104 protein-coding genes (2 of these 104 running past the window's edge) are annotated in these 114,259 nt (G+C 61.6%); 37 read left to right on the top strand and 67 right to left on the bottom strand.

Going from position 1 to position 114,259, the window contains the following annotated elements:
- The 3 genes from ACO77H_RS10345 to ACO77H_RS10335 form a co-directional block, all read right to left on the bottom strand.
- Positions 1-536, bottom strand: partial view of an ABC transporter permease gene (locus ACO77H_RS10345; protein ID WP_169956864.1) — the 5' portion only. The gene continues 457 nt to the left of window position 1, outside the view; only the first 536 of its 993 coding nucleotides appear in the window; its start codon is at positions 534-536; the stop codon falls past the left edge of the window.
- Positions 502-2,010, bottom strand: coding sequence for a sugar ABC transporter ATP-binding protein (locus ACO77H_RS10340; protein ID WP_169956865.1), 1,509 nt, complete (start codon positions 2,008-2,010; stop codon positions 502-504). Before ACO77H_RS10340 ends, ACO77H_RS10345 begins: the two co-directional genes overlap by 35 nt.
- Before the next feature lie 63 nt (positions 2,011-2,073).
- Positions 2,074-2,988, bottom strand: coding sequence for a substrate-binding domain-containing protein (locus ACO77H_RS10335; RefSeq protein ID WP_169956866.1), 915 nt, complete (start codon positions 2,986-2,988; stop codon positions 2,074-2,076).
- Between the two features lie 285 nt (positions 2,989-3,273).
- On the opposite strand from ACO77H_RS10335, the gene ACO77H_RS10330 reads away from it, so the two are divergent.
- Both ACO77H_RS10330 and ACO77H_RS10325 read left to right on the top strand, forming a co-directional pair.
- Positions 3,274-3,960 (top strand): sterol desaturase family protein, encoded by a 687-nt coding sequence (locus ACO77H_RS10330; protein WP_169956867.1) that lies wholly within the window; start codon positions 3,274-3,276, stop codon positions 3,958-3,960.
- Positions 3,957-5,039, top strand: coding sequence for an SMP-30/gluconolactonase/LRE family protein (locus ACO77H_RS10325; RefSeq protein WP_432755403.1), 1,083 nt, complete (start codon positions 3,957-3,959; stop codon positions 5,037-5,039). Before ACO77H_RS10330 ends, ACO77H_RS10325 begins: the two co-directional genes overlap by 4 nt.
- Positions 5,040-5,079: 40 nt before the next feature.
- Here the strand turns inward: ACO77H_RS10325 and ACO77H_RS10320 are convergent, their stop codons facing one another.
- Positions 5,080-6,543, bottom strand: a complete 1,464-nt coding sequence (locus ACO77H_RS10320; protein WP_432755402.1) for a hypothetical protein — start codon at positions 6,541-6,543, stop codon at positions 5,080-5,082.
- A gap of 245 nt (positions 6,544-6,788) precedes the next feature.
- Between ACO77H_RS10320 and ACO77H_RS10315 the strand changes: the two genes are divergently transcribed.
- On the top strand, positions 6,789-7,439 hold the full coding sequence (locus ACO77H_RS10315; RefSeq protein WP_432755746.1) for a histidine phosphatase family protein: 651 nt from the start codon (positions 6,789-6,791) through the stop codon (positions 7,437-7,439).
- Positions 7,440-7,442: 3 nt separating this feature from the next.
- Here ACO77H_RS10315 and ACO77H_RS10310 read toward each other — a convergent pair whose 3' ends face one another.
- Complete coding sequence (locus ACO77H_RS10310) at positions 7,443-8,858, bottom strand: M10 family metallopeptidase C-terminal domain-containing protein (RefSeq protein ID WP_432755401.1); 1,416 nt, start codon at positions 8,856-8,858, stop codon at positions 7,443-7,445.
- Between the two features lie 161 nt (positions 8,859-9,019).
- The gene (locus ACO77H_RS10305) at positions 9,020-9,490 is read right to left on the bottom strand and encodes an Lrp/AsnC family transcriptional regulator (protein ID WP_169956871.1); all 471 of its coding nucleotides are present in this window, start codon (positions 9,488-9,490) and stop codon (positions 9,020-9,022) included.
- 123 nt (positions 9,491-9,613) lie between these two features.
- On the opposite strand from ACO77H_RS10305, the gene ACO77H_RS10300 reads away from it, so the two are divergent.
- Entirely contained in the window at positions 9,614-10,852 is a 1,239-nt protein-coding gene (locus ACO77H_RS10300; protein ID WP_170057859.1) for a methionine gamma-lyase, read from the top strand.
- A gap of 9 nt (positions 10,853-10,861) precedes the next feature.
- Here the strand turns inward: ACO77H_RS10300 and ACO77H_RS10295 are convergent, their stop codons facing one another.
- Positions 10,862-11,872, bottom strand: coding sequence for a GlxA family transcriptional regulator (locus ACO77H_RS10295; protein ID WP_432755400.1), 1,011 nt, complete (start codon positions 11,870-11,872; stop codon positions 10,862-10,864).
- Positions 11,873-11,924: 52 nt separating this feature from the next.
- On the bottom strand, positions 11,925-12,347 hold the full coding sequence (gene hpaR / locus ACO77H_RS10290) for a homoprotocatechuate degradation operon regulator HpaR (protein WP_169956874.1): 423 nt from the start codon (positions 12,345-12,347) through the stop codon (positions 11,925-11,927).
- A gap of 213 nt (positions 12,348-12,560) precedes the next feature.
- Here hpaR (ACO77H_RS10290) and ACO77H_RS10285 point away from each other — a divergent pair, with 213 nt between their 5' ends.
- The gene (locus ACO77H_RS10285) at positions 12,561-13,817 is read left to right on the top strand and encodes an OprD family porin (RefSeq protein ID WP_170043517.1); all 1,257 of its coding nucleotides are present in this window, start codon (positions 12,561-12,563) and stop codon (positions 13,815-13,817) included.
- On the opposite strand, the gene hpaA is transcribed toward ACO77H_RS10285, so the two are convergent.
- On the bottom strand, positions 13,818-14,711 hold the full coding sequence (gene hpaA / locus ACO77H_RS10280; protein ID WP_169956876.1) for a 4-hydroxyphenylacetate catabolism regulatory protein HpaA: 894 nt from the start codon (positions 14,709-14,711) through the stop codon (positions 13,818-13,820).
- A gap of 127 nt (positions 14,712-14,838) precedes the next feature.
- Here hpaA and ACO77H_RS10275 point away from each other — a divergent pair, with 127 nt between their 5' ends.
- The 8 genes from ACO77H_RS10275 to hpaI all read left to right on the top strand — a co-directional run bounded on the left by ACO77H_RS10275 (position 14,839) and on the right by hpaI (position 22,221).
- Positions 14,839-15,504 carry a fumarylacetoacetate hydrolase family protein gene (locus ACO77H_RS10275; protein ID WP_169956878.1) on the top strand — a complete coding sequence of 222 codons (666 nt, stop codon included), beginning with the start codon at positions 14,839-14,841 and terminating at the stop codon, positions 15,502-15,504.
- Positions 15,501-16,271 carry a fumarylacetoacetate hydrolase family protein gene (locus tag ACO77H_RS10270; RefSeq protein WP_432755399.1) on the top strand — a complete coding sequence of 257 codons (771 nt, stop codon included), beginning with the start codon at positions 15,501-15,503 and terminating at the stop codon, positions 16,269-16,271. The genes ACO77H_RS10275 and ACO77H_RS10270 overlap by 4 nt, the downstream gene beginning before the upstream one ends.
- Positions 16,272-16,276: 5 nt before the next feature.
- Positions 16,277-17,737 carry a 5-carboxymethyl-2-hydroxymuconate semialdehyde dehydrogenase gene (gene hpaE / locus ACO77H_RS10265; RefSeq protein WP_169956881.1) on the top strand — a complete coding sequence of 487 codons (1,461 nt, stop codon included), beginning with the start codon at positions 16,277-16,279 and terminating at the stop codon, positions 17,735-17,737.
- Between the two features lie 147 nt (positions 17,738-17,884).
- Entirely contained in the window at positions 17,885-18,742 is an 858-nt protein-coding gene (gene hpaD, locus ACO77H_RS10260; protein WP_169956882.1) for a 3,4-dihydroxyphenylacetate 2,3-dioxygenase, read from the top strand.
- 103 nt (positions 18,743-18,845) lie between these two features.
- A complete protein-coding gene (locus ACO77H_RS10255) occupies positions 18,846-19,238 on the top strand; it encodes a 5-carboxymethyl-2-hydroxymuconate isomerase (protein ID WP_170043547.1) in 393 nt (130 codons plus the stop codon).
- Between the two features lie 43 nt (positions 19,239-19,281).
- The gene (locus ACO77H_RS10250) at positions 19,282-20,586 is read left to right on the top strand and encodes an MFS transporter (protein ID WP_432755398.1); all 1,305 of its coding nucleotides are present in this window, start codon (positions 19,282-19,284) and stop codon (positions 20,584-20,586) included.
- A gap of 12 nt (positions 20,587-20,598) precedes the next feature.
- Positions 20,599-21,402: a 2-oxo-hept-4-ene-1,7-dioate hydratase gene (gene hpaH, locus ACO77H_RS10245; protein WP_169864354.1), complete on the top strand. Its 804-nt coding sequence runs from the start codon at positions 20,599-20,601 to the stop codon at positions 21,400-21,402.
- 18 nt (positions 21,403-21,420) lie between these two features.
- Entirely contained in the window at positions 21,421-22,221 is an 801-nt protein-coding gene (gene hpaI, locus ACO77H_RS10240) for a 4-hydroxy-2-oxoheptanedioate aldolase (protein WP_169956107.1), read from the top strand.
- A gap of 133 nt (positions 22,222-22,354) precedes the next feature.
- On the opposite strand, the gene hpaR (ACO77H_RS10235) is transcribed toward hpaI, so the two are convergent.
- Positions 22,355-22,777, bottom strand: coding sequence for a homoprotocatechuate degradation operon regulator HpaR (hpaR, locus tag ACO77H_RS10235; RefSeq protein ID WP_170057856.1), 423 nt, complete (start codon positions 22,775-22,777; stop codon positions 22,355-22,357).
- A gap of 206 nt (positions 22,778-22,983) precedes the next feature.
- On the opposite strand from hpaR (ACO77H_RS10235), the gene ACO77H_RS10230 reads away from it, so the two are divergent.
- Genes ACO77H_RS10230 through ACO77H_RS10210 form a run of 5 tightly spaced genes read left to right on the top strand, consistent with a single transcriptional unit; the run spans position 22,984 to position 27,054 of the window.
- Positions 22,984-24,282 (top strand): NAD(P)/FAD-dependent oxidoreductase, encoded by a 1,299-nt coding sequence (locus tag ACO77H_RS10230; RefSeq protein ID WP_170057855.1) that lies wholly within the window; start codon positions 22,984-22,986, stop codon positions 24,280-24,282.
- Positions 24,283-24,312: 30 nt separating this feature from the next.
- A complete protein-coding gene (locus ACO77H_RS10225; protein WP_169956103.1) occupies positions 24,313-24,678 on the top strand; it encodes a cupin domain-containing protein in 366 nt (121 codons plus the stop codon).
- A gap of 13 nt (positions 24,679-24,691) precedes the next feature.
- Positions 24,692-25,513, top strand: coding sequence for a molybdenum cofactor biosynthesis F family protein (locus tag ACO77H_RS10220; RefSeq protein WP_432755397.1), 822 nt, complete (start codon positions 24,692-24,694; stop codon positions 25,511-25,513).
- Positions 25,506-26,309 carry an SDR family NAD(P)-dependent oxidoreductase gene (locus ACO77H_RS10215; RefSeq protein WP_432755396.1) on the top strand — a complete coding sequence of 268 codons (804 nt, stop codon included), beginning with the start codon at positions 25,506-25,508 and terminating at the stop codon, positions 26,307-26,309. The genes ACO77H_RS10220 and ACO77H_RS10215 overlap by 8 nt, the downstream gene beginning before the upstream one ends.
- Positions 26,299-27,054, top strand: coding sequence for an SDR family oxidoreductase (locus ACO77H_RS10210; RefSeq protein WP_169956097.1), 756 nt, complete (start codon positions 26,299-26,301; stop codon positions 27,052-27,054). The genes ACO77H_RS10215 and ACO77H_RS10210 overlap by 11 nt, the downstream gene beginning before the upstream one ends.
- Before the next feature lie 87 nt (positions 27,055-27,141).
- Here the strand turns inward: ACO77H_RS10210 and feaR are convergent, their stop codons facing one another.
- The 3 genes from feaR to ACO77H_RS10195 form a co-directional block, all read right to left on the bottom strand.
- A complete protein-coding gene (feaR, locus tag ACO77H_RS10205; protein ID WP_169956095.1) occupies positions 27,142-28,077 on the bottom strand; it encodes a transcriptional regulator FeaR in 936 nt (311 codons plus the stop codon).
- Between the two features lie 108 nt (positions 28,078-28,185).
- A complete protein-coding gene (locus ACO77H_RS10200) occupies positions 28,186-28,806 on the bottom strand; it encodes a DUF3156 family protein (RefSeq protein WP_170043510.1) in 621 nt (206 codons plus the stop codon).
- Complete coding sequence (locus ACO77H_RS10195) at positions 28,751-30,250, bottom strand: APC family permease (RefSeq protein WP_170043509.1); 1,500 nt, start codon at positions 30,248-30,250, stop codon at positions 28,751-28,753. Before ACO77H_RS10195 ends, ACO77H_RS10200 begins: the two co-directional genes overlap by 56 nt.
- On the opposite strand from ACO77H_RS10195, the gene ACO77H_RS10190 reads away from it, so the two are divergent.
- The 3 genes from ACO77H_RS10190 (at position 30,228) to ACO77H_RS10180 (ending at position 33,555) form a co-directional block, all read left to right on the top strand.
- On the top strand, positions 30,228-30,431 hold the full coding sequence (locus tag ACO77H_RS10190) for a hypothetical protein (RefSeq protein WP_346266499.1): 204 nt from the start codon (positions 30,228-30,230) through the stop codon (positions 30,429-30,431). The genes ACO77H_RS10195 and ACO77H_RS10190 overlap by 23 nt on opposite strands.
- 34 nt (positions 30,432-30,465) lie before the next feature.
- Complete coding sequence (locus ACO77H_RS10185; RefSeq protein ID WP_169956088.1) at positions 30,466-31,794, top strand: alginate export family protein; 1,329 nt, start codon at positions 30,466-30,468, stop codon at positions 31,792-31,794.
- A gap of 273 nt (positions 31,795-32,067) precedes the next feature.
- Positions 32,068-33,555: an aldehyde dehydrogenase family protein gene (locus ACO77H_RS10180; protein ID WP_432755395.1), complete on the top strand. Its 1,488-nt coding sequence runs from the start codon at positions 32,068-32,070 to the stop codon at positions 33,553-33,555.
- On the opposite strand, the gene ACO77H_RS10175 is transcribed toward ACO77H_RS10180, so the two are convergent.
- The 5 genes from ACO77H_RS10175 to ACO77H_RS10155 form a co-directional block, all read right to left on the bottom strand.
- Positions 33,556-33,957 (bottom strand): RidA family protein, encoded by a 402-nt coding sequence (locus tag ACO77H_RS10175; RefSeq protein ID WP_169956084.1) that lies wholly within the window; start codon positions 33,955-33,957, stop codon positions 33,556-33,558. It abuts the gene before it with no gap.
- Positions 33,958-34,195: 238 nt separating this feature from the next.
- On the bottom strand, positions 34,196-35,083 hold the full coding sequence (locus ACO77H_RS10170; protein WP_432755394.1) for an alpha/beta hydrolase: 888 nt from the start codon (positions 35,081-35,083) through the stop codon (positions 34,196-34,198).
- Entirely contained in the window at positions 35,083-37,314 is a 2,232-nt protein-coding gene (locus tag ACO77H_RS10165) for a TonB-dependent siderophore receptor (protein ID WP_432755393.1), read from the bottom strand. Before ACO77H_RS10165 ends, ACO77H_RS10170 begins: the two co-directional genes overlap by 1 nt.
- A gap of 97 nt (positions 37,315-37,411) precedes the next feature.
- Positions 37,412-38,755 carry a histidine kinase sensor domain-containing protein gene (locus tag ACO77H_RS10160; protein WP_432755392.1) on the bottom strand — a complete coding sequence of 448 codons (1,344 nt, stop codon included), beginning with the start codon at positions 38,753-38,755 and terminating at the stop codon, positions 37,412-37,414.
- Complete coding sequence (locus ACO77H_RS10155) at positions 38,755-39,477, bottom strand: response regulator transcription factor (RefSeq protein WP_432755391.1); 723 nt, start codon at positions 39,475-39,477, stop codon at positions 38,755-38,757. Before ACO77H_RS10155 ends, ACO77H_RS10160 begins: the two co-directional genes overlap by 1 nt.
- 30 nt (positions 39,478-39,507) lie before the next feature.
- Here ACO77H_RS10155 and ACO77H_RS10150 point away from each other — a divergent pair, with 30 nt between their 5' ends.
- The 3 genes from ACO77H_RS10150 to ACO77H_RS10140 all read left to right on the top strand — a co-directional run bounded on the left by ACO77H_RS10150 (position 39,508) and on the right by ACO77H_RS10140 (position 42,783).
- Entirely contained in the window at positions 39,508-39,759 is a 252-nt protein-coding gene (locus ACO77H_RS10150) for a hypothetical protein (RefSeq protein ID WP_170057850.1), read from the top strand.
- On the top strand, positions 39,756-40,829 hold the full coding sequence (locus ACO77H_RS10145; RefSeq protein ID WP_432755390.1) for an L-dopachrome tautomerase-related protein: 1,074 nt from the start codon (positions 39,756-39,758) through the stop codon (positions 40,827-40,829). Before ACO77H_RS10150 ends, ACO77H_RS10145 begins: the two co-directional genes overlap by 4 nt.
- Positions 40,830-41,157: 328 nt before the next feature.
- A complete protein-coding gene (locus ACO77H_RS10140) occupies positions 41,158-42,783 on the top strand; it encodes a hypothetical protein (RefSeq protein ID WP_432755389.1) in 1,626 nt (541 codons plus the stop codon).
- A gap of 90 nt (positions 42,784-42,873) precedes the next feature.
- On the opposite strand, the gene ACO77H_RS10135 is transcribed toward ACO77H_RS10140, so the two are convergent.
- The 10 genes from ACO77H_RS10135 to ACO77H_RS10090 form a co-directional block, all read right to left on the bottom strand.
- Positions 42,874-44,151, bottom strand: a complete 1,278-nt coding sequence (locus ACO77H_RS10135) for an OprD family porin (RefSeq protein WP_432755388.1) — start codon at positions 44,149-44,151, stop codon at positions 42,874-42,876.
- Positions 44,152-44,314: 163 nt separating this feature from the next.
- Entirely contained in the window at positions 44,315-44,815 is a 501-nt protein-coding gene (locus tag ACO77H_RS10130; RefSeq protein WP_170043503.1) for a flavin reductase, read from the bottom strand.
- Between the two features lie 19 nt (positions 44,816-44,834).
- Positions 44,835-45,797, bottom strand: coding sequence for a PDR/VanB family oxidoreductase (locus tag ACO77H_RS10125; protein WP_170043502.1), 963 nt, complete (start codon positions 45,795-45,797; stop codon positions 44,835-44,837).
- A 60-nt stretch (positions 45,798-45,857) separates the two neighbouring features.
- A complete protein-coding gene (locus ACO77H_RS10120) occupies positions 45,858-46,598 on the bottom strand; it encodes an SDR family NAD(P)-dependent oxidoreductase (RefSeq protein ID WP_170043501.1) in 741 nt (246 codons plus the stop codon).
- A gap of 10 nt (positions 46,599-46,608) precedes the next feature.
- The gene (locus tag ACO77H_RS10115; RefSeq protein ID WP_170043546.1) at positions 46,609-47,085 is read right to left on the bottom strand and encodes an aromatic-ring-hydroxylating dioxygenase subunit beta; all 477 of its coding nucleotides are present in this window, start codon (positions 47,083-47,085) and stop codon (positions 46,609-46,611) included.
- A gap of 2 nt (positions 47,086-47,087) precedes the next feature.
- A complete protein-coding gene (locus tag ACO77H_RS10110) occupies positions 47,088-48,374 on the bottom strand; it encodes a Rieske 2Fe-2S domain-containing protein (RefSeq protein ID WP_170043500.1) in 1,287 nt (428 codons plus the stop codon).
- A 47-nt stretch (positions 48,375-48,421) separates the two neighbouring features.
- Positions 48,422-48,946, bottom strand: a complete 525-nt coding sequence (locus ACO77H_RS10105) for a nuclear transport factor 2 family protein (RefSeq protein WP_432755387.1) — start codon at positions 48,944-48,946, stop codon at positions 48,422-48,424.
- A gap of 9 nt (positions 48,947-48,955) precedes the next feature.
- Positions 48,956-49,315, bottom strand: a complete 360-nt coding sequence (locus tag ACO77H_RS10100) for a hypothetical protein (RefSeq protein WP_005787259.1) — start codon at positions 49,313-49,315, stop codon at positions 48,956-48,958.
- 30 nt (positions 49,316-49,345) lie between these two features.
- Positions 49,346-50,518 carry an acyl-CoA dehydrogenase family protein gene (locus tag ACO77H_RS10095; protein ID WP_170043498.1) on the bottom strand — a complete coding sequence of 391 codons (1,173 nt, stop codon included), beginning with the start codon at positions 50,516-50,518 and terminating at the stop codon, positions 49,346-49,348.
- A gap of 19 nt (positions 50,519-50,537) precedes the next feature.
- The gene (locus ACO77H_RS10090; protein WP_432755386.1) at positions 50,538-51,659 is read right to left on the bottom strand and encodes an amidase; all 1,122 of its coding nucleotides are present in this window, start codon (positions 51,657-51,659) and stop codon (positions 50,538-50,540) included.
- A gap of 707 nt (positions 51,660-52,366) precedes the next feature.
- Between ACO77H_RS10090 and ACO77H_RS10085 the strand changes: the two genes are divergently transcribed.
- The 5 genes from ACO77H_RS10085 to ACO77H_RS10065 all read left to right on the top strand — a co-directional run bounded on the left by ACO77H_RS10085 (position 52,367) and on the right by ACO77H_RS10065 (position 57,986).
- Positions 52,367-53,515 (top strand): ABC transporter substrate-binding protein, encoded by a 1,149-nt coding sequence (locus ACO77H_RS10085; protein ID WP_170057846.1) that lies wholly within the window; start codon positions 52,367-52,369, stop codon positions 53,513-53,515.
- A gap of 81 nt (positions 53,516-53,596) precedes the next feature.
- Complete coding sequence (locus tag ACO77H_RS10080) at positions 53,597-54,634, top strand: branched-chain amino acid ABC transporter permease (protein WP_170043495.1); 1,038 nt, start codon at positions 53,597-53,599, stop codon at positions 54,632-54,634.
- A complete protein-coding gene (locus ACO77H_RS10075) occupies positions 54,631-56,421 on the top strand; it encodes a branched-chain amino acid ABC transporter ATP-binding protein/permease (protein ID WP_432755385.1) in 1,791 nt (596 codons plus the stop codon). The genes ACO77H_RS10080 and ACO77H_RS10075 overlap by 4 nt, the downstream gene beginning before the upstream one ends.
- Positions 56,418-57,194 (top strand): ABC transporter ATP-binding protein, encoded by a 777-nt coding sequence (locus ACO77H_RS10070; RefSeq protein WP_432755384.1) that lies wholly within the window; start codon positions 56,418-56,420, stop codon positions 57,192-57,194. Before ACO77H_RS10075 ends, ACO77H_RS10070 begins: the two co-directional genes overlap by 4 nt.
- Positions 57,195-57,509: 315 nt before the next feature.
- Positions 57,510-57,986 carry a MarR family winged helix-turn-helix transcriptional regulator gene (locus ACO77H_RS10065; protein ID WP_170043493.1) on the top strand — a complete coding sequence of 159 codons (477 nt, stop codon included), beginning with the start codon at positions 57,510-57,512 and terminating at the stop codon, positions 57,984-57,986.
- A gap of 34 nt (positions 57,987-58,020) precedes the next feature.
- Here the strand turns inward: ACO77H_RS10065 and ACO77H_RS10060 are convergent, their stop codons facing one another.
- Both ACO77H_RS10060 and ACO77H_RS10055 read right to left on the bottom strand, forming a co-directional pair.
- Positions 58,021-59,508, bottom strand: a complete 1,488-nt coding sequence (locus ACO77H_RS10060; protein ID WP_170043492.1) for an aldehyde dehydrogenase family protein — start codon at positions 59,506-59,508, stop codon at positions 58,021-58,023.
- Between the two features lie 60 nt (positions 59,509-59,568).
- Positions 59,569-60,915, bottom strand: a complete 1,347-nt coding sequence (locus ACO77H_RS10055) for an aminotransferase class III-fold pyridoxal phosphate-dependent enzyme (RefSeq protein WP_432755383.1) — start codon at positions 60,913-60,915, stop codon at positions 59,569-59,571.
- Between the two features lie 213 nt (positions 60,916-61,128).
- Here ACO77H_RS10055 and ACO77H_RS10050 point away from each other — a divergent pair, with 213 nt between their 5' ends.
- Complete coding sequence (locus tag ACO77H_RS10050; RefSeq protein ID WP_432755382.1) at positions 61,129-62,058, top strand: helix-turn-helix domain-containing protein; 930 nt, start codon at positions 61,129-61,131, stop codon at positions 62,056-62,058.
- On the opposite strand, the gene ACO77H_RS10045 is transcribed toward ACO77H_RS10050, so the two are convergent.
- Positions 62,029-62,607, bottom strand: coding sequence for a TetR/AcrR family transcriptional regulator (locus tag ACO77H_RS10045; protein ID WP_170057842.1), 579 nt, complete (start codon positions 62,605-62,607; stop codon positions 62,029-62,031). The genes ACO77H_RS10050 and ACO77H_RS10045 overlap by 30 nt on opposite strands.
- 172 nt (positions 62,608-62,779) lie before the next feature.
- Here ACO77H_RS10045 and ACO77H_RS10040 point away from each other — a divergent pair, with 172 nt between their 5' ends.
- Both ACO77H_RS10040 and ACO77H_RS10035 read left to right on the top strand, forming a co-directional pair.
- Positions 62,780-63,940 (top strand): efflux RND transporter periplasmic adaptor subunit, encoded by a 1,161-nt coding sequence (locus ACO77H_RS10040; protein ID WP_432755381.1) that lies wholly within the window; start codon positions 62,780-62,782, stop codon positions 63,938-63,940.
- Positions 63,941-63,970: 30 nt separating this feature from the next.
- A complete protein-coding gene (locus tag ACO77H_RS10035; RefSeq protein ID WP_432755380.1) occupies positions 63,971-67,117 on the top strand; it encodes a multidrug efflux RND transporter permease subunit in 3,147 nt (1,048 codons plus the stop codon).
- A 114-nt stretch (positions 67,118-67,231) separates the two neighbouring features.
- Here ACO77H_RS10035 and lpdA read toward each other — a convergent pair whose 3' ends face one another.
- From lpdA to ACO77H_RS09980, 11 genes are all read right to left on the bottom strand, one after another.
- Entirely contained in the window at positions 67,232-68,623 is a 1,392-nt protein-coding gene (gene lpdA, locus ACO77H_RS10030; protein ID WP_170043486.1) for a dihydrolipoyl dehydrogenase, read from the bottom strand.
- A gap of 10 nt (positions 68,624-68,633) precedes the next feature.
- The gene (locus tag ACO77H_RS10025) at positions 68,634-69,839 is read right to left on the bottom strand and encodes a pyruvate dehydrogenase complex dihydrolipoamide acetyltransferase (RefSeq protein ID WP_170057840.1); all 1,206 of its coding nucleotides are present in this window, start codon (positions 69,837-69,839) and stop codon (positions 68,634-68,636) included.
- Entirely contained in the window at positions 69,839-70,324 is a 486-nt protein-coding gene (locus ACO77H_RS10020) for a VOC family protein (RefSeq protein WP_170043484.1), read from the bottom strand. Before ACO77H_RS10020 ends, ACO77H_RS10025 begins: the two co-directional genes overlap by 1 nt.
- The gene (locus ACO77H_RS10015; protein WP_170043483.1) at positions 70,321-72,513 is read right to left on the bottom strand and encodes an alpha-ketoacid dehydrogenase subunit alpha/beta; all 2,193 of its coding nucleotides are present in this window, start codon (positions 72,511-72,513) and stop codon (positions 70,321-70,323) included. Before ACO77H_RS10015 ends, ACO77H_RS10020 begins: the two co-directional genes overlap by 4 nt.
- 62 nt (positions 72,514-72,575) lie before the next feature.
- On the bottom strand, positions 72,576-73,409 hold the full coding sequence (locus ACO77H_RS10010; RefSeq protein ID WP_170043482.1) for an SDR family NAD(P)-dependent oxidoreductase: 834 nt from the start codon (positions 73,407-73,409) through the stop codon (positions 72,576-72,578).
- A 125-nt stretch (positions 73,410-73,534) separates the two neighbouring features.
- Positions 73,535-74,776 carry an OprD family porin gene (locus tag ACO77H_RS10005; RefSeq protein ID WP_170043481.1) on the bottom strand — a complete coding sequence of 414 codons (1,242 nt, stop codon included), beginning with the start codon at positions 74,774-74,776 and terminating at the stop codon, positions 73,535-73,537.
- Positions 74,777-74,892: 116 nt separating this feature from the next.
- Positions 74,893-75,615: an ABC transporter ATP-binding protein gene (locus ACO77H_RS10000; RefSeq protein WP_170043480.1), complete on the bottom strand. Its 723-nt coding sequence runs from the start codon at positions 75,613-75,615 to the stop codon at positions 74,893-74,895.
- Entirely contained in the window at positions 75,612-76,367 is a 756-nt protein-coding gene (locus tag ACO77H_RS09995) for an ABC transporter ATP-binding protein (protein WP_432755379.1), read from the bottom strand. Before ACO77H_RS09995 ends, ACO77H_RS10000 begins: the two co-directional genes overlap by 4 nt.
- Positions 76,364-77,641, bottom strand: coding sequence for a branched-chain amino acid ABC transporter permease (locus ACO77H_RS09990; protein ID WP_432755378.1), 1,278 nt, complete (start codon positions 77,639-77,641; stop codon positions 76,364-76,366). Before ACO77H_RS09990 ends, ACO77H_RS09995 begins: the two co-directional genes overlap by 4 nt.
- A gap of 3 nt (positions 77,642-77,644) precedes the next feature.
- Entirely contained in the window at positions 77,645-78,586 is a 942-nt protein-coding gene (locus ACO77H_RS09985) for a branched-chain amino acid ABC transporter permease (protein WP_432755377.1), read from the bottom strand.
- Positions 78,587-78,645: 59 nt separating this feature from the next.
- The gene (locus tag ACO77H_RS09980) at positions 78,646-79,887 is read right to left on the bottom strand and encodes a branched-chain amino acid ABC transporter substrate-binding protein (protein WP_170043476.1); all 1,242 of its coding nucleotides are present in this window, start codon (positions 79,885-79,887) and stop codon (positions 78,646-78,648) included.
- Between the two features lie 284 nt (positions 79,888-80,171).
- Between ACO77H_RS09980 and ACO77H_RS09975 the strand changes: the two genes are divergently transcribed.
- The 3 genes from ACO77H_RS09975 (at position 80,172) to ACO77H_RS09965 (ending at position 82,595) form a co-directional block, all read left to right on the top strand.
- The gene (locus ACO77H_RS09975) at positions 80,172-80,885 is read left to right on the top strand and encodes a FadR/GntR family transcriptional regulator (RefSeq protein ID WP_170043475.1); all 714 of its coding nucleotides are present in this window, start codon (positions 80,172-80,174) and stop codon (positions 80,883-80,885) included.
- An 88-nt stretch (positions 80,886-80,973) separates the two neighbouring features.
- Positions 80,974-81,825 (top strand): shikimate dehydrogenase family protein, encoded by an 852-nt coding sequence (locus tag ACO77H_RS09970; RefSeq protein WP_432755376.1) that lies wholly within the window; start codon positions 80,974-80,976, stop codon positions 81,823-81,825.
- A gap of 29 nt (positions 81,826-81,854) precedes the next feature.
- Positions 81,855-82,595 carry an SDR family NAD(P)-dependent oxidoreductase gene (locus ACO77H_RS09965; RefSeq protein WP_170043473.1) on the top strand — a complete coding sequence of 247 codons (741 nt, stop codon included), beginning with the start codon at positions 81,855-81,857 and terminating at the stop codon, positions 82,593-82,595.
- Between the two features lie 7 nt (positions 82,596-82,602).
- On the opposite strand, the gene ACO77H_RS09960 is transcribed toward ACO77H_RS09965, so the two are convergent.
- The 10 genes from ACO77H_RS09960 to ACO77H_RS09915 form a co-directional block, all read right to left on the bottom strand.
- Entirely contained in the window at positions 82,603-82,929 is a 327-nt protein-coding gene (locus ACO77H_RS09960) for a DUF2388 domain-containing protein (RefSeq protein WP_432755375.1), read from the bottom strand.
- A 119-nt stretch (positions 82,930-83,048) separates the two neighbouring features.
- Positions 83,049-84,122, bottom strand: coding sequence for a class I SAM-dependent methyltransferase (locus ACO77H_RS09955; protein ID WP_169956070.1), 1,074 nt, complete (start codon positions 84,120-84,122; stop codon positions 83,049-83,051).
- A 45-nt stretch (positions 84,123-84,167) separates the two neighbouring features.
- Positions 84,168-85,616, bottom strand: coding sequence for a class-II fumarase/aspartase family protein (locus ACO77H_RS09950; RefSeq protein WP_169956068.1), 1,449 nt, complete (start codon positions 85,614-85,616; stop codon positions 84,168-84,170).
- Entirely contained in the window at positions 85,616-87,049 is a 1,434-nt protein-coding gene (gene purB / locus ACO77H_RS09945) for an adenylosuccinate lyase (protein WP_170043471.1), read from the bottom strand. Before purB ends, ACO77H_RS09950 begins: the two co-directional genes overlap by 1 nt.
- A 29-nt stretch (positions 87,050-87,078) precedes the next feature.
- On the bottom strand, positions 87,079-88,065 hold the full coding sequence (locus tag ACO77H_RS09940; protein ID WP_169956064.1) for an HOASN domain-containing protein: 987 nt from the start codon (positions 88,063-88,065) through the stop codon (positions 87,079-87,081).
- A gap of 39 nt (positions 88,066-88,104) precedes the next feature.
- On the bottom strand, positions 88,105-89,100 hold the full coding sequence (locus ACO77H_RS09935) for an HOASN domain-containing protein (RefSeq protein WP_169956062.1): 996 nt from the start codon (positions 89,098-89,100) through the stop codon (positions 88,105-88,107).
- 178 nt (positions 89,101-89,278) lie between these two features.
- Positions 89,279-90,121, bottom strand: coding sequence for a hypothetical protein (locus ACO77H_RS09930; RefSeq protein ID WP_169956060.1), 843 nt, complete (start codon positions 90,119-90,121; stop codon positions 89,279-89,281).
- Between the two features lie 107 nt (positions 90,122-90,228).
- A complete protein-coding gene (locus ACO77H_RS09925; protein ID WP_170043469.1) occupies positions 90,229-91,680 on the bottom strand; it encodes an efflux transporter outer membrane subunit in 1,452 nt (483 codons plus the stop codon).
- Positions 91,677-94,853, bottom strand: a complete 3,177-nt coding sequence (locus ACO77H_RS09920) for an efflux RND transporter permease subunit (protein WP_432755374.1) — start codon at positions 94,851-94,853, stop codon at positions 91,677-91,679. The genes ACO77H_RS09925 and ACO77H_RS09920 overlap by 4 nt, the downstream gene beginning before the upstream one ends.
- On the bottom strand, positions 94,850-96,016 hold the full coding sequence (locus ACO77H_RS09915; RefSeq protein ID WP_170057835.1) for an efflux RND transporter periplasmic adaptor subunit: 1,167 nt from the start codon (positions 96,014-96,016) through the stop codon (positions 94,850-94,852). Before ACO77H_RS09915 ends, ACO77H_RS09920 begins: the two co-directional genes overlap by 4 nt.
- A 1,032-nt stretch (positions 96,017-97,048) precedes the next feature.
- On the opposite strand from ACO77H_RS09915, the gene ACO77H_RS09910 reads away from it, so the two are divergent.
- Complete coding sequence (locus tag ACO77H_RS09910; RefSeq protein WP_432755373.1) at positions 97,049-98,998, top strand: acyltransferase family protein; 1,950 nt, start codon at positions 97,049-97,051, stop codon at positions 98,996-98,998.
- A gap of 65 nt (positions 98,999-99,063) precedes the next feature.
- Positions 99,064-100,689, top strand: a complete 1,626-nt coding sequence (locus ACO77H_RS09905) for a hypothetical protein (RefSeq protein ID WP_432755372.1) — start codon at positions 99,064-99,066, stop codon at positions 100,687-100,689.
- A 49-nt stretch (positions 100,690-100,738) separates the two neighbouring features.
- Here the strand turns inward: ACO77H_RS09905 and ACO77H_RS09900 are convergent, their stop codons facing one another.
- From ACO77H_RS09900 to ACO77H_RS09830, 15 genes are all read right to left on the bottom strand, one after another.
- Positions 100,739-102,541 (bottom strand): hypothetical protein, encoded by a 1,803-nt coding sequence (locus tag ACO77H_RS09900; RefSeq protein ID WP_432755371.1) that lies wholly within the window; start codon positions 102,539-102,541, stop codon positions 100,739-100,741.
- Between the two features lie 56 nt (positions 102,542-102,597).
- The gene (locus ACO77H_RS09895) at positions 102,598-105,306 is read right to left on the bottom strand and encodes a host specificity factor TipJ family phage tail protein (protein ID WP_432755370.1); all 2,709 of its coding nucleotides are present in this window, start codon (positions 105,304-105,306) and stop codon (positions 102,598-102,600) included.
- Entirely contained in the window at positions 105,303-105,698 is a 396-nt protein-coding gene (locus ACO77H_RS09890; RefSeq protein ID WP_432755369.1) for a hypothetical protein, read from the bottom strand. Before ACO77H_RS09890 ends, ACO77H_RS09895 begins: the two co-directional genes overlap by 4 nt.
- Before the next feature lie 10 nt (positions 105,699-105,708).
- Complete coding sequence (locus tag ACO77H_RS09885; RefSeq protein ID WP_169901801.1) at positions 105,709-106,215, bottom strand: DUF1833 family protein; 507 nt, start codon at positions 106,213-106,215, stop codon at positions 105,709-105,711.
- The gene (locus ACO77H_RS09880) at positions 106,212-106,667 is read right to left on the bottom strand and encodes a transposase (protein ID WP_432755368.1); all 456 of its coding nucleotides are present in this window, start codon (positions 106,665-106,667) and stop codon (positions 106,212-106,214) included. The genes ACO77H_RS09885 and ACO77H_RS09880 overlap by 4 nt, the downstream gene beginning before the upstream one ends.
- Positions 106,664-109,579 carry a tape measure protein gene (locus tag ACO77H_RS09875; protein WP_432755367.1) on the bottom strand — a complete coding sequence of 972 codons (2,916 nt, stop codon included), beginning with the start codon at positions 109,577-109,579 and terminating at the stop codon, positions 106,664-106,666. Before ACO77H_RS09875 ends, ACO77H_RS09880 begins: the two co-directional genes overlap by 4 nt.
- 320 nt (positions 109,580-109,899) lie before the next feature.
- Positions 109,900-110,412, bottom strand: coding sequence for a hypothetical protein (locus ACO77H_RS09870; protein WP_432755366.1), 513 nt, complete (start codon positions 110,410-110,412; stop codon positions 109,900-109,902).
- Positions 110,413-110,471: 59 nt separating this feature from the next.
- A complete protein-coding gene (locus ACO77H_RS09865; RefSeq protein ID WP_432755365.1) occupies positions 110,472-111,641 on the bottom strand; it encodes a phage tail tube protein in 1,170 nt (389 codons plus the stop codon).
- 67 nt (positions 111,642-111,708) lie between these two features.
- The gene (locus tag ACO77H_RS09860; protein ID WP_432755364.1) at positions 111,709-111,900 is read right to left on the bottom strand and encodes a hypothetical protein; all 192 of its coding nucleotides are present in this window, start codon (positions 111,898-111,900) and stop codon (positions 111,709-111,711) included.
- Positions 111,900-112,304, bottom strand: a complete 405-nt coding sequence (locus ACO77H_RS09855; protein WP_432755363.1) for a phage tail terminator-like protein — start codon at positions 112,302-112,304, stop codon at positions 111,900-111,902. Before ACO77H_RS09855 ends, ACO77H_RS09860 begins: the two co-directional genes overlap by 1 nt.
- The gene (locus ACO77H_RS09850) at positions 112,301-112,690 is read right to left on the bottom strand and encodes an HK97 gp10 family phage protein (RefSeq protein ID WP_432755362.1); all 390 of its coding nucleotides are present in this window, start codon (positions 112,688-112,690) and stop codon (positions 112,301-112,303) included. Before ACO77H_RS09850 ends, ACO77H_RS09855 begins: the two co-directional genes overlap by 4 nt.
- A 2-nt stretch (positions 112,691-112,692) precedes the next feature.
- Positions 112,693-113,073, bottom strand: a complete 381-nt coding sequence (locus tag ACO77H_RS09845; protein ID WP_432755361.1) for a glutamate 5-kinase — start codon at positions 113,071-113,073, stop codon at positions 112,693-112,695.
- Between the two features lies 1 nt (position 113,074).
- Complete coding sequence (locus ACO77H_RS09840; protein WP_432755360.1) at positions 113,075-113,443, bottom strand: hypothetical protein; 369 nt, start codon at positions 113,441-113,443, stop codon at positions 113,075-113,077.
- 4 nt (positions 113,444-113,447) lie between these two features.
- Positions 113,448-113,726, bottom strand: a complete 279-nt coding sequence (locus ACO77H_RS09835; RefSeq protein WP_432755359.1) for a hypothetical protein — start codon at positions 113,724-113,726, stop codon at positions 113,448-113,450.
- A gap of 49 nt (positions 113,727-113,775) precedes the next feature.
- A protein-coding gene (locus tag ACO77H_RS09830) for a major capsid protein (RefSeq protein WP_432755358.1) crosses the window boundary here: on the bottom strand, positions 113,776-114,259 show its end. It continues 485 nt past the right edge of the window; the window shows 484 of its 969 coding nt (coding positions 486-969); its start codon lies beyond the right edge, outside the window; its stop codon occupies positions 113,776-113,778.

Below are 114,259 nucleotides of genomic sequence, written 5' to 3'. Positions count from 1 at the left end.
CCCAGCAGGCTGGCGCGACCAAAGAAGCCGAACCACTCCGGCAGCCCGGAAATCGGGTAGCCATCGGTGTACATCAGGCCAAAACCCCGGGCGATGCCCATGGTCGCCAGGGTGACGATGATCGGCGGCATATGCAGGTACGCCACGAACAACCCGTTGCCGATACCAAACGCCACGCCAATCAGCAGCCCGGCGCCAATCGCCAGGCCCGGCGGCAGGCCCGCGACCATCAGCCCGGCGGTCAAGGTGCCGGACAAGGCCATCACCGGCCCCACCGACAAGTCGATGCCACCGGTGAGGATCACGCAGGTCATGCCCACCGCGATGATCGCGTTGATCGACACCTGGCGGGCGATGTTGGACAGGTTGCTGGCGGTGAGGAAGTTGTCGCTGGCCACGATCATCACCGCCGTGACCAGCAACAGCCCGATAAACGGATAAAACGCCGGCGAGCGCACCAGCCGCGCCAGGTTCGGGCGTAGCCCCTGGGTGCCTGCGCGGTTAATGGACGTATTCACTTGAGCCCCCTGTTGCATGGCGCATGACCTCTTGTGGGTTGACGGCAGACGCTTCCAGTACCTTGACGATGGCGCCCTTGTGGAACACGGCGACGCGGTCGCACATGCCGATGATTTCCGGCAGTTCGGAGGAAATCATGATGATTGCGTAGCCTTGCTCGGTGAGTTTGCGCATCAGCGCGTAGATCTGCGCCTTGGCGCCGACGTCGATGCCACGGGTGGGTTCGTCGAACACCAGCACGTCGCAGTGATGGTTGATCCAGCGCGCGATCACCACTTTTTGCTGGTTGCCGCCACTGAGGTTGAATACCCGGCTTTCGCCGCTCGGCGCCTTGATCGACAGCTGCTGCATCAGCTCATCGACACTGGCGCACTCCTTGCCCTTGTCGATCAGGCCGCTGGCGCCCTGGTACTTGTGCAGGTTGTTGATGGAGATGTTTTCACGAATGCTGAAATCGGTGATCAGGCCCTCGCTCTTGCGGCTTTCCGGCAACAGGCCGATCCCATGGGCCAGGGCCTGGGCCGGGTCGTCGAGGCTGACCTTTACCCCGCGCAGCCAGACGTCCTTGGTCACCGACGCCAGCGCGCCCATCATGCCCAGGGCCAGCTCGGTGCGGCCCGAGCCGACCAGCCCGGCAAAACCGAGGATCTCGCCCTGGTGCAGTTGGAAGCTATTGTGCGGGCCATTGCGCTTGAGCTGGATGTCCTTGACCTCCAGCAGCAACGGCCCGCGCTCGGTGCTGGGTTTGGCTGGGAAACTGCACTCCAGGCGCCGGCCGACCATCATTTCCACCAGGCGGTCGATGTCGCTGTCGGCCACGTCGGTGACGCCGGCATTGCCGCCGTCGCGCAACACGCTGATGCGGTCGCACACCTGGAAAATTTCTTCCAGGTGATGGGAGATGAAAATCACCGCCACACCCTGGCGCTTGAGTTCGCGCATGATCTCGAACAGCAGTTCGGCCTCGCTTGGCGTGAGGGTCGCGGTGGGTTCATCGAGCACCAGCAGCCGCGCATCCAGGGCCAGGGCCTTGGCGATCTCGACAAACTGCTGCTCGGCCACGCTCAGGTGCTTGACCGGGCATTGCAGGTCGATGCTCACCCCAAGCCGTTGGAACAATGCCTGGGCGGCTTGCTGCATATCGCGCTTGCGCAGCAGGCCGAAGCGGTTGTTCAGTTCATGGCCGAGGAAGATGTTTTCTACCGCCGTGAGGTAGGGAATCAGGCTGAACTCCTGGAACACAATGCCGATGCCGGCGGCAATCGCATCACGATAGGTCGCGAACTGCTGCGCCTGGCCATCGATCAGGATGCGCCCTTCGTCCTGGTGCTCGACCCCGCCGAGGATTTTCATCAGGGTCGATTTACCCGCGCCATTTTCCCCGAGCAAGGCATGAATTTCGCCACGCTCCACTTGCAGGTTGATGGACTTGAGGGCCTGCACCCCGGGGTAGCGTTTACAGATGTTTTCCAGTTGCAAAAGACTGCTCATGCCGCCGACCTCTCGTTCAGAAGGGAGCCCCGCGCCCCACGATTGACGCGGGGCGTGGACGGTTTACCAGCTGAAGTCCTTGGCCTTGGCCTGGTCGATCAGGGCGATATCCACCGGGATACTGGCCGGCACATGGGAGCCCCACTTCTTGGCCAGGGCAATGCCCAGGGCCAGGCGGATCTGGTCGCGCGGGTACTGCGCCGAGGTGGCGATGAACTTGCTGCCCGGCTTGAGGATGGCCTTGATCGCTTCCGGCGCACCATCGACGCTGACCAGCTTGACGTCCATGCCGCTGGCCTCGATGGCCGACAGTGCGCCGAGGGAGCCGTTGTCATTGACGCTGAAAATCCCCTTGAGGGTGGGCTGGGCCTGGAGCATGTTTTCGGTGACGGTCAGCGCCTGGTCACGCTCTTGCTTGCCGTTCTGGATGCTGACGATCTTGATATCCGGATGCTTGGCCACGGCCTCCTTGCAGCCGCGGACCCGCTCCAGGATCGGCACCACGGCAATGCCGTCGAGGATCGCGATATTGCCTTTGTCACCGATGTTCTTGGCCAGGTATTCACAGGCCTGGAAACCGGCGTCGAAGTTCTTTGAGCCGACGAAGGAATCCAGCGGGCCATCGGCCTGGGCATCCACCGCCACCACCACGACACCTGCTGCGTGGGCCGACTTGACGGCGGACTGCACGCCAACCGAATCCGTGGGGTTGATCAGCAGGATGTCGATGCCCTTTTGCAGCATGTCCTCGACGTCACTGACCTGCTTAGACACATCGTGGCGGGCATCGGTGATGATCAATTGCGCACCGATGGTCGCCGCCGCTTCTTGCAGGGCGTCTTTCATGGTGACGAAGTACGGGTTGTTGATTTCCTGGAAGGATGCGCCGATGCGCATGGGGGCAGGTTTGGTGTCGGCCAGGGCGACGGTGGAGATGCTTAAAGCCAACAAACACAGGGTTTTGCGAAGCATTTTCATGGCATGGGTCTCTGTTTTGTTTTTATTTTTAGAGCAAATGTTATCGTTAACATTTTGCCAGAAGCTAACAAGGAAATGAGGCTGGCGCAAGCCCCTTGCGCTTTCCCTGTAGGAGCCGGCTTGCCGGCGATGGTCTTTCACGATGACGGGGTATTAGTTGACGCTGCGGGTGTTCTGGCTGGCGCCATCGCCGGCAAGCCGACCCCTGCAGGGGCAAGCTCAGTTCGCAAAATCGGCAGGCCGGGCTAAGCTCACTCACCAATAAAAAATACAACAGGCTGCGCCATGACCCATCCCACCGAGGCCTTTCGCCACCGCTACCGTGCCGCGGTCCACCCGCGCTACAACCCGTGGCTGCATGCCGGTTTTGTGCTGATCTACGGTTTGTCCTGCATCCTCCTGGCCTGGGGCAGCACCCAGCACATCCAGGCCTGGGAATGGCTGACCATTCCCCTGACACTGGTGTTTTTCAATCTGTGCATCTACCTCGTCCACCGTCACCTCGGCCATCATAAACACGGCCTCGCCAAGCTGTTCTATGCGCGCCATACCGGCGACCACCACAGCTTTTTCACCCCCGGCCATATGACCTATGACAGCCCCAGGGATTGGCGGGTGATCCTGTTTCCGGCCTGGTTGATCGTCCTCCACAGCCTGGCCATCACCCTCCCCGCCTGGTGGCTGCTCAAGCAGTTCAACCCCAACGTCGCCGGGTTGTTCGCCGGGTGCATGATCCTCGGTTACCTGCTCTACGAAACCTTCCACGCCTGCGAGCACCTGCCTGCCGCGCATCCCCTGGCCCGCTTGCCGTGGATCCGGCACATGCACCAGTTGCACGCACTGCATCACCGCCGTGAGTTGATGCAAGGGCGCAACTTCAACATCGTGCTGCCGCTGATGGACTATCTGTTCGGCACGTTGCACTGGGAGCCCGCCACACCCTCCTCCAAAGACCCGCGGGAAGCACCATGAGCCAAACAATCCGTCATCTGCTGTTGCTGGTGTTGATCCTTGTCGCCGCCTTTTTGCTGCTGATGCCCACCGAGGTGCAGCCAGTCAATTGGGCTGCGCCCAAGGCGCCATCCATGCGGGATGGGCCCTACAGCGAAAACCAGCGCCTGAAGGATGTCCAGCGGGTTGGCGCCCAGGGCATCGCCGGGCCCGAGGCGTTGCTGGTGGATGCCCAGGGTTTACTGGTTACCGGCCTGCATGACGGGCGAATCATCCGCACCGCGCCAGACAGCAACACCCTGGACGTGCTGGTCAACACCGGCGGCCGCCCGCTGGGCCTGGCGCAGCATCCGGACGGGCGCCTGATCATTGCCGATGGGGTCAAGGGCCTGCTGGCATTGGACGGCCAGCGCCAACTGAGCACCCTGAGCACCAGTGCCAATGGCCTGCCCTTCGGCTTTACCGATGATGTAACGGTGGATGCTGCCGGGCGCTACGCCTACTTCAGCGACGCGTCGAGCCGCTGGGGCTATGGCCAGGATGGTGAAGCGGTGATCGAGCACGGGGGCGATGGCCGGTTGTTGCGTTATGACTTCAGCAACGGCCAGACCGAGGTGCTGCTGGACCACCTGCAATTTGCCAACGGCGTGGCGCTGGGGCCGGATGAAAGCTATGTGCTGGTCAATGAAACCGGGGCCTATCGCATCAGCCGCTTTTGGCTCAAGGGCGACAAGGCTGGCACCCACGGTCTGTTTATCGACAACCTGCCGGGGCTGCCGGACAACCTCACCTTCAACGGCCGGGATCGGTTCTGGGTGGCGCTGTATTCGCCGCGTAACCCCCTGCTCGATGGCTTGGCCGGTTACCCCGCGATACGCAAGATGATGGTGCGGGCGCTGATGGTGGTGCCCAAGCCCATCGAGCGCAAAGCCTTTGTGCTGGGGTTGGATGTGCATGGCCAGGTGGTCGCCAACCTGCAGGATGGTAGCGCGGGCAACTACTCACCCATTACCAGCGCCCGCGAACACGGTGAATGGCTGTACCTGGGCTCGCTGAAGAACACCAGCATGGCCCGCTTGCCGCTGAAACTGGCCCTGTAGAAGCTGGCTTGCCGGCGGGCGCCGGCAAGCCGCTTTCTGGTTAGCGCACGATGGTCTGGCTGCAGATATGCCCCAGGCTTACGTACTGCGTGATATTGCCGCCTACACCAACACCCGGGAACTCCTTGAGCTCGATGCGCCAGCCGCCCATGTTGAACCAGGTCCGCCAGTTGTACGTCTGGCCGGACGAGCTGTCCGGGTAGACCACATTCAGATCGCCGGAGCAGGTGCCCAGGTCGACGTTGCCGGAGCCTGCGCCGGTGATACCGGTCTTGGCCTCGTAGTCGACCCAGTGGTAGTTGATGGTGTTATCGAAGCGTTTGTCGACCCGCAGTACCGGGGTCACGCCGCGCAGCGGCTCACCGGTGCTGTCCGACCATTGGGTGCTCCAGCTCAGGCTACGGGAGGCCTGGGTGGCCAGTTGCATGATCGAACTGGGAATGCGCACCACGTTGTCGCCATTCACATTGTTCTGGTTCAGTCGTGGTGCCGAGCCAAAGGACAAGATGTATCTCGCCTGCGGGTTGAGCGCCACTGCCGGGTTGGCCCGCACCCGCACCTTGACGGTGTAGCCAGGCGTGAGGTTGGGGTACGTGGAGGTGTTGTTTGGCTGGATCACCACCCAGTTATTGCCATCGAAGCGCTCGAAAATCCACTGGTTGCGGGTGCCCGCGCCGTCATCGCCAAGGAACATGCCCACGCCCTGGCCGCGCAGCGCGGTGAAGTCGAAGTAATCGACATCGTTGACGCTGTCGAGGTTGCCGGCCACCTGGTTCAGCGCGTCTGGCAAGGCGAACGCGGTTTGCGCGGTGTCGTTGGGCTCGAAGGCGTCGATGTTGCTGTCCACCGCCACGCCAAAACTGAACTGCGAATTGCTCGCGGTGTTGGCCACCATGTACCAGTAGTAATCGCCGGCAGGCATCACGCCGTTGAGGTATTCATCGGCGCTGCCGGCGTTATCAGAGGTGCCCGCCAGCGTCAGGTTACCCTGGCCGTCGTCATGGAACAGGCTCAACGACATATCGGTACCGGCGCTCTGGTTCAGCAGCTGAACCTGGATGCGCGCGCTTTGCGCGAGGTTGAAGTGGTAGGCCACTTGCGCCCCGGTTTCCACACCGCTGACGGTGTACAGGGTGTTGATATCCAGGGTTGGGAACAAGGGAGTGAAAGCGGCAATCGCTGCACCTTGCAACTGCTTCTCGCCAGGTTTTTTCAGCTCATCAACCCGCGTGTCCACCGGCGCGCTGCTGGCTGCGGCCTTGCTTGCCAGCGCCTTGGCCTTGCCCGCCTTGGCCGCCTTGAGTTTTTGCGTAAGTTCGGCCGAAAGCTTCGAGGACTCAACCTTGCCCCCCACTTTGAGCGCCTGGTCCACCGCTTGCTTGACCGCCTGGGCGGACAGTTTGGCGGGGGCTTGCGAAGGGTACTGCTCGGCCAGGGCAAAGGCCGAAACGAAGCAGGAGGCCGCCATGGCCGCGCCCAGCATAAAGGCTTTTTTCGATTTCATTTTTTATCCATCCATAGTTAAAAAATTGTGGCGTCGGTGCGCGGTGAAATCCGTTCACCTGGGATGGACTGTAGGATATGACTGTATATATGTACAGTATTTTTTAAGATGAATGTGCGAAAGACCGTCACCGCCAAGGCAATTTTTTCACATCGATTTCACTGGCCGACCACGCCCCTGCCCCTACATTGCCCGGCAACACAAACAGCTGTACCTCAGGTGCCAGGGTGAAGAGCGTGGTTGAAATGAATTGCCCGGATGAACGCCGGGCGAAAACCCTCAAGCAGTCAGGGCTGCGTTTCGGTGCGCTGATCGCCCTGAGCCTTGTAGTGATGGGCGCCATGCTCTGGCCCACCACGCCGCAGAACCTGGGCGTCGACAATCGCCTGGTCACTTCCGGGGCCCTGGCAGCCTGGCGCAGTGGCAACCTGATCGTGCTGGTGCGCCATGAAGAACGCTGCGACCGCTCCAGCAATCCGTGCCAGGGCCCTGTCGATGGCTTGACCCGCCCCGGCAGTGTCTCGGCAGTGGCGGTGGGTAGCGCATTCCATACCCTGGGCATGTCCCACAGCGATGTGTTGAGCAGCCCCACCACGCGTACCGTGCAAACTTCGCAGTTCATGTTCGGCGACGTCCACGTGTTACCCGACCGCTTGACCTTGTGTGGCACCGCCCTCGCGCATGACCTGCCGGCACGCAAGATTGCCGGGCGCAACCTGTTGCTGGTCACCCATAGCGAATGCATCGGCGACCTGGAGCGGGTGCTGGGCTACCCCCACGCCGACGGTGCCGAATACGGCAGCTCGCTGTTTGTCCGGGTCGGCACCAACGGCAAACTCAAGGTACTGGGCGTCTTGAACAGCCAGGACTGGGCCGCCGCCCTTGGCCACCTCTAGCGGTCAGCTCACAATATCGCTGCGCCGCAACTCTCCCTGCACCTGCAGCATGAAGGGCGGCTCGGTAGGCTTTCCAGCAATCTGCAACGTGCTCATGTTCGACTGGCGGTCATAACTGACGATGGCTTCGCCGCTCGCCCCAGAAAACCTGCTGACAAACTGCAACGGTCTGCCGCCCAACTGCGCGGTGATCCCTGACACATCGACTTTGTCCTGGCCACTGACAAAGTCCTGGACCCGGTCCGGTGCCGCAGCATTGGACTCGTTGATTTTTCCATAGACGAAGGTGTCGTTGCCCTTGCCGCCCCACAGCGTGTCGGCACCTTCAGCGCCGTAGAGCACATCGTTCCCGTCACCACCGCGCAACTGGTTATTCGCTGCGTTGCCCACCAGCCAATCGTTGCCTTTGCCACCCGTGGCATGCTCGATCGTGACGCCATAAGCAATGCAAACGTTGCCTTTAAGGCCACCCACATCGGAAAACGTCCCCGCCTTGAGGCTGATTTTCTGGTCCTGCTCATAACCCGAAAAGTCCAGCGTGTCGGTCCCGCCGCCATCCCAAATAGCAGCGACCATCTTGTCGTTCTTGCTGTGGATACTCAGGAAGTCACGCTGGGTATTGGAGTTGAAACCGTAGGTGGTGTCGTCATTGCGCGTCTTGAGATTGGCGCCATATCGGGACTGGTAAGCCGTTATATCGTCCAATTGTGGCGCCGATGAACGAAAGCCGTCATGCCGCATGTAGGCGGTGCGCTCGCCCCTGTAGCTCATGCCGGTGTGGCTTTGCGAATCTTCGTGGGAGTCGAGTTGGTTGCGCGTGAAGCTGCCGTCATAGCGCCCAGGATGCTGTAACCCCATCGCATGCCCCAGTTCATGGACAATCGTGTGCCGGCCGGCATCGCCAAGGGCTGCGTTGGCAACGCTGTGCTCCTCTGGCGTGTTTACAAACCACACCTCCCCCCCACGGCCACTGCCCGGCAGCACCGCATGGGGGTTACCGCTCTGGGAACGGCCGTTGCGGTCGACCTTTTGCCCATAGTTGCCAATGCTGATATGCCCTTCGCTTTTTGCCGTCCTGGGCCCTTCGCTGAACTTCACGTTCGCCACATCTGCAATCGACTCAAGGCTGCGCCGGGTCTGCTGCCTCTGGTTCTCGAGGATATGGCTGAACCCGGTCTTGTTCTGCCAAACCTGCTTGGGGTCGGCGGGCGGGGCGCGGAACTCGTAGGAAACCAAGCGCGTGCCATCAGCGTTCGTGTCCGGCCAGCCCGAACTGGAACGCCACAGCGACTTGGCCGCATCCCCCGTGGTCTTGGACGCCAGCCCATTGTGCTGGATGCCATTGCCACGATCATCGCGATGGCGAAACTGATCAATCGTCTGGAACAGTGGACTGCCTTGCATTGCGGGGGTCGACATGGCTCTGGCTCCTGGGTCGTTTCAGATCCGAGAGGCACCGTTGCGTGCGCTCTACCGGCCGAACCTTGAAGGAGCCTGGCTGGCTGCGGTATCACGAAAAGTCTGCATTTGTTATGGGAAACAGCGACGCGCAGGCTGGTTGTTTCAAACAAAGACCGTCGTCACCCCGGCAACGGAATCACCCGCAACGGCCTGACCGACTTGTAGGAAAAGCTCGAATAGATTTCCTTCACACACGGCAATGTCTGCAACACCTCCCGGGCAAATTCGCCGAAGGACTCCAGGTCCTTGGCCACCACTTCCAGCAAAAAATCATAGCGCCCGGACACGTTATGGCAGGCGACGATTTCCGGGATGTCCAGCAACCGCTGTTCAAACGCCCGGGCGATTTCCTTGGAGTGGGTGTCCATCATGATGCTGACAAACGCCGTGACCCCATAGCCCAGGGCCTTGGGCGAGAGAATCGCCTGGTAGCCGCCGATCACGCCGCTGTCTTCCAGGTTCTTGATCCGGCGCCAGCACGGCGAGGTGGTCAGGGAAACGCGCTCGGCCAGTTCGGCAACGGTCAGGCGCGCGTTGCCTTGCAGGGCGTTTAACAGGGCTTTGTCGGTACGGTCCAGGCTGCTGGGCATGTCTTGCCTCAAATTGTTATTTTTATGGGACTTCATCCTTCGCCAGCGGTTTTTCTCGGCAAAGTAGGCAACGTTCGGCCTCGGTTATGAGCATAGCATTGTAGGAAATAAGGAGCGTCCGACATGCACAATAAACACAATACATTCGGCTTTTCTACCCGCGCCATTCACTACGGCTACGATGCGCAAGACCATCACGGGGCCCTGGTGCCGCCGATCTACCTGTCGGCGACCTTTGCCTTCCCGACCGCCGAATACGGCGCGGGGTGTTTTGCCGGTGAAGAAAGCGGGCACTTCTACACGCGCATTTCCAACCCGACCCTGGCGCTGCTGGAGTCACGCATGGCCACCCTGGAGGGCGGCGAGGCAGCAGTGGCATTCAGTTCCGGCATGGGCGCGATTGCCGCGACCTTCTGGACCCTGCTGCGCCCCGGCGATGAGGTGATCGTCAGCCAGACCTTGTACGGCTGCACCTTCTCCCTGCTGCACCATGGCATCGGCCAGTTCGGCGTCAAGGTGCGCCATGTCGACCTGTCGGACCTCGACGCCCTGCGCGCCGCACTCTCCCCCGCGACCCGCATGATCTACTGCGAAACCCCGGCCAACCCCAACCTGCAATTGATCGACATTGCCGCCGTGGCCAAGATCGCTCACCAGCAACCCAACATTACTGTGGTCATCGATAACACCTACTGCACCCCGTACCTGCAACGCCCGCTGGAAATGGGCGCCGATGTGGTGGTGCATTCAGCCACCAAGTACCTCAGCGGGCATGGCGATATCACCGCCGGGATCGCCGTCAGCCGCCATGACCTGGCACAACGCATCCGCCTGCAAGGCTTGAAGGACCTGACCGGTGCCGTCCTGTCGCCCCAGGACGCCTTTTTATTGATGCGCGGCCTCAAGACCCTGGCCCTGCGCATGGATCGCCATTGCAGCAATGCCCAGGCCGTGGCCGAAGCCTTGCAGGCGCACCCGGCGGTCGCGTCGGTAACCTACCCCGGCCTGCGCTCCTTCCCACAATACGAGTTGGCGGCGCGGCAGATGAAACTCTCGGGTGGCATGATTGCCTTTGAACTCAAGGGCGGCATCGCCACCGGCAAGCGCTTCATGAACGCGCTCAAGCTGTTCAGCCGCGCGGTCAGCCTGGGCGACGCCGAATCCCTGGCCCAGCACCCGGCGAGCATGACCCATTCCACCTACACCCCAGAGGAACGTGCCCAACACGGAATTGCCGAAGGGCTGGTGCGTTTGTCGGTAGGGCTGGAGGATATTGCAGACCTGCTGGCCGATATCCAGCAGGCGCTGGCGCATTGCGTCAAGCGTGCGCCGGCGAGCAAACCGGCGACCCATTCTGTGTAGGAATGGGGGTCACTTCACCAGCCGGGTTTCCTTCGAAGGCCGGTAGCCGAAGTAGGCGCTGTAGCATTTGCTGAAGTGGCTGGGCGACACGAACCCGCAGGCCACCAGCACATCGACCTGGGACAGTTCGGTGTGCTGCAGCAGGCGCCGGGCCTCGGTGATGCGCAACTCCATGTAATAGCGCTGCGGTGTGGTGCCCAACTGCTCGCGAAACAGGCGCTCCAGCTGGCGCCGCGAACGCCCGGCATACACCGCCAGTTGCTCCAGGGCCAGGGGTTCTTCGAGGTTGGCATCCATCAGGCGCACCACCTCGCGCAGCGGCGCACTGACGCAGATATTTTCAGCGGGCTTGATCCGCCGGTAACGCGACTCCTCGAACGCCAGGATATCTTCGATACCTTCCACCAGCGCCTTGTCGTGCAGGCTCTTGATCCAGTCCAGGGCCATATGGAACGCACCGGATGGGCTGGATGCGCTGAGACGGTCACGATCGATCACATAGGGCTCGCTGCTGACTTCGGTGGCCTTGGCGATTTCCGTCAGGGCCGGGCGATGCTCCGGATGAATGGCACAGCGATAGCCATCCAGCACCCCGGCCTTGCCCAGGAACCACGCCCCGTTCCATAGCCCGGCGAGGATCACGCCCTGCTGCGCGGCGGCCTTGAGCAGTTCGATAAAGCTTTCACCGGCCTTGAGCTGGGTCCGATAGCCACCGCAGATCACCAGCAGGTCGAGCTCAGCCAGCGCGCTGTGCTCAAGGCGCGCGTCCGGGCGAATCACCAGGCCCAGGTCGCTGATCACCTCCTGCTCGTCCAGGCCGAAGGTGCGCGAGGTGAACAGCCCAGGACGCAGCAGGTTGGCGGTGATCAGAGTGTCCAGCGCCTGGGTGAAGGCCGGCAGGGAAAAATGTTCCAACAGCACAAACCCCGCGCGAACCAGGCGTGGGGCCTGGCCCGGGGTTTCGTTCAGGTAGCGCAGGTTCTTGCCTTTCATCCCGCCGCTAAATTGCCGTCTTTCCATGAGTGTTCAACCTGTCTGCGGCGCTGTATGAGGCGCCATCGCCAGCAACAGCTTAGGGCTTGATGTTTTTCAACTGGTTGAGCAATTCGAGCAGTTGCTGCAATTGCTCTTCGCCGAACTGTTCCTGGATCTTCTGGTAGTTGCTTTCCATCCCCGCGCTCATCTCGACGAAGCACTGTTGCCCCTGCTCGGTGAGGTTCACGAACACGCGGCGCTGGTCTTCGCTGGACTTGCGCCGGCGCACGATGCCGTCGCGTTCCAGGCGCGTCAGCACGCCCGTCATGCTCGGCTTGAGGATGCAGGCCAGGTGCGCCAGTTGATGGCTCTCCAGTTCGCCTTGCTGGCGCAGGATCCGAATCACCCGCCACTGCTGTTCGGTCAATTGATGTTCATTGAGCAACGGGCGGAAAAACGCCATGGCGGCTTCACGGGCCTGCAGCAGGGTCAGCGTCAGGGAAGGTCTGGGAGTGGACATGGCTCACGCGCATAAGAGATCGAAGCGTCGAAGCTTAGGGTCGGCTCCACGGGCATGCAAGCCGGCCGCCGCACAAACTCGTTAATCTCGACACGAATTATTTTATGACGATGCAAATTGTCTACCCAGAATAAATATAACATGTTAACAATATGCCACTCCCTTCAGTGATCCGAAGGGCGATACCTACAAAAACAACAAAAGGAATCTGTCATGCATTTGCGCCTCCTTCCCCTGGCGGCCAGCGCGGGCCTGTGCGCTACGTTCAGCCCCCTGAGCGCCTACGCCGAGTTTATCCAGGACAGCAAGGCCAGCCTCGACCTGCGCAACTTCTATATGAACCGTGACTTTCGCCAGACAAACGCGCCGCAGAACAAGGCCGATGAGTGGGCCCAGGGCTTTGTGCTGCGCCTGGAGTCGGGCTACACCGAAGGCCGGGTGGGCTTTGGCGTGGATGCCCTGGGTGAACTGGGGGTCAAGCTCGATTCCAGCCGTGACCGTCGTGGTACCGGCCTGCTGCCGTATGGCGCCAGCCAGCAGCCCGTCGACAACTACAGTGAACTGGGCCTGACGGCCAAGGTGCGAGTGTCGAAAACCGTGCTCAAGGCCGGCACCCTGCAGCCGCAGCTGCCGGTGGCCGCCTACAACGACACCCGGCTCCTGCCCTCGACCTATACCGGCGAGTTGCTCACATCCCAGGACATCGCCGGCCTGACCCTGAACCTGGGCCGCCTGGAAAAACAAAACCTGCGCGATTCTTCCAGCAACGACCAGATGAGCTACGCCGGCGTCGACAGCAGCCACCTGGACCTGGCCGGCGGCACCTATGCAATCACCCCGCAGTTGGCGACGACTTACTACTACGCACAGATGCAGGACATCTACCGCCAGCACTTCATCGGCCTGGTGCACGACCTGCCGCTGGGCAACGGCATGAGCCTGCGCAGCGACCTGCGTTACTTCGATACCCGCGAGCAAGGCAGCCATGATTTGCGTGGCGCATCGCGAGTGGACGGCGGGCGCATCGACAACCGGTTCTTCAACGGCATGCTGAGCCTGTCGACGGGGGCCCACAAGTTTGGCCTGGGCTATCAGAACCTCTCGGGCGACGGCGATTTCGCCTACCCCGGCATGGACCCCTATTCGGTCAACCTGGTAACCATCAACGTCTTCACCAAGGCCCAGACCGATGCCTGGCAGGCGCGTTACGACTACAACTTCGCCGCCCTCGGCCTGCCGGGGCTGACCTTCATGACCCGCTATGTGGATGGCAGCCACGTGCAGACCGCCAGCGTGCGTAATGGCCGCGAATGGGAGCGCGATACCGACCTGACCTACACCGTGCAGAGTGGGCCACTGAAAAACGTCAACGTCAGGCTGCGTAACGCGACCCTGCGTTCGAGCAACGGCCTGACCAGCGATATCGACGAAAGCCGCATCATCGTCGGCTACAGCCTGGCGCTGTGGTGATCAACGCAGGCCTGCCTGGCGCAGGCGGTACTCCCCCGGTGTCATGTGCGCATAGCGCTGGAAGAACCGGCTGAAATAAGCCGGGTCCTTGAACCCCAGCTGATAGCAGATTTCATTGGCTGAACCACCGGTAAACAGCAGCAGGCGCTTGGCTTCCTGCATCAGCCGTTCAAGCACCAGGCGCTTGGACGGCAGGTCGGCAATGCGCCGGCATACGTCATTGAGCCGCGCCTCGGTCACGCCGATTTGTTCGGCGTACGCCGACAGCGGCCAATGCCGCAAATAGTGGTCTTCGATCAGCTCATTGAAGCGGTGGAAGATGCGCAGGTCTTCATGGCGCGCCGGGCGTGCTTGCAGGGAGTTGGCGCACAGGCGCAGCAGGCTGATCATGATCAACCGCGTCAGGCTTTCCAGGGCCGCCGCCCGCCCCGCGCCGGTGCTGTTGATCTCGCCACTCAACTCGTCGAACAGCCAGTCCAGCCGCTTGATCTCGGGCTCGAACTCAGGTGCCAGGCGGGCCAACGCCACGCAGGCGGGTGGGATCTGTGGGCCTGGCGCCAGGCTCGGGTCGGCATCGACCAGCGCCCGCACCCACTGCTGGCGCACGGTCAGTACGTGGCCATCGGCGTCGGCTTCAGTGACAAAGGCATGGGCCACCGTGGGCGGCGTGAGGAAAAACATCGGCCCCGATTCCAGGTACTGCTGATCGTCGAGGTAGACCCGCACGGCGCCGCTCTTGACGTAATGCACCTGGAAGAACCGGTCATGCCGATGCACGGGCATGTTGCGCCCGAAAAAACCCGCCAGGTTGCCGAGCCGATCGTAATGCACGTCGGCATCGCTGTAGCGCTGGTCGTAGACCTGGCCGATGTTGATGTTGGGGATCGGTTTCACAGGCTTCTCTTTAGTGTTTTTTGCACCCGATGATTTTGCCACGCTTGACGGTAGTTAACATATTAATTATAACGTTAACACATTAACGAACTGCCTTTAGAGCAGTCGCCATCGCCAGGAGAAATCCATGAGCCGTACCCTGCATGATGTTGCCAGCGGCACCCTGTTCGGCGTCGCGCTGAACTACCAGGGCTTGCTGAACCAGCGTCTCGCCGAATTCGAGCAGCCGCCGTACCAGAAGCCCCCGGTCAAGCCGGTGCTGTTTATCAAGACCCCCAACACCCGCAACAGCCATGACGGCATCGTGCACCAGCCCCACGGCGAGCGCCTGCAACCGGGCCCGGCCCTGGGCGTGGTGATCGGCAAAAGCGCCAGCCGCGTCAGCGTGGAAAATGCCCTGGAGCATGTGGCGGGCTATGTCATCGTCAATGAGTTCAGCCTGCCGGAAGACAGCTACTACCGCCCCGCCGTCAAAGCCAAGTGCCGCGACGGGTTCTGCGCCCTGGGCCCTGAACTGGTGGCCCGCGAACAGATCGCCAACCCCCATCAGTTGAGCCTCAAGCTGTTGGTCAACGGCGAGTTGCGCCAGCAGAACACCACGGCCAATTTTGTCCGCGACATTCCCCGGCTGATCGCCGAGATCAGCGAATTCATGACCCTGCATGCAGGCGATGTGCTGATCACCGGCACGCCCGAAGGCCGGGTGGATGTGCAGCCCGGCGACACCGTCGAAGTCCAGATCAGCGGCCTGGGCCGCCTGGTCAACCACATCCAGGCCGAGGAACAGCCATGAAGCACGCGCGTATCCGTTTTGAAGGCCAGGTCCATCAGGTCCACGTCGAAGATTTCAATGCTGTGCGCCTGGCCGATGGTCGGTTGCTGGCCGAAGACCAGGTGCAGTGGCTGCCACCGGCCACCGGCAATATGTTCGCCCTGGGCCTGAACTACGCCGACCATGCCGCCGAACTTGCCTTCGCCCCGCCGACCGAGCCGCTGGCATTCATCAAGTCGCCGGGCACCTACACCGGGCACAACCAGATCACCTGGCGCCCGGACAACATCGCCTACATGCACTACGAGTGCGAGTTGGTGGCGGTGATCGGCAAGCCGGCGCGCAACGTCAAGCGCGAGGACGCCCTGGAGTACCTGGCCGGCTACACCGTGTGCAACGACTACGCGATCCGCGACTACCTGGAAAACTACTACCGCCCCAACCTGCGGGTGAAAAACCGCGACGCCACGACCCCGGTCGGCCCGTGGATCGTCGACGTGGCCGATGTGCCGGACCCAGGCAACCTGACCCTGCGCACCTGGATCAACGGTGAGTTGCGCCAGGAAGGCAGCACCCGCGACATGATTTTCGATATCCCCTACCTGATCGAATACCTGTCCAGCTTCATGACCCTGCAACCCGGCGACATGATCGCCACCGGCACCCCCGAAGGCCTGGCCGACGTGGTGCCAGGGGATGAAGTGGTGGTGGAAGTGCAAGGCGTCGGCCGCCTGGTCAACCGAATTGTCAGCGAGGCGGACTTTTTCGCCGCCCGGAAAGAGGCTTGAACCCCATGATCAAACACTGGATCAACGGCCGTGAGGTCGAAAGCAAAGACACCTTCATCAACTACAACCCCGCCACCGGCGAGGCGATTGGCGAAGTGGCCAGCGGTGGCGCCGAAGAAGTCGCCCAGGCCGTGGCTGCGGCCAAGGAAGCCTTCCCCAAGTGGGCCAACACCCCGGCCAAGGAGCGCGCGCGCCTGATGCGCAAGCTCGGTGAGCTGATCGAGCAGAACGTGCCACACCTGGCCGAACTGGAAACCCTGGACACCGGCCTGCCGATCCACCAGACCAAGAACGTGCTGATCCCACGGGCTTCGCACAACTTCGATTTCTTCGCCGAAGTCTGCACGCGCATGGACGGCCACAGCTACCCGGTGGACGACCAGATGCTCAACTACACCCTGTACCAACCGGTAGGTGTGTGCGCGCTGGTATCGCCGTGGAACGTGCCGTTCATGACTGCCACCTGGAAGACCGCACCGTGCCTGGCCCTGGGCAACACGGCGGTACTGAAGATGTCCGAGCTGTCGCCTTTGACTGCCAACGAACTGGGGCGCCTGGCCCTGGAAGCGGGGATTCCCAAGGGCGTGCTCAACGTGATCCAGGGCTACGGCGCCACCGCCGGCGATGCCCTGGTGCGTCACCCGGATGTGCGGGCGATTTCCTTTACCGGCGGCACCGCCACCGGCAAGAAAATCATGCAGACCGCCGGCCTGAAAAAGTACTCCATGGAGCTGGGCGGCAAGTCACCGGTGCTGATTTTTGAAGACGCCGACCTCGAACGGGCCCTGGATGCCGCGCTGTTCACCATCTTCTCGCTGAACGGCGAGCGCTGCACCGCCGGCAGCCGGGTGTTCATCCAGCAGAGCGTGTACCCGCAGTTCGTCGCCGAGTTCGCCGCCCGCGCCAAACGCCTGATTGTCGGTGACCCGCAAGACCCGAACACCCAGGTGGGCTCGATGATCACACAAGCCCACTATGACAAAGTCACCGGTTACATCAAGATTGGCCTCGAAGAAGGCGCCAACCTGGTGGCAGGCGGCCTGGAGCGGCCGGCGAACCTGCCGGCGCACTTGGCACGCGGGCAGTTTATCCAGCCGACCGTGTTCGCCGACGTCAACAACAACATGCGCATCGCCCAGGAAGAAATTTTCGGCCCGGTGGTGTGCCTGATTCCCTTCAAGGACGAAGCCGAGGCCCTGCAACTGGCCAACGATACCGAATATGGCCTGGCGTCCTATATCTGGACCCAGGACATCGGCAAGGCTCATCGCCTGGCCCGTGGCATCGAGGCCGGCATGGTGTTTATCAACAGCCAGAACGTGCGCGACCTGCGTCAGCCGTTCGGCGGGGTAAAGGGCTCGGGGACCGGTCGTGAAGGCGGCCAGTACAGCTTCGAAGTGTTCGCAGAAATCAAGAACGTGTGCATCTCCATGGGCAGCCATCACATCCCGCGCTGGGGCGTGTAACTGTGGAAGCGGGCTTGCCCGCGATGCTCGTCAACGATAACGCTGGCTTTCAGGATTAACGCGCTGACCTTGGGTTTTTCGCGAGCAAGCTCGCTCCTACACAGTCCGTAGCGCACCAACAAGAATAATGAAATCAGGAGAATGATCATGGGTGAAGTAGTCCTGGCGGCGAAAATCTGCCACGTGCCTTCCATGTACCTGTCGGAACTGCCGGGCAAGCACCACGGTTGCCGCGCCGCAGCGATTGCCGGGCACAAGGAAATCGGGCGCCGCGCCCGTGAACTGGGGGCCGACACCGCCGTGGTATTCGACGTGCACTGGCTGGTCAACAGCGGTTACCACGTCAACAGTGGCGAGCGATTCCAGGGCACCTACACCAGCAACGAACTGCCGCACTTCATCAAGAACATGGAGTACGCCTACCCCGGCTGCCCGCAGCTGGGCGAGCTGATTGCCGCCGAAGCCAACCTGGCCGGGGTGCGCACCATGGCCCACAACATCCCGAGCCTGGAGCTGGAATACGGCACCCTGGTGCCCATGCGCTATATGCACATGGACGTGCCCCAGGAGCAGAAATTCAAGGTGATCTCCATCGCCGCCTGGTGCGCCTGGCATCGCCTGGAAGACAGCTTCGCCTTCGGTGCCGCCGTGCGCCGGGCCATCGAGAAGAGTGATCGCAAGGTGCTGGTGCTGGCCTCAGGCTCCCTGTCGCACCGCTTCTCCGACGACCGCGAAGCCGAAGCCAACATCCACAACTGGACCCGCGAGTTCGACAAGCAAGTGGACATGCACGTGGTGCAGATGTGGCGCGAAGGCCGCTTCAAGGAGTTCTGCGCGATGCTCCCGGACTACGCCGAACACTGCTTTGGCGAGGGCAAGATGCACGACACCGCGATGCTCCTGGGTTTGCTCGGCGGGCCTGAGTACAACCGCCCGGCAGAGATCATCACCGAGCCGTTCGGCAGCTCCGGCACTGGCCAGATCAACGCCATTTTCCCGATTTAACACGGTAGGAGCCGGCTTGCCGGCGATCGCGGTGTGCCTGGCACCCACGCGCCTGCAGTCCGGCCGCCATCGCCGGCAAGCCGGCTCCTACAAGGAGAGCAAAATGCCGCATTTCATCGCCGAATACACCGACAACCTCGAACACCAGGCCGACCTGCCGGGGCTGTTTGCAAAGGTCCACCAGGTGCTGGGAGACAGTGGCGTGTTCCCTCTCGGCGGCATCCGCAGCCGCGCGGTGCGCCTGGACACCTGGCGCATGGCCGATGGCAAGCACGACTACGCCTTCGTCCACATGACCCTCAAGGTCGGCCACGGTCGCGACCTGCCTACCCGTCAGGCGGTGGCTGAAACCCTGTTCAGGGTGATCACCGAGCACTTCGCCACCCTGCAGGCACAACGGCTGCTGGCCCTGTCCTTCGAGATGGTCGAGCTGCACCCGCAGTTGAATTTCAAACAGAACAACGTCCACGCGTTTTTAAGCAACCAGGCGGGTTGACCCCGCCTCCCCCAACGGCCTCTCAGACAAAAAGTACAACATCATGAGCACAGCCAATACCGCCCACAGCGTCACCCTTGCCGAGCATGATCGCACCCACAGCACCGTCACCTGGCGCCTGATGCCGTTGCTGCTGATCTGTTACCTGTTTGCCCACCTGGACCGGATCAACATCGGGTTCGCCAAGATGCAGATGAGCAGCGACCTGCACTTCAGCGACACGGTGTATGGCTTCGGTGCCGGCCTGTTCTTTATCGCCTACGCGCTGTTCGGCGTGCCCAGCAATATCGCCCTGGACCGCGTCGGGCCACGGCGCTGGATCGCCTGCCTGATGGTGGTGTGGGGCATCCTGTCCACCAGCATGCTGTGGATCGAAAGTTCCACCGGCTTCTATGTCCTGCGTTTTTTGCTGGGCGTGGCCGAGGCGGGTTTCTTCCCGGGGATCCTGGTGTTTCTCAACCGCTGGTACCCGGCGCGCCGACGCGCGCAGATCACCGCCCTGTTCGCCATCGCCGTGCCCATGGCCGGGGTGATTGGCGGGCCGCTCTCGGGGGCGATCCTGGAAAACTTCCACGACTTTGGCGGCATGCGCGGCTGGCAGTGGATGTTCCTCATCGAAGGCGCCCCCGTGGTGCTGCTGGGCCTGGTGGTGCTCAAGTACCTGCCGGACAGTTTTGAAACGGTGAAGTGGCTGGAACCTGCGCAAAAGCAACAATTGCGCGAGCAACTGAGCACCGAGGAACAGCGCAAGTCCATCACCTCCTTCGGCGGCATCCTGCGCGACCCGCAAGTGTGGCTGCTGGTGGCGATTTACTTTGCGGTGATGCTGGCGGTCAACACCCTGGCGTTCTGGATGCCCACCCTGATCCATGGCGCCGGCATCGGCCGCGACAGCCAGGTCGGCCTGCTGAGCGCCGTGCCGTATCTGGCCGGCTGCTTCTTCATGATCGGCTGCGGGCGCTCTTCGGACCGCAACCGCGAACGCCGCTGGCACTTGTGCGTGCCGCTGCTGATGGCCGCCGCCGGGATTGCCGTGGCCGGCCTGGCACCGGGCAACTCGCTGGTGGTGATGGGCGGCCTGATCGTCGCCGGCATGGGCGCCAGCGCCGCGCTGCCGATGTTCTGGCAACTGCCGCCGGCCTTCCTGTCCAACTGCACCCAGGCGGCCGGGATCGCCATGATCAGCTCGTTTGGCAGCATCGCCTCGTTCCTTGCGCCCTACCTGATCGGCTGGATGCGCGACACCACCCAAAGCGCCAGCCTCGCCCTGTACGTGCTGGCGCTGTTTATCGCCCTTGGCGGCCTGCTGGTGTTGCGCACCAACGCCGCCATCGTCAACCCTCAGTAAGAGACCCTTGTCATGCTCGATCCACAGCTCATCCTGCAAGCCGCTGCCCAACTGGACCATGCCGAACGCAGCCGCGAACAGGTACGCCAGTTTTCCCTCGATCATCCGGCGATCACGATCGAGGACGCCTACGCCATCCAGCGCGCCTGGGTCGCCCAGAAGATCAAGGGCGGGCGCAAGCTGGTCGGGCACAAGATCGGCCTGACCTCGCGGGCGATGCAGGTGTCGTCGAACATCACCGAACCGGACTACGGTGCGCTGCTCGATGACATGCTGTTTGAGGAAGGCACCGACATTCCATTCGAGCGCTTTATCGTGCCACGGGTCGAGGTCGAACTGGCCTTCATCCTCGGCAAGCCGCTCAAGGGCCCCAACTGCACGATTTTCGATGTGCTCGACGCCACCGAGTGGGTGATCCCGGCCCTGGAGATCATCGACGCGCGCATCCAGCAGGTCGACCCGCACACCAAGGCCACGCGCAAGGTGTTCGACACCATCTCCGACAACGCCGCGAATGCCGGCGTGGTCATGGGCGGCCGCGCGGTGCGGCCAACCGAGATCGACCTGCGCAAAGTGCCGGCGGTGCTGTATCGCAACGGCGTGATCGAAGAGTCCGGGGTCTCGGCCGCCGTGCTCAACCACCCGGCCAAGGGCGTGGCGTGGCTGGCGAACAAGCTGGCGCCCTACGACGTCACCTTGCTGCCAGGGCAGATCATCCTCGGCGGCTCGTTTACCCGGCCGGTGGCCGCCAGCCCGGGCGATACCTTCCATGTCGACTACGACATGCTCGGCTCGATTTCCTGCCGCTTCGTCTGACACCTGGAGGACTGATTCATGGACATGCCTGTCAACCGCTTCAAACAGCGGCTCACCTGCGGGGAGCCGCAGATCGGCCTGTGGCTGGGCCTGGCGCACGCGTACTGCGCGGAACTGGCGGCCAATGCCGGTTTCGATTGGCTGCTGATCGACGGCGAACACGCCCCCAACGACTTGCGCGGCATGCTCGGCCAATTGCAGGCCGTGGCGCCCTACGCCAGCGAGGCGGTGATTCGTCCGGTCATTGGCGACACCGCATTGATCAAGCAGGTGCTGGATATCGGCGCGCAAACCTTGTTGGTGCCGATGGTCGAAAGCGCCGCCCAGGCCCGGGAACTGGTGCGCGCCATGCGCTATCCACCCCAGGGCATCCGCGGCGTGGGCAGCGCCCTGGCGCGGGCTTCACGCTGGAACAGCATCGACGGCTACCTGGACCAGGCCGACGCACAGATGTGCCTGCTGGTGCAGATCGAAAGCTTGCAAGGGCTGGCCAACCTCGACGCGATAGCGGCTGTCGAAGGCGTGGATGGCGTGTTTATCGGCCCGGCGGACTTGAGTGCATCCATGGGCCACCGGGGCAATCCGGGGCACCCTGACGTGCAAGCGGCAATCGAAGATGCCATTGCGCGGATCCGCCAGGCGGGCAAGGCGGCGGGGATTCTCAGTGCCGATGAGAAACTCGCCCGGCGGTACATCGAGCTGGGCGCGGGGTTTGTCGCAGTGGGGGTAGATACCACGGTGCTGATGCGTGGGTTGCAGGGATTGGTGGGCAAGTTCAAAGACAAACCCGCGCCAGCGAGCACTGGCGGCGTGTACTAATCACCTTCAAACGCCGCAGGACCCGATGTGGGAGCGGGCTTGCTCGCGAAAGCGGTGTGTCAGTCAATATATTCGGTGACTGAACCACCGCTATCGCGGGCAAGCCCGCTCCCACATTTTTGATGGGTAGGGCTCAACGCCTGATGTTTTTCAGCTCATCCAACAACCCCAGCAAGGTCTGCAACTTTTCCTCCCCAAACTGCTCCTGCAAACGCTGGTAGTTGGCCTCCATGCACTGGCTCATGGACGCAAAACTCGCCCGGCCCTTGTCCGCCAGGGTCACCAGTACCCGTCGCTGATCCTGCTCGGCCTTGCGCCGATGGATCATCCCCGCCGCTTCCATGCGTACCAGCACGCCAGTCATGCTCGGCTTGAGGATGCAGGCCAGTTCCGCCAGTTGGTAAATCTCCAGTTCGTCGTGTTGATTGAGGATGCGGATCACCCGCCATTGCTGCTCGGTCAGGCCGTGTTCGTTCAGCGAGGGGCGGAAAAAACTCATGGCCGCTTCGCGGGCCTGTAACAGGGTGAGGGTCAGGGACTGCCGGGGTTTGAGCATAGAGTCAGGGTCACGTGATATTTAGTTAATGTTTTAACGAAACTCTAACATCCCCGCTCCACGCTCGCGCTATAACTTAAGGGTCGCGCACGTCCATGGCGCGCTGAATCAAAAGCCCCGGCAGGCAGGATCAAGACATTGATCGCGCCAAGGCCCCTAATGAAGACATCTGCTTTAGAGCCTTCCTTCACTTTTCAGGCTGCGCCATGATCACTATTGAAACCCCCACGTATTACACCGCTACCAAGAAGTACAACCTGAGCTTTCCCACCCTGGAACAGGACATCGAGGCCGACGTCGTGGTAATTGGCGGCGGCTTTTCCGGGATCAACACGGCTCTGGAACTGGCAGAAAAGGGCATCACCAATATCGTCGTGCTGGAGGCGCGCTACCTGGGTTTTGGCGGCACCGGGCGCAATGGCGGGCAGATCATGGCCGGCATTGGCCACGACCTCGAGAAGATCAAGCAAGACGTCGGCGAGGACGGCCTGCGCCAGGTGTTCGAGATCAGCGACCTGGGCGCCGACATCATCAAAGACCGGATCGCCAAGTACAACATCGATGCCGACTTTTGCCACGGCTACGGCTATATGGGCTTCAACGCCCGCCAGGAAAAAACCCTGCGGGCCTGGGAAAAAGACTTCAAGTCGATCAACAGCAAGCACGAAATCCGCTTCCTCGGCGGCTCCGACGTGAAGCAGATCATCGGCTCCGACGCCTACGGCAGCGCCCTGCTGCATATGGGCGGCGGGCATGTGCATTCGCTGAACCTGCTGCTGGGCGAAGCCACCGCCCTGGCTGGCCATGGCGTGCGGATCTTCGAGAACAGCCCGGCGCTGGAAGTCCGCTATGGCGAGCGCATCACCGTGCGCACCGGGCGCGGCTCGGTCAGGGCCAGCAAGCTGTTGTGGGCGTGTGACAGTTTTCTCAACAAGCTGGAGCCGGAGCTGCATCGCTCGACCATCAACACCTACGCGTTCCAGATGATGACCGAGCCGTTGAGCGAAGAGCTGATCCAGCGGATAAGCCCGATTCGCGGGGCCTACAGCGATATCCGCCCGGTGATCGACTACTACCGCGTGACCAATGAAAACCGCCTGCTGTTCGGCGCCGCCACGCCATTGGTCGAGCACATTCCCGGCGATTTGAAAGCCTGGAACCGCAAGCTGATGCTGAAGATTTTCCCCTACCTCAAGGACGTGAAGATCGACCTCGCCTGGGGCGGCCCGATGGCCTGCAGCCCCAACCTGTTCCCACAGATCGGCACCTTGCCGGGGCGCAGCAATGCGTTCTTTGTCCAGGGTTACTCGGGCTTTGGCGTCACCCCCAGCCACATCATCTGCAAGGTCCTGGCCGAAGGCATGAGCGAAGGCTCGGCGCGCTATGACCTGGTCAGTTCGATCCACCGCCCGACGATCATCGGCAAGGACGCAATCCGCCCCTTGCTGCTGACCGCCGGCAAATCCTGGCACCAACTGTCCGGTTACTGGAATGGTCGCCGCTAACCCCGTTTTTATCCCTATGGAGCAACTGCCATGACCCTCGTCACCCTCAAGAAAGATATCCAACTGTCTGAACTCGATGCCTGGGGCACCGTTGCCGATCTCGGCAGCGAAATCCTCGCCGGCGAACTCAAGGCCTTCGGCAAAATGACCTTCGGCGCGCCGACCGACCCGGTCAGCAGCGCCTACTTCGGTACCACCCAGGGCAAGTTCCGCATGGTCTACCCCTTTAACGAACAGGCCACCGTGGTCACCGGCGAGGTGCGGCTGACCGACGAGTCCAGCGGCCAAACCACCACCTACAAGGCGGGCGACAGCTGGTTCGTGACCAAGGGCACGCCAGTGCTGTGGGAAGTGCTCAGCGCAAGTTTCGTCAAACATTACTTCGCGGTCGTATGAACGGAGGCCGGTGATGACTCACCCATCTGACTGGATCACCGTCGGCGCCCTCGCCGACGGCTTTGCCCCCCAGGCCTTTATCCTGCCCAACCTGGCGGACCTGGACGGCAAGACGTTCACCCTGCACTTCGCCAATGGCTGGCAGATAGCGCATCGTTTCGCTCAGCAGAGCCTGTCCTGGAGCACCCTGGACGGGCACTCCAGCGGCACGGCGCCCTACCGTGCCACGTCGATCCGCCCGGGCCTGTACCTGGTGGACTTCATCAAGCATGAAGGCGGGCAGGACTGGTCCATCAGCCTGGTGCTCGACACCCACAGTGCCTCGTTCACCGCCGTCATCGGCCGCCTGCCCTCCCCGGCAGACACCGCCGAGGGCCTGTACAGCCGCGCCCTGGCGGGCAAGCCGTTAACCGCGGTGGCCGTGGACTTCCTGCATGGCAGCCTCGACCGCCCGTGGCAGGAAGGGTTGTGCCCCCACACGCCGACACGCGAGTTGGTGGGCCTGCGCAACCAATACCGCTACAGCCCGAGCGAGGTCTACGAGCACCTCTACCTCAACGACCAGTTCTATGCCTGGCAGTGCCTCAAAGGTGTCGAGCAAGGCCTGTGCGACACCGATCGCTGCCATTACTACAAGATTGCCGATGAGCTGTACCTATTTGTCTGGCGCGAAAAAATCATTCCCACCCTGGGCCTGGTGCTGATTGACCTGCAACAGCACCGCAGCGACGGCAAGATCTTCGGCTATGCAGGTTCCTCGTTCGATGCGCTATCGAACTTCCCCATCAGTTCCTATTGCCAGGTGCTCAACCGCACGGAGTATGCCGATGACTGAGCCACGCACGGTGCTGATCACCGGGGCCGGCACCGGTATCGGCGCCGCGTGTGCCCGGCTGTATGCGGGCGAAAAGGCACAACTGGTACTGATCGGCCGGCGTCGCGAACCGCTGGAGCAGGTGGCCGCAGACACCGGCGGGCTGATCCTGGTGGGCGACGCGGCCTGCCCCGTGACCTGGGAAGGGTTCATCACGCAGATCCGCCAGCGCTATGGGCGTCTCGATGTGCTGCTGGCCTGCGCCGGCGGCCATGGCGTGGGCAGTGCCACGCAAACCCCACCGGCCACCTGGGAAGCAGCGTTGCGCAGCAATCTCGACAGCGCCTTCTACAGCGCGCGGGCCTGCCTGCCGCTGTTGCTGGAAAGCGCCGGCAATATTGTGCTGATCGGCTCCATCGCCTCACTAGCGGCAGGCCCCGAGGTGTGCGGCTACACCACCGCCAAACATGCGCTGCTGGGGCTCAACCGCTCGTTGGCCCGGGATTACGGGCCGCGCGGGGTGCGGGTCAATGCGGTGTGTCCGGGCTGGGTGCGCACGCCCATGGCGGATCAGGAAATGCAGCCGTTGATGCAGGCGTATGACGAGAGCCTGCAGCAAGCCTATGCCCGCGTGTGCGCCGATGTACCGCTGCGCCGCCCGGCCAGTGCCGACGAGATCGCCAAGGTCTGTCGCTTCCTGGCATCGGCTGACGCGTCGATCATCACCGGCGCAGCCCTGGTGGCCGACGGCGGTTCAAGCATTGTCGATGTGCCGACACTGGCCTTCGCCCATCTGGAGCCCACTCATGCCCCATGACCTGGACTTCAGCGGCCAAGTGGTTCTGGTCACTGGCGGCGCCCAGGGCATCGGTCGTGGGATTGTCGAAGGGTTTGCCAGGCGCGGCGCCCAGGTGCTGATTGCCGACCGTCAAGTCGCCACGGCCCAGGCCCTGGCTGACGAACTTATAGCCCATGGTTGCCAAGTCGCGGCCGTTGGTATCGACCTGGCGGATGCCAGCGCGGTGTTCGCGCTGATGCAACGCCAGGAACGACTCGACGTACTGGTCCACAACGCCGGGTACTTCCCGCTGACCTGCTTTGAGGACATCACCCCGGCCATTCTCGAACGCACCCTGGCGGTGAATCTCTCGGCCCTGTTCTGGCTGACCCAAGGCGCCCTGCCGATGTTCCGCCGCCAGGGCCACGGCTGTGTACTGGTAACTTCATCAGTGACCGGCCCCAGGGTGGCGTACCCCGGGCTGAGCCACTATGCGGCGTCCAAGGCCGGGGTCAACGGCTTCATTCGCAATGCTGCGCTGGAACTGGCGGGGTTGAATGTACGGGTCAACGGGGTTGAACCGGGCATGATCGCGACACCGGCAATGAGCAACCTGGGAGATGGCCAACTCAACGCCAGTATTGCCAGCCGCGTGCCGTTGGGACGCTTGGGCAGCGCCGCCGATATCGCCGGGGCCATGCTGTTTCTGGCTTCGGGGCTGGCCACCTATATCACCGGGCAAACGCTGGTGGTAGATGGCGGCTCAACCCTGCCGGAAGTCTGAAACCCAACCTGTAGGAGCCGGCTTGCCGGTGATGGCAGTCTGTCAACCGGCTCCTACGTTCAATCTACTGGGCGGGTCAGATCCTGTTCAGGCCATTCGGCTGGAACGAAACGCCTTGGGTGACTGCTCGAACTGCTTCTTGAACGAGCGGCTGAAATGCGCCGAATCGGTAAAACCCCACTTATAGGCAATCGAGGTAATCGATTCGCTACGCAGGAACGGGTTGGTCAAGTCATCGGCGCTGCGCTTGAGCCTTGCGCGCTGGATGTAGCGGCAGACGCTGTCGTCCTGTTCTTCGAACAGCCGATACAAATGGCGTACCGAGATGTTCAAGCGGCTGGCCAGGCCGACGGGGCTCAGGCCAGGCTGGCTGAGGGACTCATCAATGACCTTCTGCACGTAGCTGCGCAGGTTGTTACCTTGCAACGCGCCGGTGTCGTCGCGCGCGTCCTCGTCCTGCTCCAGGGCTGAGCCCAGCAGCGACACAAAGGCACACTGCAACGCCTCGACCTCATCCTCGGCACCTTCGCCGCCCTTGCACAACTGGTCCATCAACACATGCAGCATGCGCCCGCAGGCTTTGCTGGAGGAAATCTTGCCAAAGGTTTTTGCTTGGCTGCCCATCTGCTTGCACACCTGGGCGCGCGGCAACGACAGCGAGATATGTTCGATCAAGCCGAACGGGGTGATTTCAATGGAGCCCACCGAGTCCATCAGCAGCAGTTCGCCAGGGGCCAGTTGTACGCGCTGGCCGTTCTGCACGACCTGCGAATAGCCGCTGCGCTGGCTGACCAAAAAGCAATCCTGGTCATTGTCATGGTCGGGGTTGCTGACCTGGCGCTTGATCAGGCCGGCGTTGGTACGCAGGCTGGCCAGGGGCAACCCGCCGTTTGAAAGCATGGAAAACTCGCCGATAAACAGCGAACGGTTAAAGGCCAGTTCGGTGTCGAAGTGGCCGCACATCGCACGCAAGTCGCGGTTCCAGGTGTCGAGCCCCTGTTGTGCACTCTGTTGGATACCCATGGGTGTCTCCACAATGGCTTATTGTTTTTGTCGGGCAATAGTTAACATGTTATCTATATGCGCGCAACAAGTACCTGTCCACCCTTGTGTTTGCACTAATGATGCCAATCAGAGCGTGCGCAATACACGCTGCAAGCCGAGCAGCGCTGCCAGCAGCACGTCCCGCTGTTCGCGGCTCAGGGCGATGTAGCGGCGAAAGGCCGGCATACGGTTGACCACCTCGCTGCCGCCCATGTGTTCCAGGCGCACGTGCCAGTGCCGGGCGTGCAATTCAATGTGCAGGCGCTTGAAATCCAGGGGCATCAATGCCTGGTGCAAGGCACTGTCCTGTTGCAAGCGCACCTGCAGCTGCCCCAGCAATGCACCCTCGCCCGAGCGTTGCCGGCAGCGGATCCCGGTACGTCGAACGGCCCCGCCATGGTGCAATTCAAAGCGTGCCGCGCCCTCTGTCGAGGCGGGCAGGCACAAGCTGAACTCGGTCATGACCAGGTGCATCAACAGCTGCGATTCGGTGCGCTCGCGGATTTCCAGGTGCAGGCTGCCGTCGTCCAGTGCCGCCCGCGCCAAGGTCGGCGACACCTGCTCGAAACGCGCCAGCCCCAAATTGCGCCGCAGTTGCCCCAGGGTGCGCCCCGGCTGATAGCCCGCTGGCGCCCGTTGTGCGCTGAACAGCTCAGACAGCTTTTGCCGCAGTGCTGACATAGCCGTTGTGAGAGTGACCCGGTTCATTGGCAAACTCCTTGGCCAGCACGTCTTCCACCGACGCCGGCGTGAATGGATTGACCTTCTGCACCACCAGGGTCCAGAACAGCGCATACACCGCAGTGCCGCCCAGCATCACGCCGAACGGGACATAAATATCCGCCGGGTCCATCCCCGGCGGTGTGATAAACCACATCCCCAGCAGGATGCCGGCGCTGGACAGCAGCTGCGGCAGCGGGAACCACGGCGAGCGGTAGGCCCGTGGTAAGTCGGGACGGCGAATGCGCAGGATCACCACCGACACCGTGACCAACAGGTAAGCGAAACTCCACGCACACACCGCCGCCAGCACCAGGTGCATGATGTTGTCGGTGTTGCCGCCCAGGTACAGCGCGTGCAGGCAGGGAATCAGCATCGCCACCAGGATGCACAGCACCGGGGTCTTGAAGCGTGGGTGCAGGTAGGTGAACACCTTGGGCAACGCGCCATCCACCGCCATGCCGTAGAGAATCCTTGGCACGCCGGCCATCAAGGTATTGATGGTGGCGGCGCCGGCAAACAGAAAGCCGATCCCCAGCCACAGCGGCCCGACCTGCCCCATCACCTGCTCGGCAAAGCGTGGAATGGCCATGGGCGTATCCAGCAAATGCACGCCGCTGGCCGCGTCCAGCACTACGTTTTGCACCTGGCGCTTCATGGCCGCACCGTAGATGAACATGCACGTCGCCACCCCCATCAGGCCGAGCATCATCGCCCGCGGCATGACCTTGGCCGACTGGCGCAGGTCCGGCGCCAGCGGGGTGACGAATTCGCAGCCGACAAACATGAACATCGCCATGCCCACCAGGGACAACACCGTCACCAGGTCGCTGCCCACCATGGACTGGCCAAACCAGCCGTCCAGTTGTACCGCTGGCGCGGCGATCAGGCCGAGCACGCCAAACACCATCAAGGTGGTCCACATGCCGAAAGTGAGGATGATCTCGGCGCGGCCAAAGGCACTGACGCCAAACACATTGAGCAGGCCGAACACCAGCACGAAGCCCACCCCCAGCAACCAGGAGCCACCGGCGGATTCGGCCAGGGTATTGAGGTGTTCAAAGTTCACCAGGGCCATGACCCCGGCCAGGATGGTTTCGGCGGTGCCGGCAAACACGTGCACGATCAAATAGGCCGACAAGGTGCCGGTGATCGCAAAAAAACGCCCCATGCCGCAATTGATGTAGTCGTACACCGAGCCGGTGGTGGGCAGTATCGAGGCGGCCTCGGCGAAGGTCGTGGCCTGGGCCAGCATCATCACCACGGCAATCAGCATGGCCAGCGCAAACGCGCTGCCGCCGATGCCAAAGCCCATGGTCGCGGTAAGGATCACCGGGCTTGCCATGATCAGGCCAATGGTGCTGGCCAATGCGGTGGGGAAACCCACCGTACCCCGGTTCAGGTGCGCGGTGAGTCTGTCATTGATCGACATGGTGCAGATCCTCGAAAGGGATTTTTTAGAAGTGTTTGCACTGTGCGCCCCGCCCAACCTGATCGTCTTGCCCCTGGCTGCCGCCGGTTTTGTTGCTCCCTGCCAGGGCCTGCGGCCTGGCGGCCAGGATCAATTGCCTGGCACGCAGGTGAAAGACTTGCGCCGCCGACGCTCGCCCTAATGCGCCCTCAACTTAACTCTTGGGGACTATAACAATGGAGCACACACTAAAAACCCGCCACCTGCGCCCGGCTGTCGGCCTGGGTCTTGCGCTGTTGATCGGCCAACCGGCGGCCCAGGCGATTGAACTGTATGCCGACGACGACACCACCGTCACCGGCAACTTCCTGGCCGTTTACGGCATGTTCAATAGCCGCAAGAACTACGAAGGCAGCCAGGGCGGTTCGACCTGGCGTGAAGGCTTCATCAAGTACGGCTTGAGCATCGACCAGACCCTGGCTGGCCTGGGCAGTGTGTACGGCACCGCCAACCTGGTGAGCTCCGGCACCTGGGGCGATGGCGATGCCTCCCGCGTGACCGACGGCAGCGAGCGCACCACCAAGTTCGAGGAAGCCTTTGCCGGCTGGCGCTCCGGGGACCTGTTGCCAGCACTGGGCAAGGATGGCCTGGACCTGTCGTACGGGCGCCAGATCATTACCGTGGGCGACGGCTTTATCATCAACGACGACGGCCCGAACCTGGGCAATGGCGTGGCCGACGGTCAGTTCGACCGTGGCGGTGCCTATTACATCGCGGCCCGGCATGCCTTCGACAAGGCAGCCGTGGTACGCCTGGGCGGCAAGGACGGCCTGCATGGCAGCCTGATGTGGATCGAGTCCGACAACCGCGCCCAGGCCCTGACCGAAATGGCCATCGGCACCTTGGAGTACAGCGCTGCGCCAGGCACCCTGGGCCTGACCTACCTGCATGGCATCGATGTGGATGAGCGCTTTGCCAACGACCTGCAAAAGCAACGCAAGGGCATGAATCTCTACAGCCTGCGCGGCACCGGCAACGCCGGGATCGACAACGCGCACTTCTCGTTCGAGTACGCCTGGCAAGACAAGGACCCCGGCCCGGAAAAAGCCTGGTACGCCGAGGCCGGCTATACCTTCGCCGACCTGCCCTGGTCGCCGGACCTGACCTACCGTTATGCGCGCTACTCGAAAAACTGGGACGCGCTGTTCGCTGGCTTCAATCGAGGGTTTGGCACCTGGGTCCAGGGCGAAGTGGCGGGCAACTACTCCGGGCCCTACAACAGCAACACCTCGGTGCAGCACGTGGCGCTCAAGGTCAAGCCGCTGGACAACCTGACCCTCGGCGCGCTGTTCTTCGACTACCAGACCGTCAGCAAGCGCAACATGCTCGACCTCGATGGCCGCGAGCTGGACCTGTATGCCGAATGGGCGGTGAACGAGCACCTGATCATCACGCCATTGATTGGCCTGTACCAACCGGACAAGGACCAGGACACCGGCGGCAACCAGGTCGGTGGCAACGGCACCAACGTCTATAGCCAGTTGGTGGTGGCGGTGCCGTTCTAAGACCTGGGTTGCCCCTGAACCACCGCACTTCCCCTGTAGGAGCGGGCTTGCCCACGATAGCGGTAGTTCATCCGCCGAATGTATCGACTGACACTCAGCCATCGCGGGCAAGCCCGCTCCTACAGGGGATCCGCGCTTAACTGAATGGCATAAGGCCGGCCCGCTCCCACAGGGGCATGGCAGCCACAGACATACGCCCCGGCAGGCACAGTCAAGCTCTAGCTACCCGCGTTGGTTAGCCTCGGGTTTTCCTTTCTGATCAGGAACACCCCCATGAGCGATATCACGCTGCTGCCCGCCGTCGAAGCCTTCTTGCGTCGAGACCACGGCCTGTTTATCGACGGTGGCTACGTCCCCAGCCAGTCCAGTCAGACCCTGGAGGTGATCAACCCAGCCACCGGCCAGGCCATCGCCACGGTCGCCGATGCGCAAGCCAGTGATATCGAGCGGGCCGTGGCCTCGGCGCGGCGCGGCTTCAAACAGTGGTCGCAGACCGCTCCGGCGGTCCGTGGCAATGTGCTGCTCAAACTCGCCGACCTGCTGGAGCGCAACCGCGAGGAACTGGCGCAGATCGAGACCTGCCAGTCAGGCAAGATCATCCAGATTTCCCGCGCCTTTGAAGTGGACCAGGCCGCGCATTTTTTGCGTTATTACGCGGGCTGGGCAACCAAGATCAGCGGCCAGACCCTCACCCCGTCACTGCCCTCGTTTGCCGGCGAGCGCTACAGCGCCTTCACCCTGCGCGAACCGGTGGGCGTGGTGGTGGGCATCGTGCCGTGGAATTTCTCGACCATGATCGCCATCTGGAAACTCGCCTCGGCCCTGGTGACCGGTTGCAGCATCATCATCAAGCCCAGCGAATTCACGCCGCTGACCCTGCTGCGCATTGCCGAACTGGCGGTGCAAGCCGGCCTGCCCGCTGGGGTACTGAACGTGCTGACCGGCGGCGGCCAGGTGGGCAAGGGGCTGATCGAACACCCAGGCACTGACAAGGTGTCGTTCACCGGCTCGGTGCCCACCGGCATTGCGGTCGGCCGCGCGGCCATGGGCGCCGGCCTGACGCGCGCGACCCTGGAGTTGGGTGGCAAGAACGCGGCGGCGTTCCTGCGCGATGTGAAGCTGGAAACCGCCGTCAACGGCATTATCGAAGCGGGTTTCCTGCACTCGGGGCAAATCTGCGCGGCGGCCGAGCGGTTTTTCGTCCACCGCTCGCAGATCAACCCGGTCATGGAAGCCCTGGCCCAGCGTTTGAGCCGCCTGAATATCGGCTCGCCACTGGATGAGCGCACCGAGTTTGGCCCGGTTACCCATCGCCAGCACCAATTGAAGCTGGAAGGTTTTTTTGCCACCGCCCGCGCCGAAAACAACACGATCATCCACGGCGGCCAACCGATGGAGCGGCCCGGTTGCTATGTGCAACCCACGATCATTCTCGCCAACAGCATCAACGACACGCTGCTTACCGAAGAAACCTTCGGCCCCATCGCCACGTTCCTGCCCTACGACGACGAGGACGAGTTGCTGGCGTTGATGAACCACACCGCCAGCGGCCTCAGCGCCAGCCTGTGGACCAACGACCTGGGCAAGGCCCTGCGCATGGTCCCGGCGATCAACGCCGGCACGGTGTGGGTGAACATGCACACCCTGCTCGACCCCGCCGTGCCGTTCGGTGGCAACAAGTCCTCGGGGATTGGCCGGGAGTTCGGCAGCGCCTTTATCGAGGACTACACCGAGCTCAAGTCGGTGATGATGCGTTACTGATCACTGCGGGATCAGCGCCTCCGCCTCGATCTCGATCAACCATTCAGGCAGCGACAAGCCGCTGACGATGATCCACGACGAGGGCGGCGGGTTTTCGGGAAACCGCTCGCGCAACGCGGCAGCGATAGGCTCCTGCTGATCGCGGGCGGACTCGACGATATACAGGCGCAGCATGATCACATGGGACAGATCGCCCTCGGCCGCCGCCAGGACTTTTTCGATATTGTCCAGGGCGGTCGCGGTCTGTTCGGCGATGCCAGGGCCGACGGTGCGCTCGTCAGCGTCCACGCCCACCTGGCCGGACAGCAGAATTCGCCGACCATCGCGCACTTCCATGGCCTGGCTGAAACCGTATTGCAGGGAGTTGAAGACGGTCGGAGGGTTGAGGGTTTTTCGCTGCATGACGACTCCTTGTTATCTGTAGGAAACAAGGCTACCCCAAGGGTTTTGCCAACTCCTGGAGAAACTGCACATTTCAACATCCAGAAACAGAACGCCTTGCAATCAACCGTGCAAGGGCCGCGCCCAGGACATGCCTGCAGACCTCATCACCACGACTCCCAACCTTAAAGCGCGCAAGGTTTGTGCAAGCAGATCGTGCCCGGCCACTTGCTGACGCGGGCGTGCCAACCTGGCGAGGCTAACGCCCCTGGCTGAGCATCTGCAGGGTATAGCGCAAGGACGCCGGCAACATCGGCCCATGCCCCAACCCGGCAAAGGTCAGGTGGCGCACCTGTAACCCATCCACCTGATGCAGTGTGCCCAGCAGCGCCTTGAATGCCGTGTCACTGGCCTCTTTGGCCGGCGCCGCGGCGGCCGGGCTGGCCGGTTCCTGGTCGCCACGCATCAGCAGCAAGCGGGGCTGGCTGCCCCGCAGGCGTTGCGCCAGGCCGTGGGCCTCTGCCGTCACCACCCCTCGGTTCCACCACAACGAAGGGCTCGCCGCCGCGTAGTCATCAAAGGCATGCGGGCGTGTCATCAACGCATGCAGCACCAGCAAACCACCGTAGGAGTGGCCCCACAGCAATTGCCGCTGCGGGGTGATGCCCAGGCGCTGATTGACCAGCGGGCGAATGTTCTGCGTGAGCAAGTCAAGAAACACATCCGCACCGCCACTGGGCACCGCAGTCAACGGGTCCCGTTGTTCCACGGCGCTGCCGACGCTTGGCGTGTAGTCAAAGGTGCGCGCCGTGCGCTCGATCCGCAGTGGCGTGGCATAGCCCACGGCAACCAGCACCGGCGGCGCCACACTGTGCGCCAGTTGCTCCAGGCCCTGGTGGTCCAGCGCGGCTATCGCGGCGTTGCCATCGAGCAAGTACGCCACCGGGGTGGCCGCACTCACGGCAGGCGGCTGCCCCAGCCAGATCCGGTAATGGCGCGCGCCATCGGCCGAATCCAGCTCCAGGGTGCTGAAGCTATAGGCGCTGGCTTCGCGCAACACCTTCGCATCCATCAACTGGTCCGGCGCAGGCCGGGCGACGGCGGCCTGGGCGATCAACAGCAGCGCCAGGCTGATTAAGCGCCCCATCAGAAGGATGCCGTCAGGCTGGTGTACAAGGTACGGCCGGACTGGTTATAGGTCGCAGCCCCCGCCCCTTCGATATTGGCCACGCCCTGGGCGTTGCCTTCACGCCACAGGCGTTTGTCGAACAGGTTATCGACGCCGGCCGTCAGGCTCAGGTTCTTGCTCAAAGCGTACGTTCCGCTGACGCCGGCGATGGCATAGGGCGACAGCTGGTTATTGCCCGAACCCGTCACGCGGTTGCCGTGGTAATCGTATTTTTTCGGGGTTTGCTTGCCGTACCAGGCCACGCTCATTTGCAAGGACAGGTCATCTGTGGCCTGCCAGTCGAGCATCGAGTTCAGGGTGTACTTGGGCGCGACGGACAGCACATCGCCGGTCTGCTTGTTTTTCGATTGCAGCATGTAGGTGAAGTTGTTGGTCCAGTTCAACTGTTCGGTCAGTGGCAGGGCCAGGGTGCCTTCCAGCCCTTCGACCAGAGCCTTGGGCACGTTCTCCCAGCGGAAGATGCTGGCGTTGGCCGTGCTGCCGGTGCCGCCGCTGGCGTTGCCGACCGGGGTCAGGCCCGACTCGATTTTGTTTTTGTAGTCATTACGAAAGTACGTCAGGCCGGCCACGACCCCGTCATTGCGGTACTCGATTCCCAGCTCCTTGTTGACGCTGGTTTCGGCGTCCAGCTCGGCGTTGCCTTGCAGGTAGCAACTGGTGGTTTGCCCGTAGCAACCCTGGCCGTTGCTGTACAGCAGGTAGTTGGGGTTGAGCTGGTAGAGGTTGGGCGCCTTGTAGGAGCGGGCGATCCCGGCTTTCAGGGTCAAGGTGTCGGTGAGCACCTGAGACAGGTTCAGCGACGGGCTCCAGTTGTCGCCCACGATGTCGTGGTGATCCAGGCGCAGGCCGGGGGTCAGGCGTGTGCCGGGGCGCAGTTCGATATTGTCCTCGACAAATACCGAGAAGATCCGCGCCGAGGACGAGCTGCTGCGGTTGGTCCCGGCAAGCCCGGCGACGTTGCCGCCGGCAGTGGTGGTTTGCCCGTTGGAACTTGGGTCATCGAGTTGCTGCTCGACCCACTCGGTGCCCACGGTCAGCACCTGGTCCACCCCGGCATGCAACGGCAGGCTGACTTCGCCATGGGCGGTCAGGTCGCGCAACACCGTGGTGTTGAAATTGCTGCTGGAGAAGATCCCTTCGGTACCGCCCGCCAGGCCCTCGCTGATCCGGCTGTTGCGGGTCTTTTCGTATTGCAGGTAGGCCAGGCTGGTGCCCAGCTCCCAGTCGCCGCGATGGGTCACGGCGTAGGTCTCGCGGTACAGCACATTGGTCTCGTGGCCGAGCAGTTTTTTCACGTTGGCGTTGCTGTTGGTGTTCTGCGTATCGCCGGTATAAATGTTGCCCTGGCGGCTGAAACCGGCTTCCAGGTCGAGGGTTTGTTCGGGCGTGATCTTCCAGCTCAACAGGCCGTTGACGTCCTTGTTGCGCACCCCTTCGCGCCCCGCAGGCAAGGTGCCGATCTGGTTCCCGGTGCGTCTGGATTCATGGCCGCTGTTGATATCGGCGTCGTCGGCATTGGTTTTCGCCACATTGCCGTACACCCGGTAGCTGAGGGTGTCGGTGAGCGGGCCGTTCAGGCCGAAGTTCATGCGCTCGGTCTCGCCTTCGGCGCTGTGCTGGGCGAAGTTGTGATAGATCGTCGCCGAGCCGTGGGTCTCGGTGCCGGGTTGCTGGGTGATGATGTTCACCACGCCACCGGCGGCGCCGTTACCGTAACGGGCGGCAGCCGGGCCACGGATGACCTCGATACGCTCGACCTGGTCGGCGGGCACCCAGTTGCTGTCGCCACGGCTGTCACGCTCGCCGCGCCAGCCATAGCGCACGGAATTGCGGCTGCCCACCGGCTTGCCATCGATCAGGATCAGGGTGTTTTCCGGGCCCATGCCACGGATATCGATCTGCCGGTTGTTGCCTCGCTGGCCGCTGCTGGAATTGCCCGTGAGGTTGACGCCGGGCATGGTGCGGATGATGTCCGACAGGTCGTTGGCCGGTGGGCGCTTCTTGATGTCTTCGGCGGTGATGATCGACACACCGGGCGCCTGCTTGATCTCTTCCTGCGCCGTGCCCAGGACGGTCTGGGTTTGCAGTTCAAGACGCGCAGGGGTCTCGGGCTCGGCAGCAAAGCCGCTGGCGGGCAGCAGGCTGCAAATACTCAGGGCAAGCAGGGACAGGGGCGGCAGGCGGTGCATGAGGTATCTCCGAAACGTCAAGCCCACCGATAGCGGTAGGCCAGCAAAGATCGCAGATGATAATCAGATGCAATTGCGAGTAAAGAACATTAACTTTCTAAACATTTGCCGCCGCCACCCGCAGGTTCATGCGCAAACCCTGCGTGCCGTGGCTGGCCCATAACTGCCCGCCCTGCAACTGGAGGGCGCGGCGGGCAATGCTCAAGCCCAGGCCAAAACCAGTGCCGGGTGCGCCGTCCAGGCGCAGGTAGGGTTCAAAAATCCGCTCCAGATCGGCTTCATCGACGCCCGGGCCCTGGTCCTCGACGGTCAACAGCCACGTATCCCCTTCACGCTCGCCGCTCAAGCGAATGACCCCCCCTGGAGGTGAATGGCGGATGGCGTTGCGCAAGATGTTTTCCAGGGCCTGGGCGAAACTGTTGAGATGGACCCTGATTTCACAATCACCGTCGACTTCGCACACCAGCGCCTGCAATGGCCAGTCCGTTTCGAAATGCGCGTCCTGCACCAGCGCTTCCCACACCGAGGCCACCCGCACGTCCTCAGACTGCAACCGGGGCTTTTCGGTATCCAGCCAGGCCAGGTTGAGGGAGTCATCCACCAGGCGCCGCATCTCCTCGACTTCCCGCGCCAGCCGTTGCTCCAACTGCTGGCGCGCCAGGCCGCTTTCGCTGGCGATTTTCAAACGGGCCAAGGGCGTGCGGATTTCATGGGACAGGGTGCGCAGCAGTTGGCGTTGCTGCTGCAGGCTCTGGCGCAGGCGTTCGGCCATGTGCTCGTAGGCTCGCGCCAACTCACCCAGCTCATCGCCGCGCCGGGTCACCGAACTGCTGGCCAGCGGCGCCAGGTCACCGGCACTCAGGGCGTTCGCGCGCTCGCGCAATTCGTTCAATGGCAACACCAGGTGGCGATACAGCAACAGCCCCAGGCCCAAGGCCAACACCACCGGCACCACGCCGTGGGTAAACAGGTGCGTCCAAGGCGTGAGCCCCGGTGGCAGCAAGCGCTCGGGCAACTGCATGACCAAACGGCCGCGCTCCGGGTGCTGGGGGAAGGCGATGCTGACATAGGGCAGTTCATCCTCCAGACGCTTGCTCATGGGCCAACTGGGCTTGCGCATAAAGGTCAGGTGACTGACTTCGGCCGCCGTCAGCGGTTGGGTGCCGAGGCTTTGCAGGAACGGATCGAGCACGCCGACCCAGGTCTGCTCGCGCTGTTGCAGGGCGAGTCGCCATTGCTCCACAGCCTGGGCATCGCCGGTGGCGGCCACCTCTTCGGCCTGGGCGGCGTAGGCACTCAGGGCATCGCGGTCGGGTTGTTCAAGAAAGTAAGTACTGCGCTCGACCTGCAAGCCCCAGCCCCACACCAACCACACCAGCAGCAGGCAGAAACACACTTGCAGCAGTGCCATTTTCCACAGCAGTGGGTGCCGGCGCTGCATCAGCTCAAGCCTTCGCACAGCAACACATACCCCTGATGCCGCACCGCTTCGATGCGCACCCCTTGCAGGTTGATCGCCGCGAGCTTGCGCCGCACATTGCACACATGCACATCCAGGCCGCGATCCAGCCGGGTATAGGCGCGGTGCAACACATGCTGGTACAGGAACGCCTTGGACAGGGGTTCGCCGGCGTGTTCATGCAAGGTGCACAGCAAGCGGAACTCCGAACCGGTCAGGCCTGCCGGGCAGCCGTTGAACATGAGATCCCGGGCGCCTGCATCCAGGTCCAGCAATGGCGGCCTGCTGGCGGGTGCGCCGCGATCAAGTGCCACACGCCGCAGCAACGCGTCGATACGCACATCCAGTTCGGCGAGGCTGAAAGGCTTGGGCAGGTAGTCGTCCGCGCCCTGGCTGAAACCGGTGATGCGATCCTGCTCGGCGCCCAGTGCCGACATCAGAATCACCGGCGTACCCCGCTCGCTGCGCAAGCGCGCCAGTACTTTCAGGCCGTTTTCGTTGGGCAGCATGATATCCAGCAGGACCAGCTCGACCGCTGGATCCAGGGCCAAACTCAAGCCTTCATCGCCACGATGAGCACTGCTCAAAATGAAGCCGCGCCGGCTCAGATGGCTACAAAGGTGGGCGCACAGTTCGACGTCATCCTCGATGACCAGGATGCGTGCGGAAGAAGATGGTTTAGGTAGTGGATGATAATTGTTCACAATTAGGCCAGTTTCTCATCCGGAGAAACATTGCGCAACGAACGTTGCGTGTTGAGCTGTTTGGGCGCGGATTATCAATATTTTGAAGAAACTGAATCCGTGGAACCTGGGCTTTTTCAGCTAAACACCAACAATCAAGCTATCTCCTCGTTAGGTCACTTCACCGGATGCAGGAGAATCATCATGTCCAAAGCCACCGTCAGCCAGTTCATGCACACCCTCCATCAACGTCTCACCGAGTTGTGGGATACCTGTGCCCGCGCAGGGGGCGCTCGCTCATGACCCGCTTGCTGCTGGGCGCCGCCATGCTGGCACTGCTTGCCGGGTGCGCCACCGTCAAACAGCCCGAGCTGGACGTTGCGGTCCAAAGCTCCGGGCAGATCTGGAACGCCGTAGCGCACTACAGCGGCCGCACGTTTCTCTCTGGGCCACGCTGGACCGGGACCCAGGGGCCACAACTGACGGCAATCGACCAAAATGGCCAGCGCGCTGCCTATCCAAGCGGTGCCTGGAACAGCTGGGCACCAGGGCGGGATGCTGCCAACGTCTTCGTGAACATCAATGCCCTGCGCCTGGAAGGCGACAAACTGTGGGTCGTGGACACCGGCTCGCCCGAGTTCGGCGGCAACCCCGTCAGCCAGGGTGCGAAACTGGTGTGTATCGACCTGCGTACCAACCAGGTGGTTCGCACCTACTTCTTCGGGCCGGATATCGCCATGGCCGGCAGCTACGTGGATGACGTCCGCTTCAGCGCCGGTAAGGCCTTCCTCACCGATGCGGGCAATGCCGGCATTATTGTCGTCGACCTGGAGACCGGCGCGGCCCGGCGCGTGCTGGACCAACACACCTCAGTGGTCGCCCGGCCTGACCGGGACTTGATCCTCAGCAACCAGGTGGTCAAGGCCCCCGACGGCCAACCCCTGCGCGTCAACGCCGACCCGCTGGAAGTCAGCATTGACGGCGTCTGGCTGTATTACGGCGCGCTGCAAGGCCCGTGGTTCAAGGTGCGGATCCAAGACCTTACGAACCCGGCCCTGCCCCCGGAACAACTGGCTGCACGGGTGGAGTTCTTTGCCGACATCCCGGCAACCGGCGGGTCGGTCATGGATGCACAGGGCAACCTGTACTTTTCCGACCTGGCCCACGACGCCATGCGGGTACGCCGACCTGACGGACAGATCGACACCCTGATCGTGGACGAGCGCCTGCATTGGGTTGATGCACCCTTCCTGGACAAGGATGGGACGTTGTGGCTACCCACCCCACAGATGGACCGGGTAGCGCTGTTCAACAAGGGTAAATCCCTGGTGCAGTGGCCAGTGGCGGTTTATCGCTTATCGACACAGCGCTGATCGCCTAGCGCTTTCACATCCCTTTCACAGTCGGGCGCCTAGGGTGGTCCCAGCTCCTAGTGAAACCCTTTAAGCCCGCACTCCCCATCGCGGGCTTTTCTTTGTCTGGAATTTGACCCGACACCTGCAAAGCCTCCCCCTTCGCACAGCCGAGACAGACTTCCTTGCGAAAAGTTCCTCGTTTCGGCGCCCTTCTGAACAAATACCCCGCCAAATCACCATTTCCACCCTGACACATACCAGCATTCGCTAGTAGAATCTCGCGCGATGTCATTTTGACACCCTGTTCAAATGAACATAGGAAAATCCTTACAACATGGAGCCGCGAATGCACGTCCGCTACAGAGAGTTCTTTTCCAACACCCGGGCGGGGTTGGTCCTTGGGGTGATTGCCATGCTCATTCTTGCAGGAGCGATTCTAACGCTCAGGAACCTCGAGCCCCTGACCAACTCCTTTACCTACACCGAGGACGGCGTTTGGTTGGGACATGCCATGAGTAAGGGCTGGTGGCACGCCATAGTTAACGCCAAGACAGACTACTTCGTGTGGGGAAACCTACTGTTCATTTATTTGGCGACATTAACCTCTGATATTTTCTGTGGCGACAAGCTGGTTTGTTACCCTGAAGCACTTTCTTTTTGGTCGTATTTTTTTTACTCGTCAGTCAGTGTCCTCTGCTATTACGTAACCAAGGGTCTAATTCCAGAAGTCGTTCGATGGATTGTTTTTCTAGCTACTCTGCTGATTCCCCTGGGGGATTCTTCGGGCGAGATATTCGGAAAAATATCCAATATCGGCTACTACTTCGTCTTCATTACCACCTTGCTGATATTCGTAAAAAGCAGGACGGCCACTGCAACTCCACTCATCGACACGATATTGCTGCTATGTGCCGCTACCAATCCAGTGTGCTTGATACTGACTCTCGCGCTTTCCACTTTCACTTTGCTTGATCGCGATTTCAAAAAATTCTTTAAAAAATACGGAGCTGTCTTATTTGGTTGCCTCGTCATTGGCGCACTGATTTTCTTCAGGATAACTGCCTCCCCAGCCAATGGTGTGATTGGTAGCTTTAGACTCGAAAGCCTAATCGAAGTGAGCCTCGCGAGAGCCTTCATTTACCCGCTGGCCTTTCCTTTTTACAACCAACTCTCCGATACAATTGTGGTAATGCTCTCCCTAGCGCTCATCACCTTACTAGGGGTACTACTGACCAAGGAAAAATCGAGAGAAGTCAAAACCCTTATATCAATGTGTGCAATAGCTTATTTCATATATGCATTCTTTACAGTATATATGCGCAAAAGTCTGACAGAGGTTCTAGGTGGTTACGCCGGTACATTTCCCGACCGGTACTTTATGGGGCTGAATGTTATTGTTATCTTCTCGCTCCTGGTACTTGCTGGTTCAGCTTTGCGCGCAAGCAGCACGGCTCGCATTGCAGGCACAGTAACGCTGGTCTCTTTCACTGCGCTGTATGCAGCGAATGTCGCTTGGTTGTTTGAGGGGGAAGCCGCAAGGATGCAGTTCGCTGGAACTGTAACTTTCCAAGATCAACTCTGCTCGGCCGCACGACAGCCAGCAGATACTGAGGGCAACGTATCTGTTTCGTTATACCCGGCAGGCTGGTTCGCGACACTCCCTAAAGACAAGGTATCCGCCGCAACCAACAGAATTGAATGTGCCCCGGAAGATATCTCATTCTATGTCACCGACTCTAATTGGATAAAAGGCATCGCAAGAAAGTGGGCAGGATTTTACCTGCACAACACTCCAGAAAACTTAGCGACATTCAAGATCGGAAGCACTGTTGAATTCCCAGACAAAACAACACGAAAAATCATCGACATTTCGACCAGCAATGAAACAATAAACGTATTTGTGGAGGGCGAAATACTGATAGCAAAAAAAGTTGGTTTCCCATTTAAATTCGTTGTGATTGAGCAGATATAAAACCAAGCAAAAAGCCCCGGCCATCACGGCCGGAGCTTTCTTTTGGCTTAGCGCCAACTCAGCATGACCCTCGCAAGATTTCAGGTAACCTCAAAACCTAAACACATACGTCGTAATCAAGCGCGTTTCCGTATAGTCCGGCCCCGCCGTGCTGCCGTTGCCGTAGCGGGTCTTGACGTCGTAACGGCGCCACTCCACACCCAGGTTTTTGAAAGTGCCGTCCTGCACCACATAGCCAAGGCCCAGCCAGCGTTCGCTTTCAACGTTCTGGTCCAGGGCATTGTTGCCACGGTCGATGCCTGTTCCACGGAAGTAGCGGGTCTTGAACTTCAACCCGGGGATGCCCATTGCCGCGAAGTTGTAGTCATAACTCACCGACCAGGAACTTTCATTGGGCTTGACGTAAGACACCACGGACCAGTTCACCAGGTACGGCTGGGGGGCGTAGCCGTTGATGGTGGGGAAGCCGCTTTCACCGAGCATGCGCTGGTAGGCGACGCCAAAGGTATGGCCGCCTTTTTTCAAGGCGGTCATCAGGCCATAGGAGCGGTTGTCGATTTTTCCGTACAGCGCCTTGCCGTCTTCCTGGTTATCGAAATAACGCAGGTCACTTTTCAACGCATAGCCACCCCCCAGGTCGAGGTCATGGCTCAGGCCGAAGTATTGCTGCTGGTAGATATCTTCCAACTGGCCGTAGAAATACGTCGCGGATAACTGCGGGGTCAGCGCATAAGTGGCACCGGCAAAGTTCAGGCCGTCGCTGCGGCGTTTTATATCCGGGCCATTAAACAGGTACATCTTTTCACGGTCGGAAGACTCCCGCGAACTGATCTGGTTGAAACGCCCGGCGGTCAGTGTCCACTTATCAATGTCCTTGGACTCGATACTGACCCCATTAAAGGTGGTCACCAATTGCCGGGTATCGTCGTAATACGCCACCGGCAACGTCGGACGGTGTTCGCCCAACTTCAACTCGGTCTTCGAATAGCGGACTTTTGCCGCGAATGCCGCCCGCCCGTAATCCTGCACCGGTTCGCCACGGCTGTCGTCATAGGGGATCACCGAGTCCGGCCCACGCCCGCCGCCGCCGTCCAGGCGGTACGCGTACTGCCCGTAGAGATCGAGAGCAAACTGTACGGGGCCTTCGGTGTAGCCAGAGGCGGCCTTGAAGTCGAAACCCTGGGTCCAACTGCCGACCCGGGATTTGGGGGCGTCAGTCTGGTGAAAGTCCCGGTCCAGGTAAAAGTTACGCAGGCCCAGGCTGATTTGCCGATCGTTGATAAAGTCTGCCTGGGCAAACAGCGGCATCAGGCAGCCCAGCAGGCCGACGAACACGCAGTCGCGGCCCATTCTATTTTCAAGAGGCATCGGTGGTTCCTTTATATGCGCGCAAAACATTTGAGTGGGGCAGATCACTAATGGGCAGTTAATCCGCAGTCTTATTTTTATAACCACTTGCTGCAAAAAGACGCACGCGTGCGGGGCACGCTTATTGTTGTTTTAGAGAACCGGACAAGTTGCCTGGCAACTATCAGGAGGCGGCCTTCGATGCGTCCCCTAGGCGATGATAGGCACGATTGAAATACACCAGGCCTTCCTGGCTTTCGCCATTGCAGATACCCAGCACCTCACAGTAGAAAATCGTATGCGAACCCACCTCGTGGGCCTGGGCGATGCGGCAATCGAAACTCACCAGCGACTCCTGCAGAATCGGCGCGCCACTTTCAAGGGTCAGCCACTGGGCACAGGCAAAACGCTGCTCGGTATTCATGTCGCGGTTGGCGAACACCCCGCAAATCGCCTGGTGATCGGCCGTCAGCACGTTGACGCTCAACACGCCGTTGCTCTTGAAACTGATATTGGATGTCGACGCCCGGTTCATGCACACCAGCAGTGTCGGCGGCTGGTCCGTGACGCTGCACACCGCAGAAGCCGTAAAGCCGAAGCGCCCGGCCGCACCATCGGTGGCGATCACCGATACGGCGCCGCCGAGCAATGCCATTGCATTGCGAAAACCTGTTGTATCTACCATGGTCTTGCCCTCCGCCGATTCAGATGTCCAGCACCAGTTTTTTCGATTTAGCCCGCGAGCAACACACCAGGATCTGGTCGTTGGCGGCCTTTTCGTCGTCGGTGAGGTAGACATCCCGATGGTCGGGCTCACCTTCCAGCACATCGCACAGGCACGTCCCGCACACCCCCTGCTCGCAGGAAATTTCAATCTTGATGCCGACACTGGCCAGGGCATCGAGGATGCTCTGCCCTTCCAGCACCTGCACCTGCTTGCCGCTGCGCGCGGCGACCACTTCAAAGCCCTGGCCGCTGCTATCGACTTCGACCTGGAAGTACTCTCGATGGATATGGTCCTGGGCATGTCCGGCCTTGACCGCCTCACTGATCACCCAGTCCATGAAGCCGGCCGGCCCGCAGACATAGACGTGCACCCCCGCACCGGGCACCCCGAGCACCGCTTGCAAATCAAGGCGCTGCCCCTGGTCCTCGTCATCGAAATGGGTGTGGACCCGCGACGCGAATGCCGCGTGCTGCAGCTCGTCGATAAAGCCGCAGAGGCTGCGCGAACGCGCGCAATAGTGCAGCTGGAACTCACGCCCCTGGGCCTGCAAGGCATACGCCATGGCCACCATGGGCGTGATGCCGATGCCGCCGCCGATCAGGATCGAACGTTGCGCATCGGCCGCCAGGGGAAACAGGTTGCGCGGCGCGCTGATCTGCACCACCTGGCCTTCCAGCAGTTGCTCGTGCACCGCCAGGGAGCCGCCGCGCGAACCCGGGTCTTTCAGTACGCCCAAGCGGTAGACCTGGGGGTTGGCCGGGTCGCCGCACAGCGAGTACTGGCGGATCAGGCCCGGTTGCAGGTGAATATCCACATGGGCCCCGGCCTCGAAGGCCGGCAAGGCCTGGCCATCCGGGTCGGCCAGGTCGAGGACCACCACCCCCTGCCCCTGTTCCTGGCGCTTTTGCACCACCACTTTCAATAATGTTTGCACGCTCATATCGGCTCGTTCCGCTGGTTATTATTGGCCAAGGCCGATCACGGTCGGCCCGTTGTCGCGTCAGCGCATAAACAGCCCACCGTTGACGTCCCAGGTCGCGCCTGTGACGAAATAGGCATCTTGTTCTGCCAGTTGCACCACCAGGCGGCCGATGTAATCGGCGCTGCCCAGGCGCTTTACCGGGATTGCCTCAAGCAATTGCTCCATGCGCTCGGGCGCGACCACCGCATGCACCGCTGGCGAGTCGATCGGCCCCGGGGCGATGGCATTGACCGTCACCCCACGCGCCGCCAGCTCCTTGGCGAAGATCTTGGTCAAGGTGATGATCGCGCCCTTGGACGCCGCGTAATGCCCACCGGTAGCGGTCCCGCCGTTCTGCCCGGCCAGGGACGCCATATTGATGATCCGCCCATAGCCCCGGTCGGCCAGGTACGCCCCCAGCACCTGGCATCCGAGAAAGGTGCCGCGCTGGTTGATGTTGGTGACCCGCTCGAACTCCTCGGGGCTGATCTGCATCAACGGCGTGGCCAGGGTCATGGCCGCATTGTTGACCACCACATGCAGGGCGCCGAAACGCTGGACAGTCGCCGCCAGCGCCTGCTCGAAGTCGGCCTTGCAGCCCACGTCCAGACGCAGCGCCAGGACGCGCTCGCCGCTCGGATCCAGGCGTCGGGCAGCGGCATTTGCCGCCACCAGGGACAGGTCGCTGAGCACCATCGCGTACCCCGCTGCGTACAACTGGGCAGCGATGGCATACCCCAGGCCCTGGGCGGCACCCGTCACTAAGGCTATCTGTGTCATGCCGGCGCCCTCACAGGATGTAACCGATACCGGCGAGGGTGTCGGTGGAGTTGATCAGGTGAATCAGCTTGCGCTGGATCTTGAAACTGTCGCCGTCACGCAGCAGCTCGAACGTGATATCGGCGGTGTAGTGCTTGAGCACATCCTTGCGGCATTCACGCAGGTTCTGCGCACAGCGCACAGTGACGGTGGCGCCGTCATCGGCAAGCAGGCGAAACCGCGACAGCGTGCGCACGGTACGCGCCCGTGGCGTGGTGGAAATCGACTCGCCGCTGGTCAGGCGCGTGACCCGCAACTGGCGCATGTGATGGTCGTCATAGGCATAGTTGAGGGTGTTTTCAAAGTCGGTTTCCAAGGGGTCGATGGGGATGATGTAGGTTGCACCCTCGGTCCACAGCGCCAGCCATGCCTGGAACTCACCGTGATCAAGCATGTCCGCTTCTTGCCAGATAAAGGCGCTGGCCTGGTTGAGCAGTTGTACGTTGATCATCACTGGGTCTCCTGGGCCGACATCATTTTTTTCCACTGCTGATAGCCGGCGCGCATGCCGGTTTCGGCGCTGACATCACTGACCAGGCCATCGGCGCTGGCCTGCTCGCCAGCCAGGCCGCGATTGAGCATGACCCACAGGTCGGTACCCGCGCTGGCGCCCTTCTGCACCCGCTCCCACGCCTCGGAATCGTCCGGCGTGCCAAACCCCATCGGGCCCTGGAAGTGCTCATGCAGGCGCAAGCGGTAACGGTTGGCGACCGCCGGGCCGCCGTCCATGGTGATCACCGCGTGGTGGATCTCGGTCTCGTCCACGGCAATCGGTTGCAGCACCCGGAAGAACGCCATCGAGCACGCAATGTTGGGGAACAGATTGAGGTTGAACCCCGAGCCGCCCACCGCGCGGACAATGCGGCGCACCGCCTGCTCGTCATGCCCTTCTTCGCGCAATTGCCCGGCGAGTTCCTCGAAACGCGCCGGGATCGGCAACTCAAGGTTGGCTTCCAGATCGATCAAGTCCGGGATCATCACCATCACGCTATGGCCGTTGCCCAGGTCTTCGACGTAGCCGCTGCCGCCGACGAAATTGAGCATCTCTTCAGTCTGCTTATCCACCGACGACAGGAACGACTTGTGTACCAACGGGAAGTGGTAGGCGTCGGTGGTGTTTTCCAGCTGGATTTTCCAGTTGCCGGGGAAACGGAATCGGTGTTCGCCAGCGACCTTGATCGGGTAGCCACCGCCCTGCTTCATAAACAGGTCGATCCATTTCCTGGCCGCGCCGAGAAACTCCTCCAGCGGCTCGATGGCATCGTTGAAGGTGGCGAAAATCATCCCGGCGTATTGCTCGACCCGCAGGCTCACCAGCGGGTGTTCACCCTTGTCCAGCATGTCGGCGTAGCTCTCCGGGTGGGGCACGCCGCGCAGCGAACCATCGAGGGCGTAGCTCCAGCCGTGGTAGGGGCAGACGAAGCTGTTGGTCTTGCCCTTTTTGTGCTCGCACACCGTCGCGGCGCGATGACGGCAGCGGTTGAGCAGCACATGGATCGCCTGCTTGCGGTCACGTACCACAATCACCGGCTGCTTGCCGACGTAGGTGGTCTTGTAGCTGCCGGCGTCGGGAATTTCGCTGACGTGCCCGACCCAGATCCAGGTCTTGTAGAAAATCTTCTCCAGCTCCTGGTCGAAGACTTGGGCATCGGTGTACAGCGACGTGTGCACACGGTCCGACAGGACGCGTTCGGAGGGGTAACTCTCAAGGTTCACGGCTTGAATCAGGTTATTCACGATGTCTCCTCGTCGACCCGCCGGGCCGACTTACTTGAATGCGGGTTTCACTCACCCGGCTTATGGGGCACCGGCAACCGGGCGCTGTGGTTCCACAGGCTCACGGGGCGGCTGAACAGGTTCTCGGTCTGGAAACGGGCGATGCGCCACTGGCCGTCGTTACGCTCGAAGGTCACGCTCAGGCGCGCACTGTTCAAATGGGACGCGCCACTGGCAAAGGTCGAGGCCTGCAACATCACCCAGGAACCACTGGCCCGCTGGCCCTGCACGTCAATCTGTTCGCCGGTCAGAAAGTGCACGTTGAGGGCAAAGTGCGCGGGCTGGACCATGTAGGTGGCAAACATCCCGCGAATGGCAGCACGCCCGTGGTAGCCGCCAAAGGCCTCCTGGTACTTGCTGCCCTTGCCTTCCCAGATCGCCTTGGGGGTGAACAGCCCCGCCAGTTCATCCAGCGGCGAGTGGGCGCCCAGGTCATCGCACAGCTGCATATAGCGGTTCATGCAGGCACGGATGGCGTTGGCGCTTTCCAGGGCTTCCAGGCGTTGCGCCAGGGCTTCGAGGTGTTCGTTCATGGCCGGGCCTCAGCGCTGGATAATCAGTTCGCGGCCGGTGCGGGCCTCGACCTTGCAGTACTTCCACAGCTTGTAGGTGCCATCACCCACCGGGGTGCTGCGAAACAGGTTGCAGGCCGCATGCACGCTGGCAATGTCCGGCACGTCGGCCAACAGGTAGGTGGTCCAGGGGTAGCCGGTGGACGGGCCGACCATGCTCTGGTCATCGTCCATGTTGCCGAACACCTTGACGCCCGGCAGGTCATGGATGCCATTCCACATCTGGCTGAATGCAGCCCACACCTGCAGTTGCTCGTCCCGTGGGGCGTCGAAGAAATTCTGGTTGATGCCCATGCAAAACAGCACGCGCAAGGCTTTGGTATCGCTCATTGCAGTCACCTTTTTGTTGAAAATTGAACGTCACAGATAGCCGGGCAACGGCTTGTTGCCGAAGAAAATCGCGCCGGCGCTTTGGTAAGTCATGTCGCCCATAAAGGCGTGCTGGGTGATGACCTGGGCATCGTTGACGAAGCGCGACAGCGGGCTGCTGCGGTACACCCCGCTCATCCCCGAGAGCATCTGCGCGGTGCGCGCAACATCTGCGGCCACCCGAGTCGCATGGGTCGACGACAGGCGCAGCAGGTTGGTTTGCGCCACCGACACCGGGTCGCCGGCCAGGATGCTGCTCCAGGCGTCATCGATGGCCTGGTAGAACCAGGCCCGGGCCGAGAGCAAGGCCGCCTCGGCCTTGGCCACTTCTACCTGGGCCAGGGGCCGGTCAGACAAGGACGGCGCGCCGGTCACCGAAATGCGCCCGTTGGCCATGCCGCTGAGTTCATCCAGCGCAGCCCGCGCCACACCCAGCCCGACCACCGACAACACCTGGGTGGCGAACGACAGCGACGGGTAGCGAAACAGCGGTTCGGTCAGGCTCGACGGCCCGCCGCGCACAAAAGTCCACTCCTCGGGCACCACCACGCCCTCGACCACCAGGTCGTGGCTGCCGGTGCCGATCAAGCCGGTAACGTCCCAGGTCTGCTCGATGCGCACCTTGTCCCGGGGCATCACCGCCATGCGTGGCAGGCCGAGCATGTCGCCGTTTTTCGGCGCGATGCCGACCCCGATCAACGAGGCACCCATGCACCCGCTGGAGAACTTCCAGCGCCCGTTGACCTCAAGGCCCCCGTCGACAAACGCGGCCGGTTGCGGCGGGAAGATCCCCCCGGCGAACACCACGTCCGGGCCGTTGGCGTAGACCTGCTCGATACTCGCCAGGGGCAACGCCGAGAGGTACACCAGGCTCATGCCGAAACTCGCCACCCAGCCGGCGGAGCCGTCAGCGTGGGCGATATCCTCGACCATCTGGCAGAACTGCGCCGGCGAACACTCCTCCCCGCCAAAACGCTTGGGCACCAGGGCGCGGTACACCCCAAGTGTGCGAAAGCGCTCGATGATGTCCTGGCTGATGTGTTTTTGCTGGTCGAACTCACCGCTGCGCGCGCGCCGACGGATGTCGTCCAGCAGTTGCTGGAAGTCATCACCGCCGACGATCGACAGGTCGGACCTCGGACTTTGTGCACGGAGTGCAGTCATGGAATACCTCCAAAAATAATCAGGCTGATTGTTGTTCTAGGCGTTGCGAAATCATCAGGGCCACCGCGCACAGCAAGGCGTCCTGACCTTTGCCAGCGATCAGTTGCAGGCCCACCGGCAAGCCATTCGGGCCTTGCAGCGGCAGGCTCAGGGCCGGGTGGCCAGAGAGGTTGAATGGGCGCACTAGGCTGGTCATGCCGATGGCAGCGCGGGTGTCCGCCGCTTGCGCCACCGCCAGGGGGTAATCGGGCAGGGTAGGCAAGGCCAGGATCGGGTGCTGCGCCAGGACCGCATCCACCTCACGGGTAAATGCCTGGCGTACCTGTTCGGCCTGCTGCAGTTCGTCGTCGCCGGTGAAGCCCGCAGCTTGCACGCGCGCGGCGATATCCGCGCCCAGCAGGCCGCCGGGCAACAGGTGCCCGCAGGCGTTCCAGGTCTCACGGTTGATCACCGCCAGGCCTGCGTCGTAGGCCGCCTGCATGCCGGGCAGCGGCGTTGGGTGCAGGGCAAAACCGCTGCGGGCCAATGCTTGGTCGAGGGTTTGCAGGATCTGCGGATGCGCCGCGACCGGCACTACGCCAATGCTGAGGTCGGCTGGACAGGCCTGGGCAACGAACCCCGGGTCGATGACCTGCATGGCCGCAATCAACAGCGCCATGCTGGCGGCAAACGGGCCAACGCAATCGAGGCTGGAAACGCTGGGCATCACCCCCGCGCGGCTGATCCGTCCATAGGTCGGCTTGAGGCCAAACACCCCGCAACAGGCGGCGGGCACACGCACCGACCCACCGGTGTCGGTCCCCAGGGCGAAGTCCACCAGCCCCGCCGCGACCGCCGCCGCCGAACCACTGGAGGAGCCGCCAGGAATGTAGCCGGGGTACAGCGGGTTGTCGGCGGTGCCGCTCCAGTGATTGATCCCGGTGGTGCCAAAGGCCAGTTCATGCAGGCTGGTCTTGCCGAGAATCCGGCAGTCGCCCGCGAGCAGGGCCCTGACCACTGCGGCATGTTCCTGCGCCGGCGCAGCATGCTCCAGGGCCCGGCTGCCAGCACGGGTTGCATAGCCTGCGATGTCGATCGTGTCCTTGACCATCACCGACAGACCATTACCTCCCAAAGCCAAATGCTCGACGACGATGGTCATGTTCCCCTCCCGCTCAATATGGCGACGCCGGTGCGTCGCTTGCCAGCGGACTGGGCAGGTAAACCCTGCCCAACGCTTAAATCTAAAATCATAATATTTACGTGAAATGTCAATTGATTTGTCTATTTAAAATTATGGGTATTTTCGGTGCACATTTTTTACGGGATGCACTGGAGCCGTGCATTTCGGTAACACTCTGAAAATCGGTAAATTCAATATGAAAAAATAAATAAACCGTTATATTTCATGTATTTACTTAAATACAAAGACGACAATCACGATTTCCTTCTGTTTACCTGAGGTGCAGAAAATCTAGAAAATTACGCAGAAACGAAAAGTTACCGATTGTTTTATCTATGAAAAAACTAGCAAAAAATGGCTGATTTATTAGGTGTTTTTTCTATAAAAAACTCAGAAAAAAATGGCGAAAGAACCGCGAGCTAGCGCCTTCGCCCAACACCCGCTTGTGCCCCCCTTCAGGCCACAAACTCTTCGGCCACCGGCCGCGGCAAATCCTGCTTCACACAGCCACCGCAGATTTTTCTGGCATGCAACCTGCTATCGCCCTACTCGCCCATCAACAGCGGCTCACGCCGTTGCGGCAACCGCCAAGGGCTCGCCTCCATCGCGCATCGCGACCGCTGTTCAAGCGGCGACGAACCGAGGGACGGGCGCTTGCTTAGCCTTGCAATGCTTCGGAGAATTCCATGCTCTTGAAAAAAGCTGTGTCCACCTTGCTACTGAGTGCGGCCTGCGTATCCCTGGCCCAGGCGCAAGTCACGGTCGGCGTGATCACCTCGGCCGCAGGCCCTTTGGCCATGATCGGCGTGCCACAGAAAAACACCGTGGCGCTGCTGCCGACCCAGGTCGGGGACCAAGCCATCCGCTACATCGCGCTGGACGATGGCAGCGACCCGACGGCCACGGTCAAGGCGTTGAAGAAGCTGATCAGCGAAGACAAAGTGGATGCGATCATCGGCCCAAGCGGCTCGCCCAATGCCATCGGGGTGATCTCGTTTGTCGCCGAGGCGCAGGTACCGCTGTTGTCGCCCGTGGGCACCGCGGCGGTGATCCTGCCGATGACGGCAGAGAAGAAATGGGTGTTCAAGACCACGCAAAATGACGAGTTGATCGCCAAGGCGCTGTTCGAGCACATGGCCCGGCACCAGGTGAAAACCCTGGGCCTGATCGGCACCGCCGACCCGTATGGCGAGAACTGGGCCAAGGTCGCCACGGCCCTGGCGACCGAGCATGGGATCAAGATCGTCGCCAACGAACGCTTCCAGCGCCAGGACACCTCCATCACCGGGCAAAGCCTCAAAGTGCTCGCGACCCGCCCCGACGCGGTGCTGGTCGCGGCGCCGGGCAGCCCGGCGGTGATGCCCCAGGCCACGCTGTTCGACCAGGGTTACCGTGGCCAGGTCTACCAGACCCACGGAGCGGCGCTGCCGGACTTCCTCAAGCTGGGCGGCAAGAAGGTCGAAGGGACGATCCTTGCCGCCAGCCTGATGCTGGTCCTCGATGAGATCCCCGACAGCAATCCGTCGAAGAAAATCGCCGCCGACTACACCGCCGCCTACCAGAAGCTCTATGGCAGCAAACCCGCCACCTTTGGCGCCAACACGTTCGATGCCGGCCTGCTGCTGCAAGCCGCAATCCCCCTGGCCGCCGCCAAAGCCGCACCGGGCACCGTGGAGTTTCGCCGAGCGCTGCGTGACGCCCTGGAAACCACCCACGAGCTGGCCGGCACCCAAGGCGTCTACAGCATGACCCCGGATGACCACAGCGGGTTCGATGAACGCGGCCGGGAGCTGATCCAGGTGAAAAATGGCACCTGGACCCTGCTCAAAGAGTGAGACCGCGCCCTCCCTGCCCGCTCGGCCAGCCGTGTCCGGCGGACGCCCAAAGCCTGATGACCCCGTGCAAAGAGTTGCCCTATGAATGCCCAGATAGCCTTACTGCTTGGCCAGGACGGCATCACCAATGGCGCCATTTATGCGTTGTTGGCCTTGTCGATACTCCTGGTGTTTACCGTGACCCGGATCCTGTTGATCCCCCAGGGTGAGTTCGTCACCTATGGCGCCCTGACCATGGCCAGCCTGCAGGCCGGTCACCCGACCGCACTGGTCTGGCTGCTGCTGGGCCTGACGCTGCTCGATGGCGCCCTCGACCTGCTCGCCGCGATCCGCCGCCCCCATGCCTGGCGCCTGCCGCGCATGAGCCTGGTGAAGATCGCCTACGCCGTGGCGATGGTGGGCCTGGTCAACAACCTGCCACTGGCGCAACTGCCCATGGCGTTGCAGGCCCTGTTGACCCTGGCGCTGGTGGTGCCCTTGGGGCCGCTGATCTATCGGCTGGCCTTCCAACCCATCGCATCGGCCAGTTCCCTGGTGCTGCTGATCGTCTCGATTGCGGTGCATGTGAGCCTGGTAGGCATGGGCCTGCTGCTGTTCGGCCCGGAAGGCGCGCGCACCCGGCCGTTCTCCGAACAAGGCCTGGAACTGGGCCCGGTGGCGCTCAACAGCCAGACGCTGTGGATCATCGCCGCGTCCCTGGGCTTGATCATCGGCCTGTTTGTGTTCTTTGAACGCACTCTGTACGGCAAGGCCCTGCGTGCGACGGCGGTGAATCGCATGGGGGCACGCCTGATGGGGATTTCCCCGGAAATGGCCGGCAAGAGCACCTTCGTTCTCGCAGCCCTGATCGGCACCCTGTCCGGGATTCTGATCGCGCCCATCACCACGCTGTACTTCGACTCCGGCTTCATCATCAGCCTCAAGGGCTTTGTCGGCGCCATCATGGGCGGGCTGGTCAGCTACCCGGTGGCTGCCCTCGGCGCCCTCGCGGTGGGCCTGATCGAAGCGTTCTCGATGTTCTGGGCCAGCGCCTACAAGGAAGTGATCGTCTTTACCCTGATCATTCCGTTCCTGCTGTGGCGCTCCCTCACCAGCCGTCACGTGGAGGAACACGAATGAAACCCCGCTATCTGATCCTCACGCTGATCACCCTGCTGGGCCTGGCGCCGCTGGTGCTCGCCCCCTACTACGTGACCTTGCTCAACTACATCGGCCTGTATGCCTTGGTAGTGCTTGGCCTGGTGCTGCTGACGGGCGTCGGCGGCATGACCAGCTTTGGCCAGGCCGCGTTTGTCGGCCTTGGGGCCTACACCACCGCCTGGCTGACCACCGCCGGGCAACTGCCGGCCTGGTTGCAATGGGCGAGCGCCTCACCGTGGCTGACCCTACTGGTGGGCGTGGCCCTGACGGTGACGGTGGCGCTGATGCTGGGCGCCTTGACCCTGCGCCTGTCCGGGCACTATCTGCCACTGGGCACCATCGCCTGGGGGCTTTCGCTCTATTACCTGTTCGGCACCCTGGAACCCCTGGGCGGCCATACCGGCGTCGGCGGCCTGCCAGCCATTACCCTCGCGGGGATCTCCCTGGACCAGGGTGAAGATATGTTCTACCTGATCTGGCTGGTGCTGGGCGCCGCGATGCTGATCACCCACAACCTCCTCGACTCCCGCGAAGGCCGGGCGATCCGGGCGCTCAAGGGCGGCCAGTTGATGGCCGAGTCCATGGGGGTCAACACCTTCCGGTCAAAAATGGTGATCTTTGTCATCGCCGCGCTGTTTGCCGCCGTGTCGGGCTGGCTGTACGCCCACACCCAGCGCTTCGTCAACCCGACCCCGTTCGGCCTGGGCATGGGCATCGACTATCTGTTCATGGCGCTGATCGGTGGCGTGGCAAGTATCTGGGGCGCATTACTGGGCGCCGGCATCCTCACCGTGCTCAAGGAGTGGCTGCAAGACTGGCTGCCCCATCTGCTGGGCGACGGCGGCAATTACGAGACCATCGTCTTCGGCATCCTGATCGTGTTGCTGATGCACTGCGCGCCGGGCGGCCTGGCGCCGTGGCTGGGCAGATGGTTCAAGGCCCGTACCCGCACGGCGCCGCTGCCCCAGGCGCAGGCCCTGCCCCGGCGTGACGCCGCCGAACAGGGGACGCGCATCCTGCAAGCCAACCAGGTGACCAAGCGCTACGGCGGGCTGGTGGCCAACAACCAGATGAACCTGCATATCGACGCCGGGGAGATCCTTGCCCTGATCGGGCCTAACGGCGCCGGCAAAAGCACCCTGTTCAACCTGTTGTCCGGGGTCGATACGCCCACCTCAGGGGCCATTCATTTCAAGGGTCAGCCGATCACGGGCAAAACCTCGCGGCATGTCGCCCGCCTGGGAATGAGCCGCACCTTTCAGCACGTCAAGCTGCTACCGGGGATGAGCGTGCTGGAGAACGCCGCCCTCGGCGCCCACTTGCGCGGGCACAAGGGAGTGATCGCCGCCAGCCTGAACCTGGACCGTGCCGAGGAACAGCAACTGCTGGCCGAAGCGCGCTATCAACTGGAACGGGTTGGCCTGGGCGACTACTTGCAGGAAGACGCCGCGAGCCTGGCCTTGGGCCAGCAACGCATCCTGGAAATCGCCCGCGCCCTGTGCACCGACCCGTGCCTGTTGCTGCTGGACGAACCCGCCGCAGGCCTGCGCCTCCAGGAAAAACAGGCGCTGGCGGCCTTGCTCAGGCGCCTGCGCGCCGAAGGCATGGCGATCCTGCTGGTGGAGCACGACATGGACTTCGTCATGGGCCTGGTGGATCGCGTGGTGGTCATGGAGTTCGGCCAGCCCATCGCCCAAGGCCTGCCTGAAGAAGTGCAAAACAATCCCGCAGTGCTTGAAGCCTATTTGGGAGGCGCAGACGCATGAATATGCCAATGGAACCCTGCAACGCCGGCACGACCCTGCTGCAAATCGATAACCTGAGCGTGGCCTATGGCAAGGTCGAAGCCTTGAGCAACGCCAGCCTGCGCGTCGGCGAAGGGCAGATTGTTACGGTGATCGGCCCCAATGGCGCGGGCAAGACCACCCTGCTGTCGGCAATCATGGGCGTGCTGGGCTCCCGGGGTCAGGTCAACTTCGACGGCACCCTGGAAACCGTGCCCGAAGTGGAGGTGATGGTCGGCCGGGGCCTGGGCCTGGTGCCGGAAAAGCGTGAACTCTTTACCTCGATGAGCGTGGCCGACAACCTGCTGCTGGGCGCCTTCCAGCGCCACCGCCGGGGCGAGCGCGACCACGGCCACACCCTCAAGCAGGTGTACGACCTGTTCCCGCGCCTGTGGGAGCGGCGTGAACAATTGGCGGCCACCTTGTCCGGCGGTGAGCGCCAGATGCTTGCGGTGGGCCGGGCACTGATGGCCAAGCCACGCCTGCTGATGCTCGACGAGCCGAGCCTTGGCCTGGCGCCGCTGGTCACCCGCGAGATCTTCCGCATCATCAGCAGCCTGCGCGAGCAAGGGGTGTCGATCTTGCTGGTGGAGCAGAATGCACGGGCCGCGCTGCGGGTCGCAGACTACGCCTACGTCCTGGAAACCGGCCAGATCGCCATGCACGGCCCCGCCCGGCAACTGGCCGACGACCCACGGGTGATCGAGGCGTACCTGGGGCTGAGCAGCAAGCATCAGGAAATGCTCGCGACCTGACAGCCCCACGCACACCCACTGTGGGAGCTGTCTCGCTCAGCGCGGCGGCATTGCCAGCCTTGATGTTGGCTGCCCCACCGCTATCGCAGCCTCGCTGAGCGAGACAGCTCCCACATTTGAGTTGTGGTGGGGCCAAAGATGTCTAGCATGCGAAGATCCCCTGTGGGAGCTGGCTTGCCTGCGATAGCGGTGTGTCAGCCACCAGAAATGCTGACTGGAGCACTGCATCGCAGGCAAGCGATGCTGCCACAGGGTGCGACGTCAATCTCGTGAATATGCAACAATTGACCGTTGCCCATTATTCGAAGCCCGAGCATGACCACCGCGAAAAAACGTGTGAATCGTCATAACCCTGCCAGCCAGGATTTCAAGAAAGAAGAGTTCCCCTTCTACTGGCTCGCACGGGTCAACGGGCGCTATTCCATGGCGATGGAAAAGGCCCTGAAAAAAGTCGACATGGATATCCCCCGCTGGCGCATCCTCCTGATCCTCAAGGACAACGGCGCGTCGAGCATCTCGGAAATCTCCACCCACGCCATTGCCAAGCTGCCCACGGTCACCAAGATCGTCTACCGCATGAAAGCCGACGGTCTGGTGCAGACCAATGTCTGCTCCAACGACGGGCGCGTTACCCAGGTTTCGTTGACAGAGGCCGGGTACCAGACCATCGAGCAGAGCCACAAGGTCACGGCAGATATCTTCAAGAACAGCTTTAAGGGCTTGACGGACGCGCAGCTCAACAAGCTCAACAGCTTGCTCGAGACCCTGTTCGACAACCTGCCCGAAGACTGAAGCGCCGGCTTGCTGGCGCCTAGGGGGGCGTGAATCAATAGCGGATCATCACCGACTTGAGCTCGGTGTAGGCCTCGATAAACGCATCACCAAACTCGCGGCCCATACCCGAGGCCTTGACCCCGCCAAACGGCAGCGCCGGATCAAGGAAGGTGTGCATATTGACCCACACCGTGCCGGCCTCGATTTGCGGGATCAGGCGCAGCGCCTTGGACAGGTCGTTGGTCCAGACACTGGCCGTCAGGCCGTAGGGCGAGTCGTTCATCAGGGTCACCAATTCCTCCTCCGTGTCATAGGGCAGTACACAGAGCACCGGGCCAAAGGCTTCTTCGCGCAGCAAAGGGTCATCAGGGCCATTGGCCAGGATCAGCGTCGGCTCGACAAAGTAGCCCGGCCGGTCAACGGCCTTGGCCCCGCAGATCACAGTGTTGTTCTGGTTGGCCCGGGCGAAGAAATCAAGAATTTTCTCCAGGTGCGCCTGGTTGGCCAGCGGGCCGAACTGGGTGCTCTCATCCAGAGGCGAGCCAATCGTCAGGGTGCCCAGGGCCTGCCCGAGTTTTTCAAGGAACTCACTGATCCGCGAGCGATGCACATAGAGCCGCTCTGGCGAGGCGCACACCTGGCCCTGGTGCACATAGGCCATTTGCACCATCCCGGCCACGGCCTGGCCCATATCGACATCGGCCAACAACGCCGCCGGGTTCTTGCCGCCCAGCTCCAGGGTCGCGCGCGTCAGGTCCGCAGCCATCGCCGCCTTGCCCACGGCAATTCCGGTCGGCACCGAGCCGGTGAACGCGACTTTGCTGATCTGGGCATGGGCGATCAATTGCTGCCCCACCTGCCCGGTGCCATTGACTACATTAAATGCGCCGGCCGGCACCCCCGCCTCGCAGGCTAATTCGGCCACCCGCAACAACGTCAGGGGGGTGAACTCACTGGGCTTGACCACGATGGTGCAACCGGTGACCAGCGCCGAAGCAATCTTCCAAATGCCAATCATCACCGAGAAGTTCCACGGCACAATCCCGGCGACCACCCCCACCGGCTCACGCAGGGTGTAGGCCATGTACTGCTCGGCGCCCATGGACGGAATCGAGGGGCTCATGGTCTGGCCGTTGATCTTGCTTGCCCAGCCGGCGAAGTAGCGCAGGAACACCACGCTCTGGGCTATTTCCAGGCCGCGCGACAGGTTGATCGACTTGCCTGAACACAGGGTTTCCAGCTGCGCCAACTCTTCGCCATGGGCTTGCAGCAGATCGGCAAATTTATTCAGGATCACGCCACGGGCATAGGGCGAGGTGCCCGCCCAGGCGCCTTTGAAGGCCTTGCGCGCACTGGCGACGGCACGCTCGACATCGTCGTCGCTGGCATCGACGATGTGGCTGATCACCTGGCCGGTCGCCGGGTTGTGCACGGCAATCTGCTGGGTGGATGTACTGGGCCGGTAGGCCCCATCAATAAAGTTGGCCGGCGCGCGGGCAAGGAACTCGGTGACCGCAGGCAGCAAGGCAATGTCGCTCATAAACAGGATTCCTCAAGGCAATCGTCAGTGCGGCGCCCGATGGGCACCGTTTGCGGGGGATCAGGTATGCGCCAGGCCCACTTGCAGGGCATGGCAGATCAGGTCGGCTTCTTCAATCGTCAGGGTCAGGGGCGGCGAGAGGATGATCTTGGTCCCCACCGGACGCACCAGCACCCCTTCCAGGCGTACCCGCTCCGCCAGGCGCGAGGCGTAGCCCAGGGCCGGATCGATGGGCGTGCGCAGGTGCTTGTCGCTTACCAGGTCAAGGGCAATCATCAGGCCTTTGCCCCGTACCTCGCCGACCACGTCGAAGCGCTCGCTCAACGGTTTGAGCCGCTTTAGCAGGTAGGCGCCGACCTTCGCCGCGTTGCCCGGCAGGTCTTCTTGCTCGACGATATCCAGCACCGCCAGGGAGGCCGCACAGGCCGTTGGGTGGCCGCTGTAGGTGTAGCCGTGCATGATCACCTGGCCGAAGTTGTCGGCGGTTTCGATGGCGCGGGCGATGCGCCCATTGAACAGCGTGGCGCCCAACGGGATGTAGCCAGCGGAGATGCCTTTGGCCAGGCACAGAATGTCCGGCGCCACCCCCCAGCCCCGCGACCCCAGCATCGAACCGGTGCGGCCGAAGCCGGTGACCACTTCATCGGCAATCAGCAAAATACCGTAGCGATCACACACCGCACGCACCTGTGGCCAGTAGCCTGCGGGCGGCACGATCACCCCGCCGGCGCCCTGCACTGGCTCGGCGATGAACGCCGCAATGGACTGCGGCCCCAGCGCGCGGATCTGCTCCTCCAATTGGCGAATGCAGTGGGCGGTCAGGGCCTGGGGATCGCTGCAGTCCCAGGGGTTGCGATAAGACCAGGGGCTGTCGAGCAGCGTGCAGCCTTCAAGCAGTGGCCCATGGTTGAAGTGATAGGCACTGATCCCGCCGACCGAGGTGCCCCCCATGTGCACGCCGTGGTAGCCGTTGCGCAAGGACAGGAACCGGGTGCGCTCGGGCTCACCGGCGGCAATCCAGTACTGGCGGCTCATTTTCAAGGCGGTTTCGATGGCATCGGAGCCACCACTGGAAAACAGCACCCGTTGCATATCTTCCTGGGCAAACATCCCGGTCAAGCGCTCAGCCAGGTCATACACCCGGGGATGGGCAATGCCGTCGAAGGTCTGGTAGTACGCCAGCTCGTCCATTTGCCGATGGATCGCCTGCTTGACGCTTTCGCGGTTATGGCCGACGTTAACGTTCCACAGCCCGGCGATGCCATCGAGCATGCGCCAGCCATGGATGTCGGTGACGTAGTTGCCATTGCCCCTGGCGATGATCAGGGTCTGTTCTCCCGCAGCGGCCGCGGCCGCTCGCATTGGGTGCCAGAATTTTTTTTCGGCGTTCTGATAATGCGCGTACATGATTGCACTCCCTTCCGAAGAGGCGGACCGAAAGGTTTCGGGCCAGCCTGGACTGTAGGGAGCGAGGTGCATGGGCCGTTATCCCAAATCGGCACACTTTGGCAGCGGTTTGCCCATAGGTTGCAGGACCTGGGGCAACCGTGATGTATTGATGCGCGAACCGCCGCTGGACATTTTCAACCACAGGCGCAAACCCGCGCACCGGTGATGACCATGACGCAGATCGAAAGCCTTAGCTTTACCGACGCCAGCCAGCACGCGCGCTCGGTACACGACTGGGACCAGACCTACGACCAACTGTCCCCCGGCCGCTTCGCCAGCCGCTTGCGGCAGCTGTGCAGCGGGCCCTTCCAGGTCTTCCATGAGCAGTTGAACCGGCGCATCGTGCAATACGGCCAGTCGCCCGCCGAGCGCATGTGTTTTTCGATACCACTGTGCACCGACAGCCACGGCACGCAGAACTGCCTGGCGACCCTGAACAACCACGAAGAATTCATGTTCCATTCCCCGGAAAACACCCAGATCTATGCCGCGACCTTTGCCCGCCACAAAGTCCTGGCGCTGGCGGCGCTGAATCTGAGCCCGCGCAGCTACCGGCAATTGACTGCCGCTCCGTCGTCGCAGTCGCCGTGGCAGCGCGCCAGTGCCTTGCACCAGCGTGTCCGCCAGCAACTGGAGCAGGCCCTGGATTGCACGCCGCAGTACTTCAACGACGCCACCGCCAAACTCATGGAACATGGCCTGCTCAGTGGTTTCCTCGACCTGCTGGCGAGCGTCGAGGCCGATGAAAAACGCCGGCGCCCCAGCGCGCCAACCCGCCAGTACCTGGTGAAGATGAGTCAGCAGATCGCCCTCGCCAGTCACGACGCGCCCATCACCATTCTCGATCTGTGCCAGCGCCTGCACGTCAGCCGACGTGCCCTGCAATACAGCTTCCAGACCATCGCCGACACCAACCCGGTGGACTACTTGCGCAGCGTGCGCCTGAACGCGGTACGGCGGCGGCTGGCCATGTCATCGCCAGCCGAGTTGAGCATCGGTGATGCGGCGGCCCAATGGGGTTTTTACCACCTGAGCCACTTTGCCAGTCAGTACAAGGCCCTGTTTGGCGAACTACCCTCGCAGACCCTGCGACAACGCTGAGTGCGGCTGCGCAGCCGTCACCCCATGCAGGAACATCTGCTCCATCACCCAGGCGGTTCCCGCTGGCGCCGCACGGCCCAAACGCTCGGCCTCGACCAGGCCACACAGGAGCGATGTAAACAACTCGGTCATCACCGCCGCACCAATATCGATACGGAACACCCCAGCCTGCTGGCCTCGCAGGAAGAAGCGGTCCAAAACGCTCAGGTACGGTTGCCAGCCATGGATGTTCAAGGTGTCTGGCCGGTACTGGAACACCATGAACAGCACCCACTCACGGTGCGCCAGGTGCTTGTCGATCAAGTCCCGCAGGGCCTCGGCCGGGGCTGCGCGCGCAAGGTCCGAGTCGTCGACCACCTGCTGCATGACGTCGCGCGAGTACGCCAACAGCACCTCGACCAGGTTTTCCCGCGTGCCGCAAAAGCGGTGCAAGGTGGCCTTGCTGATGCCGGCCGCGCGCGCCAGTTCCTGGAGCGTGGCCCGGGGTTGTTCAACGATGGCAACCGCCAGGGCCTTGAGGAGTTTTTCGTTGGGAGCGGGCGAAGACATGGCAACTGGCTCATTGGTTGGGCGTGAAGAGGAAGGCATTGTGCCGAAAATCCCTCTGACCTCAAGAAAAATGACACTTTTAAACATAAAAGAATCTTTTGAGACATTATTGTCTCACTAGAACCAAATATATATCATGCGCACCTTTCCAGACCTAGCCCCCAGGTGACACATGAACGCTTTGCGCGACCTGCGTATTTTCAGCTTTGCCGCAGTGGCCCTTGTCGGCCTCACCGGCTGTGGTGCTCCTGCCCAGCCCGAAGCGGCCCCACAGCCCCGGGAAGTGGAGACTGTGACCGTCGCCCCCGAAGCCTTCTCCTTGTCCACGGAACTGCCGGGGCGCATCGAGCCGGTCCGGGTGGCGCAGGTACGGGCCCGGGTGGCCGGGATCGTGTTGCGGCGCCACTTCGAGGAAGGCGCCGAGATCAAGGCCGGCGACCTGCTCTTCCAGATCGATCCCGCGCCACTCAAGGCCGCCGTGTCACGGGCCCAGGGCGAGCTGGCACGGATCGAAGCGCAGTTGTTCGAGAACCAGGCCAAGGTCAAGCGCTATGAACAACTGGCCGACGTCGAAGCCATCAGTCGCCAGGACCTCGACACCGCCCGCGCCGCCCTGAAAAGCAGCCAGGCCGCCCAGCAATCGGCGCGGGCCGATCTGGAAACCGCGGGTTTGAACCTGGGCTACGCAACCGTGCGCGCGCCGATCTCCGGGCGTATCGGCCGCGCCCTGGTGACCGAGGGCGCGCTGGTCGGCCAAGGCGAAGCGACGTTGATGGCAAGCATCCAGCAACTGGACCCGATCTACGCCGACTTCACCCAGCCTGTGGCCCAGGCGCTGAAACTGCGCCAGGCCCTCAAGCAAGGCAGCCTGTCGGCAGGCGACCCGTCGCAGCTGTCACTGCAAGTCGAAGGCACCGACTATCACAGCCAGGGCACGCTGCTGTTCTCGGATATTGCAGTAGACCGTGGCACCGGCCAGGTGTCGTTGCGTGGGCGCTTCAGCAACCCTGAAGGGGTGTTGTTGCCAGGCATGTATGTGCGCGTGAAAGTGCCCCAGGGCACCGACCAGCAAGCCTTGCTCGTGCCCCAGCGTGCGGTGCAGCGCGGCAGCGACGGCCAGGCCCAGGTGCTGGTGGTGGATGCTGACGACAACGTCAGCCCACGCGCCGTACAAACCGGCGCCATACAGGGCCAGCGCTGGCAGATCACCCAAGGCCTGCAGGCCGGTGACCGGGTGATTATCGGCGGCCAGGCCGGCCTCGTCCCGGGTGACAAAGTGGTGCTCAAAGCCTCCGCTGCCCCCACCGCCCAACAACAAGCAGCACTCCAGTAAGCCCGGCATCACCGCGTTCGAGGTCTCACCATGTCTGTGTTTTTTATCAAGCGCCCCAAGTTTGCCTGGGTCATTGCGTTATTCATCTCCATGGCCGGGCTGCTGATCATCCCGGCCCTGCCGGTGGCCCAGTACCCGAGTGTCGCCCCGCCGCAAATCACCGTCACCGCCACTTACCCCGGGGCGTCGGCCAAGGTGCTGGTGGATTCTGTGACCAGCGTCATCGAGGAAGAGCTCAATGGCGCCAAGGGCCTGCTCTACTTCGACTCCACCAGCAACTCCAACGGCATGGCGGAAATCGTCGTGACCTTCAAGCCCGGCACCCAGCCGGACATGGCCCAGGTCGAGGTCCAGAACCGCCTGAAAAAAGCCGAGGCGCGCATGCCCCAGGCGGTGCTCAGCCAGGGGATCCAGGTGGAGCAGACCAGCGCCGGCTTTCTGCTGATCTACGCCCTGAGCTACAAGGACGGCACGGCCGAGCAGGATACAACCCTGCTGGCCGACTACGCCGCGCGTAACGTCAACAATGAAATCCGCCGGGTCGAAGGCGTGGGCAAGCTGCAATTCTTTGCCTCGGAAGCGGCCATGCGTATCTGGCTCGCCCCCCAGAGCCTGGTGGGCTACGGCTTGTCCATCGATGACGTGAGCCGGGCGATCAGCGCGCAGAACGTCCAGGTTCCAGCGGGCAGCTTCGGCAGCTCGCCCGGCGCCGTCGGCCAGGAATTGACCGCGACCCTGGCGGTCAAGGGCACCCTGGACAACCCCGAGGAATTCGGGCGCATCGTACTGCGCGCCAATCAGGATGGTTCCAAGGTGACGCTGGCCGATGTGGCGAGGATCGAGGTCGGCAGCCAGGACTACAACTTCACCACGCGCCTCAATGGCAAGCCGGCAGTGGGTGCGGCGGTGCAATTGTCGCCGGGGGCCAACGCGCTGAAGACGGCCAGTGCGGTCAAGGAGCGCCTGCAGGAGTTGTCAGTCAATTTTGCGCCCAACGTCGAGTTCTCGGTGCCGTATGACACCTCGCGGTTTGTCGACGTGGCCATTGAGAAAGTGATCTATACCCTGGTCGAGGCCATGGTCCTGGTGTTCCTGGTGATGTTCCTGTTCCTGCAGAACGTGCGCTACACCTTGATCCCGAGCATCGTGGTGCCGGTGTGCCTGTTGGGCACGCTGATGGTGATGTACCTGCTGGGCTTCTCGGTGAACATGATGACCATGTTCGGCATGGTGCTGGCCATCGGCATCCTGGTGGACGACGCCATTGTGGTGGTGGAAAACGTCGAGCGGATCATGGCCGATGAGGGCCTGTCGCCGGCCGCCGCGACGGTCAAGGCCATGGGCCAGGTGTCGGGGGCGATCATCGGGATTACCGTGGTGCTGTCGGCGGTGTTCCTGCCCCTGGCTTTCATGGCCGGTTCGGTGGGGGTCATCTACCAGCAGTTTTCCCTGACCCTGGCGGTGTCGATTCTGTTCTCCGGCTTCCTCGCCCTGACGTTCACCCCGGCCCTGTGCGCGACCCTGCTCAAGCCCGTGGCCGAGGGGCATCATGAAAAACGCGGGTTCTTTGGCGCCTTCAACCGCCTGTTCGGGCGCCTGACCGACCGCTACAGCGCCCTTAATCATCACCTGGTCAAACGCACCGGGCGGGTGATGCTGGTATACCTTGGGCTGGTGGCCCTGCTGGGCTTTACCTACCTGCGCCTGCCGGAATCCTTCGTGCCCGTGGAAGACCAGGGCTACATGATCGTTGACGTGCAACTGCCGCCCGGCGCCTCGCGGGAGCGAACCTCGGCCACTGGCCAGGCAGTGGAACAATTTCTCGCCTCCCGCGAGGCGGTCGCCAATACCTTCCTGGTACTGGGCTTCAGCTTCTCCGGGATGGGCGAGAACGCCGGCCTGGCCTTCCCGACCCTCAAGGACTGGTCACTGCGCGACAGCGACCAGTCTGCCGAAGCCGAAACCGCAGGGGTCAATCAACAATTTGCCAACCCCAGCGACGGCACGATCATGGCGGTGAGCCCACCGCCCATCGACGGCATGGGTAACTCCGGAGGCTTCTCCCTGCGCCTGCAGGACCGTGCTGGCCTGGGCCGCGAAGGCTTGCTGGCGGCACGGGACCAACTGCTGGGCCAGGCCAACGGCAACCCGAACATCCTCTACGCGATGATGGAAGGCCTGGCCGAGGCCCCGCAATTGCGCCTGACCATCGACCGGGAAAAAGCCCAAGCCCTGGGGGTCGGGTTTGATGCCATCAACCACACCCTGTCGACTGCGTTCGGTTCGGCGGTGGTCAATGACTTTGCCAATGCCGGGCGTCAGCAGCGGGTGGTGGTACAGGCCGACCAGCGCGACCGGATGACGCCTGACAGCGTGCTCAAGCTGTTCATCCCCAATAACCTCGGCGCCCTGGTGCCCCTGAGTGCCTTTGTCAGCACCCAGTGGGAGCAAGGCCCGGTGCAGATTGCCCGCTATAACGGCTACCCCTCGATCCGTATCGCCGGCGATGCCCCACCCGGGGTCAGCACCGGGCAAGCCATGGCCGAGATCGAGCGCCTGGTGGCCGGACTGCCGGCGGGTATCGGTTATGAATGGACCGGTTTGTCGTACCAGGAAAAGATCGCCAGCGGCCAGGCCTTGCAGTTGTTTGCCCTGGCTTTCGTGGTGGTGTTCCTGCTGCTGGTGGCGCTGTATGAAAGCTGGGCCATCCCCTTTGCGGTGATGCTGATCGTACCGGTGGGCGCCCTCGGTTCGGTGCTGGCCGTGACCAGCCTGGGCATGCCCAACGACGTGTACTTCAAGGTCGGGCTGATCACCATCATTGGCCTGGCGGCCAAGAATGCGATCCTGATCGTCGAGTTTGCCAAGGACCTGTGGGCCCAGGGTTACTCCCTGCGCGACGCCGCCATCGAAGCCGCGCGCCTGCGCTTTCGCCCCATCGTCATGACCTCCATGGCCTTCATCCTCGGCGTCGTGCCTCTGGCCATCGCCACCGGCGCAGGCGCCGCCAGCCAACGTGCGATCGGCACCGGCGTGGTCGGCGGGATGCTCAGCGCAACGATACTGGGAGTGGTTTTTGTGCCGGTGTTCTTTGTCTGGGTGCTGTCGATGCTCAAGCCCGAGACCGTCCCCCGCGTGGATGACAACACACTGCCAGCCGCACGGGTCGAGGAGTAGGCGGTAACGAAAATCAACTGTAGGAGCTGTCACAGCCTCGCTGGGGCTCGACAGCTCCTACAGGGGTTCATGGAACAGCACCCAGACCGCCACATGATCCAGCAGCAGCCAGGCTCAGCTATGCAACGCCCGTTCGTAGGCGGCCAGCACGGCCTCATGCATCGCTTCTGACAGCGTCGGGTGCGGCAGGATGCTGTCGATCAGTTCGGCCTCGGTGGTCTCAAGGCGCCGCGCGATGGTGTAGCCCTGGATCATCTCGGTGACTTCCTCGCCAACCATATGCGCGCCCAGCAACTCGCCACTGTGCGCGTCGAACAGCACCTTGACGAAGCCCTGGGTAGCGCCCATGGCAATCGCCTTGCCGTTGGCCGCGAAGGGAAACTTGCCGACCTTGAGCGCCTTGCCGGCACTGCGGGCCTGGGCCTCGGTGTAGCCGACGCTGGCGACTTGCGGGTGGCTATAGGTGCAGGCCGGCACGCTGCGCGGGTCCAGGGGATGGGGGTTGAGCCCAGCGATTTTCTCGACACAAATCAGCGCTTCGTGGCTGGCCTTGTGCGCCAGCCACGGCGCTCCTGCCAGGTCGCCAATGGCGTACACGCCCGGCTCGCCCGTGCGGCAGAACTCGTCCACCAACACATGGCTATGCTGCACCTTGACCCCGGTGCCCTCCAACCCCAGCTCCTCGACGTTGCCAACAATGCCCGCCGCCACCAGCACCACGTCGGCCTGCAGGGTCTCACTGCTCTTGCCCTCAAGGCGCAACTGCACCGCGCCCTGCACCACCTGGCTGCCTTGCAGCGTACAGCCGGTGTAGAGGCGGATCCCGTCGCGGGTCAGGGCCTGGGCTACATGGGCACTGACCTCATGGTCTTCCACCGGGAGGATCCGCTCGGCCATTTCCACCACGCTGACCTGGGCGCCCAGCGCGTGATAGAAACTGGCAAATTCGATGCCGATTGCCCCGCCGCCAATGATCACCAGGCGCTTGGGCACATTGTCCGGCACCAGGGCCTGTCGGTAGCTCCAGAAATGCTTGCCGTCCGGTTCCATGCCCGGCAGCATCCGGGCCCGGGCCCCGGTGGCAAGAATAATGTGCGGCGCCGTCAGGCGCAGGTCGCCCTGCTGACCACGGACGTTCAGGCACCGCGGCCCATCCAGGCGCGCATGGCCGTTGAACACCTGGATGCGGTGTTTTTTCATCAGCCCGCTGACGCCCCGCTGCAACTGCACCGCTACATCGCGGGAGCGCTTGACGATCGCCTTGAGGTCCGGTGTCGCCGGCCCGACCTCGATGCCAAAGCTCGCCGCACTGCCGATAAGGCGCAGCACGTCAACGCTGCGCAGCAGCGCCTTGGTTGGAATGCAGCCCCAGTTCAGGCACACCCCACCCAGTTGGTCCTTCTCCACCAACGCCGTGCGCAGGCCCAACTGGCTGGCGCGGATAGCCGCCACGTAGCCGCCGGGGCCGCCACCGACGACGATCACATCGAATTTCATGTCGCTCATGGGTACTTCCTCAGATCAGCATGCCCAGCGGGTTTTCCAGCAGGCCCTTGAACACCGCCAGCCATTGCGCCGCCAGCGCGCCATCCACCGCCCGATGATCCACGGACAGGGTGCAGCGCAGCACCGAACCGACCTTCAGCTCAGCGTTTTCCACGACCGGTTTTTGCTGGGTCGCGCCCACCGCCAGGATCGCCGCGTGGGGTGGATTGATGATGGCGCTGAACTGCTCGACGCCGAACATACCCAGGTTACTGATGGTGAAACTGCCGCCCTGGTATTCCTCGGGGCGCAGGCGCCCGTCGCGGGCGCGCCCGGCCAGTTCAGCTACATCCGTGCTGATCTGCGACAGTGCCTTGCTGTCGGCATTGCGCACTACCGGGGTGATCAGTCCGCTGTCGGTGGACACCGCCACGCAGACATCCGCCTGCTGGTAGCGGCGCAGCGCGGTGTCGGTCCAGGTCACGTTCATCGCCGGCACTTGGCGCAGGGCCACGCCGACAGCCTTGACGATAAAGTCGTTGATCGAAATCTTCCGTGGGGCGGTCTGGTTGATCTGCTCGCGCAGGGCCAGCAGCGCCTCCATGCGACACTCCACATCCAGATAAAAATGCGGCACCGTGGCCTTGCTCTCCACCAGACGCCGGGCAATGGTCTTGCGCATGCTGCTGTGGGGGATGTCCTCAAACTCGCTGGCCGATACCGGTGTCGCCGCAGGCACCAGGGCAACCCCAGCAACGGCTGACGCCTCGACGTCGCGCTTGACGATGCGCCCATTCGGCCCACTGCCCTTGAGGCTCGCCAGGTCCAGGCCCTTGGCCGCTGCCAGGCGACGGGCCAGGGGGCTGGCAAACACCCGCGCGCGGCTGTGCCCTTGCCTCAGCGGCGCGGCCTCGACCGCAGGTTGCGGCACAGGCGCATCAACCAGCACCGACGCACCGGCCTTGGCCAGCAGCGCGGCGATATCAACCTCGGTTTCGCCCCGGGAAAACAGCACCCCGATCGGCGACCCCACTTCCACTTCGCGGCCCGGTTCGACCAGGATCTTGCCCAGCACCGCATCTTCTTCAGCCGTCAGTTCGACCAAGGCCTTTTCGGTTTCAATCTCGGCGATGCAGTCGCCGGCGTTGATCGTGTCGCCTTCCTTGAGGGTCCAGGCCTGGATCGCGGCGTGGGTCGCGTTGGCCGACACCTCGGGCATATGTAAGAGCTTGGCCATCAGGCACTCCGCTGGTTGAACAGGTCAGGACGGTAGGCGGCGATGTCGGTGTACTCCACCAACTCCAGCACGTTGCCTTCCGGATCGCGGCAGAACAGCGCCTTGACGTCAGGGCGCAGCTGGATCGGCGCGTCGCCGGCAAAAAAACTCGCGCCGGCGGTTTTCAGGTCGGCCACCAGGCTGGCGATGTCTTCAACAATGAATGTCAGGTAACTCGCGTTCTGGCGGTCGAGGATCAATCCCGGCGCTTGCCGGCTCGGCGTGTGCTCTGGCGCCAGCAGCTTGATGCGTTCGCCATAGGGCGTCTGCAGGCGCACTACGCTGTAGCCGCCGTCGCTCAGGCCGACTTGCTGCGCGGCGGCAGCGGGCATTTGCACCTGGGTGACAAAGGTGAAACCCAGCACCTGCTGGTAGAACCGGCTGAGGGCCGGCAGATCGACACAGCAAATCCCTACTTCCATTGGAACCAGCATCTTCACGCTCATTGGTGCGCCCCTTTTTCGCGGATGACCTGTTGCAGGCCTTCGATCACTTCCTCGGTGCGGGCACACGCGGCGCGCTCCAGGACTTTGGAAATACTTGGCGAGCCTTCGCCGCCGGTTACGCGCTGGATCGGCTGGTCGAGCCAGTCGAAGCAACGGCGCTGCAATTCGTCAGCCAGCCAACCCCCATAGGATGTCCCCCGGGCACCCTGCTCGACGATCAGTACATTGTTGGTCTTGCGAATGCTCGCCTCCACCGTGGCCCAGTCGAAGCTGGCGCGGTCGAGGAAGCGCAGGTCAATCACTTCGGCGTCGACACCAGTCTGCTCCACCGCCTCCAGGGAATGCCCGACCATGCTCAGGTAGGTGAGGATCGTCAGGTCGCGGCCTTCGCGGCGCACGGCGGCGGTGCCGAATGGGATCTGGTAGTCGAGGTCGTCCACCGGCACCTCTCCGCTGTGGCTGTAAAGGTCGACGTGCTCGATCACCAGCACCGGGTCCTTGCAGGCCAGCGCGGCATTCATCAGGCCGATATAGTCGAACGGCGTGGACGCCGCGACGATGCGCCAGCCCGGGTTGGTCACGTAGATCCCGGCCGGATCCATGGAGTGCTGCGAGCCGTAGCCGGTGCCCATGGCGATCTTGGTGCGCAGCACGAGCGGCACATCACTTTGCCCGCCGAACATGTGCCGGGCCTTGCCGATCTGGTTAAACACCTGGTCGGCGGCAACCCACATGAAGTCGGGGTACATGAATTCCACTACCGGCTTGAAACGCCCGTCCAGGGCCATACCGCCACCCAGCCCGCAGAAGGCGTTTTCACTGATCGGGGTGCCGAGGATGCGCTCTGGAAAGCGCTCTTTCAGGCCACGGGTGGCACCATTGGTGCCGCCCTTGAGACGGTGTACATCCTCGCCCATCACGACGATGCTGGCATCGGTTTCCATGCGTCGGTTCATCACATCAGCGATGGCGTCAATGAACTTGCGTGGCTCCATGGCGCCGCGATAGGTGGCCTGTTCACTGGTGCGCGCAGCGGCCAGTTCGCTGAGATCGCCCCGGATACCGACATCGCGAAAGTCCGGCGATGGCCACAACTCAGGGCGAATCCGCCGCTTGCCCGGCTTGCCCGCGGGGTCGGCTTCCAGCAGAGCCGCTGCCGCCTGGGCCATTGCCTGCTTGACGGTGTCACGCAGGTTGGCCAGGCCGGCATCGTCGATCAGCCCGCGCTTTTGCATTTCCCGGGCCAGGCGCTCCAGCGGATCACGGGCACGCCAGCTCTGCTCTTCTTCCTTGCTGCGGTAACCGAATGCACTGCCGGGGAACGGGCCATTCTGATGGAAGAAGCGGTACACATCAGCCTCGATCACGGTCGGACCGTTGCCGGCGCGCATATGCGCCAGCGCTTGCTGCATGGCCAGGTACACCGCCAGCGGGTCCATGCCATCGACCTTCCAGCTCGGGATATTGAAGCCCAGCCCGCGTGCCGACAGGCGTGGCTCGGCCGTGGCCTCATCAACCGTGGTCGACACGGCGTACAGGTTGTTCTCGATAAAGAAACACAGCGGCAGCTTCCAGGCCGCCGCCAGGTTCATGGTCTCCAGCACCGAACCGATGTTCACCGCGCCGTCACCAAAATAAGTGACCGCCACGGTGTCGGTCTGCGCATGCCGGTGAGCCCAGGCGGCACCGGCGGCCAGCGGCACGCCGCCACCGACGATAGCGTTAGTGCCCAGGGCCCCTGCCTCGGCCCACTGCAGGTGCATCGAGCCGCCACGGCCTTTGCAGAAGCCCTGGGCCAGGCCGAGGATTTCCGCCAGAGTGCGTTGCAGCAGGTCCTGGATCGGCGCGTTGACCGCGGCGTTCGGGTCGATCCCTTCAGGCATCAGGTACACCAGCGCCTTGGCCAGGAACTGGTGGTGCCCGCGGTGCGAGCCATTGACTTCATCGGCCGCGCCCAGGGCGACAATCGAACCGACCGCGCCCCCTTCCTGGCCGATACTCGAATGTGCCGGGCCATGCACCAGGCCTTCACCGGCCAGCTCCAGCACGGTCTCCTCGAAGGCGCGGATCAGGTGCAACTGGCTGAGCAAAGTGCCCAGCAATGCAGGGTCGGCCTGCTTCCAGTCGGCGTCGGTGGTACTGAGCTCGACCCACGGCGAGGCCGGCGACAAGGCAACACTTTTCGGCATTTTACTTCTCCACAAATGAGTTCAATCGCGGGTCACGGCGGGCCCGCACAACGAGGGGCGAACTAAAAGCCGTTGGCCGTCCAGCCGCCGTCCGACACATAAATCTGCCCGGTGATAAAGGTCGCGCTGCTGGACGCGAGGAACAGCGCCAGCTCGGCCATCTCCCCCGGCTCGCCGAGGCGTTGCAAGGGGGTGCGCTGGCGCAGGGCCTCGACGTCGAGGCGCCCGGCCCGTTGCAGTTCTTCCACCAGCGGGGTACGGGTATAGCCTGGGCCGATGGCGTTCATTCGGACGCCGTGCCGTGCCCATTCCACGGCCAGGCATTTGGTCATGGAGACCACGGCGGCCTTGGTCGCGCAGTACGCGGTGCGATCGGCAGCGTGCGACACGCCCCACATCGACGAGGTGTTGATGATCACCCCGGCCTGCTGTTCTACCATGTAGCGCGCCGCCACCTGGGCGCAGAAGAACACGCTGTTGAGATTGATCTCGATGGCGCGCCGCCATTCGCTGGGGGTGATGTCCAGGGACGGCTTGTTGATCGACACGCCAGCGTTGTTGAGCAACACGTCGATGCGTCCAAAGCACGCCTTGGCATGCGCGAAAGCGGCCTCCACAGCGGCTTCGTCGGTGACTGAGGCCTGGAAACATTCGACCCGGGTCGCCGGGAAATTTTCCTGCAGCGCAACCTTGGCGTCCGCCATGGCCTGGGCGTTGATGTCGATCAGCAGCAGGTGCGCGCCATTGCGCGCAAAGCCTTCGGCCAGGGCCAGGCCGATACCGCTGCCGCCACCGGTCACCACCACCACCTTGCCGTGGATTCCGGCGTAGGCGCTGTGTTGAAAAACGTCGGCATCGTGCTGGGGCGTAGCGGGAGAATGATCTGGATGGGACATGGGGTTCTCACTTGTTTTTATGTCTGGTCATACATTTAAACAAACTTGTCAGACCAGTAGATAAAAGCTAACTCGCAGCCAGGGGTCTGTCAAAGGGATTTATCGAAAAAGTAGTACCCGAGCAATTAGAACAACGCCAGGTTGTAGCTGACGATCAGGCGGTTATCGTCCACCGAAGGGCCGAAGTTGGAGCGCACCATGGCATTTCTCCAGCGCAGCCCTAGGTTCTTCAATGGCCCGTTCTGGATCACATAGGACAGGTCGAAGTCCCGCTCCCATTCCTTGCCTCCGTTGCCACCGGCCACCGCCACATTGTCACCATTGACATAGCGCACAAAGGCGCTCAACCCCGGCACGCCGAGGGCGGCAAAGTTGTAGTCGTAGCGCACTTGCCAGGCCTTCTCTTGGGCGGCGGCGAAGTTGCGCACCTGGATATCACTGGGCAGCACGGTGGTGGTCGGGCTCAACCAGATAGTGCCGTCCTCGCCATACATGCGTTGCCAGGCGGCCATCAGGGTATGCCCACCGGTACCGGCACTCAGGGCGGTATAGAACGAGCGGTTATCGATCTGCCCGGCCTTGGCCTGGCCTTCCTCCTCGGAGTCCAGCAAACCGATATTGGCGCCCAGCGTCCAGGCGCCGACCGGTTGCTTGTGGGTGAACTGGATAAACCGCTGGCGGTAGATATCCTCCAGTTGCGCGCCCCACAGGCCGAGCATGGTGCGGTCCTGGTTGAAGCGGTATTCGCCGCCCAGGTAGTTGTAGCGATCGGACGTGGCGAAGGCGCGACCGTCGATAAACAGGTCTTCACGGTCGCTGGAGTTGCGTTGGGTGAAAGAGCGCATCTGCCCGGCATTGAAGGTCAGCCCGGTAATTTCCCTGGACGTCAGCATCGCACCCTGGAAGGTCTGAGGCAGCAGGCGCGCATCGTTGTACTGGAGGATCGGCAAGGTCGGCAGCAATTCGCCGACTTTAAGCTCAGTTTTCGACACTTTGAACTTGACCGCGGCCCCCAGGCTGGAGAAGTCATCCGCCGAGCCATTGCCATCGGCCGGCAGCAACAGGCTGCCGGTGCGCCCACCGCCGCTGTCGAGCTTGACCCCGAGGCGGCCGATCAGGTCGACGCCAACCCCCACGGTGCCCTGGGTGTAGCCGGACTGGGCGTTGAGCAGAAAGCCCTGGGCCCACTCCTCGCTCTTGGCCTTGGCGGAGCCACTGTCGCGGTAGTCGCGGTTGAAGTAGAAGTTGCGCATCTGCACATTGGCCGTCGCATCCTCGATAAAGCCGTGCTCCTGGGCCATAGCCAGGCCCGGCAAGGTGCTGAGCAACAACAGCGGTGGTGCGGTGAAGTGTTTGATCAGGTTCATTTTTATTGTTATTCCCGTTGGATTGCAGACGCAGCGACCCCTGGCGGGCCTCAGGGCCGCCACAGGATCAGCGTGGTAATGGCAGGCGAACCTGCCGGTTGAATGCGGTGTCGGCCCTAGACCGCCAGCCACTCCTTCATCAGGTTCGGGTCGTCTGTCAGCGCCTGGGGCGTGCCCTCGAAGACGATCCGCCCATGTCCCATCACACACACCCGGCTGGACACCTTGAGGGCGATGGTCAGCTTTTGCTCCACCAGCAGGATCGACACCCCGCGCCGGTGAATATCGCGAATGGCCTCGGCCACCACCGCGACAATCTTCGGCGCCAAGCCCTCGGTGGGCTCGTCGATCAGTAGCACCCTGGGGCAGCCCAGCAACGAGCGGCACAGGGTGAGCATCTGCTGTTCGCCCCCGGACAGGTTGCCAGCACCGGTATTGCGCCGCTCCCGCAGCCGGGGGAAGTAGTCGAACATCTGCTCGACAGTCCACGCGGTGGCGCCATCATTCGCCAACTGTTGCCCCATGCGCAGGTTTTCCTCGACGCTGAGGTTGGCAAACACCTCGCGCTCTTCCGGGACAAAACCGATACCGGCGCGGCTGATGCGGTACGGACGCAGCCCCGTCAGCTCGCGCCCGGCCAGGCGGATACTGCCGGCACTCGGCGGCACCAGGCCCATTACCGCTTTCATGGTGGTGGAACGCCCGGCGCCATTGCGCCCGAGCAGGCTGACCACTTCGTTGTGGCCGATGTGCAGATCGACACCATGCAGCACATGGCTCTTGCCGTAGTGCACATGCAGATCGCTGATCGACAACAGGTTTTGCGGGGTCGGGTTCATGCGCATTGCTCCTCACCCAAGTAGGCTTCCTGGACACGTCGGTCGGCGCGGATCTGGTCCGGCGTGCCGGTGGCGATCACTTCGCCGTAGACCAGCACACTGATGCGGTCACACAGGGAAAACACCACGTCCATGTCATGCTCGACAATCAGCAGCGAGCGGCCCTGGGTCACCTCGCGAATCAGGTTCAGGGCGTAGTCGGTTTCTTCATGGGACATGCCCGCCATCGGCTCGTCGAGCAGGATCACCCGCGGGTCACAGGCCAGGGTCATGCCAATCTCCAGGGCGCGCTGTTCGGAGTAGGACAACTCGGCCGCGCACACCGCCTGCTTGCCCTGCAGCCGCACCTGTTCGAGCAGTTGCTCGGTCTGTTCGCGTACCTCGGGGTAACACTGGACCGAGCGCCAGAAGTGGTACTGCATCCGGTGTTTGCGCATCACCGCGATGCGCAGGTTCTCGAACACCGAGAGCCCGGGAAAAATATTGGTGATCTGGAACGAGCGCGACAGCCCCAGGTGGTTGATGTGCTGCGGCGAATAGCCCTGGATTGCCTCGTCTCCCAGGAGGATCTGCCCGCTGCTCGGCTGCAATTGCCCGGAGATCAGATGGAACAGGGTCGACTTGCCGGCCCCGTTGGGACCGATCACCGCATGCCGCTCGCCCGCGCGCAACTCCAGATGCGCCCCACGAATGATATGGGCCTCGCCAAAGGACTTGTGCACATCGCGTAACTGCAGGATCGCATCGCTCATGGTTGTTCTCCTTGGGTCCTGGGCTGGAGGGCGGAGGTGCTGGCCGGCGATTCATCGTCCAGCAGTTGCAACCATTGGCGGCGGGCCAGTTTCAACAGCAACAGCCCGGCCAGGCCCAATAACAGCGGGGTGGCCCAGGTCAGCAGCGCACCCGGCAGCCATTCACGGCCGAACAGGCTAATCGCCGGCCAGACTTGGTCCGCCACCAGCAGCGCCTGATAGTCCTGGCTGAACACCCGTTGCAGCGTCTCGATGGCAAACACCACCGCAAGGCTCAACAACCCGGCGCTGAGCAGCGCCGAGAACGCTGCGGGGATGATCGCCAACCAGCCGCGCCGACGAATCTGTGCACTCCAGCACAGCACCAGCCCGGCCAGGCCGCTGGGCATGAACATCATCACCAGCACAAACAGCAGACCCTGATACAGCAACCAGGATTGCGTGAGGTCGGAGGCGGCGTTACCAAAGAAGGTCATCAGGGCCGCGCCGAGCACCGGGCCGAGGAATACGTTGACTCCGCCGATGTAAGTGTTCAGCACCACCTCGGCAGAAAAACGCATGTCAAACAGCACGTAGTTGGCCGACTCCAGGTTCAGCGCCTGCAAGCCGCCGGCAATCCCGGCAAACATCGCCGACAAGGCAAACACCAGCACCCGCAGGCGATGCACGTTGTAGCCGAGAAATTGCAGACGGTGGCCGTTCTCGCGCAAGGCGAAGGTCAGGCGCCCCATGGGGGTCAGTGTGAAGGCGTAGAGCAAGGCAATCGACAGCACTACCCAGCCCAGCGTCAGGTAATACACCTGGCTGGCGTCCGCAAAATCCAGGCCCCAGGCGGCGGTGCGCATGGACGAAATACCGGCCTCGCCACCAAACAGTGTGCTCAGGTGCGGCGCCAGGGAGTGCAGCAACTCGGCAAGGGCCAGGGTGATCATGGAGAAGTACACGCCCGCCCGCTTAGTGGCGAACCAACCGGCGCACAGGCCGCAGATAAAGCCGCCCATGGCGCCAATCAGCGGTAACAATGGGGTTGGCAGCAGACCTTCGCCATTGAGTGCATTCATTGCATGCAAGGTGGCGAACGAGCCTACGCCAAAGTACGCCGCGTGGCCGAACGACAGCATGCCGCCCTGCCCGCACAACAGGTTGAAGGCGCAGGCAAACAAGGCGGCGATCAGCATCTGGATGGCCGCGTTGACCATCGCCGCCGGCAGGATGGCGGGCAGCACCAGCAATGCCAGCAACAGCAGCGCCAGGAAGATTTTCGTCAGTTTCATGGTTTATCCCTTCTCGCCCATCAGCCCGGACGGCCGGATCAGCAAAATCAGCAGCATCAGCGCGAACGGAATCGTCGCGGCGACGCTGGACACCTTGAGGGTCATCAGCCCGCCCATCTGCTGCGCCCAGTCACCCGCCCCGACCAGGGCCAGCAGCGACGCCAGGCTGAGGTCCACACCCACGGCGAACGAGGAAATCAGCCCGATCAACAACGAAGCGATCATCGCCCCGGCCATCGACCCCAGGCCGCCAACCACGACCACCACAAACACAATCACTCCCAGCTCCAGGGCCATGTTCGGGTTGGTGGTATAGAAAGCGCCGGCCAACGCCCCGGCCAGGCCGGCCAGGGCCGCGCCGATGCCGAACACCGCCATGAACACCAGCGGCACGTTATGCCCCAGGGCCTCGGCCATTTGCGGACGATGGATGGCTGCACGCACGACGATGCCGACCCGGGTGCGGGTCAACAGCAGGTAGATCAGGCCGAACACCAGCAGCGAGACCACGCCCATCAACAGGCGATAGAACGGATAGTCGGTGCTGAACACCTGGAACGCGGCGAAGTTGAGGAACTCCGGCACCCGGTATTCAACGGAAAAGTTGCCGTAGAACAACTTGATCAGCTCGGCAATGATGAACGTCAGGCCGAAGGTCAGCAGCAGTTCGTGGGCATGCCCATGCTTGTGTACCCGGCGCAGGAAAAAGCGCTCGACGATGACCCCGAGCAGGCCCACCAGCAGCGTCGAAAGCACGACCGCAGCGCTGAAGCCGACAAACTTCTGTAGGGTGTAGGCCAGGTAGGCACCCACCATGTAGAAGGAAGCATGGGCGAAGTTGAGCACGCCCATCATGCCGAAAATCAGCGTCAGACCGGCCGAAACCATAAACAACAGCAGGCCGTAGATCACGCCGTTAAGCAGTGAAACAGTGAGAAATTCCATAGGCGACTCCAGCGTTCGCGATGGACAGAAAGGCGCGCCGAGCGGCGCGCCATGCGGCGTCACTCGGGGCGTTGCATCTGGCAGGCATCCTGCACTGGCGCGGCGGCTTGATCGGCACTGAACGACTTGATCGGCACAAAGCCCATATCAGTGCCGTCGACTTTGTAGCGTGCGTCCTTGGACACCACCGACACCACGAACGGCATCAGCAGTTGGTGATCCTCGGCACGCATGCGCACCTCACCCAATGGGTTGCTATCGCTGGCTTTTTCCAGGGCCAGGGCGAAGCTGCGGGTATTGAGGCGGCCGTCTTCTGCCGCCAGCTTCTTGAGCACATTGCCGACCATCTGCAAGGCAAATACCGTCTGCGGCTCGATATAGGCCGGCAGATGGCCAGTCTTGGCCTGGTACTCGCTGGCAAAACGCTCGCCCTGCTCACCCGCCGCCTCGATATTGAACGGGTGGGACACGTAATGCCCCAGGGCAACATCACCGGCATTGGCCAGGTTGCCCGGTTGGTCGAGGAAGGCGGTACCGAAGCGCAGTTTCAGGCCGGCGGCGCGGCTGGCCTTCATCAACAGCAACAGGTCGTTGCCCCAGTTGCCGGTCAGCACGGTTTCGGCGCCGGAAGCCTGGATACGCGCGATGTAGGGCGAGAAGTCCTGGACCTTCTGCGTGTCGTGCAGGCTTTTGCCGACCAACTGATAACCACCCGCCGCGGAGTTTTCGGTGATGGCTTTTTCCATGTCCAGGCCCCAGCTGTAGTTCTGGTTCATGGAATAGACTTTGCTGCCCAGGGTGCCGGCTTCTTTCATGGCCGCAACCAGGGTCTTGACCCGGATCGGCGCGTTGCCGTTGAAACGGAAGTGGTAGAAGTGGCACTTGCTGCCAGTCAGCTCCAGCGCTTCACCGCCGACGTTGAGGAACACCACTTCCTTGCCTTTGTTGCGCAGGTTGTACTTGCGCACATCTTCAGTAATTTGCCCGGCAGCCACGGATGAAGCGCCCTGGACAATCATTTGCGCGCCGCTACCAATGGCAGCCTTGAGTTTTTCGGAGGCCCCCGCTGGGGTGCCCTGGCTATCGAACTCGAGTAGTTGGATCGGCTCGCCATTCCAGCCGCCTTCGGCGTTCAGCCGTTCGATCTGGAAACGCGTCGCGGCGCGGAACATTTGCCCGGTGGCAGCCGAAGGCCCCGACAGGGTCTCGACCAACGCCACCTTCAAAGGATCAGCGCAGGCGAAACCGGCGAACAGGGTCGTGCCAAGGGTGAGCAGACGCAGCGTGGTCTTGGAGTGCATGGAAACCTCGATTTTTTATTGTTATTTACAATCTGGTAGAACATCAGGCCTAACATGTCTGACCAGTTGGCGAAAACTACGTCAAGCCTGTCCCGAAGTCAAAGCACATGAGTCAAGATTTATGATCTTTTTTGTTACGACCTCAGTTGCAGGCCTTGAGAACAGCCAATCCACCCCGGGATAATTTTTTCAAACACTTGTAAGACCACAGCTCAATCCTTCACTATCAACCGCCATCACTTCGATGCCCGTACCCGTGCTGCCTCCCGGCAGAGGACCGAACAATGAAAAGCGATAACGTGCACCCCAACCAGCCCCTGCCCATGGAGATCGTTCACTGGCTCAGTGGCGAGATCCAGTCCGGGCGGCTGGCCACCGGCGATCAACTGCCCAGCGAACGGCAACTGTGCGAACAGTTTTCGGTCAGCCGCGCGGTGGTGCGTGAAGCCTTGTCGCAACTCAAGTTCGAAGAACTGATCACCACCCAACAGGGCAAGGGTGCATTTGTCGCCAAGCGTGGTGAGCGTCATGCGTTTCGCTTGAAGGAAGTTTCGCTCGGAGAAGCCGACGCCCTGCTGCATATCCTCGAATTCCTGATCACCATCGAAGTGGGCGCCACGCGCCTGGCAGCCTTGCGCCATACCCCCGAAGACCTGAAGAAGATCCGCCAGGCCCTGGTCGGCATGGAGTACGCCATGGTCAATGACCAGTTGGGTGACGAGGAGGATTACGCCTTCCACCAGGCGATTGTCGCGGCCACCCATAACCCGCACTTCAAGTCGCTCAACGAGTACCTCGACCACAGCGTCCGACGCCTGATTCGCGAGGCACGCAGCAACACCGCCGAGATCTACAACGAGCTGATCCAGGACGTGCAGGACGAACACCAGGCGATCTTCCAGGCCATCCAGGCCCGCGACCCGGTGCTGGCAGGCGAGGCCGCCGAGCGTCACCTGCGCAATGCTGCCAAGCGTATGAACATGTACCTGCAGGCCTGATCTGCCTGCAGCACCCTTGACACCGAAAAGCGAAGCCTCCTACCATCCTGTCAGACAACAATAAAATATGTCAGACAGGTTCCTACTTATGAGTCCTACCAGAGCTCTGCCACACATCAGTGGCCAGACCCAACTGATCGGCATCGTTGCCGACCCGATCGCCCATGTAAAAACCCCGCAAGTCATCAACCATAGCGCCGCCAGTCAGGGCCTGGACCTGGTCTGCGTGCCCCTCCACGTGCGCGGCTCGAACCTGCACAAGGTGCTGCTCGGCGTGGCCGGCATAGCCAACCTGCATGGCCTGGTGGTGACCATTCCATTCAAGGAAAGCATCGTTGAGTTGTGCGACGAACTGACCGACACCGCGCGGCAGGTCGGCTCGGTGAATGCGGTACGGATCGAGCCCGAGAGCGGTCGGCTGATTGGAGGCAACTTCGATGGCGAAGGCATGCTCGCCGGGCTGCACCAGCAGGGACACCGGCTGGAAGGCAAGCGTGTGCTGCTGGTGGGGGCCGGTGGGGCCGGCAAGTCGATTGCCTGGTCGATTGCCGGGCAACAACCGGCGCGGCTGGCGATCTACAACCGCTCCCCGGCCCGCGCCGCGGCCCTGCTGGAGCGCCTCGAAACACAGTTCCCCGACGTCGAATTAAGCCTGAGCGACGGCAATGCCCAGGACTTTGACGTGATCATCAACGCCACCTCCCTGGGGCTCAAGGACGACGACGCCCTGCCCCTGGACCCGGGCACCCTGCGGGCTGATGCGCTGGTTTGCGAGGCCGTGATGCGCGCCGCCGATACCGCTCTGCTGGCAGCGGCACGGGCGCGCGGCTGCCGCGTACACCACGGGCAACACATGATTTACGGGCAAATCGTGCAGATCTGCCGCTTTCTGGGGGTTGATCTGCAGCACGAACACCTGGCGCGCATTCTCGGCCCGTGAACCCTGGCATCCTTTCGGAGACAACACCCATGTACGATTTCAACAATCGCGTTCTGCTACTGACGGGTGCCAACGGCGGCATTGGCCGTGAAGTGGCGAAGCTGTTCTATCAATACGGCGCCTCGATGGTGCTCACTGACCTGGACGGCGATGGCCTGGCGGACTTCGCCCAGAAACTCGACGCCAGCGGCGAGCGCGTTGCAACCCTGCGCATGAACGCCGCCGACCCACAAGATTCGGCCAAGGCCGTGCAACTGGCCGTCGAGCGCTTTGGCGGCATCGACTTCCTGGTGCCATCGGCCGGTTTGTACCAGTCACAACCGATTCGCCAGATGACCGACGAACAATGGCGCCAGACCCTGGGCATCAACCTCGACGGCGTATTTTATCTGTGCCAGCGGGCGATCCCGGCATTGCGCGCCAACAGCGCAATCGTCAACCTGACCTCAGTCGCCGCCCACCGCGGTGCGTTTTCCAACGCCCACTACGGCACCTCCAAGGGCGGTCTGCTTAGCCTGACCCGCGCCCTGGCCCGCGAACTGGGCCCGAACACCCGGGTCAACGCTGTCTCCCCCGGCATCATCGAAACCCCGATGACCCAAAGCCTGATCGCCACCCGTGGTAGTGACTCGGTGGAGCAAACGCCGCTCAAACGCCTGGGACAGCCCAGCGAGATCGCCTCGGTGATCGCCTTTTTGTGCAGCAACGGCGCAAGCTTCATGACCGGGGAAGTGCTGCATGTGAATGGGGGGCTGTACATCGCGGGGTGAGCCCCCATCAGCCGGCGGCTGCGATCGCCAGGGCCAGTTGTGCGTCGGACATCAGCGGTGGCGTGTAGGTCGAGCGGTAAAACCTGCACGCCTGCTCGAACTGTGCTCCACGGATCTCGCCATCGGAGCCGATGAACGCCAGGGCATCGCTTTTGGATGATTTGAAAAGCTCTGGAATGTATGAAGTTCCTGCGGTGGCACCCGAGGTAATCACGAAGAGCGCTACCGAGGTGAGCATAAGCGCCCCCTGGAACGGGTTGTTGTTTTCCGCGGCTACCGCCAGATTGCCAACCGATGCCAGGAGGACGATTGCCAGGGATTTGCGCAAATGCATGGGTGATTGCTTCCTTGCGTTCAGATGGGCGCCACGATAACAGAGTTGGGCCATCCACCACGCAGGTGTAGCAAGAGCATGCCCGGGAACGTGTACGACACGCCCCCGGGCACGCTAGATCACGGCTTGAGTTCAAACAACGCCGGCATCGGCGGCCATTCGGAAGGCACCTTGCGAAAGTGGCTGAACCCGGCGGCTTGCGCCATTTGCCGTGCGCGCTTCTCGCCCATGAACGCCCCCAGCCCTGCCCCGCCGTGGGACAGTGAACAGGTCATGCAGTACAGGGTGCTCTGCGGGTACATCACTCGACCGAACAGGTTCATGTTCTCGTGAAGCTCATCGGACAGGTTGAGCTCAACCATCAGGTAGGTGCCGTCTTCGGCCGTCGCTGCGCGCAGGTCCTTGAGCATCTGCTGGGGATCGGTGGCATCGTGGATCACCACAAAGGTGGTCACAAAGTCGAATTGCTGGCCTCGCAGGGCATCCGAATCGTTCACTTCAAATTGCACCCGGTCACCGACCCCGGCGGCCTTGGCGTTGGCCCGTGCCAGTTCGATGGAAGGCAGGTGGAAGTCGCAGCCGACAATACGGGCCTCAGGGTACGCCTTGGCCATGGTGATCGCCGCCAGGCCAGCGCCACAGCCGAAATCCAGCACGCTGCCGCCGGTCTTGAGTTTTTCTTCAACACCGTCCAGGGAGGGAATCCAGTGCTGGACCAGGTAGTGCTTGTACCAAGGCATGGTCATGCGTTCCATGCCTTTCCAGGTTTCCAGCGGAAACGCCTCTTCAGCGCAACCACCGCCATGGCGAAAGGCTTCGATGACCTTGGGCGCCATGCTCACGAACGGCACACTCAGCTGGATGATCCCCCCGGCAAAATACGGCGAGTCTTCGTCGGCGAGTACCGGCACAAACTCGGCGGGCATCTGGTAGCGGCGGGTTTGCGCGTCGTACGTCACATAATTGCCGGTAACCATGCTGCCCAGCCATTCGCGCAAATAGCGTTGGTTGTAGCCACTCTTTTGCGCCAGTTGCTCCAGGGTCACGGCCTCGCCGTCGGCCAGTGTCTTGAACAAGCCAAGCTGGTCGCCGATGTAGAGCATCGCACCGCGCAGCGTGTTGCCGTAATCCTCCATGATCCGTGCGGAAAACTGCTGGACCTTGGCTTTATCAACTTCCATAACGTTTGACATCTGTCTCTCCTTGATAAGATTGCAAGCCTTCTCAGTAAGCAATAGTCAGCGGGCCGTCACGTTGGACAGCACGTTATCGACAATGCGTTCGGACATCCCCAGATGGCTTCGGGGCTCGAACAGCCGCGCCAGGACGCCTGCATCCATGACAGCGACAACCCGGGCATCGGCCTCGATCGCCGTGCGGATCGACACGTGATCGCGCTGGCTCGCCTGGGACACTTCGAAGATGATCTGGTAGGCACTGCTCTTGCCGAGCTTGCGGGCCATTTCGAACACCACGGCTTCGGTGCAGATCGCATCGCCATAGGCCTGGGCGGTGCATTCCATCTTCTTGACGTTAACGGTCAGCCCGTCGATGGTCTCGGTCAGGATCGAGAGTGCCATCAACGCATAGTGCGAAACGTCCGCCACCGCACACCATTCCAGGCGTGTGCCACGGTAATCGCGCTCGTGTTCGAGGATCATCGCATCCAGCGCCAGCATGACCTGGGCCTTGGCCAACCGCGCCAGGACCACGACCTGCTCGCAGCCTTCGGGGTTGCGCTTGTGGGGCATGGTGCTGCTGCCAATCTGCTGGTCGCTCCAGCCCACTTCAACTTCGCCGATTTCCCAGCGATTGAGCGTGCGGATTTCGTCGGCCACGCGGGCCAGCGATGCCGTGACCATGGCCAAGGTGCTGACGAACTCTGCGACACGGTCTCGGGACACATGCCATCCCGCCAGGGGCACTTGCAGCGACAAGCGCTGCGCGAAGCGCTCAAGCATAGGCATCGCGTGCGGACCAAACGCTGCCATCGTGCCGACTCCACCAAACAGCTGCACCACCAGTACTCGCTGGCGGGCCTCGGCCAGGCGCTGGCGGTGGCGCAACAGTTCGTCGATCCAGCCGGCGACCTTGAGTCCGAAGGTGGTCGGCAACGCAGGGATCGAATGGGTCCTGGCGACCATCAGCGAATCACGGTGCGCATCGGCCAGCGTCGACAGTTTGCCCAGCAAAGTCTCCAGGGCCAGGTCCATCGCGTCGAGGACGTCGCGCATTTCCAGGGACTGGGCGGTGTCCTGGATGTCCTGGGTGGTGGCGCCGTAGTGCACGAATTCACGGGCACTCGGGCTGCAGTTTTTTTGCAGGGCGCTCAGCAATGGCATCAGCGAATGGCCGGTGGCAGCCACGCCCTCGGCCAGCTGGCGCACATTGATACCCGACAGCAAGGCGGCTTTTTCGATTTCCAGGGCCGCCTCGCGCGGGATGATATTGACATCGGCCTGGGCCATGGCCAGCGCGGCTTCCACATCCAGCCAGCGCTGCAAGCGGCAGTGACTGCAGAAAATCTTGCGGCTCTGCGGGCCGGCATAGCCTGAGCCATGGGTTTTCGAGTCGAGAATGTGGCTGTGTTCGTGGCGGCATTGCTCGCCGTCATGACCAAGGCCGAGGTGTTCCGAACGTGCGGTGCAAGACGCACGGGCTGCCATTTCCATCGTTTGCGAATCCATCACATACCCTCCATCGCGTACTGGGGCTGACCGGGGTTTCCTTGGGTTGCCATCACCGCTTCAAGGCCTTCGCTTGAACAGCGGGGTATTGCTTTGTTCGCCACCAGGTCGACCATCTGTGCTGCAAGCCCGGTGTAAGTGGTCGGGTCGAGCAGGTCGTCGAGCGCTTGGCGGGTAAAACAGCCGTGCAGACGCTTGTCGTTGAGCAGGGCCTGGCGAAAAGAAGCGCCCGCGCCCTGGGCCTGCTGGGCGATTTCGTGGACCAGGTGATGGGCCGTCTGCTTGCCCAAGCGAGGCGCCAGCGCGAGCATCACCCGTTCCGACAGGATCAGCCCGCCCAGCAAATCCAGGTTGCTGCGCATGCGCGCTTCGCGTACATCCAGCCCGGCCAGCAGCACGCCCTCCATACGGGCGAGCAAGGCACCGGCGTAGATGAACAGCTCCGGCAAGGCCGCCCATTCGATGCGCCACGTGGTGCCGTCGCGTTCATGCAGTTGGAACGCCGCATCGGTCAGCGCGAGCATCTGTGCGCGCACCAGCCGCGAAAGCGCGCTGATCAGATCCACCGTCGACGGGTTTTGCTTGTGGGGCATGGTGCTGCTGCCCACTTGCCCTGCCCGGCGGCCTTCGCGCACTTCATCGATCTCGGTGCGCTGCAGGTGGTAGATCTCATTGGCGACCCGGCCCAAGGTCGCCGAAGCCTGGACCAGCAGCCAGGCCGCCTCCAGGATCCGGTCGCGGGCGCTGTGCCAACTGCTCAACGGCGCCCCCAGGCCAAGGCTTTCCAGGGTCCGGCGCTGCACCTCAAGCCCCTGTGGGCCAAACGCCGCCAGGGTGCCCACCGCGCCGGTCAGGTTGCCCACCATTACCCGGGCATAGGCCTCATCGAAGCGCTCAAGGTGTCGATCGATTTCATCGACCCACACCGCGACCTTGTAGCCGAACGTGGTGGGCAGTGCTTGCTGCCCGTGGGTCCTGGCGACCATCGGAGTGTGCTTGTGCCGCAGGGCGAGCGTGAGCAAATGCCCACGAATCCCCCGCAGGCGCTGCAACACCAGGCCCCAGGCATCGCGGACCTGCAAGATAAGCCCGGTGTCGAGGATGTCCTGGGTGGTCACGCCGTAATGCACGTACTCACCCAAGCCATCGGCACACAAGGCCTCCAGGGCGCGAATGGTCGGCACCAGGATGTGCCCGGTTTCCATGCTCTCGCGACCCAAGGCGTCAAGGTCGAGCAGCTCCACACTGGCCACCCGGGCGATTTCCCGTGCCGCTTCGTGGGGGATGATGCCCATCTGCGCCTGGGTCGCCGCCAGCGCGGTTTCAACATCGAGCCACTTCTGCACCTGATTGGCATCAGAGAAGATCGCGGCAAATTCCGGGGACGAGTAAGCGCCCCCGTGGATACGGGACTCTGTTATATGACTCGGCATGTCTGGGTACTCGCGTTGTCCAGGGAGGGCTACTTAACGCGCTGCACGTGTGCCCAGACAGCGTCGTAATAAGCCCTCTCGAGCCGGAAATGCTGGGCCAGGGAGGTCAGGAATGAATTCTGGAACGCGAGGTCCGGAATCCGCCGTGAGATCAGCGCCCACTCACGCTTGGCCCGCGGCGGGACCAGGCTGATATGCACCTCGTAGTACTCCGCGTCGTCCTGGCTCAGGCCAGCGTTGCGCAAGGCGTTGTACAGCTTGCCGTGATTGCCGGGGACCACCAGCTCGGTGATGTAGAACACCGCCAGGCCCCAGCCGACATCCGGGTTGCGAAAGCATCGGGCCCGGTTGTTCAGGTAGGCGACTTCCTCGGGCATGGTCGAGATGGCCTCGAAATCGGCAGACAAGCCCACGGCGCCGAGGAGCTTGGCCAACAGCCGGGGGTGGGAGCGCTGCTCGTCCTCTTCGCCCAGCTCGCCGTACAGGTAACGGCCAAGCGCGGCCGCCTCGTCCACGTCGGTCAGGTTGACCAGCAAGTCCGCGGCATCGCGGTACAGGCGGAAGGTGCGGAACCACTGGTGATGCAGGAACACCTGCAGTTGATCACGGGAGGCCTTGCCTTCAAATATGTACTGCGACATCGGGTGGTTTTCCCGCGACTGCGCGGCGATCTCTTCTTCCAGGCGCTGCTGGAAACCGGCTTCGGACAGGGGCGATGCCAGGTCCGCAGACGGCATGAAGCGCTCTTGCACGCTATAGATGGCATTGGCCAGCCAGCGCCGGGTCGAGGCTGTCGCAACGTCATCGCTCAGCGACAGGATGTACAACAGTTGCTGGCACTGCGCGGCGTTCGCAGCATCGCCCTGGTGGCCCGATTCACACAGGGCGCGCAGCATATTGGCAGCGATTTCGATGCGGTTGAACGTCGCATCGGGTTTGAGCGCCTCGGCCAACAGGCGGGCTTCAGCGGTGTGAATATTCTGCAATTGCGGCAACGAGAAATTACGTGGGCTCATCATGTGCTCCATTTTTTTGTTCTGGGGTCGCTGGGAGGATCACGCGGACAGGCGTTGTGCCTGCATCTGCTGCCACAGGCTGTCGAAGTAGGCCTTGTTGATCTCGAAGTGACGCTTGAGCGCACGCATGAACGTGCGCTGGAAGCCGTCGTCGCTGGCGAACTTGGCAATCAGAGCCCACATTTCCTCGGTATCGATCTCATCCTGGGTGCCGTGCAGGCGGTGGAATTCACTAGGCCCCTCTGGCACATCGAGGCGCTGCAACAGCTCATAGATGCGCCGATGGTTGACGCAACTGACCGACTCGACGGCGTACAGCAGCGCCAGTCCCCAGGCCACATCGGTGTGGCGCACACAACGAATGCGATTGTTCAGGTAGGCCTTTTCCAGGGGATGCAGTGCCGGGAAATCGATTGCCAACGGAATATCGAAATACTCCATGAGGTGGGCCAGCATCGCCGGGTGCGAGCGCTCAGGTGTCTCCGCCCCCGCTTCGCCGTAGAGGTTGCGGTAAAACACCGAGGCGTCCTCGATGGCTTCGAAGCGAAAGGCCAGTTCCGCCAACAGGCTGTAGAAGTTGTAGGAGCGGGTCCAGTGGTGTTCCAGGAAGAAACGCACGTCTTGCGCAGGCGGCGTGCCCTGGAACAGGTGCAGCGACATGGGGTGGTTGACCCGGCTGCGAGCGGCGATTTCTGCGTCGACCTGCTTGCGGAACTCATCCACCGGCAGCGCGGTGAAACTTGGCAGGTCGGCGGCGAACTCATCTTCGACGCGGTACACCTCACTGGCCATCCAGCGCCGGGTCGGCTCGGTGCGCGGATCGCCGGGAATGTGCAGTTGCAGCAGTGCTGACTGGTAGTGGGCGTAGGCGCCGGTGTCTCCCGACAGGCCTTGGCGGGTCAGGGCGAGCAGCGCGTCCAGCGCGCCAGTGACTTGGGCGTATTGCGCGCCGGGCTTTAAAGCATCAGCCATCAGCGCCGAAGCGTTGTTGCACTGATGGGCGTCCGAGCGTTGTTGCAGGGTAGCAGTATCCATTGATAACCCCTTGATCCTTGTTTTTATGATTTTTTGCGTACTCGAAAAAAAAGCCTAAAGGTTCCTCCAGTGGCAAGGTCAATACCTGTAGGACAATTCTTTTTAATAGAGTTGAAACAGCCAGCATCCATTGGTGATTCACTCGCCGATGGCTGACCAACGGCGAGGTGAACAGGCTTCAGGACGCCGCGGGAACCGTCACAAGAAATGGCACGGTACGAATCTGGTCGCCGCCCTTGAATTGAATCCACAAGGCGTAAGGGCCCGCATGCGCAGGTTTGGCATGCAGCATCAACTGCGCCGACACCGCGCCTGGCTCGCCATGCCCGGCGTGGGCGGCCTGCCCTGGCATTGGCGCCGCCATGGCATGCGCGTGCACGTAGTCCAGCTCATCGGTACTGACGAACACCGCATGGGCCGCCACCCCCAGGTAGGTGTCCAGGTCCTGGGCCGGCTTGCCATCCTTGAGCACCGTCAGCGACATCATGCTTTCGCTGCCGGCACGCAGGGCCGAAGTGTCCAACTTGACCGTGTAGGGCCCATCGCTACCCTGCTCCGGTTTGGCCGGCGCCTGGGCCACCGCCTCGGTGGCGCCCTGCACCGGCACCTCGAAGCGCACCACCTGCTGGCCGAGCCCGCTCGGTACGGCATCGGCATAGACGTAATAGGTGCCCGGCCGAGGAAACTTCATCGCGACCTTGAAACGACCGTCAGCGCCCAGCTTGGCCGCATGCTCATGGATAAAGCTGGTGAAATGGCTGTCGGTCGCCAGCACATGAAGGCGCTGGGTCAGTTCTTCGTCAAACTGCACGATCGGTTGCCCGGTGGCCTTGTCGGTAAAGGCGATCGACAACTCACGTGTCAGCGGCCCGGTTTCCTTGACGATCAGCGCTCCCACGGCCTTTTCACTCTCGCCGGGCAAGGCGAACGTGCCTTTGATGCTTTCCTGGGCTGCCATCGACGGCATTGCCGCCGCGCCTAGCACTGCCAGGCCAACGGTCAGAACCTGCTTGGTATCCATATGGGTGACTCCTCATTCGATAAATGGTGGCTTGCGCCAGGAAATCTGCCGCCTCGCCGTCCTTCGCCGAACACCGCAAGCACAGCGCTTGCGTACAACAACGGCGTCTAACGCAGCGCCGCAGCGCCGCTGCACACCTGCCCCGCCTGCTCGCAGATCTGCCAGCCACCGCCGAGCGCCTTGTAGATGCCGACCACCGCCAAGCGCTGCTCGGTGCGCGCCACGGTCAGTGCGCGGCGGCTGGTGAAGTCCGCGCGCTCTGCCTCCAGTACGTCCAGGTACACCCCCTCACCGTCCGTGAAGCGCGTGCGGGCCAACCTCGCCGCCTCGCGATTGGCCGCGGCCTCCAGCAGTCGCAGGCCCAGGGTGCTGCCCGCCGCACTGTTGGCCTGGAACGCGTCATCGGTTTCCTGCAGGGCGCGTAATACGGTCTGGTCGTAGCTGATCAATGCCGCCTGGGTGCGCGCCTCGCTGGCGGCAATCCGCGCACGTACGCGCCCAGTGTCCAGCAGCGACCAGCGAATGACTGGTGCAATAAAGTTCGACTGCATGCCCGAATCGCCCAAGGCGCCGAGGCTTCCGGCCAGCAGGCCGATGGAGCCCTGCACCTGGATGTCCGGATACAGACCGGCTGTTTCCACGCCGATCTGCGCGGTCTCGGCCGCCAGCACACGTTCGGCTGCGGCGATATCGGCGCGCCGGGCCAGCAAGCCGGCCGGGTCGCCCACCTGCAGGGTGCGCAGGTTCAAGGTCTCACGACCGGGCCTGGCCTGCGGTGGCTTGAACCCTTGCGGCGCCTGCCCCAGCAAGACCGCTAGTGCATTGGTAGTGGTTGCGCGACGCCGCTCAAGGCCGGGGGCGACCGCCTCGACATTGCGCAGCAAGGCCTCGGCTCGCAGCCGATCGAACTCGGTGGCGGCCCCCACACTGACCAAGTGCTCCACCAGGCCCAGGCTGTCGCGCTGGCTTTGACTGATGTCCGCCACCACCGCCTGCTCGGCTTCGACTCCTTGCAGCTCGAACCAGGTCGCGGCAACCGTGGCGGCAACGCTCGCCTGTACGCTGCGCAGCAACGCCTGGCGCGAGCCCGCCTGGGCCTGCGCGGCCTCCACCGAGCGCCGGACGCGGCCAAACAAGTCGATTTCCCAGGCGGCATCCAGCGCTGCGCGCGTGGTTTCAAGGGAGCGCTGCTGGCCGGACGGCGTCTCGACTTCGCTGCGCTGTCGGTGCTCATACCCTAACGCGGCACCGCCGCTGGGCAAGAAGCCCTGGCGGCTCTCGCGCAGCATCGCCTTGGCTTCGTCGAGCCGCGCGGTGGCGATGCCGATATCGTGGTTGGCCGCCAGCGCCTGCTGGATCAGTTGGCTGAGGGCCGGCTCATCGAACACACGCCACCACTGCACCTCGACATCGCCCGTACCGAGACCGGCGATGGGTGCGCCGAAGCTCGCCGGCCGTTGCGCGGCGGGCAGCACCGGCGCGGAATAATCGGGCCCGACTGCGGTGCAGCCAGTCACCAGGAGCGACGACAACAGAAACGCTTGATAGGCCAATCTCATGACGCGCTCTCCTCCAATTGCAGCTTGGGACTCGCGCCCTTGCGCTGCAAACGCAGGGCAAGGCTGCGCATCACCACATAGAACACCGGCGTCAGGAACAGACCGAACAGCGTCACCCCCAGCATCCCGGCAAACACCGCAACCCCCATGGCATGGCGCATCTCGGCCCCGGCTCCGCTGGCAAATACCAGCGGCACCACGCCAGCGATGAACGCCAGCGAGGTCATCAGGATCGGCCGCAAGCGCAGTTGGCACGCGTGGATAACCGCTTCCAGCGGGCTGGCGCCTTCGGCTTCAAGGCTGCGGGCAAACTCGACAATCAGGATCGCGTTTTTCGCCGCCAGCCCCACCAGCACCACCAGCCCGATCTGCACGAACACGTTGTTGTCGCCGTCCACCAACCAGACACCAATGATCGCGCTGAGCAGACACATGGGCACAATCAGCAAGACCGCCAGGGGCAGCAGCCAGCTGTTGTACTGCGCGGCCAGGATCAGGTAGGCCAGCAACACACACAGCGGGAAAATAAACAGGGCCGATGACCCGGCGAGCTTTTGCTGGTAGGTCAAGTCCGTCCATTCAAAGGTCACGCCCTCGGGCAGCACCTCCTGCGCCAGGCGCTCCATGAGCGCGACGGCCTGCCCCGAACTGACCCCCGGCATCGATCCGCCGGAGATGTCGGCCGAGGGGTAGCCGTTGTAGTGAATCACCCGATCGGGTCCGGAACTCGGTGTAACGGTGACAAACGCCGACAACGGCAGCATGTCCCCGGCCGCGTTGCGCACCTGCAGGCGGCCGATGGCTTCGGCCTGCATGCGGTGGTCCGCGTCGGCCTGGGCCGTCACCTTGTAGGTGCGGCCGAAACGGTTGAAGTCGTTGACATACAGCGAACCGAGGTAGACCTGCAAGGACTCGAACACATCCGCCAGCCGCACCCCCTGGCTCTTGACCTGGGTGCGGTCGATATCGACATTCAACTGAGGCGCGTTGACGTCAAGGCTGGTCATCAACCCGGCGACCTGGCCCGACTCGGTGGCTTTGGTCATCAGTACCTGGGTCTGCTGCACCAGAGCCTGGAGCCCGACCCCGCCACGGTCCTCGACCTGCAGCTTGAAGCCGCCGGTCACCCCAAGGCCGGGCACTGGCGGCGGAGGGAATACGCCGAGGAAACCGTCGGGAATGTTCGCGAACTTGGCTTGCAGGCGCCCGGCGATGGCAACCGCCGCCATGTCCGCAGAGGTACGCTCTTTGAACGGATCAAGCATGATGAACATCACCGCGGCATTCGGTACGTTAACGAAGCCGTTGACCGACAACCCAGGGAATGCCACCACGCTTTCGACCCCTGGTTCATCCAGGGCGATTTTCGACATTTGCCGCACCACTGCGTCGGTGCGATCCAGGGAGGCCGCGTTGGGCAATTGGGCGATGCCTACCAGGTAGTACTTGTCTTGCATCGGTACGAAGCCCGCCGGTACAGCACTGAAGCCGAACCAGGTCAGCGCCAGCAACCCACCATAAACCAACAGCGCCACGCCGCGACGGCCCACCACCTTGCGCACCGTGTTGCCATACGCCTGCGGTGCCCGCTGGAACGGCCGGCTCAGCACCTGCACCAGGTGCGCGGCGCGACCGCGCAGGCTACGCGGATCATGTACCACGGCGGCACCGCGCGGGCGCAGCAACAGTCCGGCGAGTGCCGGGCTGAGGGTCAGGGAGTTGACCGCCGACAGGATCGTGGAAATCGCGATGGTCAGCGCGAACTGCCGATAGAACTCACCTTGCAAGCCACTGAGGAAGGCCGTGGGGATGAACACCGCAGCCAGTACCGAGGTGATCGCAATGATCGGCCCGGTCACCTCGCCCATCGCTCGTCGCGCAGCCTGCGTCGGCTCCTCGCCGTTCTCGATATGCCGCTCGACGTTCTCCACCACCACGATTGCATCGTCGACCACGATCCCGATGGACAGCACCAGGCCGAACAACGACAGGGTATTGAGGGAAAAGCCCATCAGATGCATGACCGCAAAGGTGCCGATAATCGACACCGGCACGGCCATCAACGGGATCAGGGATGCGCGCCAGTTACGCAGGAACACCACCACCACCAGGACCACCAGCAGGATCGCTTCCATCAGGGTGATGGCCACTGACTCCAGCGATGCACGCACAAACACTGTCGGGTCATAGGCAATCCGCGACACCATCCCCTCGGGGAAGTTGGCCTCCAGGCGCTGCATGGTATCGCGCACCGCCTGCGCCACATCGAGCGCGTTGGCGCCCGGGCTCTGGATGATCTGCAAGGCAACGGCCGGCTCGCCATCCAACAGGCTGCGCAACGCGTACGCATCGGCGCCCATTTCCACACGGGCCACATCGCGCAGGCGCGTCACCTGGCCGTTATCGCCGGTGCGGATGATGATGTCGCCAAACTGCTCCTCGTCCGTCAGGCGCCCGAGGGTATTGACCGTGACCTGGAATGCCGCACTGGAGTCAGGCGCCTGGCCGACCGAGCCGGCCGCCACTTGCACGTTCTGCTCACGCACGGCGCTGATCACGTCGCCTGCGGTCAAGCCACGGGCGGCGATCAGGTCCGGGTCGAGCCACAGACGCATGCTGTACTCGCCCGCCCCCCACACCAGCACGTCGTTGATCCCCGGAATCCGCGACAGCTCATCGCGCACCTGGAGGTAGGCATAGTTGGAGATATAGAGCGGGTCGTAACGTTGGTCAGGCGACAGCAGGTGGACCACCATGAGGATGTCCGGGGAGGTCTTCTGCGTGACCACGCCGAGGCGCTGTACCTCTTCGGGCAAACGCGGCAGGGCCCGCGAGACGCGGTTTTGCACCTGGATCTGCGCCATGTCCGCGTTGGTGCCCTGGGCAAACGTTGCGGTCAGGATCATGCGGCCATCGGTCGCCGATTGCGACGTCATGTACAGCATGCCCTCGACCCCGGTGATCACCTGCTCAAGTGGCGCCGCCACCGTCTCGGCGATCACCTGGGGGTTGGCGCCCGGATAGGATGCGGTCACTTGCACGGTGGGCGGCGTCACGGCGGGGTATTCGCTGAGCGGCAAATGAAAGAAGGCCACGATGCCAGCGATCATCATCAACACCGACAGCACGATGGCGAAGATCGGCCGGTCAATGAAAAAGCGTGGGAAGCTCATTGCACGCCCCCCATGACCAGCGGTGCATCCAACGGCGCGCCGTCGATGTTGGCGGCCAGCGGCGTCACCTGCATGCCGGGGCGCACCAGCCCCTTGACCACAATGCGCTCACCCGGCTGCAGGCCCTGCTCAATCACCCGCAGGCCGTTGGCCATCGGCCCCAGCTCGACGGGACGGTATTCGGTCTTGTCGCCTGCGCCGACCACCAATACATAGCGGCGACCCTGGTCAGTGCCGATGGAGTGGTCGGCCACCAACACCCGGGGTTGCGGCGCGCCGGTGTCCAGCTTGACCTTGGCGAACAGCCCCGGCGTCAGGCGCCCGTCGGGGTTATCGACCACTGCACGCGCACGCACTGTGCCGGTCTTGCGGTCGGCCGCATTCGCCAGGAAGTCCACCCGCCCGGCCCGCGCATAGTTTGCGTCGTTAAGCATCGCCACCATGACCTTGGCGGCCTTTTCCCCCTTGGACGCGGCATCCTCCCGAGTCGCGGCGAGCGAGCGCAGGTAGGTGCGTTCATCGACATCGAAATACACATGCAACGGGTCAATGGAGACGATCGTCGTCAGCGGCGTCACCCCACGGGTGACGTAGTTGCCCTCCGTGACCAGGGCACGGTCCACGCGACCGCTGATGGGCGCGGTGACACGGGTGTAACTCAAATCCAGTTGGGCGGCGTCCAGCGCTGCCCTGGCGGCATCAACCTGGGCCCTGCCGGCGTTCAGCGAAGCAATGGCAGTGTCGAGCCGATCACGCGCCACCACTTTTTTGGCGAACAGTTGCTCGGCTCGGCCATGCTCGGCCTGGGCCAGCAATGCGTTGGCCTGCGCCTCACGCAAGCGCCCCTTGGCAGCGTTCAGCGCGGCCTGGAATTCCCGTGGGTCAATCACAAACAAAAGACTGCCCTTGGCCACGGATTGGCCTTCGGGCACGCTGACCTGTTGCAGGTAACCACTGACACGCGGGCGCAGCTCAACCTGCTCAATCGCGGTCAAGGAACCGGTGTATTCGACAAACGGAGTCACCGGCTGCGCAACCACCTCGGCCACCGGCACACCAGGCGGCTTGGCGGCATCAGCCACAGGCGCGCTCTCCTTACAGCCACCCAGCGTGAACACGACAGCTATCGCCACGGCGCCCAGGGTTATTCGCTTGCCGTACATCGTGTACCTCCTTGTAATTTTCAGGACAAACCAACACTTGAGGTTTTATCCGGCTTGCCATGAGGGGAAGGTCAAGTGTTATGAAAATGACAGGTGGGGTTTGTTTGAGGCTTGAGCGTGCGGGGTGATTTTCGAGCACATGCAATCTCGGGTGCGCGGCTGCGGGGGCTAGACGCAGATCGATGAGAGATATCTGACGCGCGCGCTCAAGGAGGATCGGGAGGAGGCGGTTGTTATAAGGGATGGAAGGCTCAAGAGATGCCGGATAGTTTTGCGCGGGTTTTGCGCAGGCACAAAAAAGCCGATCTAGCTGATCGGCTTAAGTGTCTGATTTTACTCAGGAAATATGGTCGGGACGGAGTGATTCGAACACTCGACCCCTAGCACCCCATGCTTGCGGGCATTCCCAAAAGCCTTAATTACCAATACTTTACGCGGACGCCCACTGCAATCGACGTCTAACAAGGTTGGGCAAGGTATCACGAATCCCCGCAAAACTCCCTACAGGCTTTCGGACAGAAAGCCCCTGCGCCACGGCGTTCTGCCGACCAAGCACAATCAACCCCCCCTGCACCACCACGACTGCGCATACAGCACACCATCAACCAACTCCACGCCGCTCATCGTAAACGCATTGGTGGCCATTCCTGACATGAATGCGTCCAGAAGCGCGGGCAGAGGATCCGCATCAAGCGGCATGCCGACGTTAACCCGAGCAATATTACTCGTGCGGTTCATAGACTCGCACATCTCGTTGTTGACCAGCAGGTCACCACGGACTGGGACGGCCGCCCTTATGTCTGGCCAAGGCCGCGCTACGCCTCGCTCTCTCATAGGGGTGACAAGGAAATGCATGGCTCTCTCGATACTGGTTATGGATACAGCATCGTAAAAGCTTCGTGCCTCTTTTCAAGTCCCGGCTGATAGGCGGCTGCTTGATCTGTCCGTCATAAGCCTGACACGCCCAGCGTTCGCTTGTAGAATCCGGCGCGATATCAATTTGCCCCCGGTTACGCCGGAGAAAGGGAAGTCATGCAAACCAAAAACACAGGCTTCAGGTCTGACATAAACGGCCTGCGCGCCATAGCGGTCATTGCCGTGGTCCTATATCACTTTGGTGTGAAGGGCTTTTCTGGTGGGTTCGCCGGAGTTGATATCTTCTTCGTGATATCTGGCTTCCTCATGACCGGCATTATCTTCCGGCAGACGGACACCGGGAAATTCAGCCTAATCGGCTTTTACCTGTCACGCGCCAAGCGAATCATCCCGGCCCTGGCCGTGCTGTGCCTGGCACTATTGGTTGGCGGATGGTTCCTACTTATCCCCAGCGACTATAAAGAGCTGGGCAAGCACGCGGCATCGAGCATCGCCTTCCTGTCGAACATGGTTTATTGGAAGGAGGTCGGCTACTTCGATACCGCGTCACATGAAAAGTGGTTGTTGCACACATGGTCGCTGTCCGTCGAATGGCAGTTCTACATGGTGTACCCACTGATCATCCTTGCAGCGCGCAAGCTGTTCAGCTTCAACACCACCAGGATGCTTCTGGTTTTGCTCGGCGTGGGCTCATTCGCACTTTGCCTGTACGCAAGCACGCACTACCCGAACACGGCTTTCTATACGCTCCCTGCCCGGTCCTGGGAAATGATCGTTGGCGGCCTTGTCTACCTGTTCCCTGTGCAGATGAAGAAATCTCACAAGCAGTCGGCCAGCATCATTGGCCTGATGATGATCGCTGCCAGTGTCTGGCTTTTCACAGCTACAGATGTTTGGCCGGGTTGGCTTGCCCTGCTCCCGGTGCTGGGGACCGCCCTGATGGTCTGCGCGGCAGATCAAACCTCGATCGTCACCAACAACAAAGTAGCCGGCTGGATCGGTGAAGCCTCTTACTCAATCTACCTATGGCACTGGCCAGTTGTGGTTTTGATCGGCTACTACGGCATGGCGAACAACGTCCCAGTCGTAGCTGCGGGGATTGCTGCGTCTGTAATTCTTGGTTTTGCGTCTCTGTACCTGGTGGAAACGCCTTCCCGGATCATTAAGGTGCCGCTCCCTCAATTGCCACACCTCGCCTGCTACGCGGCCCTGGTCCTTGTAGTTGGCGCCTCGGCCTCGCTTGTATTCGTGAAGCGCGGCGTTGAATCCCGAGTCAGCGACATCGTGGCGGCAGCAGATCGGGAGCGAACCAACAAGAACCCGGCGAGCAAGGATTGCTTTATTGAGTCTGGCGTCGACTCCCCCAAGTGCGTTTTCGGCAACCCAGAGAAGCCGGTAGGCGTTATCGTTATGGGTGACAGCCACGCCGACGCCATCGTTAGCGCGGTGACTGATGCCGCCGGCCCAGAACGCTCAACGCTGTACCTGGGATACATCAGCTGCATGACGATCCCAGGTATGAAGCTGCAAGGGATGCCCGCCGATTACCGGTGTGGTGACTTTGTCAGCAAGCAGATTCAGGAACTCAGTAGCACCCTGCCAGGCGTGCCTTTGGTGGTGACAAACAGATCATCCGTCTATGTCCTGGGCCACAACGAGCGCAAAGACCCGACCACTGGACCGCCGATGTATTTCAGCGAGCCTGGCCCACTGGATGCTGCTTATAAGGAAGAGTTTCGGAAGCGCTACGTGTCTTCGATGTGCGAACTTGCCAAGCACAGGCCTGTGTACGTGACCAAGCCAATCCCGGAAATGGGCGTAAACGTTCCGACTAAACTTGCCAGGGATGAAGTGAAGTTCGGCAAAACCGCTGACATCACGGTATCCCTGGACAGCTACCGCGAGCGCAATGCGTTTGTGGTGTCGGTGATGAGCGATGCGGCCGTAGCCTGCGGAATCAACCTACTGGACCCTGAACCGGCCCTTTGCGATGCGACCGCCTGCTATGGCTCTGTCGATGGAAAGTCGCTGTACTGGGACGACAACCATTTGAGCGAATCAGGCAACAAGAAGTTGGTGCCAATGTTTAATCAGATATGGAATTAATCCACACAAAAAAACATAACCCTTAGAACCAATGAGGGGGCCATTTTCACAACATGGAGCTATGAATGCAAAGCAGCTACAGAGATTTCGTTTCCAGCACTAGGACATTATCGGTACTTGGCGTTATAGCCATGCTCGTTATTGCAGGACTGGTCCTGATGCTCAGGAACCTTGAGCCTCTGACAAACAACATAGCCTACACAGAGGATGGGGTATGGCTCGGTACAGCCATGACCAAGGGTTGGTGGTACACCATAGTAAATGCCAAGACAGATTACTTTGTGTGGGGCAACCTGCTGTTCGTTTACTTGGCGACCCTAGTATCTGATTTTTTCTGTGGTGATAAGCTGGCCTGCTACCCGCAAGCACTATCTTTCTGGTCCTACTTTTTCTACGCCTCAGTGAGCGTCCTTTGCTACTACGTCACGAAAGGGTTTCTGCCGACAGCAATGCGGTGGGCGGTGTTTCTCGCCACGCTGATGATCCCGCTGGGGGATTCTTCGGGCGAGGTGTTCGGAAAGATATCGAACATTGGGTTCTACTTTGTGTTCATCACTGCGCTGCTGATGTTCGCAAAAAGCAGAAGCACCAAAGCGACCCCAATCACAGATATCGCACTACTGCTCTGTGCTTCAACAAACCCGGTATGCCTGGTGCTGACCCTGGCGTTTTCTGTTTTCACGCTGATTGATCGTGATATCAAGAAGTGGATCAAGAAATATGGCGCTGTAACGGCTGGCTGCCTTGTCATTGGCGCTCTCATCTTCTTTAGAATGATCGAATCACCAGCCAAAGGTGTGATCGGTAACTTTAGATTTGAAAGCCTGATCGAAGTCAGCCTTGCGCGGTCTTTCATATATCCGTTCGTATTTCCTTTCTACAACCACCTCACCGACACAGTCGTTGTGATTTTGTCGCTGGCGCTACTGGCATTGTTCGCCGTCTTGCTGACAAAGGAAAAGTCCCGAGAGATCAAAAGCCTCATTTCCATGTGTGCAATTGCATACGTGATTTATGCATTCTTCACCGTCTACATGCGCAAAAACCTGACAGAAGTCCTGGGTGGTTACGCGGGAACATTCCCAGACCGCTACTTCATGGGCCTAAACATAATCGTCACCTTCTCGTTCCTGGTGCTCGCCGGCTCGGCCCTGCGCGGTAGCAAAGCAGTGCGTGTTCTCGGTGCACTGTGCCTGGCTTCGTTCGCCGCGCTGTATCTGGCCAACATCGGCTGGCTGTTTGAAGGCAAGGCTACCCGCACATCAATCGCTGGCGCAGAGAGTTTCCAGGATCAGCTTTGCTCGGCATCGCTGCTGCCTGCAGATGCTGCGGGCAACGTCACCGTCGCTCTGTACCCTATAGGCTGGGCTGCATTGTTTCCGAAAGAAATGGTGACGGCCTCGGCGGGAACGGTCACATGTATGCAAGAAGACACGTCCTACTATGTCACCGACCCTAACTGGGCAAACGGCATTGCAAGGCGGTGGCCGGGGTTCTTCCTGCACAACACGCCTGAAAATGCTGCTGCCTTCAAGATCGGGAACACCGTTCAGTTCGCCGACAAGACGACACGCAAAATCACAAACACGTCAATCACCGATGACCGGCTAAACGTGTTCGTGGAAGGCGAAATACTGCAAGCAAAAAATACCGGGTTCCCATTCAGGTTCACGGTAGTAGAGAAAGAATAAAGCCCCGCAAAAAAGGGCCCAGGCATTTCAGCCTGGGCCCACTCGCGAACTATGCGTAGTACCCATTTATGCGCTTGATCGAAATATCAAACTTCGCGTCTCCGGCCACCCCGCCGTTATGGGTTTGGATATCAATTGTAGATGATGTCTTGGTTGGGATGTATGCAGTAAACCCTCCTGCGCCTGGAGTCACCTTAACAGCTACGTCATCTGCAAACTTTGCAAAATCAGACAGGCCGGCAGTCCTATATAGCCTGTAGTGTCCGCTCCCTAGGGACGTACATGCGAACCCTTCAGGCCCGGCGAGAATGGTCCCATTCGCCGCAATGGTGAACGAGTAGTCCCTATCAAGGCATAACCAATAAACCAGTGACGTAGTTTCCGCAAAAGAACAGTGTTCATTCCAGATTACTTCACAGTTAGGCCCAACTGACCAAAATGGCCTACCGGCGGTGGGGGTGTAACCAAATCCAGCTAAGAACCTCGATGCGCTGCCGAGATTTATCGTAACCCTCCCACCTCCAGAGCTTACCGCCTGGATGTGGTTGAGCACGTACCGCGCAGGGTCCACTCTCGCAAACATGGATCCTTCAATATTTACGAGTACTGGATACACAGATGTATTGTTTACAAAAACATCAGAAACCCCAGCATTGAGCTCTGCATAGAGCCCCAGAATGTTGATAACACTAGCAATATCGCCAGCCCTTGCAGTAAGTAGCAGGCCCGTATGAGAAAACCCAGGAGTGCCATTACCCTCTAGCGTAAGACCATCGAACGTTAAGCAGGCGCCAACCGCCATATCAATGGCATTACCCCAAGTACTGGCGAGACGCGTGTTAGTCCAATGCATTGCATTCGGACCGCTGATACCAAGCGTCGGACCGCCACGGATACCTGCATAGCAGCCAATAGCGTTGAAATTTCGAATGGTGCTAGTGACAACATCATTCAACTCCATAGCAAGAGTCAGGTTCTGCGCGTTGTAGTTATAAATTTCAGTCCGCGTTTTGCTGTTGATCTGAATCCCGGCCCCGCCGCTGTTATCCGTATTTGGGGTCGTTACGTTTGGGCCAACAATGGTCAGGTTGCCAATGCGATCAAACCCACCAAAGTTTTGAGTCATTGGCGATGAACCGGAAAACTTAAAGGCGAAGTCACCATGCTGGTTGCTGATGATGGTCCCCCCTGGAGTCTCCCCTTCAATGTCGTAACGCTTGCTTGCATGACCTGGAAATCCGACCTCAGGGTCGGCGGCGTAATCGCAAATAGCTGGGGCGGACATGTAGTGCACGCCATTCTTGATAACGACCTTTCCGCCTTTTGCGACGGCCGCCACAAGGCCCGCAGACCCCGAGGTACTCAGCGTGATCCGGTCGAGGATCCAGTTGAAGAAGCCTTTGACGGTGGATACGACGCCGGTCGGCAGTGTTGCGCCGATCTGGTCATAGCCTTCTGGTGAGGCCAGGTCCTGCCGCAATGCTTGATCGTCAATCTCAACCAGCTTGGTAAGGTCAGTTGCCCAGGTCCCTGTGAGCGTTACTGGGAAGGCAGCGGGGAACTTCACTCTGTAGGTCCGACCGTCACGATCAATCAGTTGGGTCGGTCTGCTTACGGTGAGTGGCTGGCCGTCTACATAAACAAGGTGCACCGGTTCAAAGCCGGAGTTGGCCAGGAAATCGGAGAAGTCCTGTTCCATTCCGCGAATGGACTTCCTGCTGACCCCCTTGCGGTCCAGATATGAAGGGCTTGAACCATTGGCGAAGAGGTCAATATTTCCTGCGTTGTCAAAGAGATCGCGTGGATCGCTGGAGCCATCGGGCTCTACGGGGTTGCCAGTGTTGTATCGCATGTTTTCTCCAGACGAAAAAAAGCCCGCTCAGTGGCGGGCTTGCGCAAGGTGTCCGGCTATGCCGGCGGGAAGTTGTTGTCGTCTAGATAGACGCGAGCATCGTAATTAACGGCTGTGACGCTGCAGCTGACAGTTCCGCTTGGGTTCACCTCCTTGATGAGCGCGGGGTAGCAGAATTTTGTCTTTGGCCCGAACTGGAGCACTGGCGCGTCCATGGCGCTATCAAGTACTGGCGTGAAGTCCAGACTTGGAATGGTCAGTCGGTAGTCGTCAATGCGGGTTGCCCTATAGGGCCCGGATGCACTCCCATCGCGGCGGCGCAATGCAATCCAGTGCTCACCGCCGGCGGACCAGTTGAGCCTTTCGGATGAGACCAGCATGTGCTCGGAACCCATCGGGGCATACCCCTTGAGCATGGCGCTCTGGCCGTATCCCGGGGTTGTATCTCCCAGCAGCGCATAGTCCAGGTAGCCACTATTGAGTGCGTCCAGCTCCGTCGTGAAGCTGTAGCGTTTACGCTGGTAGACCTGCTGACGGCGGCGGCGCATCCCCCAACGCCAGGCCCGTGTTTTATCGCCTACGCCCTCCAGCCGAACCTTCTCGGTCCTTAAGCCCTGGTCACCTGCGAGTCGGCATTCAACCGTTTCTACCTGCCAGGTCTTGCTGCTCAGGTACTCGACGTCGATACCGTCAAAATCGTCGGCTGTCACATGCTCAGCCTCACGCTTCAGCGGCTTGGTCATGACCTGCGGGTTATAGATGTGGTCGAACTCTGGCCCGCGGGGCTCATCCCGCACCGGACGGATCAGCCCTCGATCAATCGTAAGCTCGGCGAACCCAGCTTGCAGAGCCTCGATCATGCAGGCCTTAACGGTGCTGGGCGTGTCAATTGATCTGTCGTAATAGTCGCCGCGCGCCGTCCATATGGCGTGCAGGCGATCCAGTTCGGCAAGATCAATGTCAGAATTCCCATCCTCAACCGAGTACCCAACACTGCGCGCAACATGGCCAATCCAGGCCGAAATATCACGCGTTGGCTCTTCGGCCGCCCAGGCCCCGCCACGACGAACCGGCAGGATACGGGTTGCGATGAGGGATACCTGGCTCTCAGATTGCGAGGCAATCCTGTTGCCGCCTTTGACCCTTAGAGCAATCATGGTTACGCCGGCATAACTCGTTGGAGCCGCCAAGTTCGCCCGAAGCCCGTACCACTGAACTGTCTCGGCGTGCTGGGTGCTTGTGGACTTCGCCCCAATCCTGCGCATCCTCACCTCTGGACGCATAGCGACAGGAATCGTGATGGTTTCTGTCCACCCAAGCTGGTCGAGCGTGGCGGCGTAGTACGGTATTGAGACGGAGGTCCAGGCACCGGCAGTGGTGATATCCCGGTACTGCAATTCGACCTGTACGCCGTTCTGCCCTACCCACCCCTTTGAGTCGACAATCGCCAGGCCCTGGGGGAAGAAGACGTCCCATGCAATAGTTTTGGTGGTGACGCCATCCGGACAGGCCGGGAATGGACCAGCCCAATCACCCTCCTGCGTGGAGCCATCAAGCCTCAGCGTTGCAAGCGTTGTCGAAAGTGCGTCAAACCCTGGCCACGCCTCATCATCTTCGCCATCACTCGTAAGGCGATCGACTGTGATCGCCGATGTACTCGCAGAGGTGATCCTGTAGCGAAGGCCGCGAAAGCCTATACCCATGGACACATCGCCGGTTTGCAGGCCAACAGCAGCACCGCCATCCGCCCAGTTGAGGGTCATCTCATCTGGTGCACCGCCAACGCCTGGCGTATACGAGTGAACAACGTAGTTGCCGGCGTTTGCACCAACGATCTCGATCTCCATCCCAACGAATGGGGCGACCTGGCCAAGGTCTCCTTTGATAATGTCCCGAGCCGCACCACCATCAACGACGGTGTAGGGATAGCCAACTTCGACACGAACGAGCATGCCGGCGGCCCAGCCAAGTGGGAATTCGCCTGCGCCGTCCGGAATAGAGATGGTGAAACCAGCAAACTGGTAGGACTGAGCCACCGGTACCGGCGCAACGGCATACGTTGCTTTCAACTCGATGCCTGCGGTACCGGTCGAGGTAGCCCCAACCTCTGGCGCGGAATGCCACCACTTGGCGGCAGATTCAGCGGTCAAGTCGGCGCCTGGGCCATAGATCTTGATCTCGGCATCAGCCCCCAAAGAGATTACCGGCGTATCGCCGATAGTGATGTTGCCGACAGGAATCTGGTATTTCCCGCGCCCAACACACAAGAGCATCTCAATCCACTGAGATCGCGGGTCTCTGAAGTAACGGTTTGGCGGAATCGCATAGTCCGGGTACGGCCGCTGTCTGCCGGCGATCTCCCGTATTAGGGAGTTCAGCTTTACCTGGTTTCCTTTGACGGTGGCCAAGCCGAGATCATTACCGCGCTTCATGCCGCCGCCATTGTTCAGCGATGGCATTTTTGGCATCAGCGCGCTCATCACGGCCTTGGCGCCGAACACCAGCGCCAGGGTAATAGAGAACGGATCGGTGCCTTTGGGCTCCCGGTAGATATCGACGCAGTCCTCGGGGCCGAATTCGATAGTTGCCCATTGAGTCGGCAGCGCGCGCTCACCATTGATGAACACGCTCACCGGCAGCGCCGCGGGCTCAACCTCCTCGGGCATGCCGTCTGCGTGAAACCACGAAAGCAAACTCTGTCGCTGCGATACCCCGCGCGTCTCGGCCGGGAACGGAACGATCTTGTTTGGATAGATTGAGATCATTGTCTGTCCCGGTAATAGATGACGGTGTTGTGGTCGCGCGCCCACTGGCTCAGCGGAAGGCATCGGGCGCCGCGCGTAGGGTTGATCTCCAAGACCTTCAGGCGGTCTCCGGCATCGACCACAAGGGCTACGTGGATGCAGATGTGCCCGCGCATGACGGCGGCGATAGCCCCCGGCTCCGGCTGGCAAACCTCCATGTGCTCGGCCTCATTGCGGTACGCCCGGGTGAACTCCTTCGGCTCGGTATTGCGCACATGGCCCCAGCTAGGCAGGAGGCGCATGCCCTGGTACCGGTGGCGTGCGTCCCGAACCATTCCCCAGCAATCGAACTTTTCAGGACCGCGCGCGCCATCCTCATACCTGCAAGACAGGTACGAATTGATCCATTCCATAAGGAGGCCTTTAGAGGTATTTGAGGCAGGGGGTGAAGTTGGTGCTGTAAAGCGCGCGCGGCCATGCGGTACCAATCAGGTCGAAGAACCCGCACTGCATGGTTGCTTGGTTCTGCTCGAAGGAATCGCTGTCGACTGACATCCGATACGGCTTTTCACACGGCGCTGACAGGTCGCTGGCGAGATAAACCCGATATGTAGCTGTGACCCTGGCATTAGCATCCAGGGCCTGATCAGCAAACGCTTGAACTCGTCCAGTGGTGTTGTCCACCCCAAACGCCAGCGCCTGGTTGCCTTTATTGTTCTTCGATGCCAAGGCGATGCCGATGTTGGCCGCCTCAAACGTCAATAGTCGACCGTCCTCCGTGCCACAGATTCGATCCTTGAACCCGTTACAAATCAGCACAGAGGAATCCCAGGCAGGACACGTTAGCTCCAGAGTCCTGACGAAGGCTTCCTTGCCTCCCGAAGCAAGAGCTTCGCGATAAATCTGCCCAAGAATGGCTGAGTCGGTCATGGTTCTGGCCACTCCCTATTAGCTGCCATGTCGATGATGTTCATCATGAACCAGTACTGCGGGAACAATTCCCAGCCTGGCGGGATCAGTGGCGGCTCTCGAAGCTCAAGGGTTCCGGCGAACTCCCAGCGCCGGACCTGAACGAGCGTCGGCCCGGTGTAGTGCCCAGTAAACCGGCACTCGTACTCCTTGAAGCCGGTCGGCGTAAGAAGCGTTGCCTTGAACCACTCAACGCCCTGTGAAAGCGCCCGGGCGTACCACCCCTGAAAAAACGCCATCTGGTTGCTGTCGCAATTCCATTTGGCGTTGATCAGGTAGGGAACCTCGTCGAAGTTGAGCCGCTGACGCGCTCGGCCTGACTCCATCTGCGTACGAAGCATAGGGTCTACAGGGGTTTCGAGCGCGTAGCCGTCTTGCAGCGGGACGGGTAGCTCTGCTGGATACTCAATCATGAACCCACCCCTGCCATTCCGAATTTACTGCTCATGGCCTGATACAACTCGCCGTCTCCCATGATGCTGGCCACGCAGATTTGTAAGACGCTCTGCCCGTCTTCTGAGGTTGTCTTCGACACCTTCCCAGCATTGGCCTTGTCCTCGATAAGGTTCACGGTAAGGCTCACCTGTGTCCCTTGCTGCTGAGAGGTTTCGGCCCCTTGCACTTTGTTGACAGAGACGCTACTCCCGGCCATAGATACGCGCTCGCCGGAGTTGATAGCCTCAAGAAGAGACCTGTTCCGCCTCGTGCCTTCGGCATTTACGACAAACTCTTGCCCGTGCACGATGCCAGCAGGCGCCTTCCTTCCGCCGCCCCCCGTATACCCGCCAGATTCGAACCCCTTGATCAGCGCGAAGGCAGCCAGCAGAGCGCCACCACCAACCACCGCCGCAGCACCGAACGAGCCAATAGACGCGACGAGTGCCGCCGGCAGCCAGGCTGCCAGCGTTGTGCCGGCTGCTGCTGTCTGTACCGCCGTCGTAGTAGCTGTTGCTGCCACGCTAGAGGCTGTAGCAACACCGTCTGCGGCAACCTTCGCCGTAGCCACTGCAGCCGCACCGGTAGCTTCAGCGGCTGTCACCGCGCCTACCTGGGCGATCTGCTGCGCCGCTAGTGCCGCAGAGGTTTGCCCGAATGCAAGCTGAATGCCCTGGTTTACTAGCCATTGAGCGGCCATCTGACCAAGGCTGTTCACCACACCACCCGCAAGCCCCCGGATAACTTGGGTTGCAGACTCACCAAACGTCTGACCATCGAAGGTCATCTTTTCAAACGCGCTTCCGACGCTGGTGGTGATGTTGCTAAACGCCCCGGTGAACATTGACTGGGTCTGTCCAGCAACGTTGGTGGCGCTGGCCTGGAAGTTCTGCAGGGCGGCAGTCCAGCCATTGAGCGGGCTGAGCATTGCCTGATCCATCTGCGCCCATCCAGCTGTCAGCGCTGCCTGTTGCTTCGGCAGAAACTCCTGCGTTAGCGCGATCTGCGCCTGCAAGTCCTGACGCTGCTTCTCCGTCGTGGCGTTGGCCAGTTCGGTACGCAGTTGCAGGATTCGGTCATTGGTCTGCTGCTCAAGCTGCACGCGCTGCTGAAGGCGCTGTGACTGCTGGTCGCCCATCCCGACGCCGGCAGCTTCCAGGCTGTACTGCGTGCGCTGGGTGCTGAGCTGCTTCTCAAGCTGCGCCCGGTATTGCTCGGCCTGGGTAAGGCCTTGGGCGCCCTTGATGGCGGCGGCGTAGTTCGTCGAGGCCTGGGCCAGCGCCTTGCCGTACTCCTCCTGGCTGATCTTGCCCTTGTCCATAGCCAACTGAAGCTGGACCTGCTCCTTCTGTAGGGCCCGCGCCGCTTCCGCAGCTGGGTCGTACTGGGCGTAAAGCTTGGCGAATGTACTTAATGCTTCGGGAACACCCTTTCCTGCAGCTGCCTGAGCCTTAGCCGTAGCCGCCGCAGCGCTTTTGGTTGCCTTCTCAGCCGCTACCTTTGCATCTTTCTCTTCGGCGTACTTGAGAAGTAGCTTTTCCTGCTCAGGAAGAAGCTTTCCGATCTCACCGGTCTCAATCGCATATCGAACTTTTGCCGCTTCCGAATTCTGCCCTTGTAGTGCAGCTTGCTTTTTGAGGCTCGCAAGAAGCTTGTCAAACTCCGCGTTCACAGGCGCTGCGGGACCTTCACCTGCAGGCTTCTGGTCGCCAATGCTGGATGCAGACTTCTCCATTCTCGTAACAATCGTACGAATGGTGCCGGCCTTCCCCTCCAGTTCTGAAATTTGAGCATCTAGCTCTTTTCGGTCATAGAACCGAAACTTAAACAGAACAGTGTCGCTAGAATCATCTTTGGATAGCCGAGCACGGGCCCCCTGCAGGTCACGAATACCGGCCAGAGTCACCCCAAGCTCATTGTTCAGCCCGGCAACGGTCTGCTTGTCGGCTCGGAAGAAATCCAGAAACTCACCGGAGTTGAACCCGTCCATGGCCCTTGCCAAAGAAGCAATACCGTTTGCAAGCCTACTGCTAGCGCCTGCCGCCTCGTCCAGTCTTCCTACCGTAGCAACTAGAGCATTGTTGAAAGCTGTTATGGCTTGGCCGACGGTTAGATTTAGGCTTGAGCTGAGTTGGTCTACCTGATCCTTCTGCTTTTGCAGGGCCTCTACGATAGCGGCTGACGTCAGCTTTCCCTCGGCCCCTAACGAACGAAGTTGGCCGATGGTGACGCCAAGGCCGCGCGCAATTGCCTGCGCCAGTGCTGGTGTTTGCTCAAGGATTGAATTCAGTTCATCGCCGCGCAAGGTGCCAGACGCGAGCGCCTGACCAAACTGGACCATGGCTGCATCTGCCGCCTGAGCACTTGAGCCACTGAGTGCGACAGTCTTTGCTACCGTCTCGGTTACCTTTGCGACATCTTCAAAGCTAAGGCCAAGCTGCCGGCCGTTTTGGGCTATTCGCTGGTAAACCTGTGCGGTTGTCTCAAGTGACTGCCTTGAATTCTGCGCGATGTCATAGACAGACTGCTGCGCGTATGCAAGCTGCTCAGTCCCCTCTGTAACAAGGCGCAACCTATTTGTCAGGTTTGTGTATTGCTCTGCGGCCGCCACAATTTTAGCCGCGCTAAATGCTGCAGCCAGTGGGGCTGCCAGGCCGGACACAGTAGATATGAGGCGTCCTGTGCTGCCCTCAAGACCCCTGACTTTCGATCCGCTGCTTGATGCCTTTTGGCCCATATCATCCATTGATGCGCCAGCTTTTCGCATGGCCGGATCAACTTTGTTTCCTGCCGCCTCCATGGCGTTTAGGTCCTTGGTCATCGACTTTGCATCACGCTGTGCGTCACGCGAGTCAATGGTCACCGCAAGGCGGGATTCCTGCTCGGCCATATCAATCTCCAGGCGTAAAAAAACCCGCTTGGCGGGCCGTTACTTCTTCGGTTTCACCATGGCCTGTTCCTTCTCCTGCTCATCCTCCCAGCGTCGACGGAACTCGTCGTCTAGGGCAAATATCGCCCCGTCGAACTCGTCGCGATCAATTCCGGATGGGTATCGAGATAGGTATTCGGTTATGGCGGCTGGAGAGACAGGTGCGGGAGCTCCGACCATGCCGACGTACTGCCGGGATCGGCTTATGTAGGAATAGGCCTCAAGAATTTCAGCAGTCAGCCCATCGATTTCTGGCTGAGGCGGAACTGGCGCAACATCTTTCAGCCTTTCACGCTTCCAGCGGGCTTTCTCGTTGGCTTCGCCCGCCCACTCTCTACCCCAGATGTACGCGGCGACGGCTTTCCCGAAGTGATCTTGGCCTTCTCCTTGGCGCGGGTCATGATGTCTAGTGATGTGCGAATAGCTAGCCAGTAGACTTCCGGCATCATCCCCATGAGCTGAATACAAAGTTCTGGCGTGTACTTAGCTGGAACCCCCGGGTTCTCTGCAACGTCAACACCTTCCCAATCCTTTATCAGGTATCGCGCTGCCAGCTCGAAAAACAAATCATCTCCGGACTCAAACTCAACATCTGGAACTTCCGAGAGACGGAAATCCTTGGTGCCAGATTTGGTCTGAGTGTCGATTGCATCGAGATGGCGCTGAACCAGGGCCTTGTGCGACTTGAACAGTGGGTTACCGAATGACGCCACAAGGATCTTCGCCCCCTTGGAAAACTCGACCCACCGTGTTCCATCGGAGTCAAGTTCGGGCTTCTTGATTGTAAAGGCCATGGGTATTCCTCTGCGGTAAAAGGCCCAGCACGCACCGCAGGGCGTGCCAGGCAAAGGGTTTAAGCGGTGATGGTGATTTCAGCGGTGTCCGTTTTGGTGACATCCGCTTTGCTGGTAGCCGTGATGGTCGCGGTACCAACTGCCACGCCTTTGACAAGGCCGGTAGCGCTGACGCTGGCCTTGGTGGCATCGGAAGTGGTCCAGGTCACAAGCTGGCTTGCGCCTACCGGAGTTACTGCAGCTTCCAGGTCGACAGTTGCGCCCACGGCAACGCTGGCGGTGGCCGGGGTTACGGCTACAGCGGCAATAACGATTGGCGCCGGAAGACGGGTGATGGTCGGCGGCACACGGCGAGCGGTATAGCTCAGCTCCACCTGGATGATGTCGGTGGCGCCGCCGTCGGGCCAGTCGGCGCTGACTTCCATCTCGGGGATGAAGAAGGTGTAACCACCGTCGGCGTTGTTCAGAGTGAACTCAAAACTGAGCGCGCCGCCGGTCTGCTGAGACTTCCAGTACTGGTAGGCAGTCTTCGACCAGCTCACGGTTACCGATCCGCCCGGCACGAAGGTCGTCTGAATAATGTTGCCTGCGAATGGATTACCGTTGCCTATGCAGCGCTGGGTCTGCGAATTGTTGGCGAACTGCAGGTTAAAAGTATCAACGCATGCGTTGTCTTCGCCCAACTGCACGCCATTGATCTTCAGGCCTGTCACGTCCTTGAAGCCGTAACGTCGCTGGCTTACTTCTGCAGCGGGATTGACGATGAACGACGTGTTGTCGGCCTTGTCATCCCACGAAGTGGCCATGAAGGTAGTAGTGACGCTGATTTCGTTGTCGTTCGGGACCTCGATGTTGATCGTGTCAACCTGGGCTCCGCGAGCGATGCCGGCGATACCAACGTCGGCGTCATAGGCAGCAATGGAGAACGAAATACGCTCGTTACCCATGGTCAGGGTGTTACCGACCCAATTCGCGCCGAAGCAGGATGCCAGGAACTCGTCCAAGGCCCCGTAGCGGAACTTGGTTCCGATGTCGCCGCCGACATCCACGGTGGTCTGGGCGGTGCCTTGTGACATCCGCGTTTCACCGATTTCGTTGTTCTCTTCGGTGTTGTACGTGGGCACCAGTCCGAAGCTGACGCGAGTCAGGACGTTCCAGTTGCCTGGCGGGGTAATCCCCGGAGTTACTTCTCGAATCCACGCTGTCGAGCGCTTAGCACCACTGGACATGGGGTGTTTCTCCTATCAATAGGCGTAAAAAAACCGCCATGTGGCGGTGCAGGAAGAGTGTTTGCGTTTATGCAGGCTGCGTGCGGGCTACGATGATCGGGACATTTTTCCCGACCGCCCTGAACACAACCTCGTTGTGGTGCAGTAGTGGCTCTGGATACTCGACCAGCGAACCGTCAGGCTGTATCGCGCTGGTGGTGTGCGCAACCTCTCGATCAACGACCACGCCGTTGATCTGGACCTTCATCATGTCGGCCATCAATAAGCCCTGTATGGAATACGAACGTTGACCTGGTACCAGCCCAGCCCGTCGTCGCCTACAACTTGCGCTGAGGCGGCGAAGCAATCAAAAGGACCAGATGGGTCGCTGTAGTACTCGAAGTGCTCGACAAGCGTGTCAGCGGCCTTGGTTATCGCCAGCGTGCCCTTGTACGTCGGAACGAATAGCTGAATGACGATTATCCCGGTTCGTCGCACGCAAGGGCCTATGCCGACCTCTGGGGTACTGGATAGGCCCGGAACATCTGCGAGCCTGGCCCAGATCGTTTTCCCGATCGGGTCAAATGGCGCTGGGGCGTTCGGGTAATCTACGGAGCTTGCAGAAATCCCTGCCCACTCAGTCATGCGGCCTATGACGATGCCGCGAATCTGTTCAAAGGTCATGAGCTGTACGCCTGGGATACGCCATTAAAGGAAACTGCGTATATGCCGGCCGGAGCCTGCTTCGAGTGCCCATCCTCAAGCGGCACCGCATAGGGCAGATTGTTCTGGATGAACACTTGAGTGAACGGCTCGAGGCCGGTCATTGCTGAAAGCCCCTGATTGATCGTCTCTGCGCCAGTCGGGTCGACGTTCACGGTGCTGGTGTAAACCGGTGCGCCTACGCTGACGATGTTGTTGCCACGGAACCGGCCTGTGTCCACCGGTGAGCGCAGCACTATCTCGTTTAGCATGGCCATTGCGATTACGCGGACGCGCTTGCTCAGTTCGTCCTTGACCACGCCGGAGAAGAAGCTCGGTGGAGTACTCCAGCCTCTCGACTTAGCCATGACTACTTCCTCAGCTGGATTTCGTAGTGCGCCTTGACGGGGTCGATTCCAGGGCTGACAACCTGGTAAGCGACCTGCGCGCCGGTGAGCAAGTCGGGAGCCGTGATCTTGTGGCCAACCGCAGGAACGTCAGTTGTTTCGTTCGCCAGGCAAATCAGCAGCACGTCACCGACCTTGATGTTGATGTTGTCAACCCGCCGGCTGTCGTAGCTTTCCAGAACGCCGCGCCCGGTGTAGGTAACTGGCTGGGCGGTCGTCTCTTCGGTCACTGGGTCGTAAACGCCTGGGCCCAGGTATTCACCGGTGAACGGCTGAACCGCGTCGGCCAGGTCAGTATCAAACGCCTCGGCCAGGTCGGTCTGGATATCGTCGCGCAGGCCCATTTCAGCACCTCACGACTTTGACCTGGCCTGAGCCAAGGTAGCTGGCCAGCAGCGCCAAGGCGAAGGACTCGCCCGCGCTGATGGTTCGGGACGACTCGGAAAACGACTTGCTGCTGGACACGCTACCAGCCTTCACGGACTTCTCCGTCACGCCGGCTTCCTTCGTTCCGTAGATCCGGCCGGCTGCTGCCTCCCTGGCAATCTCGGCTCCGGCCTGGACCACATCATCCGGGATCGGGTCGAACGCTGGCAGACCGAAATTGGTAAGCCATGTGTTCGCCATCAGCACCGCGCGCGGCTTCTTGTCTTCCGTGGCCCAACTGGAACCCAGCAGGTCGTCCACCTGCGCAACGCTGATGTAAGTCGTCACGGATTTACTCCTGGCCGGCTTTATCGAGCAGTTCGGCGAGTGCTGGGCGCTCGGCTTCAGCGTCGAACTGGATGCCTTTTTCGGTCAGCTTGGCCTTGATCTCTTCTACCCGCAGCCCCTTGGACGGCTTGTCGCCAACCGAAGCCCCCTTCTTGATCGGTTCCGGGTGCTTGTAGTCATCCGGCGCGAACTTGGCGTCGATGATCTTGTAGCCCTTTTGCCGTAGTTCAGCCTTGCGCTCGGCGGTGACCGGGTGTTTCTCGTAAACGATTTTTTCGTCCATGGTGGACTCCTGGAAGGTGGGTCAGGCGACCCGAAGGCCGCCTTCTCGATTACTGAGCAGCGTCGCCGATGGTGATAACGCCAGCCGAGGCCTTGATGCTGTTCGCAACCAGATCCCAGTTGGTGCCGGTGGCCAGCTCGGCGCTGGTTGGCGACTTGCCGCCGTTGGCGGTGTCCCAGGTATAGCCCTTCATGCCCAGGCCGAAGGTGTAGTCGGCTTGCATGGTGGTTTCGATGCGCTCCTTGCCGTTGGAGGTCTGGATGTTGGTAATCAGGTCGGAACCGTCCATCACCACCGCGGCACCGTCGGCCAGGCTCAGCACCTTCTGCTTGTTCGGCGTGCCGGCTTCGTACAGGGCCGCGGCATCAGTGATGATTACGGCCTTGCCCAGGATGTCGACCACCTGCACACCGCTGAACTGGAACAGTCGCTCGGCGTTCGCCAGGTTCTGACCCAGGAGCTTGTGGTACATGGCGCCGGTCATGACCTGGGCAACCAGGCGCTGAGAGGCATCACCGAACAACGCGTGGGCA

The sequence above is a fragment of the Pseudomonas sp. WMBT8 genome (assembly GCF_050916005.1).
Classification (GTDB): Bacteria; Pseudomonadota; Gammaproteobacteria; order Pseudomonadales; family Pseudomonadaceae; genus Aquipseudomonas.
The sequence above is the reverse complement of the archived record's forward strand: the minus strand, read 5'-3'. Positions and strand labels throughout refer to the sequence as shown.

Excerpts from the sequence above, each read along its gene's own strand:
- ACO77H_RS10340 (WP_169956865.1), bottom strand. The coding sequence starts at position 2,010 with ATGAGCAGTCTTTTGCAACTGGAAAACATCTGTAAACGCTACCCCGGG.
- ACO77H_RS10335 (WP_169956866.1), bottom strand. The coding sequence starts at position 2,988 with ATGAAAATGCTTCGCAAAACCCTGTGTTTGTTGGCTTTAAGCATCTCC.
- ACO77H_RS10330 (WP_169956867.1), top strand. The coding sequence starts at position 3,274 with ATGACCCATCCCACCGAGGCCTTTCGCCACCGCTACCGTGCCGCGGTC.
- ACO77H_RS10325 (WP_432755403.1), top strand. The coding sequence starts at position 3,957 with ATGAGCCAAACAATCCGTCATCTGCTGTTGCTGGTGTTGATCCTTGTC.
- ACO77H_RS10320 (WP_432755402.1), bottom strand. The coding sequence starts at position 6,543 with ATGAAATCGAAAAAAGCCTTTATGCTGGGCGCGGCCATGGCGGCCTCC.
- ACO77H_RS10315 (WP_432755746.1), top strand. The coding sequence starts at position 6,789 with ATGAATTGCCCGGATGAACGCCGGGCGAAAACCCTCAAGCAGTCAGGG.
- ACO77H_RS10310 (WP_432755401.1), bottom strand. The coding sequence starts at position 8,858 with ATGTCGACCCCCGCAATGCAAGGCAGTCCACTGTTCCAGACGATTGAT.
- ACO77H_RS10305 (WP_169956871.1), bottom strand. The coding sequence starts at position 9,490 with ATGCCCAGCAGCCTGGACCGTACCGACAAAGCCCTGTTAAACGCCCTG.
- ACO77H_RS10300 (WP_170057859.1), top strand. The coding sequence starts at position 9,614 with ATGCACAATAAACACAATACATTCGGCTTTTCTACCCGCGCCATTCAC.
- ACO77H_RS10295 (WP_432755400.1), bottom strand. The coding sequence starts at position 11,872 with ATGGAAAGACGGCAATTTAGCGGCGGGATGAAAGGCAAGAACCTGCGC.
- hpaR (WP_169956874.1), bottom strand. The coding sequence starts at position 12,347 with ATGTCCACTCCCAGACCTTCCCTGACGCTGACCCTGCTGCAGGCCCGT.
- ACO77H_RS10285 (WP_170043517.1), top strand. The coding sequence starts at position 12,561 with ATGCATTTGCGCCTCCTTCCCCTGGCGGCCAGCGCGGGCCTGTGCGCT.
- ACO77H_RS10275 (WP_169956878.1), top strand. The coding sequence starts at position 14,839 with ATGAGCCGTACCCTGCATGATGTTGCCAGCGGCACCCTGTTCGGCGTC.
- ACO77H_RS10270 (WP_432755399.1), top strand. The coding sequence starts at position 15,501 with ATGAAGCACGCGCGTATCCGTTTTGAAGGCCAGGTCCATCAGGTCCAC.
- hpaE (WP_169956881.1), top strand. The coding sequence starts at position 16,277 with ATGATCAAACACTGGATCAACGGCCGTGAGGTCGAAAGCAAAGACACC.
- hpaD (WP_169956882.1), top strand. The coding sequence starts at position 17,885 with ATGGGTGAAGTAGTCCTGGCGGCGAAAATCTGCCACGTGCCTTCCATG.
- ACO77H_RS10255 (WP_170043547.1), top strand. The coding sequence starts at position 18,846 with ATGCCGCATTTCATCGCCGAATACACCGACAACCTCGAACACCAGGCC.
- ACO77H_RS10250 (WP_432755398.1), top strand. The coding sequence starts at position 19,282 with ATGAGCACAGCCAATACCGCCCACAGCGTCACCCTTGCCGAGCATGAT.
- hpaH (WP_169864354.1), top strand. The coding sequence starts at position 20,599 with ATGCTCGATCCACAGCTCATCCTGCAAGCCGCTGCCCAACTGGACCAT.
- hpaI (WP_169956107.1), top strand. The coding sequence starts at position 21,421 with ATGGACATGCCTGTCAACCGCTTCAAACAGCGGCTCACCTGCGGGGAG.
- hpaR (WP_170057856.1), bottom strand. The coding sequence starts at position 22,777 with ATGCTCAAACCCCGGCAGTCCCTGACCCTCACCCTGTTACAGGCCCGC.
- ACO77H_RS10230 (WP_170057855.1), top strand. The coding sequence starts at position 22,984 with ATGATCACTATTGAAACCCCCACGTATTACACCGCTACCAAGAAGTAC.
- ACO77H_RS10225 (WP_169956103.1), top strand. The coding sequence starts at position 24,313 with ATGACCCTCGTCACCCTCAAGAAAGATATCCAACTGTCTGAACTCGAT.
- ACO77H_RS10220 (WP_432755397.1), top strand. The coding sequence starts at position 24,692 with ATGACTCACCCATCTGACTGGATCACCGTCGGCGCCCTCGCCGACGGC.
- ACO77H_RS10215 (WP_432755396.1), top strand. The coding sequence starts at position 25,506 with ATGACTGAGCCACGCACGGTGCTGATCACCGGGGCCGGCACCGGTATC.
- ACO77H_RS10210 (WP_169956097.1), top strand. The coding sequence starts at position 26,299 with ATGCCCCATGACCTGGACTTCAGCGGCCAAGTGGTTCTGGTCACTGGC.
- feaR (WP_169956095.1), bottom strand. The coding sequence starts at position 28,077 with ATGGGTATCCAACAGAGTGCACAACAGGGGCTCGACACCTGGAACCGC.
- ACO77H_RS10200 (WP_170043510.1), bottom strand. The coding sequence starts at position 28,806 with ATGAACCGGGTCACTCTCACAACGGCTATGTCAGCACTGCGGCAAAAG.
- ACO77H_RS10195 (WP_170043509.1), bottom strand. The coding sequence starts at position 30,250 with ATGTCGATCAATGACAGACTCACCGCGCACCTGAACCGGGGTACGGTG.
- ACO77H_RS10185 (WP_169956088.1), top strand. The coding sequence starts at position 30,466 with ATGGAGCACACACTAAAAACCCGCCACCTGCGCCCGGCTGTCGGCCTG.
- ACO77H_RS10180 (WP_432755395.1), top strand. The coding sequence starts at position 32,068 with ATGAGCGATATCACGCTGCTGCCCGCCGTCGAAGCCTTCTTGCGTCGA.
- ACO77H_RS10175 (WP_169956084.1), bottom strand. The coding sequence starts at position 33,957 with ATGCAGCGAAAAACCCTCAACCCTCCGACCGTCTTCAACTCCCTGCAA.
- ACO77H_RS10170 (WP_432755394.1), bottom strand. The coding sequence starts at position 35,083 with ATGGGGCGCTTAATCAGCCTGGCGCTGCTGTTGATCGCCCAGGCCGCC.
- ACO77H_RS10165 (WP_432755393.1), bottom strand. The coding sequence starts at position 37,314 with ATGCACCGCCTGCCGCCCCTGTCCCTGCTTGCCCTGAGTATTTGCAGC.
- ACO77H_RS10160 (WP_432755392.1), bottom strand. The coding sequence starts at position 38,755 with ATGCAGCGCCGGCACCCACTGCTGTGGAAAATGGCACTGCTGCAAGTG.
- ACO77H_RS10145 (WP_432755390.1), top strand. The coding sequence starts at position 39,756 with ATGACCCGCTTGCTGCTGGGCGCCGCCATGCTGGCACTGCTTGCCGGG.
- ACO77H_RS10140 (WP_432755389.1), top strand. The coding sequence starts at position 41,158 with ATGCACGTCCGCTACAGAGAGTTCTTTTCCAACACCCGGGCGGGGTTG.
- ACO77H_RS10135 (WP_432755388.1), bottom strand. The coding sequence starts at position 44,151 with ATGCCTCTTGAAAATAGAATGGGCCGCGACTGCGTGTTCGTCGGCCTG.
- ACO77H_RS10130 (WP_170043503.1), bottom strand. The coding sequence starts at position 44,815 with ATGGTAGATACAACAGGTTTTCGCAATGCAATGGCATTGCTCGGCGGC.
- ACO77H_RS10125 (WP_170043502.1), bottom strand. The coding sequence starts at position 45,797 with ATGAGCGTGCAAACATTATTGAAAGTGGTGGTGCAAAAGCGCCAGGAA.
- ACO77H_RS10120 (WP_170043501.1), bottom strand. The coding sequence starts at position 46,598 with ATGACACAGATAGCCTTAGTGACGGGTGCCGCCCAGGGCCTGGGGTAT.
- ACO77H_RS10105 (WP_432755387.1), bottom strand. The coding sequence starts at position 48,946 with ATGAACGAACACCTCGAAGCCCTGGCGCAACGCCTGGAAGCCCTGGAA.
- ACO77H_RS10100 (WP_005787259.1), bottom strand. The coding sequence starts at position 49,315 with ATGAGCGATACCAAAGCCTTGCGCGTGCTGTTTTGCATGGGCATCAAC.
- ACO77H_RS10095 (WP_170043498.1), bottom strand. The coding sequence starts at position 50,518 with ATGACTGCACTCCGTGCACAAAGTCCGAGGTCCGACCTGTCGATCGTC.
- ACO77H_RS10090 (WP_432755386.1), bottom strand. The coding sequence starts at position 51,659 with ATGACCATCGTCGTCGAGCATTTGGCTTTGGGAGGTAATGGTCTGTCG.
- ACO77H_RS10085 (WP_170057846.1), top strand. The coding sequence starts at position 52,367 with ATGCTCTTGAAAAAAGCTGTGTCCACCTTGCTACTGAGTGCGGCCTGC.
- ACO77H_RS10080 (WP_170043495.1), top strand. The coding sequence starts at position 53,597 with ATGAATGCCCAGATAGCCTTACTGCTTGGCCAGGACGGCATCACCAAT.
- ACO77H_RS10075 (WP_432755385.1), top strand. The coding sequence starts at position 54,631 with ATGAAACCCCGCTATCTGATCCTCACGCTGATCACCCTGCTGGGCCTG.
- ACO77H_RS10070 (WP_432755384.1), top strand. The coding sequence starts at position 56,418 with ATGAATATGCCAATGGAACCCTGCAACGCCGGCACGACCCTGCTGCAA.
- ACO77H_RS10065 (WP_170043493.1), top strand. The coding sequence starts at position 57,510 with ATGACCACCGCGAAAAAACGTGTGAATCGTCATAACCCTGCCAGCCAG.
- ACO77H_RS10060 (WP_170043492.1), bottom strand. The coding sequence starts at position 59,508 with ATGAGCGACATTGCCTTGCTGCCTGCGGTCACCGAGTTCCTTGCCCGC.
- ACO77H_RS10055 (WP_432755383.1), bottom strand. The coding sequence starts at position 60,915 with ATGTACGCGCATTATCAGAACGCCGAAAAAAAATTCTGGCACCCAATG.
- ACO77H_RS10050 (WP_432755382.1), top strand. The coding sequence starts at position 61,129 with ATGACGCAGATCGAAAGCCTTAGCTTTACCGACGCCAGCCAGCACGCG.
- ACO77H_RS10045 (WP_170057842.1), bottom strand. The coding sequence starts at position 62,607 with ATGTCTTCGCCCGCTCCCAACGAAAAACTCCTCAAGGCCCTGGCGGTT.
- ACO77H_RS10040 (WP_432755381.1), top strand. The coding sequence starts at position 62,780 with ATGAACGCTTTGCGCGACCTGCGTATTTTCAGCTTTGCCGCAGTGGCC.
- ACO77H_RS10035 (WP_432755380.1), top strand. The coding sequence starts at position 63,971 with ATGTCTGTGTTTTTTATCAAGCGCCCCAAGTTTGCCTGGGTCATTGCG.
- lpdA (WP_170043486.1), bottom strand. The coding sequence starts at position 68,623 with ATGAGCGACATGAAATTCGATGTGATCGTCGTCGGTGGCGGCCCCGGC.
- ACO77H_RS10025 (WP_170057840.1), bottom strand. The coding sequence starts at position 69,839 with ATGGCCAAGCTCTTACATATGCCCGAGGTGTCGGCCAACGCGACCCAC.
- ACO77H_RS10020 (WP_170043484.1), bottom strand. The coding sequence starts at position 70,324 with ATGAGCGTGAAGATGCTGGTTCCAATGGAAGTAGGGATTTGCTGTGTC.
- ACO77H_RS10015 (WP_170043483.1), bottom strand. The coding sequence starts at position 72,513 with ATGCCGAAAAGTGTTGCCTTGTCGCCGGCCTCGCCGTGGGTCGAGCTC.
- ACO77H_RS10010 (WP_170043482.1), bottom strand. The coding sequence starts at position 73,409 with ATGTCCCATCCAGATCATTCTCCCGCTACGCCCCAGCACGATGCCGAC.
- ACO77H_RS10005 (WP_170043481.1), bottom strand. The coding sequence starts at position 74,776 with ATGAACCTGATCAAACACTTCACCGCACCACCGCTGTTGTTGCTCAGC.
- ACO77H_RS10000 (WP_170043480.1), bottom strand. The coding sequence starts at position 75,615 with ATGAACCCGACCCCGCAAAACCTGTTGTCGATCAGCGATCTGCATGTG.
- ACO77H_RS09995 (WP_432755379.1), bottom strand. The coding sequence starts at position 76,367 with ATGAGCGATGCGATCCTGCAGTTACGCGATGTGCACAAGTCCTTTGGC.
- ACO77H_RS09990 (WP_432755378.1), bottom strand. The coding sequence starts at position 77,641 with ATGAAACTGACGAAAATCTTCCTGGCGCTGCTGTTGCTGGCATTGCTG.
- ACO77H_RS09985 (WP_432755377.1), bottom strand. The coding sequence starts at position 78,586 with ATGGAATTTCTCACTGTTTCACTGCTTAACGGCGTGATCTACGGCCTG.
- ACO77H_RS09980 (WP_170043476.1), bottom strand. The coding sequence starts at position 79,887 with ATGCACTCCAAGACCACGCTGCGTCTGCTCACCCTTGGCACGACCCTG.
- ACO77H_RS09975 (WP_170043475.1), top strand. The coding sequence starts at position 80,172 with ATGAAAAGCGATAACGTGCACCCCAACCAGCCCCTGCCCATGGAGATC.
- ACO77H_RS09970 (WP_432755376.1), top strand. The coding sequence starts at position 80,974 with ATGAGTCCTACCAGAGCTCTGCCACACATCAGTGGCCAGACCCAACTG.
- ACO77H_RS09965 (WP_170043473.1), top strand. The coding sequence starts at position 81,855 with ATGTACGATTTCAACAATCGCGTTCTGCTACTGACGGGTGCCAACGGC.
- ACO77H_RS09960 (WP_432755375.1), bottom strand. The coding sequence starts at position 82,929 with ATGCATTTGCGCAAATCCCTGGCAATCGTCCTCCTGGCATCGGTTGGC.
- ACO77H_RS09955 (WP_169956070.1), bottom strand. The coding sequence starts at position 84,122 with ATGTCAAACGTTATGGAAGTTGATAAAGCCAAGGTCCAGCAGTTTTCC.
- ACO77H_RS09950 (WP_169956068.1), bottom strand. The coding sequence starts at position 85,616 with ATGGATTCGCAAACGATGGAAATGGCAGCCCGTGCGTCTTGCACCGCA.
- purB (WP_170043471.1), bottom strand. The coding sequence starts at position 87,049 with ATGCCGAGTCATATAACAGAGTCCCGTATCCACGGGGGCGCTTACTCG.
- ACO77H_RS09940 (WP_169956064.1), bottom strand. The coding sequence starts at position 88,065 with ATGAGCCCACGTAATTTCTCGTTGCCGCAATTGCAGAATATTCACACC.
- ACO77H_RS09935 (WP_169956062.1), bottom strand. The coding sequence starts at position 89,100 with ATGGATACTGCTACCCTGCAACAACGCTCGGACGCCCATCAGTGCAAC.
- ACO77H_RS09930 (WP_169956060.1), bottom strand. The coding sequence starts at position 90,121 with ATGGATACCAAGCAGGTTCTGACCGTTGGCCTGGCAGTGCTAGGCGCG.
- ACO77H_RS09925 (WP_170043469.1), bottom strand. The coding sequence starts at position 91,680 with ATGAGATTGGCCTATCAAGCGTTTCTGTTGTCGTCGCTCCTGGTGACT.
- ACO77H_RS09920 (WP_432755374.1), bottom strand. The coding sequence starts at position 94,853 with ATGAGCTTCCCACGCTTTTTCATTGACCGGCCGATCTTCGCCATCGTG.
- ACO77H_RS09915 (WP_170057835.1), bottom strand. The coding sequence starts at position 96,016 with ATGTACGGCAAGCGAATAACCCTGGGCGCCGTGGCGATAGCTGTCGTG.
- ACO77H_RS09910 (WP_432755373.1), top strand. The coding sequence starts at position 97,049 with ATGCAAACCAAAAACACAGGCTTCAGGTCTGACATAAACGGCCTGCGC.
- ACO77H_RS09905 (WP_432755372.1), top strand. The coding sequence starts at position 99,064 with ATGCAAAGCAGCTACAGAGATTTCGTTTCCAGCACTAGGACATTATCG.
- ACO77H_RS09900 (WP_432755371.1), bottom strand. The coding sequence starts at position 102,541 with ATGCGATACAACACTGGCAACCCCGTAGAGCCCGATGGCTCCAGCGAT.
- ACO77H_RS09895 (WP_432755370.1), bottom strand. The coding sequence starts at position 105,306 with ATGATCTCAATCTATCCAAACAAGATCGTTCCGTTCCCGGCCGAGACG.
- ACO77H_RS09890 (WP_432755369.1), bottom strand. The coding sequence starts at position 105,698 with ATGGAATGGATCAATTCGTACCTGTCTTGCAGGTATGAGGATGGCGCG.
- ACO77H_RS09885 (WP_169901801.1), bottom strand. The coding sequence starts at position 106,215 with ATGACCGACTCAGCCATTCTTGGGCAGATTTATCGCGAAGCTCTTGCT.
- ACO77H_RS09880 (WP_432755368.1), bottom strand. The coding sequence starts at position 106,667 with ATGATTGAGTATCCAGCAGAGCTACCCGTCCCGCTGCAAGACGGCTAC.
- ACO77H_RS09875 (WP_432755367.1), bottom strand. The coding sequence starts at position 109,579 with ATGGCCGAGCAGGAATCCCGCCTTGCGGTGACCATTGACTCGCGTGAC.
- ACO77H_RS09870 (WP_432755366.1), bottom strand. The coding sequence starts at position 110,412 with ATGGCCTTTACAATCAAGAAGCCCGAACTTGACTCCGATGGAACACGG.
- ACO77H_RS09865 (WP_432755365.1), bottom strand. The coding sequence starts at position 111,641 with ATGTCCAGTGGTGCTAAGCGCTCGACAGCGTGGATTCGAGAAGTAACT.
- ACO77H_RS09860 (WP_432755364.1), bottom strand. The coding sequence starts at position 111,900 with ATGGCCGACATGATGAAGGTCCAGATCAACGGCGTGGTCGTTGATCGA.
- ACO77H_RS09855 (WP_432755363.1), bottom strand. The coding sequence starts at position 112,304 with ATGACCTTTGAACAGATTCGCGGCATCGTCATAGGCCGCATGACTGAG.
- ACO77H_RS09850 (WP_432755362.1), bottom strand. The coding sequence starts at position 112,690 with ATGGCTAAGTCGAGAGGCTGGAGTACTCCACCGAGCTTCTTCTCCGGC.
- ACO77H_RS09845 (WP_432755361.1), bottom strand. The coding sequence starts at position 113,073 with ATGGGCCTGCGCGACGATATCCAGACCGACCTGGCCGAGGCGTTTGAT.
- ACO77H_RS09835 (WP_432755359.1), bottom strand. The coding sequence starts at position 113,726 with ATGGACGAAAAAATCGTTTACGAGAAACACCCGGTCACCGCCGAGCGC.